Source organism: Agrobacterium sp. GW821-FHT14E08, from assembly GCF_058803865.1.
On the sequence record NZ_JBXAPJ010000001.1, the window covers coordinates 986,336 to 1,098,883 of the forward strand.

Annotated in this window: 111 protein-coding genes, 4 tRNA genes and 1 riboswitch (2 of these 116 only partly in view); of the genes, 41 read left to right on the top strand and 74 right to left on the bottom strand. The window is 58.6% G+C overall.

Going from position 1 to position 112,548, the window contains the following annotated elements:
* The 19 genes from AC1ROR_RS04860 to AC1ROR_RS04950 all read right to left on the bottom strand — a co-directional run.
* A protein-coding gene (locus AC1ROR_RS04860; protein WP_498588752.1) for a DUF3168 domain-containing protein crosses the window boundary here: on the bottom strand, nt 1–199 show its 5' portion. It extends 212 nt beyond the left edge of the window; only the first 199 of its 411 coding nucleotides appear in the window; it begins with the start codon at nt 197–199; its stop codon lies off the left edge, out of view.
* Nucleotides 199–693, bottom strand: coding sequence for an HK97 gp10 family phage protein (locus AC1ROR_RS04865; protein ID WP_498588753.1), 495 nt, complete (start codon nt 691–693; stop codon nt 199–201). Before AC1ROR_RS04865 ends, AC1ROR_RS04860 begins: the two co-directional genes overlap by 1 nt.
* Nucleotides 690–1,046, bottom strand: coding sequence for a head-tail adaptor protein (locus AC1ROR_RS04870; RefSeq protein WP_498588754.1), 357 nt, complete (start codon nt 1,044–1,046; stop codon nt 690–692). Before AC1ROR_RS04870 ends, AC1ROR_RS04865 begins: the two co-directional genes overlap by 4 nt.
* On the bottom strand, nt 1,006–1,197 hold the full coding sequence (locus AC1ROR_RS04875; RefSeq protein ID WP_498588755.1) for a hypothetical protein: 192 nt from the start codon (nt 1,195–1,197) through the stop codon (nt 1,006–1,008). Before AC1ROR_RS04875 ends, AC1ROR_RS04870 begins: the two co-directional genes overlap by 41 nt.
* Entirely contained in the window at nt 1,172–1,519 is a 348-nt protein-coding gene (locus AC1ROR_RS04880) for a head-tail connector protein (RefSeq protein ID WP_498588756.1), read from the bottom strand. The genes AC1ROR_RS04875 and AC1ROR_RS04880 overlap by 26 nt, the downstream gene beginning before the upstream one ends.
* Nucleotide 1,520: 1 nt before the next feature.
* Complete coding sequence (locus AC1ROR_RS04885; protein WP_476764168.1) at nt 1,521–1,862, bottom strand: hypothetical protein; 342 nt, start codon at nt 1,860–1,862, stop codon at nt 1,521–1,523.
* The gene (locus AC1ROR_RS04890) at nt 1,840–2,238 is read right to left on the bottom strand and encodes a hypothetical protein (protein ID WP_498588757.1); all 399 of its coding nucleotides are present in this window, start codon (nt 2,236–2,238) and stop codon (nt 1,840–1,842) included. Before AC1ROR_RS04890 ends, AC1ROR_RS04885 begins: the two co-directional genes overlap by 23 nt.
* 47 nt (nt 2,239–2,285) lie before the next feature.
* Complete coding sequence (locus AC1ROR_RS04895; RefSeq protein ID WP_498588758.1) at nt 2,286–3,491, bottom strand: phage major capsid protein; 1,206 nt, start codon at nt 3,489–3,491, stop codon at nt 2,286–2,288.
* Nucleotides 3,492–3,499: 8 nt separating this feature from the next.
* A complete protein-coding gene (locus tag AC1ROR_RS04900) occupies nt 3,500–4,621 on the bottom strand; it encodes a S49 family peptidase (RefSeq protein WP_498588759.1) in 1,122 nt (373 codons plus the stop codon).
* Nucleotides 4,622–4,630: 9 nt separating this feature from the next.
* On the bottom strand, nt 4,631–5,860 hold the full coding sequence (locus AC1ROR_RS04905; RefSeq protein ID WP_006697516.1) for a phage portal protein: 1,230 nt from the start codon (nt 5,858–5,860) through the stop codon (nt 4,631–4,633).
* A 24-nt stretch (nt 5,861–5,884) separates the two neighbouring features.
* Complete coding sequence (locus AC1ROR_RS04910; RefSeq protein WP_498588760.1) at nt 5,885–7,528, bottom strand: terminase large subunit; 1,644 nt, start codon at nt 7,526–7,528, stop codon at nt 5,885–5,887.
* Nucleotides 7,529–7,540: 12 nt separating this feature from the next.
* Nucleotides 7,541–7,996 carry a terminase small subunit gene (locus AC1ROR_RS04915; protein WP_498588761.1) on the bottom strand — a complete coding sequence of 152 codons (456 nt, stop codon included), beginning with the start codon at nt 7,994–7,996 and terminating at the stop codon, nt 7,541–7,543.
* Nucleotides 7,997–8,115: 119 nt separating this feature from the next.
* The gene (locus AC1ROR_RS04920; RefSeq protein WP_498588762.1) at nt 8,116–8,427 is read right to left on the bottom strand and encodes an HNH endonuclease; all 312 of its coding nucleotides are present in this window, start codon (nt 8,425–8,427) and stop codon (nt 8,116–8,118) included.
* A complete protein-coding gene (locus tag AC1ROR_RS04925; protein ID WP_498588763.1) occupies nt 8,420–9,298 on the bottom strand; it encodes an HNH endonuclease in 879 nt (292 codons plus the stop codon). Before AC1ROR_RS04925 ends, AC1ROR_RS04920 begins: the two co-directional genes overlap by 8 nt.
* A 274-nt stretch (nt 9,299–9,572) precedes the next feature.
* Nucleotides 9,573–9,649 (bottom strand) — tRNA-Met (locus AC1ROR_RS04930).
* Between the two features lie 226 nt (nt 9,650–9,875).
* Complete coding sequence (locus AC1ROR_RS04935) at nt 9,876–10,820, bottom strand: hypothetical protein (protein ID WP_498588764.1); 945 nt, start codon at nt 10,818–10,820, stop codon at nt 9,876–9,878.
* Between the two features lie 38 nt (nt 10,821–10,858).
* Nucleotides 10,859–11,323, bottom strand: coding sequence for a VRR-NUC domain-containing protein (locus AC1ROR_RS04940; protein ID WP_498588765.1), 465 nt, complete (start codon nt 11,321–11,323; stop codon nt 10,859–10,861).
* Between the two features lie 146 nt (nt 11,324–11,469).
* Nucleotides 11,470–11,772 carry a DUF982 domain-containing protein gene (locus AC1ROR_RS04945; RefSeq protein WP_498588766.1) on the bottom strand — a complete coding sequence of 101 codons (303 nt, stop codon included), beginning with the start codon at nt 11,770–11,772 and terminating at the stop codon, nt 11,470–11,472.
* Between the two features lie 104 nt (nt 11,773–11,876).
* Nucleotides 11,877–12,041, bottom strand: a complete 165-nt coding sequence (locus AC1ROR_RS04950; RefSeq protein ID WP_498588767.1) for a hypothetical protein — start codon at nt 12,039–12,041, stop codon at nt 11,877–11,879.
* A 103-nt stretch (nt 12,042–12,144) separates the two neighbouring features.
* Between AC1ROR_RS04950 and AC1ROR_RS04955 the strand changes: the two genes are divergently transcribed.
* Entirely contained in the window at nt 12,145–12,279 is a 135-nt protein-coding gene (locus AC1ROR_RS04955; RefSeq protein ID WP_498588768.1) for a hypothetical protein, read from the top strand.
* A gap of 93 nt (nt 12,280–12,372) precedes the next feature.
* A riboswitch (cobalamin riboswitch) is annotated at nt 12,373–12,585 on the top strand.
* A gap of 449 nt (nt 12,586–13,034) precedes the next feature.
* Here the strand turns inward: AC1ROR_RS04955 and AC1ROR_RS04960 are convergent.
* Nucleotides 13,035–15,023, bottom strand: coding sequence for a hypothetical protein (locus tag AC1ROR_RS04960; RefSeq protein WP_498588769.1), 1,989 nt, complete (start codon nt 15,021–15,023; stop codon nt 13,035–13,037).
* A gap of 307 nt (nt 15,024–15,330) precedes the next feature.
* On the opposite strand from AC1ROR_RS04960, the gene AC1ROR_RS04965 reads away from it, so the two are divergent.
* Nucleotides 15,331–16,629: an SIR2 family NAD-dependent protein deacylase gene (locus AC1ROR_RS04965; RefSeq protein ID WP_498588770.1), complete on the top strand. Its 1,299-nt coding sequence runs from the start codon at nt 15,331–15,333 to the stop codon at nt 16,627–16,629.
* A gap of 94 nt (nt 16,630–16,723) precedes the next feature.
* Here the strand turns inward: AC1ROR_RS04965 and AC1ROR_RS04970 are convergent, their stop codons facing one another.
* From AC1ROR_RS04970 to AC1ROR_RS04990, 5 genes are all read right to left on the bottom strand, one after another.
* On the bottom strand, nt 16,724–17,800 hold the full coding sequence (locus AC1ROR_RS04970; RefSeq protein WP_498588771.1) for a hypothetical protein: 1,077 nt from the start codon (nt 17,798–17,800) through the stop codon (nt 16,724–16,726).
* 280 nt (nt 17,801–18,080) lie between these two features.
* A complete protein-coding gene (locus AC1ROR_RS04975; protein WP_003515874.1) occupies nt 18,081–18,284 on the bottom strand; it encodes a CsbD family protein in 204 nt (67 codons plus the stop codon).
* Nucleotides 18,285–19,412: 1,128 nt separating this feature from the next.
* Nucleotides 19,413–21,656: a bifunctional DNA primase/polymerase gene (locus AC1ROR_RS04980; RefSeq protein WP_498588772.1), complete on the bottom strand. Its 2,244-nt coding sequence runs from the start codon at nt 21,654–21,656 to the stop codon at nt 19,413–19,415.
* Nucleotides 21,653–22,030 (bottom strand): hypothetical protein, encoded by a 378-nt coding sequence (locus tag AC1ROR_RS04985; RefSeq protein ID WP_142851079.1) that lies wholly within the window; start codon nt 22,028–22,030, stop codon nt 21,653–21,655. The genes AC1ROR_RS04980 and AC1ROR_RS04985 overlap by 4 nt, the downstream gene beginning before the upstream one ends.
* 403 nt (nt 22,031–22,433) lie before the next feature.
* Nucleotides 22,434–22,616 (bottom strand): hypothetical protein, encoded by a 183-nt coding sequence (locus AC1ROR_RS04990; RefSeq protein WP_498588773.1) that lies wholly within the window; start codon nt 22,614–22,616, stop codon nt 22,434–22,436.
* A gap of 784 nt (nt 22,617–23,400) precedes the next feature.
* On the opposite strand from AC1ROR_RS04990, the gene AC1ROR_RS04995 reads away from it, so the two are divergent.
* Nucleotides 23,401–24,090, top strand: a complete 690-nt coding sequence (locus tag AC1ROR_RS04995) for a fumarylacetoacetate hydrolase family protein (RefSeq protein WP_498588774.1) — start codon at nt 23,401–23,403, stop codon at nt 24,088–24,090.
* Between the two features lie 36 nt (nt 24,091–24,126).
* The gene (locus tag AC1ROR_RS05000; RefSeq protein ID WP_498588775.1) at nt 24,127–24,660 is read left to right on the top strand and encodes a gamma carbonic anhydrase family protein; all 534 of its coding nucleotides are present in this window, start codon (nt 24,127–24,129) and stop codon (nt 24,658–24,660) included.
* Nucleotides 24,661–24,698: 38 nt separating this feature from the next.
* Here AC1ROR_RS05000 and zur read toward each other — a convergent pair whose 3' ends face one another.
* Genes zur through znuC form a run of 3 tightly spaced genes read right to left on the bottom strand, consistent with a single transcriptional unit; the run spans nt 24,699 to nt 26,840 of the window.
* On the bottom strand, nt 24,699–25,112 hold the full coding sequence (zur, locus tag AC1ROR_RS05005; protein ID WP_035217240.1) for a zinc uptake transcriptional repressor Zur: 414 nt from the start codon (nt 25,110–25,112) through the stop codon (nt 24,699–24,701).
* Nucleotides 25,109–25,927, bottom strand: coding sequence for a zinc ABC transporter permease subunit ZnuB (znuB, locus tag AC1ROR_RS05010; protein WP_035217238.1), 819 nt, complete (start codon nt 25,925–25,927; stop codon nt 25,109–25,111). The genes zur and znuB overlap by 4 nt, the downstream gene beginning before the upstream one ends.
* Nucleotides 25,920–26,840: a zinc ABC transporter ATP-binding protein ZnuC gene (gene znuC / locus AC1ROR_RS05015; RefSeq protein WP_498588776.1), complete on the bottom strand. Its 921-nt coding sequence runs from the start codon at nt 26,838–26,840 to the stop codon at nt 25,920–25,922. The genes znuB and znuC overlap by 8 nt, the downstream gene beginning before the upstream one ends.
* 104 nt (nt 26,841–26,944) lie before the next feature.
* On the opposite strand from znuC, the gene znuA reads away from it, so the two are divergent.
* On the top strand, nt 26,945–27,925 hold the full coding sequence (znuA, locus tag AC1ROR_RS05020; RefSeq protein WP_498588777.1) for a zinc ABC transporter substrate-binding protein ZnuA: 981 nt from the start codon (nt 26,945–26,947) through the stop codon (nt 27,923–27,925).
* A gap of 21 nt (nt 27,926–27,946) precedes the next feature.
* Here znuA and AC1ROR_RS05025 read toward each other — a convergent pair whose 3' ends face one another.
* Entirely contained in the window at nt 27,947–28,999 is a 1,053-nt protein-coding gene (locus tag AC1ROR_RS05025) for a LacI family transcriptional regulator (protein WP_498588778.1), read from the bottom strand.
* A 469-nt stretch (nt 29,000–29,468) separates the two neighbouring features.
* Here AC1ROR_RS05025 and AC1ROR_RS05030 point away from each other — a divergent pair, with 469 nt between their 5' ends.
* The 3 genes from AC1ROR_RS05030 to AC1ROR_RS05040 all read left to right on the top strand — a co-directional run bounded on the left by AC1ROR_RS05030 (nt 29,469) and on the right by AC1ROR_RS05040 (nt 34,401).
* The gene (locus tag AC1ROR_RS05030) at nt 29,469–31,964 is read left to right on the top strand and encodes a beta-mannosidase (RefSeq protein WP_498588779.1); all 2,496 of its coding nucleotides are present in this window, start codon (nt 29,469–29,471) and stop codon (nt 31,962–31,964) included.
* A gap of 123 nt (nt 31,965–32,087) precedes the next feature.
* On the top strand, nt 32,088–33,119 hold the full coding sequence (mgrA, locus tag AC1ROR_RS05035; protein ID WP_498588780.1) for an L-glyceraldehyde 3-phosphate reductase: 1,032 nt from the start codon (nt 32,088–32,090) through the stop codon (nt 33,117–33,119).
* Between the two features lie 955 nt (nt 33,120–34,074).
* Nucleotides 34,075–34,401 carry an RcnB family protein gene (locus AC1ROR_RS05040; RefSeq protein ID WP_035223395.1) on the top strand — a complete coding sequence of 109 codons (327 nt, stop codon included), beginning with the start codon at nt 34,075–34,077 and terminating at the stop codon, nt 34,399–34,401.
* A 67-nt stretch (nt 34,402–34,468) separates the two neighbouring features.
* Here the strand turns inward: AC1ROR_RS05040 and gnd are convergent, their stop codons facing one another.
* The 5 genes from gnd to ccoG all read right to left on the bottom strand — a co-directional run bounded on the left by gnd (nt 34,469) and on the right by ccoG (nt 40,586).
* Nucleotides 34,469–35,899, bottom strand: coding sequence for an NADP-dependent phosphogluconate dehydrogenase (gene gnd, locus AC1ROR_RS05045; RefSeq protein ID WP_035223392.1), 1,431 nt, complete (start codon nt 35,897–35,899; stop codon nt 34,469–34,471).
* 163 nt (nt 35,900–36,062) lie between these two features.
* Complete coding sequence (ccoS, locus tag AC1ROR_RS05050) at nt 36,063–36,221, bottom strand: cbb3-type cytochrome oxidase assembly protein CcoS (RefSeq protein ID WP_035223387.1); 159 nt, start codon at nt 36,219–36,221, stop codon at nt 36,063–36,065.
* On the bottom strand, nt 36,218–38,509 hold the full coding sequence (locus tag AC1ROR_RS05055; RefSeq protein WP_498588781.1) for a cation-translocating P-type ATPase: 2,292 nt from the start codon (nt 38,507–38,509) through the stop codon (nt 36,218–36,220). Before AC1ROR_RS05055 ends, ccoS begins: the two co-directional genes overlap by 4 nt.
* Nucleotides 38,506–39,006, bottom strand: a complete 501-nt coding sequence (locus AC1ROR_RS05060; protein WP_142845515.1) for a FixH family protein — start codon at nt 39,004–39,006, stop codon at nt 38,506–38,508. Before AC1ROR_RS05060 ends, AC1ROR_RS05055 begins: the two co-directional genes overlap by 4 nt.
* The gene (ccoG, locus tag AC1ROR_RS05065) at nt 39,003–40,586 is read right to left on the bottom strand and encodes a cytochrome c oxidase accessory protein CcoG (RefSeq protein WP_498588782.1); all 1,584 of its coding nucleotides are present in this window, start codon (nt 40,584–40,586) and stop codon (nt 39,003–39,005) included. Before ccoG ends, AC1ROR_RS05060 begins: the two co-directional genes overlap by 4 nt.
* 119 nt (nt 40,587–40,705) lie before the next feature.
* On the opposite strand from ccoG, the gene AC1ROR_RS05070 reads away from it, so the two are divergent.
* Genes AC1ROR_RS05070 through AC1ROR_RS05080 form a run of 3 tightly spaced genes read left to right on the top strand, consistent with a single transcriptional unit; the run spans nt 40,706 to nt 41,940 of the window.
* The gene (locus tag AC1ROR_RS05070; RefSeq protein ID WP_498588783.1) at nt 40,706–41,110 is read left to right on the top strand and encodes an SRPBCC family protein; all 405 of its coding nucleotides are present in this window, start codon (nt 40,706–40,708) and stop codon (nt 41,108–41,110) included.
* Nucleotides 41,111–41,120: 10 nt separating this feature from the next.
* On the top strand, nt 41,121–41,477 hold the full coding sequence (locus tag AC1ROR_RS05075) for a VOC family protein (RefSeq protein ID WP_498588784.1): 357 nt from the start codon (nt 41,121–41,123) through the stop codon (nt 41,475–41,477).
* A gap of 16 nt (nt 41,478–41,493) precedes the next feature.
* Entirely contained in the window at nt 41,494–41,940 is a 447-nt protein-coding gene (locus AC1ROR_RS05080; protein WP_498588785.1) for a VOC family protein, read from the top strand.
* Between the two features lie 54 nt (nt 41,941–41,994).
* On the opposite strand, the gene ccoP is transcribed toward AC1ROR_RS05080, so the two are convergent.
* The 5 genes from ccoP to cobU all read right to left on the bottom strand — a co-directional run bounded on the left by ccoP (nt 41,995) and on the right by cobU (nt 46,146).
* Entirely contained in the window at nt 41,995–42,858 is an 864-nt protein-coding gene (gene ccoP, locus AC1ROR_RS05085; RefSeq protein ID WP_498588786.1) for a cytochrome-c oxidase, cbb3-type subunit III, read from the bottom strand.
* Nucleotides 42,859–42,860: 2 nt separating this feature from the next.
* The gene (locus tag AC1ROR_RS05090; protein ID WP_004441852.1) at nt 42,861–43,013 is read right to left on the bottom strand and encodes a CcoQ/FixQ family Cbb3-type cytochrome c oxidase assembly chaperone; all 153 of its coding nucleotides are present in this window, start codon (nt 43,011–43,013) and stop codon (nt 42,861–42,863) included.
* Nucleotides 43,014–43,025: 12 nt separating this feature from the next.
* A complete protein-coding gene (ccoO, locus tag AC1ROR_RS05095) occupies nt 43,026–43,757 on the bottom strand; it encodes a cytochrome-c oxidase, cbb3-type subunit II (protein WP_498588787.1) in 732 nt (243 codons plus the stop codon).
* 9 nt (nt 43,758–43,766) lie between these two features.
* Nucleotides 43,767–45,389 carry a cytochrome-c oxidase, cbb3-type subunit I gene (ccoN, locus tag AC1ROR_RS05100; RefSeq protein WP_498588788.1) on the bottom strand — a complete coding sequence of 541 codons (1,623 nt, stop codon included), beginning with the start codon at nt 45,387–45,389 and terminating at the stop codon, nt 43,767–43,769.
* Between the two features lie 235 nt (nt 45,390–45,624).
* Complete coding sequence (gene cobU / locus AC1ROR_RS05105) at nt 45,625–46,146, bottom strand: bifunctional adenosylcobinamide kinase/adenosylcobinamide-phosphate guanylyltransferase (protein ID WP_498588789.1); 522 nt, start codon at nt 46,144–46,146, stop codon at nt 45,625–45,627.
* Nucleotides 46,147–46,650: 504 nt separating this feature from the next.
* On the opposite strand from cobU, the gene AC1ROR_RS05110 reads away from it, so the two are divergent.
* On the top strand, nt 46,651–47,343 hold the full coding sequence (locus AC1ROR_RS05110) for a DUF599 domain-containing protein (protein ID WP_080836649.1): 693 nt from the start codon (nt 46,651–46,653) through the stop codon (nt 47,341–47,343).
* Between the two features lie 69 nt (nt 47,344–47,412).
* Nucleotides 47,413–48,378, top strand: coding sequence for a heparan-alpha-glucosaminide N-acetyltransferase (locus tag AC1ROR_RS05115; protein WP_498588790.1), 966 nt, complete (start codon nt 47,413–47,415; stop codon nt 48,376–48,378).
* 177 nt (nt 48,379–48,555) lie between these two features.
* Here the strand turns inward: AC1ROR_RS05115 and AC1ROR_RS05120 are convergent, their stop codons facing one another.
* Both AC1ROR_RS05120 and mgtE read right to left on the bottom strand, forming a co-directional pair.
* Nucleotides 48,556–48,942, bottom strand: a complete 387-nt coding sequence (locus AC1ROR_RS05120; protein ID WP_003495942.1) for a MerR family transcriptional regulator — start codon at nt 48,940–48,942, stop codon at nt 48,556–48,558.
* Nucleotides 48,943–49,012: 70 nt separating this feature from the next.
* A complete protein-coding gene (mgtE, locus tag AC1ROR_RS05125; protein WP_080834498.1) occupies nt 49,013–50,440 on the bottom strand; it encodes a magnesium transporter in 1,428 nt (475 codons plus the stop codon).
* 394 nt (nt 50,441–50,834) lie between these two features.
* Here mgtE and AC1ROR_RS05130 point away from each other — a divergent pair, with 394 nt between their 5' ends.
* Genes AC1ROR_RS05130 through AC1ROR_RS05140 form a run of 3 tightly spaced genes read left to right on the top strand, consistent with a single transcriptional unit; the run spans nt 50,835 to nt 53,967 of the window.
* The gene (locus tag AC1ROR_RS05130; RefSeq protein ID WP_498588791.1) at nt 50,835–53,153 is read left to right on the top strand and encodes an FdhF/YdeP family oxidoreductase; all 2,319 of its coding nucleotides are present in this window, start codon (nt 50,835–50,837) and stop codon (nt 53,151–53,153) included.
* Nucleotides 53,153–53,455, top strand: coding sequence for a hypothetical protein (locus tag AC1ROR_RS05135; protein WP_080834502.1), 303 nt, complete (start codon nt 53,153–53,155; stop codon nt 53,453–53,455). Before AC1ROR_RS05130 ends, AC1ROR_RS05135 begins: the two co-directional genes overlap by 1 nt.
* Nucleotides 53,456–53,472: 17 nt before the next feature.
* Complete coding sequence (locus tag AC1ROR_RS05140; RefSeq protein WP_498588792.1) at nt 53,473–53,967, top strand: peptide deformylase; 495 nt, start codon at nt 53,473–53,475, stop codon at nt 53,965–53,967.
* Between the two features lie 3 nt (nt 53,968–53,970).
* Here the strand turns inward: AC1ROR_RS05140 and AC1ROR_RS05145 are convergent, their stop codons facing one another.
* Nucleotides 53,971–54,399 (bottom strand): OsmC family protein, encoded by a 429-nt coding sequence (locus AC1ROR_RS05145; protein ID WP_498588793.1) that lies wholly within the window; start codon nt 54,397–54,399, stop codon nt 53,971–53,973.
* A 121-nt stretch (nt 54,400–54,520) separates the two neighbouring features.
* Here AC1ROR_RS05145 and AC1ROR_RS05150 point away from each other — a divergent pair, with 121 nt between their 5' ends.
* Nucleotides 54,521–54,688, top strand: a complete 168-nt coding sequence (locus AC1ROR_RS05150) for a Thivi_2564 family membrane protein (RefSeq protein ID WP_003495928.1) — start codon at nt 54,521–54,523, stop codon at nt 54,686–54,688.
* A gap of 53 nt (nt 54,689–54,741) precedes the next feature.
* Here AC1ROR_RS05150 and AC1ROR_RS05155 read toward each other — a convergent pair whose 3' ends face one another.
* Nucleotides 54,742–55,167 (bottom strand): PAS domain-containing protein, encoded by a 426-nt coding sequence (locus tag AC1ROR_RS05155; protein WP_051796251.1) that lies wholly within the window; start codon nt 55,165–55,167, stop codon nt 54,742–54,744.
* A 572-nt stretch (nt 55,168–55,739) separates the two neighbouring features.
* Nucleotides 55,740–55,824, bottom strand: a tRNA-Leu gene (locus AC1ROR_RS05160).
* A gap of 189 nt (nt 55,825–56,013) precedes the next feature.
* Between AC1ROR_RS05160 and lipB the strand changes: the two genes are divergently transcribed.
* From lipB to AC1ROR_RS05175, 3 genes are all read left to right on the top strand, one after another.
* Entirely contained in the window at nt 56,014–56,745 is a 732-nt protein-coding gene (gene lipB, locus AC1ROR_RS05165) for a lipoyl(octanoyl) transferase LipB (RefSeq protein ID WP_498588794.1), read from the top strand.
* A gap of 66 nt (nt 56,746–56,811) precedes the next feature.
* The gene (locus AC1ROR_RS05170; RefSeq protein ID WP_080834509.1) at nt 56,812–57,879 is read left to right on the top strand and encodes an NAD(P)-dependent alcohol dehydrogenase; all 1,068 of its coding nucleotides are present in this window, start codon (nt 56,812–56,814) and stop codon (nt 57,877–57,879) included.
* A gap of 73 nt (nt 57,880–57,952) precedes the next feature.
* Nucleotides 57,953–58,888 (top strand): DMT family transporter, encoded by a 936-nt coding sequence (locus AC1ROR_RS05175; RefSeq protein ID WP_498588795.1) that lies wholly within the window; start codon nt 57,953–57,955, stop codon nt 58,886–58,888.
* A 24-nt stretch (nt 58,889–58,912) separates the two neighbouring features.
* On the opposite strand, the gene AC1ROR_RS05180 is transcribed toward AC1ROR_RS05175, so the two are convergent.
* The 5 genes from AC1ROR_RS05180 to yajC all read right to left on the bottom strand — a co-directional run bounded on the left by AC1ROR_RS05180 (nt 58,913) and on the right by yajC (nt 63,785).
* Nucleotides 58,913–59,371 carry a hypothetical protein gene (locus AC1ROR_RS05180; RefSeq protein WP_080834511.1) on the bottom strand — a complete coding sequence of 153 codons (459 nt, stop codon included), beginning with the start codon at nt 59,369–59,371 and terminating at the stop codon, nt 58,913–58,915.
* Nucleotides 59,372–59,530: 159 nt separating this feature from the next.
* Nucleotides 59,531–60,376: a phytoene/squalene synthase family protein gene (locus tag AC1ROR_RS05185; RefSeq protein ID WP_035223341.1), complete on the bottom strand. Its 846-nt coding sequence runs from the start codon at nt 60,374–60,376 to the stop codon at nt 59,531–59,533.
* A gap of 23 nt (nt 60,377–60,399) precedes the next feature.
* Nucleotides 60,400–60,792: an Mth938-like domain-containing protein gene (locus AC1ROR_RS05190; protein WP_498588796.1), complete on the bottom strand. Its 393-nt coding sequence runs from the start codon at nt 60,790–60,792 to the stop codon at nt 60,400–60,402.
* Entirely contained in the window at nt 60,792–63,356 is a 2,565-nt protein-coding gene (gene secDF, locus AC1ROR_RS05195; RefSeq protein ID WP_080836657.1) for a protein translocase subunit SecDF, read from the bottom strand. The genes AC1ROR_RS05190 and secDF overlap by 1 nt, the downstream gene beginning before the upstream one ends.
* Before the next feature lie 81 nt (nt 63,357–63,437).
* Nucleotides 63,438–63,785 carry a preprotein translocase subunit YajC gene (yajC, locus tag AC1ROR_RS05200; protein WP_035223337.1) on the bottom strand — a complete coding sequence of 116 codons (348 nt, stop codon included), beginning with the start codon at nt 63,783–63,785 and terminating at the stop codon, nt 63,438–63,440.
* 207 nt (nt 63,786–63,992) lie between these two features.
* On the opposite strand from yajC, the gene AC1ROR_RS05205 reads away from it, so the two are divergent.
* On the top strand, nt 63,993–64,865 hold the full coding sequence (locus AC1ROR_RS05205; protein ID WP_035223336.1) for an ATP-binding protein: 873 nt from the start codon (nt 63,993–63,995) through the stop codon (nt 64,863–64,865).
* 32 nt (nt 64,866–64,897) lie between these two features.
* Here the strand turns inward: AC1ROR_RS05205 and AC1ROR_RS05210 are convergent, their stop codons facing one another.
* Nucleotides 64,898–65,500 carry a serine O-acetyltransferase gene (locus AC1ROR_RS05210; RefSeq protein WP_498588797.1) on the bottom strand — a complete coding sequence of 201 codons (603 nt, stop codon included), beginning with the start codon at nt 65,498–65,500 and terminating at the stop codon, nt 64,898–64,900.
* 483 nt (nt 65,501–65,983) lie between these two features.
* On the opposite strand from AC1ROR_RS05210, the gene fdhA reads away from it, so the two are divergent.
* Entirely contained in the window at nt 65,984–67,174 is a 1,191-nt protein-coding gene (gene fdhA, locus AC1ROR_RS05215; RefSeq protein ID WP_498588798.1) for a formaldehyde dehydrogenase, glutathione-independent, read from the top strand.
* 99 nt (nt 67,175–67,273) lie between these two features.
* Here the strand turns inward: fdhA and AC1ROR_RS05220 are convergent, their stop codons facing one another.
* Nucleotides 67,274–67,930: a TetR/AcrR family transcriptional regulator gene (locus tag AC1ROR_RS05220; protein ID WP_498588799.1), complete on the bottom strand. Its 657-nt coding sequence runs from the start codon at nt 67,928–67,930 to the stop codon at nt 67,274–67,276.
* 111 nt (nt 67,931–68,041) lie between these two features.
* On the opposite strand from AC1ROR_RS05220, the gene AC1ROR_RS05225 reads away from it, so the two are divergent.
* Entirely contained in the window at nt 68,042–69,436 is a 1,395-nt protein-coding gene (locus tag AC1ROR_RS05225) for a cytochrome P450 (RefSeq protein WP_498588800.1), read from the top strand.
* A gap of 51 nt (nt 69,437–69,487) precedes the next feature.
* On the opposite strand, the gene AC1ROR_RS05230 is transcribed toward AC1ROR_RS05225, so the two are convergent.
* From AC1ROR_RS05230 to AC1ROR_RS05240, 3 genes are all read right to left on the bottom strand, one after another.
* The gene (locus tag AC1ROR_RS05230; RefSeq protein ID WP_003515356.1) at nt 69,488–69,691 is read right to left on the bottom strand and encodes a DUF3126 family protein; all 204 of its coding nucleotides are present in this window, start codon (nt 69,689–69,691) and stop codon (nt 69,488–69,490) included.
* 119 nt (nt 69,692–69,810) lie between these two features.
* A complete protein-coding gene (gene cysE / locus AC1ROR_RS05235; RefSeq protein ID WP_035223331.1) occupies nt 69,811–70,635 on the bottom strand; it encodes a serine O-acetyltransferase in 825 nt (274 codons plus the stop codon).
* Nucleotides 70,636–70,798: 163 nt separating this feature from the next.
* Entirely contained in the window at nt 70,799–71,575 is a 777-nt protein-coding gene (locus AC1ROR_RS05240; RefSeq protein ID WP_035223462.1) for an alpha/beta fold hydrolase, read from the bottom strand.
* Between the two features lie 170 nt (nt 71,576–71,745).
* Between AC1ROR_RS05240 and AC1ROR_RS05245 the strand changes: the two genes are divergently transcribed.
* Together AC1ROR_RS05245 and AC1ROR_RS05250 are read left to right on the top strand one after the other, a co-directional pair.
* Nucleotides 71,746–71,991, top strand: a complete 246-nt coding sequence (locus AC1ROR_RS05245; RefSeq protein WP_035223329.1) for a zinc-finger domain-containing protein — start codon at nt 71,746–71,748, stop codon at nt 71,989–71,991.
* Nucleotides 71,992–72,020: 29 nt separating this feature from the next.
* Complete coding sequence (locus AC1ROR_RS05250; RefSeq protein ID WP_498588801.1) at nt 72,021–73,190, top strand: FAD-dependent monooxygenase; 1,170 nt, start codon at nt 72,021–72,023, stop codon at nt 73,188–73,190.
* A gap of 2 nt (nt 73,191–73,192) precedes the next feature.
* Here the strand turns inward: AC1ROR_RS05250 and AC1ROR_RS05255 are convergent, their stop codons facing one another.
* Nucleotides 73,193–74,380, bottom strand: a complete 1,188-nt coding sequence (locus AC1ROR_RS05255) for a cystathionine beta-lyase (RefSeq protein WP_498588802.1) — start codon at nt 74,378–74,380, stop codon at nt 73,193–73,195.
* A gap of 375 nt (nt 74,381–74,755) precedes the next feature.
* On the opposite strand from AC1ROR_RS05255, the gene AC1ROR_RS05260 reads away from it, so the two are divergent.
* The 6 genes from AC1ROR_RS05260 (at nt 74,756) to AC1ROR_RS05285 (ending at nt 80,070) form a co-directional block, all read left to right on the top strand.
* Complete coding sequence (locus tag AC1ROR_RS05260) at nt 74,756–75,778, top strand: amino acid ABC transporter substrate-binding protein (protein ID WP_003495880.1); 1,023 nt, start codon at nt 74,756–74,758, stop codon at nt 75,776–75,778.
* 109 nt (nt 75,779–75,887) lie between these two features.
* The gene (locus AC1ROR_RS05265) at nt 75,888–77,084 is read left to right on the top strand and encodes an amino acid ABC transporter permease (RefSeq protein WP_080834524.1); all 1,197 of its coding nucleotides are present in this window, start codon (nt 75,888–75,890) and stop codon (nt 77,082–77,084) included.
* Nucleotides 77,085–77,087: 3 nt separating this feature from the next.
* Nucleotides 77,088–78,245: an amino acid ABC transporter permease gene (locus AC1ROR_RS05270; protein WP_035223317.1), complete on the top strand. Its 1,158-nt coding sequence runs from the start codon at nt 77,088–77,090 to the stop codon at nt 78,243–78,245.
* Between the two features lie 11 nt (nt 78,246–78,256).
* Entirely contained in the window at nt 78,257–79,030 is a 774-nt protein-coding gene (locus AC1ROR_RS05275; RefSeq protein WP_003495874.1) for an amino acid ABC transporter ATP-binding protein, read from the top strand.
* 420 nt (nt 79,031–79,450) lie between these two features.
* Nucleotides 79,451–79,525, top strand: a tRNA-Glu gene (locus AC1ROR_RS05280).
* Between the two features lie 470 nt (nt 79,526–79,995).
* Nucleotides 79,996–80,070, top strand: a tRNA-Glu gene (locus AC1ROR_RS05285).
* Nucleotides 80,071–80,199: 129 nt separating this feature from the next.
* Here the strand turns inward: AC1ROR_RS05285 and recJ are convergent.
* The 5 genes from recJ to AC1ROR_RS05310 all read right to left on the bottom strand — a co-directional run bounded on the left by recJ (nt 80,200) and on the right by AC1ROR_RS05310 (nt 86,376).
* Nucleotides 80,200–82,008 carry a single-stranded-DNA-specific exonuclease RecJ gene (recJ, locus tag AC1ROR_RS05290; protein ID WP_080834529.1) on the bottom strand — a complete coding sequence of 603 codons (1,809 nt, stop codon included), beginning with the start codon at nt 82,006–82,008 and terminating at the stop codon, nt 80,200–80,202.
* Between the two features lie 103 nt (nt 82,009–82,111).
* Entirely contained in the window at nt 82,112–82,336 is a 225-nt protein-coding gene (locus AC1ROR_RS05295; RefSeq protein WP_498588803.1) for a hypothetical protein, read from the bottom strand.
* A gap of 187 nt (nt 82,337–82,523) precedes the next feature.
* Entirely contained in the window at nt 82,524–83,834 is a 1,311-nt protein-coding gene (locus AC1ROR_RS05300) for a homoserine dehydrogenase (protein WP_498588804.1), read from the bottom strand.
* Between the two features lie 59 nt (nt 83,835–83,893).
* Complete coding sequence (locus tag AC1ROR_RS05305) at nt 83,894–85,114, bottom strand: LL-diaminopimelate aminotransferase (RefSeq protein ID WP_035223305.1); 1,221 nt, start codon at nt 85,112–85,114, stop codon at nt 83,894–83,896.
* Between the two features lie 302 nt (nt 85,115–85,416).
* The gene (locus AC1ROR_RS05310; protein ID WP_498588805.1) at nt 85,417–86,376 is read right to left on the bottom strand and encodes a nucleoside hydrolase; all 960 of its coding nucleotides are present in this window, start codon (nt 86,374–86,376) and stop codon (nt 85,417–85,419) included.
* Between the two features lie 182 nt (nt 86,377–86,558).
* Between AC1ROR_RS05310 and AC1ROR_RS05315 the strand changes: the two genes are divergently transcribed.
* A complete protein-coding gene (locus AC1ROR_RS05315; protein ID WP_080834540.1) occupies nt 86,559–87,362 on the top strand; it encodes a TSUP family transporter in 804 nt (267 codons plus the stop codon).
* Nucleotides 87,363–87,403: 41 nt separating this feature from the next.
* Here the strand turns inward: AC1ROR_RS05315 and AC1ROR_RS05320 are convergent, their stop codons facing one another.
* The 8 genes from AC1ROR_RS05320 to hemN form a co-directional block, all read right to left on the bottom strand.
* Nucleotides 87,404–88,102 (bottom strand): nitrogen regulation protein NR(II), encoded by a 699-nt coding sequence (locus AC1ROR_RS05320; RefSeq protein ID WP_035223295.1) that lies wholly within the window; start codon nt 88,100–88,102, stop codon nt 87,404–87,406.
* A 281-nt stretch (nt 88,103–88,383) separates the two neighbouring features.
* Nucleotides 88,384–89,313 carry a lipid A biosynthesis lauroyl acyltransferase gene (locus tag AC1ROR_RS05325; RefSeq protein ID WP_498588806.1) on the bottom strand — a complete coding sequence of 310 codons (930 nt, stop codon included), beginning with the start codon at nt 89,311–89,313 and terminating at the stop codon, nt 88,384–88,386.
* Nucleotides 89,314–89,318: 5 nt separating this feature from the next.
* The gene (locus AC1ROR_RS05330) at nt 89,319–90,347 is read right to left on the bottom strand and encodes a zinc-binding dehydrogenase (protein WP_035223289.1); all 1,029 of its coding nucleotides are present in this window, start codon (nt 90,345–90,347) and stop codon (nt 89,319–89,321) included.
* A gap of 162 nt (nt 90,348–90,509) precedes the next feature.
* On the bottom strand, nt 90,510–91,793 hold the full coding sequence (locus tag AC1ROR_RS05335; RefSeq protein ID WP_498588807.1) for a beta-ketoacyl-ACP synthase: 1,284 nt from the start codon (nt 91,791–91,793) through the stop codon (nt 90,510–90,512).
* A gap of 11 nt (nt 91,794–91,804) precedes the next feature.
* The gene (locus AC1ROR_RS05340) at nt 91,805–93,001 is read right to left on the bottom strand and encodes a beta-ketoacyl-ACP synthase (protein WP_498588808.1); all 1,197 of its coding nucleotides are present in this window, start codon (nt 92,999–93,001) and stop codon (nt 91,805–91,807) included.
* A 208-nt stretch (nt 93,002–93,209) separates the two neighbouring features.
* Entirely contained in the window at nt 93,210–93,689 is a 480-nt protein-coding gene (locus AC1ROR_RS05345) for a 3-hydroxyacyl-ACP dehydratase FabZ family protein (protein WP_080816951.1), read from the bottom strand.
* An 88-nt stretch (nt 93,690–93,777) separates the two neighbouring features.
* Nucleotides 93,778–94,062, bottom strand: a complete 285-nt coding sequence (locus AC1ROR_RS05350; protein WP_003495848.1) for an acyl carrier protein — start codon at nt 94,060–94,062, stop codon at nt 93,778–93,780.
* 114 nt (nt 94,063–94,176) lie between these two features.
* Nucleotides 94,177–95,526, bottom strand: a complete 1,350-nt coding sequence (gene hemN, locus AC1ROR_RS05355; RefSeq protein WP_498588809.1) for an oxygen-independent coproporphyrinogen III oxidase — start codon at nt 95,524–95,526, stop codon at nt 94,177–94,179.
* A gap of 212 nt (nt 95,527–95,738) precedes the next feature.
* Here hemN and fnrN point away from each other — a divergent pair, with 212 nt between their 5' ends.
* Entirely contained in the window at nt 95,739–96,464 is a 726-nt protein-coding gene (gene fnrN, locus AC1ROR_RS05360) for a transcriptional regulator FnrN (RefSeq protein WP_498588810.1), read from the top strand.
* 574 nt (nt 96,465–97,038) lie between these two features.
* Here the strand turns inward: fnrN and AC1ROR_RS05365 are convergent.
* Complete coding sequence (locus AC1ROR_RS05365; protein WP_498588811.1) at nt 97,039–97,464, bottom strand: hypothetical protein; 426 nt, start codon at nt 97,462–97,464, stop codon at nt 97,039–97,041.
* A 139-nt stretch (nt 97,465–97,603) separates the two neighbouring features.
* Here AC1ROR_RS05365 and AC1ROR_RS05370 point away from each other — a divergent pair, with 139 nt between their 5' ends.
* The 6 genes from AC1ROR_RS05370 to AC1ROR_RS05395 all read left to right on the top strand — a co-directional run bounded on the left by AC1ROR_RS05370 (nt 97,604) and on the right by AC1ROR_RS05395 (nt 104,237).
* Nucleotides 97,604–99,463, top strand: coding sequence for a PHA/PHB synthase family protein (locus AC1ROR_RS05370; RefSeq protein WP_498588812.1), 1,860 nt, complete (start codon nt 97,604–97,606; stop codon nt 99,461–99,463).
* A gap of 32 nt (nt 99,464–99,495) precedes the next feature.
* Nucleotides 99,496–100,215, top strand: a complete 720-nt coding sequence (gene sfsA / locus AC1ROR_RS05375) for a DNA/RNA nuclease SfsA (protein WP_498588813.1) — start codon at nt 99,496–99,498, stop codon at nt 100,213–100,215.
* Nucleotides 100,216–100,246: 31 nt separating this feature from the next.
* The gene (gene map, locus AC1ROR_RS05380; RefSeq protein WP_035223263.1) at nt 100,247–101,086 is read left to right on the top strand and encodes a type I methionyl aminopeptidase; all 840 of its coding nucleotides are present in this window, start codon (nt 100,247–100,249) and stop codon (nt 101,084–101,086) included.
* A gap of 13 nt (nt 101,087–101,099) precedes the next feature.
* Nucleotides 101,100–101,936: a RadC family protein gene (radC, locus tag AC1ROR_RS05385; protein ID WP_498588814.1), complete on the top strand. Its 837-nt coding sequence runs from the start codon at nt 101,100–101,102 to the stop codon at nt 101,934–101,936.
* Between the two features lie 137 nt (nt 101,937–102,073).
* Nucleotides 102,074–102,496, top strand: a complete 423-nt coding sequence (locus AC1ROR_RS05390) for a TadE/TadG family type IV pilus assembly protein (RefSeq protein WP_035223257.1) — start codon at nt 102,074–102,076, stop codon at nt 102,494–102,496.
* 1 nt (nt 102,497) lies between these two features.
* Complete coding sequence (locus AC1ROR_RS05395; protein WP_498588815.1) at nt 102,498–104,237, top strand: TadG family pilus assembly protein; 1,740 nt, start codon at nt 102,498–102,500, stop codon at nt 104,235–104,237.
* Nucleotides 104,238–104,303: 66 nt separating this feature from the next.
* Here AC1ROR_RS05395 and AC1ROR_RS05400 read toward each other — a convergent pair whose 3' ends face one another.
* The 4 genes from AC1ROR_RS05400 to rpiA all read right to left on the bottom strand — a co-directional run bounded on the left by AC1ROR_RS05400 (nt 104,304) and on the right by rpiA (nt 108,807).
* Nucleotides 104,304–105,680 carry a class II 3-deoxy-7-phosphoheptulonate synthase gene (locus AC1ROR_RS05400; protein ID WP_142173610.1) on the bottom strand — a complete coding sequence of 459 codons (1,377 nt, stop codon included), beginning with the start codon at nt 105,678–105,680 and terminating at the stop codon, nt 104,304–104,306.
* 249 nt (nt 105,681–105,929) lie between these two features.
* The gene (gor, locus tag AC1ROR_RS05405; protein WP_080834561.1) at nt 105,930–107,315 is read right to left on the bottom strand and encodes a glutathione-disulfide reductase; all 1,386 of its coding nucleotides are present in this window, start codon (nt 107,313–107,315) and stop codon (nt 105,930–105,932) included.
* A gap of 210 nt (nt 107,316–107,525) precedes the next feature.
* Entirely contained in the window at nt 107,526–108,095 is a 570-nt protein-coding gene (locus AC1ROR_RS05410; RefSeq protein WP_035223246.1) for a DUF2059 domain-containing protein, read from the bottom strand.
* Between the two features lie 16 nt (nt 108,096–108,111).
* Nucleotides 108,112–108,807 carry a ribose-5-phosphate isomerase RpiA gene (gene rpiA, locus AC1ROR_RS05415; RefSeq protein ID WP_003495827.1) on the bottom strand — a complete coding sequence of 232 codons (696 nt, stop codon included), beginning with the start codon at nt 108,805–108,807 and terminating at the stop codon, nt 108,112–108,114.
* Between the two features lie 190 nt (nt 108,808–108,997).
* On the opposite strand from rpiA, the gene AC1ROR_RS05420 reads away from it, so the two are divergent.
* Complete coding sequence (locus AC1ROR_RS05420; protein ID WP_498588816.1) at nt 108,998–109,699, top strand: HAD family hydrolase; 702 nt, start codon at nt 108,998–109,000, stop codon at nt 109,697–109,699.
* Nucleotides 109,700–110,012: 313 nt separating this feature from the next.
* On the opposite strand, the gene AC1ROR_RS05425 is transcribed toward AC1ROR_RS05420, so the two are convergent.
* Nucleotides 110,013–111,905, bottom strand: a complete 1,893-nt coding sequence (locus AC1ROR_RS05425; protein ID WP_498588817.1) for a L,D-transpeptidase family protein — start codon at nt 111,903–111,905, stop codon at nt 110,013–110,015.
* A gap of 466 nt (nt 111,906–112,371) precedes the next feature.
* Between AC1ROR_RS05425 and fumC the strand changes: the two genes are divergently transcribed.
* A protein-coding gene (fumC, locus tag AC1ROR_RS05430) for a class II fumarate hydratase (protein ID WP_498588818.1) crosses the window boundary here: on the top strand, nt 112,372–112,548 show its start. 1,215 nt of this gene lie beyond the right edge of the window; the window shows 177 of its 1,392 coding nt (coding positions 1–177); it begins with the start codon at nt 112,372–112,374; its stop codon lies off the right edge, out of view.

Consider the following 112,548-nt stretch of genomic DNA (forward strand, 5'->3'; position numbering starts at 1 on the left):
TCGTCACGTAGATGAGGTTCGACTTTAAGCAGCCGACATCATCCCTTATGACCTGGCTCTCGCCGTATTCGACGTAAGGAAACGCCGCATTGGTCGGAGGGCGGTCGTAAATACGCTGTGCGACAATAGCCGTCAGCGCGGGGCGCGCCTTCAGTCTCGCAACGATGGCGCCCTGTAATTCTAGATCTGGGTTAGCCATTACTTTTTCATGGCCTCCCTTACGCCACGCCAGACGGCGTCGTTGATGCGCTTCTTCGCTTTTGCTCTAAATGCTCGCCACGTCGGGAAAATATGCGGTTGCGCCCGCGTGCCAGGGTGCATTTTTGCGCCGGCCGCTTGCTTCTTGCCGGCAACCGTACCGCCACCCTTCGCAACGTTATGCGGCCGTGTGCCGAATTCCAGAAAGTGCCAAATCCACGCAGCGAAAACGCCAGTCGCATCCGGATCCTTGCTGGCCGATGCGCCGACAAGCGCTTTCGCAGTCGGTCTGTCGGAAATCTTGGCGCCCTGTATTGAGGCAGCGTAGTCGCCAGCCGTTGCGCTGTTACTTATCGGCGCTCGGTCGGAGATTTTATCGGCGGCTTCGGTAGCGATCTGTAGCTTCGCTTCGGCGGCGTACTTGTTGGCGAGCGGAGCGATCTGATTGAGCTTTTTCGTCAGCGCTTCGCGGCCCAGAACCTTCGCCTTGATCACCCCGCCTCCCCCTGCACCACAAGCAGCTCGATCCACTGATTGCGTTCGTCGATGTTGACCGCAGTCTTGATTGCGTAGACCACGCCAGACCGCTTATTCCGCGCCTGCCACGCGGACGTGATAGTGCGCGTGCGTTCGTTGCTGCGGACGGTCATGGTGTAGGGCTGCAAGCCCTGAAGGCGGCTTGCAATCACAGGCTCGCTGCCGACGCGCGGCTCAAGACGTGCTGGCTCTACGAATTGCTCCGCGAATCCGACCACTACGCCACCATACCCATCATCGCCCTCATCCTCGGCCTCAAAGCCGATGCGCTCACTCAGCGAGCCTGCGCCCGCCCTCTTGCGTTTTGGCATTGGGTCGATCCCTGGTGAGTTCAGCAGCCTTGGCCGCTATTGCAGCCTCGGCGCACTTGCGCGTGACGTTGTAGAGGCCGACCGGATAGGCGATGGTGAAGCCTGGCTGGCGCCAGTCGAACGGTTCATGGAAGCGGAGCCACATAGTCATCCTGCACTGTTCGCCAGATACGCCACGGCGCCAAAAGCATCCTTACGGCACGCGGAAGGACTGCGTCACCCACTGCCTTCGGGTCAGGCTCGCGCACCTCGTAGAGATCTCCGGTCACAAGAAGGATCGCCGACACGATAGCAGGCGTTGCTGCAATGCCGTCGGCAGCCGTGGGCGTTTCGCCTACGGCTACAACTTCACGATCAAGATGCTGCGCCACGATGCTTTCAGCGGCGTCGCGATAGAGGCCGATCTCCGTATCTTCATCTTCATGAAAGACACGGAGATGCTTTTTGACGGTTTCGAGATCGACGATGGCCATATCAGGCCGCCACTACTGCGGCCGTAGGCGCGCTTGTGACAGGCACACTGCCCTTGTCATTCGTTGCCGTGACGCGGACCGTGATGGCCTTTCCAACGTCGCCAGCAACGGGAACATAGGTGGCAGCAGTAGCGCCAGAAATCGCGACGCCAGCAGCAAACCACTGCCGCGCATAAGTTGGGGAACCAGACCATGTGCCGGTTGTTGCCGTAAGCGTCTGGCCAACCTGTGCGGTGCCCGTGATGGCTGGTGCGACAGAATTCACCGGTGAGCCGATACCGTTGACGATACCGGCGCCGATATAGGACGCGACCCTTTGCTTACGAGCCTTCGTTGTCAGCATCGGGTTTGTCCTTTTTGTTGCGCTTCGACGGCTTGGCGTCAGGCGCCGGCTCACCATCGGTAGCTGGAGCGTCCGTAGAAAGCGTTTCCGTCACCTGTTCTGGCGGCTCGCTTGCGGTATCTGCTGGCGCATCGCCGTTTGTGGGCTCGACTGCCACGGCAGCGTCGCCATCGGCGCTATTGTCGCGGGCTTCCTCTGCGTCGTCATCTTCAACGGTGGCTTCAACCTTGGCCTCACTGACAATGTCGACTAGGCCGAGGGCTTTAAGCGCATTCGCCTCACCTCTTTCAACCGGGAAAGGCTCGCTATCTGCAGTCTTCAGGCCGGAGCCGTTGTCAAACGTCTTTAGCGGCTTCACTTTGATGTAGTCGGTCATATTCGCCTCCTAGCGAAAGTGGGGTGCCTTCTGGCACCCCAGATGAATTAGGCAGGCGAAACGGCACCGGTTACGAATGCCTCAGGACGGTAGACCGCCAAGGCAAGACGCTCTTCGGCGCGGATCGTGAACATGTTCTTCTCGAAGTCGTCGACGTTCTCGCTGGACAGCAGCACTTCGATTTCCATGCGGTCGAAGATCTGCGCAGCGTAGGAGAACGCGCCGGTAAGGAACTGGCCAGAAGCCATCGCCTGCGTCGAGACAACAGGCAAGTTCCAGAGCGTGGGCGTGAGCGAACCCTGTGGATTGCCGATGATGTAGTTGCCGCCGGCATCCTTCGTCAGTTCGATTTTCGCCCAGTCGATCGGGTTCAGAACGAACGCGGTGGCCGGATACTCCGCGAGAACGACCTGCAGGACTGCGAGGCGAAGACGGTCAATGCCGGTCGCCGCCGACGGAACGAATGCCGGAGCAAACGCCGACGCCTGCGGAACCAGACCGGCGATATTCTGGCCCGTGCCAGAGCCGTTCAAAAGCTGATTTTCTTCGACGAAACGGAGACCGTAACGAGCACGGCCGTCGATGTAGGAGCGAAGCGCTGGCGCGTCGTCCAGGATCTGACGAGAGGCCTTGAACAGGTGCGCAATCGTCCGAACCGGCGCAGACGTCATGTCGAACGTAATGTCGGAATACGGCTTTGCAGTCGTTTCCGCCACCGGTGCGGCATTGTTCGTATAGCCGGTTTCCTTCACGTACTCGACGTTGTTCGAAGAGGTCTGGCCAGGCAGCAGCAGGTCGCGGATGGTCATCTGTCGCTCAGGAAGACCGAAGATGCCGGGAACACGGGCGCCCGGTACAAGTGACGTGCCTGGTGAACGACCAGTACCGACGGTGGTGTTGGCGGTCGTAATTGCAGCGCGGTCAGCCGAAACCTTGATGGACGCACGGCTGGAGCCAGTCAGATTTCCGGCCTTGTAGGCGTCGGAATCGATAACCAGCTGGCCGAGCGACTTCTGCTCTTCCTCGCCAGTTTCCTTTTCGCGAGCGGCGCGCTTTTCGAGATCGCCGAGGCGAGTGGTGACATCGCCGAGTTCGGCAAGCGCCTTGTCGGTTTTTTCAGTGAGATCGGCAGAGACCTTTTCACCAGCGGCGGTCTTGCGAGTGAATTCTGTCGCCAGTTCAGTCACATTCTCCTTGATGGAGGCGAGCGACTTCGTCAGGTCGGCGAGACCTGTTGCCATTTCATCGGACATAAGGATTCCTAAAGCTTGATTTTGAAGGATTGCGCTTCGGCCAAGGCCTTTCTCAGCGCTGCCAAAGCAACAGCATCCGTCTCGATGTCAGGAGCCCCCTGACCATCCTTGAGGTAGAGCCGAGCGGCCCGCTCTGCCTCAGAGCCCGACAACCCCATCAGTCCCCTGATGCCGTTTTCGAACTCGCGTTTTGTGATTTGCTCGCCGGCGGACATCTTTGCGACCAGCGTCTGTGCGGCCTCAGCCTTCGCAGCGTTTGCAGCCTTGATGCGCTTTACCGGCGCAGGTTCCGTGTCCGCGCCGTAGCGGGCCAAGGTCTCGTCAAGTGTGGCAACACGGTCGACCATTCCTCGGTCCATGAGGGCTTCTGCGTAAAACACGCGCCCCTGACCGTAGCCGTCCTCAACCTTGCTGACCGTCACACCGCGCCCTTCAGCAACGGCTGCAACAAACCGATTGTACGAGCGGTTCACACCGTCCTGCACATGCGCCAGCGCTTCCTTGCCGAGCGGTTCGGTCTCGTTGCCTTCGATTTTGTGCTTGCCTGCAGAAATGTAGGTGCGTTTGATGCCGCGCTGCTCAAGGGCCGCCGACAGGTCATCGTGTGCAGTGTAAACGCCGATCGACCCAGCACGTCCGGATGGCGTCACGACGATTTCGTCAGCTGACGCGGCGATCCAGTAAGCCGCGCTTGCCGCAAGGCTATTGACCTGCGCGATGATTGGCTTTTCGCCACCACGAAGCTTACGGATCTCGGTGGCTAGTTCGTCGGTGCCTGGAACCGTGCCGCCGGGGCTATCGATATCGAGAACAACAGCCTTGATGTCGGCGTTCGAAAGCGCCTTGTGCAGCGCTTTCTTGATGCCGGCATAGGAAGTGCCGCCGCTCATCGCGGAAAACAGGTCCATCTTGTCAGCCAAGACCCCGTAAACCGGGATAATGGCCACGCTGCCGGTCGATTCCGCGATTTCCTTCGCTCGGGCCTCGTCGATTGAGGCAGCGAACTCGGACGAAAACAGCTTCTCACCTTCGGCCCGCGCCACCAAAACATCAGCCAAAACGCCCAGTTTTTCGCGCTGAATAGCCCAAGGTTCGGCCAGAAAGGCCGAAATCAGGTGTTCAAACTTCATGATTTTTCCTTATGCAGCGCGTGCTGCTGGCGTTGGCGCCGGTGTTTCGGTCTTGCCGAGCGTATCGAGGCGCGTCATCGTGCCGTTCACGATGGCCTTATTGCCGCCGTCCACTGGCGCCTTGTCTTCGTAAGAGCGAGCCTCATCGACGAGGTAGATACCGTTCGTGACCATCTTCGACAGGAATTCTGCCCGCGCCGTGCTGTCGCCGCGCAAGAGTTCTTCCATGTTGAATTTCACCTTCGTGGTCTTCCTGGTCTTTGCGTCCAGCAAGTCACGATAAATTGCCGCTTCGATGCGCTTGAGCATCGGCCGCATGCAGGTTTTGGTGAATTGGAGGATCAGCTGCTCGATGCCGCTGCCCCAAGTCGTGGTGCCGTTTGCCGCGTGACCAATCATCACGGGAGGAACGCCGAAAATGCGGCAGATCTGCTCGACGCTGTACTGCCTCGCCTCAAGGAATTGAGCATCCTTTGGGTTGATCGACATCGGGTACGGCTTGAAGCCAGCCTCCAATACCGTCACCCCACCAGCCTTCTCGGCACCGGCGAATTGCGTCAGCGTGTCGGATATCTGCTTGCGCTGCTCAGGCTTCAGGATCTGATCCGAGCTAACGATAAGCGAAGAAAGCAGGCCGTTCTTGAACATGCGGCCGGCGACCTTCTCGCCCGCCAATGCACTCCCGACCGTATTGCGCACCACGCCGATCGGCGACATGCCTCGATCACAGCCCGGCAGCCGGACGCCGCGGACGTGAAACATCTTACCTTCTGGCACTCGGCGCTTTTTGCCGTCTTCCGTCACCTCGTAGTAGCGCGTGTTCCGCCCATCTTTGGAGCGACACACGTCCACGCTCAAAGGGTGAAGTGGATTAAGTGCAACGAGGCGCTCGCCGTTCATCTTCTTTTCGGCGAAGAAATTGCCGTCGAGCAGCAGGCACATCGCCGCCATCGACCAGAACTCTGGCGCAGTGTCGTCCATGTTCGGCATGTCGTGCAGAAGCTCGTATAGCGGAGCGTTCTTATCGACCGTGACGCCGTCCTCGCCATAGACGATGCAAGGAAGGGTGCCGGCCGCGTTCTGCACGAGGTTGACGCATGCCCAAACCGCATCAAGCGACAGGGCACTCTCAATCGTGACTGTCTCCCCAGACGTGGTGCCGAGGCCAAAGAAGCCTCGCCAGAACTCGCCGTCGGTGAGCTTGATAGGCCTTCCGACCCATCTCTCAAAAAAGCCCATCAGGCCTCACCACTAGGTTGCCCGTCACCAGGTGACAGAGATGATATTGTTGACAAAGTCGTCCAGGTTGCCGCTATCGCCGCCCTCGTAGGTTCCGGCCATCGCCGTTGCCATTGCCAAGGCGACCGCGCCGTCGATGCGGCGTTCGCGATTGTGTTTGACGAGCTTTCGATTGCCGGCAGGATCCGCTTTGACGGTGGCATTCATCAAGCACATCGTCAGCACTGGATGGTCGCCGTGGGCAAGGTTGCCGTTGATGATGATGCTTTCGAGCTCGCGGAGAGCCGGCGACATCGACTGGAAGCCCTGCCCGAAAGGCTGGAAGACAGCGTCGTCTCCTTCAAGCTGATCGTCAGTAAAGCCAGCCTTCTGCAGCCATGGCTTCAGGTGCCTGAAATTCCAGCGGTCGAACGCGATCTTGCGGATATCCATCTCTTCGAACCGGTCGCGCAGGTAATGCGCGACGAACTCGTAGTCGACTGTTCTGCCTGGGGCGGCTTCGAGATGAGCCTGATCGTGCCAAACGTCGTAAGGCACGCGGTCGGCCTTAGCTTTCGCGCGTATGCCTTCGCCGGGCAGCCAGAACGTCGGCTTCACGTGCCAGATGGTTTTGCCTTCCTGCTCTTTCGGCGCCATGAGCACCAGAGCAGTCAAGTCGCTCACCTCAGAAAGGTCGAGCCCACCAAAGACAGGGAGACCATCAAAGTCCACAACTCGAGCGTTGCACGCTCGCCAAATAGCCGGCGACACAAACGGAGCATTGGCATCGATCCTTTGGTTGAGATGGAGCCAGCGAAAGCTGGCCTCCTCAGTCGGCATACGTGCCGCGCGCTCAGCATCGTCGCGAACCGATGAAACGGACTTGAACTTGCCAAGCGCAGGGTTTGCCGCCTTCCACGCTTCCTCGTCGAGGACGTCGCAATCAGCCAGAGCCGTGTAGAGGTGCGAAACCGTTCGTGGTGCTTTTGATGTCTCGGCATCGTCCAGCCATCGCGAAAAAAGGTCGCCATCAGTCGCTGCCTGCGTCGAGATAGCGAAGATCATCGCCTTGTCGCCGTAGGCGCCTTGCGATGTCACTATCGCTTCGACGAAGTCGTCGTGCGGGCCTTTGATCTGGCCGACCTCATCGAGGATGGCGACCAGTGGCGAACCACCGTGCGCGCTCTTAGCTTCCGCAGAACTGGCCCGGTAAACGACGTTCTTGCGCAGGCCCACAATCATCTTGCCGGATGGGATGATGCGATACAGCCCTTTCAGGCGCGGCGACATCATCAGCATCTTGCTGGCGTAGTTGAAGACTTCCGCAGCCTGGTCGCGAGAACGCGCGCCCGACATGATGCGGCTGTTCGGAAATGCCTCGGGTCCAATAACGTGGCCGAGCAAGAGGCAGGCGATGGTGGCCGTCTTGGAGTTCTTACGTGCGATCGACAAATACGCTCGCGACGTGCCGTTTGGGTTATCGTAGACCGACAGGATGAAGGCCACCTGGAAGTCCAGCAGCCTGATCGGCTGCCCGACCAGCGCGCCCTCTGGCACAACCAGATATTCTTCCACGAAGCGGCACATTTTCTCGCCGCGCGTCAGCTCCGACGTCGGTAGTCCGCGCCAATCGCGCAGAACCGGGATCGGGCCGCACTTGATGGCGCCGACCACGGCCTCAGAAAGCATTCACAACCTCAATCAGGCTAGGAGTTCGTCGTCCACGCTAGCGCCAGCCTCAATCTCCTTGGCATGGTCGCGCCGCTTGGCTGCGTCCCTCGCCTCTCCCTGTACGGCCCGCGCATGCAGCGCCAGCGATCGGCGAAACGAAAGGATGGAGGAAGCGTGCATCTGGACGATTGCCTTGCGCGGGTTCGCCAGAGGCGTGCCTTTCTCGCTGTATGCGACCGATCCCTCGCTGCGGAGCAGGTCTTGCTCCCTCACAAGGTCAGCCATCGTGCGGGCGAGCATCGCGGCAATCTCAAGCTGGTGCGCCGACCAGTCGGCGCGTGCATATTCGGCAATGACGTTCTTGAAAAATGGAACGTCGCCGTCGTCGAGCGGCACGTTCTCGGGAAACTGGATCTCCTCAGAAGCCGCCGAGGCAATCCTTATGGCTTCATCAACGCTGTCGACGCGGCTTTTCTTCTCAGACATACGGAATCCCCTCGCGCACGCGCGCTTGCGCACGCGCTAGGCAAAAATCTGTGTTTGCATTTGAATTGCGTTACCCCGGCGCTCCTAAGCCGGAGGTCGGTAGACTCTCGATGCACCCCCTACCCACCTACTTCGACAGGGTAACCATCAATACCGACGATGACCGCCTTTCGGCCGGCCTCGATGCGAGCCTTTAGTCTGTCGTGGCATTGGGTGCAGAGCGATTGGAGGTTCGTTGGATCGTGGAATAACTCAATCGATCCTTTATGGGGGACCACATGATCGCAGACCGTAGCTTCGGTAACGTCTTCAACCATTAGACAGAAGCGGCACAACGGCTCAGCCGCCAGCTGCGCGTCCCTCAAGCGCAGCCAGTGGGACGTCTTGTACAATCGCTGCCAAGTCGCGCTCTCTCTGTGTTTGCTAACCATAGGCGAAAAGACTCACCTGCTGCGGTGGCGTATTGCCCTTCTTGGCATTGCACGAGCGGCATAGGCACTGCGTATTCATGTAGCTATGCGCTCCGCCTAACGACAGCGGCATGATGTGGTCCAACTCTGGTGCGTCAGCGTCGTATGTGCCACGTTTCTCACGAGGGGTGGCGCAACCGCAATTTCTACAAGCCCAACCATCTCGCTCAAATACCGAAATTGGATCCACGTTCTCGACGAACGCATTCCGAAGTCTTGCTCGGTTCTTTCGGTGGCTGACGCGACGCGCCTTTTTCACAGAGCATTCTGACGAGCAAAACATCCTGCGTCGGTCGCCATACTCTGGCGCGAAAGACGTCCCGCATTCTGCGCAAGGTCGCTCTGATCTGTCTCGGCCATTGTCGTTCGCAGCAATGTAGCGCTCACGAGTGAACTTATCTCGACACTTTTCATCGCAATACCTCTCAGCAAGTGTAGCGGCGCGAAAGTGAGTCCCACACGAGATGCAGCAACATACCTTCACCGCAAATGACACGATCATTGAAGCGGCAAGCGACCGTAACCGTTGCGCATCAGATATGTTTGAGCCGGCGTCGAAACCGCACTTCCTTGAGCAGAACCTTGCAGCGTTCTTGCTGTCGCTCCTCCGCCTAAATGTAGCGCCGCAATGCTCACATACTCTCTCGGGAGAGAGCTCTGCTTTCCGAATTCTTTCTTTGCCAAGATCTCGATTGAGGCGCTCGTTTGCTCTGCGACAATTGGCGCAGCAGAATTTTTTAGCTTTTGGCCCTGTAACTGCAGAACCGCACATAGGGCATGCACGCTCAGCGTTATCATTGGCGGCAACCGGGCCGCCGAATAGTCCATCCATCAAGGTCTCGACTCCTTGTCGACCTCATGTTGATGCGGGTGAGCCGAAGCCCACCCGCGACACCAGCGCAAGAGGTCGAGAATTGCGCCGATCTTCGGAAGAAAAAACAAAAGCGGCCCGCTCAACCAGCAAAGGGAACGGGCCGCACGATCACCATGCAAGCGGAGGAGAACGCGCATGGGATTAGGAAGCAGGCGACCGCTGAGCCGCTTATAGATGTTCGGATCGTAATACCGCTGCTGACCCAGAACAGCACCGAACATCATCGCCTGATTGGTTGCGGAGGTGAGATTTGAACTCACGGCCTTCAGGTTATGAGCCTGACGAGCTACCGGGCTGCTCTACTCCACGATAAAGGATCCCGACCAGCAACCACGCGTCCGTGGTGCACGCCTGTCAATTCAGGGCCAAGCTTGCAAGCAGAGGATTGGGTCGGCCATTTGGATAGTTACCCGCTGCGTTCAGCGGCTGCACCGAATGCAGCATGACGGCGGGGCGGTCGTGACCGCAAAGGGGCGAAAGTATCTTTCGATACCCTCTCACCCCTCGGGGATTTGAATGCGCGTGGCATACGGTACTATGCTGCGCGGTTGCGAAAGCGACTAAGCGCCAGTTCGGCCAACCGCGTTTCACGCCTATCAATCTCCTGCCACTTAATGCTGATGAACCCGATGGCGGTGCCGACTACCGCCCTGCCGGCGACCGACGGCTGTGTTCGCTCACCAGCCTTCCGACCGATCTCGGTATATGTTTGGCCTCCCAGCACAGCGTCCTCAAAAGGTTCAACAAGCGGGCCAAGGGATGACCGGAGTTCGGCCAGTATCGGTTTGGCATCGATGTGCTCGTTCAAGATTTCATCGGTGATCTTCACATGCAGGCTTTCCGTCTTGATCACGCTGCCTGAAGCCACGTTGTCGTTGGCCGCAACCACAGTCCTCCGTGGCGGTATCGAATGCGATCCCTTGCTCTTCTTGACCTTCGTAGAGATTTTGATTTCGCCACTCGGTATTTCCTTCCAGTCGGACGCTGCCGCTCGGTCAATGTCCGCTTCTGGTGTGAGGCGTTTAGTTTCCCTGACCACCTCGCCGCCGTCGGCCTTGCTGTAGTCCAACCCTTTCAACGGCTCAGCCTCACACAGCGCCACAAGCCGACGATATCGAAGGACGACAGCTACAAGATCCTCACGCTCATCACGGCGAAGCGCCTCAAGCAACGGAAAGTCCTCGCCGCGGCTCTGAACACAAGAGGGATCACCAATCGACTGTCGCTTCAATATCGCCCTCCGAACCTTCGCCATTTTCCTCGCCTCATCGGCTGCCTTGGTTTTTGCCCTATGCCTATCTGCGGCACGCTCTTCTGCGCTTGGTAGAGCCCTAGATGCGTCTCTCGTCTTCGTCTCCTCGATTGGCTCCCACTTTCCATCCACCTTACGGAAGCGAGTGTTGGTCCTGTATGGATGCGGCTGGTCTCCGGTGAATGCTGCCCTGCCAGTGGCGTCGATGATCTGGTCTTCCTCGTTCATATCGTCTCCCCTGTGGTGCTGACGCTTGGTAGGCGCCGTTACTGCTGCTTGGTGTTGTCGTTGTCGGCCAACCACCCTTTAACCAGCGCCACGGCCTTGCTGGCCGCTTCCGTGGTTGATGTGAACCGCACCACCTCCACTGGATGCCCGAGCCGCGCCAGCGACGCATGACGCTCGATCTGCGCCGGAGACAGCCGACCTTTGCCGACCTTGTTTTCGATCATCCGCAGGGTGCCGCCCTTGAGGTAGATCCGCAGGTCAGCTTCGCCAGGCGTCATGCCGGTTGCGATTGCGTCAGCCTGGGCCCGTGGCCCGCGCTTCGCGCTGTTCATGTCGCCAGCAAGCAGGAACTGGCGGCCGTACTCCGGCAACGACCGCAGGGCGCGAACCTGGGCCGCCTGCCCTTCGCTTTCCTTGATGGGTGCGTCTGCGACGGTGACTGTGCCTTTGGGCGAAGTGCGAATGACGACGCGCTTGCCGTTGATGCGTGTGGTTTGCTGCATGCCGGTCTCCTCATGTGGTGGCGCCCATGGTGGTGGCGACACACATACTTTCCGAGAACGGGCCGAAAACGGGTAGTCAATTTGTGAAATATTTCTGGACGTGATCTCACGACAAAAAAAGCCCCGCTTTCCGCGGGGCTGTGTATCTATCCAGTTGCGTGAAGATCGGGCTTGTGTTTGCCAGCCGGCGGTGGACTTGCCATAACCATCGGCATACCCGCCTCAAGGCAAGCTGCAATGAATGCTTCGCGGGCCACTTCGGTAGGCACCACCCACATCAACGCGGCGCGGCATTTGTCTACCGCCCTCTTGTAGCGCTCCCCGTGACGGAGTGGCCATTCATGCTCCAGGTAATCAAGCGCATCGTAAACGCTGAGGAATGTTCTCTCGATTCCGCATTGCAGGCGGACACGAACGGGTGCTCGAAACAAAACATCTTGGCTGTTCATTTCTTACCTCCAATCCAAAACAACCAGATCAAGAAGCACGAAAAATATTGGTGGCGCCCCACTCGGCGTCAAGACTGGCTGGACAAAAAAACGCCGGCTGTTTGCTAGTGTTGCTCGCCATCACGGTGAGGACAGCGCTTCATGAACTTGTCTATTTTTGACCGATCACCGGCGAAGCGCTCCAGGACCTCTACGGCTAGATACAGGCTGACCGAGTATTTCTGCTGGAGCTGCTCAACGGTGTATGGCTGCATCTCGTTGTCTGGCATTGCGCCCTCCTTTGTGAGGCGAAAATGCGAAAACCCTGATTCGAGTTCCCGCCACAGGAACCTCCGCTTGCCTTGGCGGTTCGCATTGCGAAAGGAGACCGTTATGAGAGATATGAATGGGAACACTGTAGGTAAGCCTGACGATCCGAAAGCCACACGCGGCTCCACATGGCGTCCAAGAGCCAAGGATGAGGACATCATCACCAACAACATGAAGCCGCGCCACCTGTTCCGGTAGGCCAGCCTGGCGACCGTGAGTGAGGCAGCGATAGCGACGGACCAGTGCGTGGTAGTCCGATCACAAAGCATTGACATGTGGATTACTTTGAATACGATATTCCGTGTTCGAGGTTCTTCCGATTCGCAAGGATTGGGAGCTAAGACGGGAATTCGGTGAGCGCCTTGGCGCAGTGCCGAAGCTGCCCCCGCAACTGTAAGCGGTGAGCACAATTCCGATTGGGTCACTAGAGCGCAGGCTCTGGGAAGGCCGGAATTGATGCGGTGATCCGTGAGCCAGGAGACCTGCCTTGAGCAATTCGGTCTTCACACCTTTCCCAAGAGGCAGTGGCAGCAATGTCCTATTCTGAATTTTCTGAAGCTATAAGTGCGTTCTTCGCTCACCCGTTCATCTTGGCGCTCGTACCCGTGTTGATCGGTTGGTATCTCAATCGAGAAAAGGCAAAGGATAAGTGACCGAGACCGCGCCCATTCCCAATCCCACTTACAGGGAATGGCGTTTCCATACGCCTTCCCCTCTGTAAGAGGGGTAAAGACCGGGAACGCGGGAACGTCAATGATTTCAGATGTTTATGCCGTTTCCAGAAGCGTCGGGAACGCCGGGAATGGGAACGTGTTTTTCAATGATATCAATAATTTACCGTTCCCGTTCCCATGGGAACGGCCATTTCTGAAATTTCCGGGAACGGGATTTTTGCTGCGAAGAGAAGAATACATGCATCGTCGCCGACCGATGAAAAAGCGGACAATCTCTCATCACGCCAATTCCAACTCGTCGATGTAAATGCGTAGCTTTCGGACGGATGATATAGATTTTCTGGTGGACAACTCATCACCTGGGAGAACGACGCTCTCGCATCGCTGACAAATATCCAGAGCCTCTTCAGCATCGCGTTTTGCTTTAGCAAAATCAGTGTGGCGCCCCACGGCCGCCTTACCTGCCCATGCAAATGCCATCACGTATCCAGAATGAACTCGGTCGTTAGCCGGAAGACTCTTATCCAATGCGAACAATTTAATTATTGCGATGGATTTATCTAGCGCTTGAAGGTCGGGTTTGCGAACACCCCAATTATTTAGGTCAATACATCGAGATATCTTCAATCGCACTAAACTCTTTGGATGGTGCACGATCGCTAATCTATGAGTTTCGCCCCAGAAATCTTCTGATAGTTTGAAAACATGATCATCTTTAGAATAAAGAGCACATTTTGCCAATGTGTGCGCAGTCAAATCGAGGAATGCCACCCTAGTCGGACTCTTCTCAGGAAATTTACTACTGAAATGATAAAGCTTAGTCGACGCTGCCCGCATTAAGAATTCGATAGGAGTAGATCTATCCGAATCCAATATGGGAGAGAAACCGTCATTAGATGCGATTCTCGTCAGTACGAACAGACTAAGATAGTTTTTCCATGCGGATTTCTCTGTGAGTAGCGGCACCTCCTCCTTAATCAATGATGCTAGGTATCTAACGATGTCATGATGATTATGCGCATCGGCCTCAAAAGAGAAGATTGATTCCAAATACCCATGCACGAGAAAGCACTTTATGGAATCTTCTATCACCAAATCATCGACGAACCCCACAAAGGCGGAAAGCGACACGCGACTTGTTGGGAACAGGACCTGATTGAGTTTTTTATTGTAATCCGTGTTGATAAAAAAGTTTGAAGCCCGCAAATCTTTTGCAACAATCAAAGGGTGAATCGCTACCTTGTCGTCTGGTGTATTAATCTTCGAGATACATTTCAGAATAGAAACTCTGCAGGCGAGCGATGGGGTAGCCCCTGAATAAAACTCAGAGCCATATGTCTCCAAGTCGGCAGCAGCCTGCAGTGTATAATCCAAAGTCTCCAAACACTCACCGGACCAAGCGGCCACAGTTTGGTATCTAAGCAGGTTGTTGACGGATGCCGCCCATCGTGGGCTAAATTTTTCTGCCTCGAGATTTACAACAATCTTGTGTGAGTTCTCTGTCGCCGCACGCCAATCAGCGACATTGCTAGATCGCCTGCACAGTTCGCTCAGAACGTTGCTTATGCTTTCCCTAATCCGTAGTTCGGTTACCGCATTGAAGCCCGGAAATGATGATTCTACGAGTTGTCGAGTGTTTCGCAGAATGCTGCGCAACGAATCTAGATCGTACTTCGAAGGATGAGCGAACGCGTCGGTGGAAATAGATGCAACCTCTCGCGTAACGACTTCAGCGATCAGATTATTCAAAGCACCATCATTGAAATCCACATGAATCTTTGCGTGAATTTTCTCCTTGGACCGTAGACCTAAAATATTGATGGTATTGATATTCCCGGATTTTGCGTGGTCACCCCAGATGATGATATCTGCATTGGCTTTCGCCAACCACTTCATAGCACGCTGCTCGATACGGCGCTCGTCTTGGTCCGTATCACCCGTGCCTTGAAGGGACAGAGGGAACTTTGCGGCAATCAGCGGCCTGCCCTCTCCACCATCGGCGCCGACTGGTCGAACGTAATTTTGGCGCAGATGTGAGAGTATCAGGTAGGAGATAGAGCGGTTATCATCGCCCCGAAGATCACAAACTAATACGCCAAGCGCGTCCCCTTTCCTCATACTGAAGTACCTGGCCTTTATCCGCGCCCACAGCGAGCGTGGTAAAGACGGCTTGGTGACCGCCAAGACGGCAGTGCCAATCAACATACCTGCGACACTGACAAAGATGTCGCGATTAACGGATCCCGACTGCAGTATTGTTTCTAGCACTAACGCCCCCAAGCAGATGATCCCGAATGAATCAGTATTTTATTTTCTTTTCAAGATGTCTGGGCGACTTGTCCAACTTAAGATTGTCATTTGCGGCACCAACAACGCCCCAATATTTCTGGTGCGGCTTGCATGTTATTTTCACCGAGTTGGCTAGTTCAGAGGGAGCAGCATGCCGCCGCCATACCCCGGATGTGCACAGTTACTGCACGGATAGAATTTTGGTATCCGTGCGTTAACTTTTAGTTGAATATTAATTCGAAATTGGTTGTGTTCCCCCACGGCATTCTGTGATGGGGACTGGGCGTTGAGCGACTTTTTTGAAATTGCATATGCGGCGGCGTCGAACCGACTCTGCCTCTTCACCGGTACTGGCTTTTCAATGGCCATGAGCGAAAATAGCGCGCCGAGTTGGCATGGTTTGCTTGAGCAAATATGCGATGCCCACATAAAAAATCAGGCGTTTAAAGACGCAATTTTCTCGAAGAGCGGCGGAAGTCACCTCCTACTTGAGGAGGCCGCTCAAATAATTGGCATCGAGTTGGCGAGGAAAGATATCAGTCTGCATGAGGAGGTGGCAGCCCTGATATCCAAAGTTAAGCTATCCGGAAGCTTCGCAGAGACAAAAAAGTTCTTGTCGGAAAAACCGCTGAGAATTGTCACCACAAACTACGACAAACTTATAGAAGAGTTGGCTGAGGATGATTGCCTATCTTTGTGTCCGGGCCGCCCGGTCCCAAGATCAGATGCTCGTGTAAAGGTGTACCACGTTCACGGCTCGATCGATGTGCCCAACAAGATGGTGATCACCGCCGACGACTATTTTAATTTTATGCATACTGAGAGTTACTTTTCTCGGAAACTGAGCACCATCCTTCATGAGAACACCGTGGTTATCCTTGGATACTCACTAGGTGACACAAATCTAAAGGCCATTCTGAATGAGTACCGGGGGTTTGTCAGAAGCCACGCGGTAAGCAACAGCGTGTTCCTGGTATCCCGAAGCAAAGTTGATCAGCGTGTCGCGGACTACTATTCGAACAGCTACGGAATACGTGTGATATCTGAAATCGGTATCGAGGAGTTCTTCAAGAAAATCGGAGAGCAGAAAAGCGACGTTTCTACAGTCAAGAAAGCTTTGAGCAACATAAAGAAAGTACTGAATAAAAATCGATCATATAAAGAAACGTACATTTCGGTTGAGAGCTCATTTTATGAAATCATTTCGGCGTTAGGTGCCGTCGGAGCTGACCTGAAGCAGGAACGCGTGGAGCAAGTTCTAGCCGACATCATCACCAAGAAGACATCTCTTTGCGGACAAAGCGGCGCTTGGGAACAATATGTTCATCTTGCCTCTTGGCTAACATATTTGGGAGGGTTGGTGGATGTCCGGGGCACATCAATCGAGCTCACCTATCTAAAGTCAGTTCAGTACTCGATGGAGCATATGAGCAAAAGAAAGCGGCTTGGATATTCCTGGCATGCATATGGCGTTTGGGATACTCGGTGGACAGCGATAACTGCCGACAACCGCTCTATTATAGCTAAATATATCCTGGACAATTGCGCGCATGTCGACGCCACTGAAGTCACATCTCGCGGTTAGTTAAAGCCAACAAAAAAGGCCGGTGCTATTCGCCCCAGCCTTCCTGTAGCTATCGCGTCTGCCAGTACATCCGTGGTCAGTGCACAAGCGTTATTTACTTCCGGTATGCGAGGCCGCCCCAGACACGGCCCTCGTCCCTGTGACGACCGCCGTGTACCGCCCCAATGTAGGCAGCTGCCGCAGACACAAGAGCAGAAGCAGCCAAGAGGAACGCGGTTAAGATGCCCGCAACTCGTGCCTTTTCAGCGGCATCTACAGCCTTCGCTTTTGCGTCTTCCACGGCTTTCTCAGCCTCAGCCCTCAGATCGTCGATCTTCTTCTGAGCCTCGTCGACTTTCTGCTGCGCCTGTGTCCGCACCGCCTGCACGCGATCGACTGTCTGGTTGACGCGCGTCTGAGCGTCAGGCTGGCTAATGCCGGTACGAGCCGCGATCTGATTAGTGAGCCAGGTGCGATCGGCGTCGGAAATTTCTCCAGTTGAAAGCAGGTTGCTCAGAATACCACCGGCTTGACGCTGAAAATCGGCACCGTTCTGATCGCCGTCAATTGCAGGCGTATCAGTTCGCAAAAGCGTGTCAGTGAAATAGTCGATCGGATTTGCCTTTAAACCCTGAGGAAGAGCCTCTTCAATGCTCGGAGCCGCAGCCTGACCAGCGCCTTGAGCGACGCCTCCAATAGCGTTACCGGCTCCAGATACAACCCCGCCAGCCAACTGGCCAACGCCCTGGGCAACTCCGCCGACCGCAGAACCAGTCGCCTCTACAGCGGATTGCGCTACGCTGCCAACGGCCCTTGCGCCACCTGACACGACACCGAGAGCAAGCAAGGCCGAAATAACAGTTCCAAGACCCCAAACAACGAGACCATTGATGCCGTCTCGTGTCGTCAGTTCGTTACGGTCGGCCGATCCAGCCGGGCGCCGCATACGACCCGTAATATAGCCGCCCAACATGTAAGAGCCAACCATCGAGATAACGACGAACAATCCTGTAATGATCAGCCAGATCACGCTGATTTCACCGCCGTCATCGGCCGATATCGAACTCAGACCCAGACCTCCGGCAAAAGCGGTAAGGATGGCGACTGCGCCGGATGCTATTACGGTGCCCGCGAAGATGGCTGGCCAATCAACATAGCTGCGATTTGTTTCAGTACCGATAGGATCGACCATTAGCGTAGCCCCAAAAATGAGAGAATGAACAGGACGATTACGACTAGCCCAACGAGATAAATGATAGAGTTCATGTTGCGTCTCCTCCGGAGGGAAAATATCGGCTCCGCGTGGCGGGTGATTGTGTGCTGCGAAAAACAAGAGCTGGTTGCTCTAAGGCCAAACTCGGTGCGACCGGAAAAGTTTCACAAACAGAGTTTCCCCGCGCCGCCCGCATTGCTGATGTTCGACAGATGTGCGCTCGGACATAGAAAACCCCGCCTAAGCGGGGTTCCTAAAATTACCAGCCTTGACGACCATACCAGTCGTCGACGTCTTTCTTGGTCTGGTCTTTGGCATAGCCGTAGCGCTCCTGGATCTTGCCTTCGAGCTGCTCGCGCTTACCGTTGATGACATCAAGGTCGTCGTCGGTGAGTTTGCCCCACTGCTCCTTAACCTTGCCCTTCATCTGCTTCCAATTACCTTCTACGCGGTTCCAATCCATTGATATGTCTCCTCTTTGTTGTGTGAGGAGAAAACGCAAGATAGCGCAAATGGTTCCCCGATAAGTAAGAACGGCGATCAAAGCCGCCGCAGACGAGACAAAAAAAGCCGCCAGCCCTGCAAGGCCGGCGGCTCTATATTTTACCACCAAAATGGTGGTTTTCGCTTGCGTGACCACCAAAATGGTGGCATAAAGAAATCACCGAAGCAAACCCGCTTCGGCAACCCGACTGGAGGATACCATGAGCATCAAGCTCACCGTCCAAGTCCGGTTCGGCAAGTGGAGAGTAACGATCTCCATCGGCCGTTAAACTGGGGGCCGGAGGGGCTGCAACCTCTCCGGTTCCCCAAGATAACAAAAGGGAGTGTGGAATTCAATGTCGGCTGAAGAACTGAAGGCGTTGCGCAAATCTACCTGTATGTCCCAGAAAGACTTTTCGATAGCGATGGGCCTTCCTCTACGGACATACGAAAATTTAGAGAGCGGTCGAGTAGATGTTCGGCAAGTCCACATGAATGCGGCGAAATGGGCGATAGTCGAAATACTGGCACAAAACAACCTAGGACTGATCCACGCGCCGGATGAGGTCGTTCTGACAGTTCAACGTGCCGCAGGCAACATCGACTAGGCCGCCCTCACAAACACCGCCAACTCCCGCCTGACCGGATCACGCTCCTCTCTCTCCACAAGCGCGCCTTCACGCATCAGCGCACTCACGAGGCTGGACGCCCGCTTGCGCTGCAATTTCAGCCGACATATTTCGCCTGGTGGCTGTTCAGCCTGTTGCTGAAGCATGTATCCTCAGGTTGAAGAATCGGGAGGACGCAAACGGCAGTTTATTTAGTGACTTATGATTTAAACAAAGAGACCAAACGCCCCGACATATTGAAAGATATCAGGGACGGAGACAGCTGGGCGATGCTATCAGAATCGTCCTACGCAATAGAAACTAACGAGACCCCCCGTCAGGTCTATGATCGTCTCAAAAAGCACTTGGACGGAAATGACAACTTGTTGGTTGTCACGATGAAAAATCCCTATTACGGCCAAGCGACGAAAGACGTCATCGACTGGCTTGATAGCAAACTGCAATAAAAGAAAGGGGCGGCATCGCGACCGCCCCTTCGTTCAAATCCGCACCGCGCCAGTTGTGAACGAACCGAGCCCGGTGGCAAAATATCCGCCTGGCACGTCAAGCCACTTTGCGATCTTCTCACCCTTCGCTGCCGCCCTGACAAGCATGCCCTTGCCGAGGGCGTCGTCGACCAGGCCGTGAAGCCGTGATTTCGACAGGGCTTTCAACTCGTCCGTAAGTCTCTCACGCATCTCGAACACGCCGCTGGCGCCTGTCTTTGTGAACGGAGCTCCAGCGTTTGCCGCGGCTTCGATCGTCACCACCAAGGCGCCAATCAGGTCACCCGTCGGCGGAGTCGCCGAGCCCAGCAGAGCAGTCTTGTCGACTAACAGGCCATGGTCATTTCGCACGTAAGTAGAGATGACGCGCCGAGCCGCACCGTTGGCCTTAACGACGCCACCCAGCACCACCTTCCCGGGCATGAACTCGACGCCGATAGCCTTGCACACCTTGCGCGCTCTTCCCTCTTCTGCCGGCCACATGGCGTAGGCTAGCCGTAGGCCATCGACCAATGCCGTGCTGCCGCGGATGCTGTCGCGCGCATCGCTGAGCGTTTCGATCGGCTTCGGTGTTTTCCTCATGTGGTGCGCGACAAGTACTGTAGCACCCGTTTCCGTAGCGAGCCTTGAAAGGGACGAGCAGACGAACTGCCCCGCGGCTGGATCCTCATTGAGCGGGAGGTGTGCGAAGCTGGCCAACGGATCGAATGTCACCAGCCGGAGATCATCGATTTCCGATAGCTGATCGCAGATCCTGCGATAGTTGTCCGTCTCTTGCAGACCCTTCTTTTTGTCGTCCTTCCAGAAGGCCTGGGCGCCACCTGCAGACGGGAGTGGGACGACGATCATCTTCCGGCCGAGTTCGGAAAACCTGTGCCCCTTATGGTCCAGGGCAGCGATGCGCCGATGAACTTCGCTGGCGTCATCTTCGCTTGTGATCATCACCGATGTGCCCCGCGCCAACACCTTGCCGCCGAATATCGGCGTATCATAGGCGCCTGAGCCAAACGAGACGCGTCGGTGGAGCTCGAGCATTGCGTATGATTTGCCCGTGTCACCCATCGCAGACACCATTCCAGGCACACCCGCTGGCATCACACCGTCCACTAGGTATTCGACCTTGGGCGGCTCGCCTTTGAAGCGATCCACGGTCCAGTCGAAGATTGAGAACACCGGCCCGATAGGGACATTGTCGTTCGCGGCGACTTTCTCCTCCAATCGGGCAAGCCGCTTTGCGACGCTGTTTACAATGAAGCGCGAGATGGCATCTTGGTCCATCATCGGTGTGTTGTCCTGCGCCGGGAAGTCGGGCTCCGGAATATGGCGCGGGTTTTGAATGCCAGCCTTCAGCCCGTTTTCAATGGTCTTGCAGCAACGTGACCAGTCCCTGCCCCAGCCACGTGCAACGTCTTGCAACAGCGCGCGTGCCTCCGCTTCACCGATCGCACCTGCGCCGACGATGGTACCGATGGAGAAGGCAGCATCGTTCAGTGCATTGTTACGGCTGCCCATGGGCGCACCAGCAAGGTCCGCCAGCTCACGGTCGACGGCGGCATCCACATAGGCGTTGTTGGTCGCAGCAGACAGACTGTACTGCGTATGGGCCGGCGCAGACTTCGGCAGCAGCAGGTCGAGCAGCCACGCCGGCGCGTCTGCGATTTCGCGCGTGTCCGTTTCCCATTTGTAGGAGCGGCCATTGGCCATCGTGCTGCCAGCGGCAAGCACGTAGCCGCCTTCGGAGCGGATATCGACACCAGCGCCAAGCGCGCCGCGGTTGCGGGTGCCCACAACGTATTTGAAGTAGATATGCAGCCCGCCGTTAGGGCTCGTCACGCGTGCCGTGTCGGGCAGCGGACCGTGCTCGGCCTCCATCTCGGCCAGCCAGTCGAAGCCGTTGGCGCCGCCCGGCTTGTTGTCGATGTCGAGTGCGAAGAATCCTGTCTTCTCGCCCGTTGGCAGGCCAACAGCTGCATCCGGATATTTCGTCCACATCCGTTCGATAAGCGGCCTATTGAGGGTAGCGCCCTTGAAGCCGTTAGGCGTCAAAGGCGTCTTTTCGCCAAGCGTAATGATCTCGCCGGTTGCCGGGTCGACATGCTCCTCAGAGTGTGAGCGGCAGGGAAACACGGCCCACGCCTTGTCGTTGTAAGATAAAGCCACGTCCATCGGTGAGGGCGTGGCGTGTAATGGAGGCGGGTTGCCAACTGCGGAAAGCGTTGAATGGCCATTGAGTGTCACGCAACCACCTTCCTTAGCTCAAACGGCATGAAATCGATCGCGTATTTTCCATCGTTACGCATGGAAAAAAATCGGCCAAGTAATTCTCTCGTGTTTGAAATTTCGTCACGAATACCGCACGCGACGCAAAAAGCGAGGAACCGCTCAGAGGCTTTGCAGCCTTCTTTATCCAACATAAAATGAAAAGACTGCTCGAGCTTGGTTTGGTCACCATCGGTTGGTTCAGCGAAGACGTTCAATCTTACCATGCCGTTTTCCACGTGGTGGTCTATGGCCCAAACGCGCCAATTTCGCCACGAAGACTCCAGGTATTTAAATGAAGGCACCGCAATTCTGAGCGAATAATTATCAGCAAAACTGCTTTCGTTTTCCATAGACTGGCCTCACATTTCAGCGATTGGGTAGGTACCTGCCGACGCGTGCCGGCAGGTTGTTAGCGGTGTGAGTGGGGGTGGTCAGGCGGCTGCGATTGTGCGCAGATTTGCGATGATGGCTCGCCATGCTGAGACTGTGAAGTCGATGCATATGAGCGCGTCTTCATCTTCAAGCTTTTCGAAAGAGCATTCTCGGCCCTCTGATTCTTGCTCAAATTCTTCGGAGAATTTGTAGGCCAGTCTCTCTGCTAGCATCCCAAGGAACTCCGATGACGTCACAGGGGGGGGGGCAATACTGTATCGAAATCGCAAGCGGTGAGAACGTAGGATTGTGTTTCAGTCATAGCTTCTCCTTCGCCGGCAGCGCCGGACGTTGAATGTGGTTGGGAATGGTGGTGGAGAATTAGGCGGGAATGCTCATCGCATCAGCGACAGCAATCTCTTCCGCAATGGCAAACCCGCGCATGAAGTCGGAATGCTCGATATCTGGGAAACGGTCACGGACGACGCTGACGCGATGCCGCTCGGGGATTTTGCGGTATTCCTCGATCAGGAATTTGGCGAATTCAGCAGAGCGGTCTGTCATGCGGTCACCCTCGCCCGTGCGTTATCGTTCGCAAAGTCATAAACGGCCGTTCGACGCGAGCCGTGTAACCAAGCGTCCAAGTCGCTAGTTTCGTATTGAACGCGTCCCCCCGTCTTCATGTAGACCGGACCAGTACCGTTTAGGCGCGTCTTATTAAGCCATGAAGGCGACATACCAAGGTACGCCGACGCCTCGATAGTATTCAATCGCATGGTGTCTCCTCACCTCCAGACGGAGTCTGGGCGCTAAAGTGAAAATGTGGATTTTGAGAAGGATCGGTCGCGGGCTATGCCGGGTTAGGGTTAGCGGTGCGACGCACCATTCAGCCGGGTCACCCGGCGCTGCTTCGTGAAGGGCACCACCCCTTCAAATATCGCGACCACCACAATCGCGAACACAAAATATATAGACTGATTTTACAAAAATTTCGACTGGTTTATTCACCGGCGGTTGCAATAAATTGTTTGACGCATTTGTAAAAAATATCGGATTTCGTCTTCAGCTTGCCAAGACTGTCAGATGGTCCGGTACGACGAGAGGTACAACAAACCCATTTTTTGCCCTGAAAAGCAGCCTAGTCGGTCCAATCGATCATCGGGGCCACGGCGAAGATTTTTTCGCCGCTTGCAAGCGCTTGTCTGTACATGGATTAACCTCTTTGCGCCGGCTTCTACAGCAAAGGACCGCAAAAAGCCAGTTTTGCCCTCGCCAGCATTTTCAACTGGAAATCAGCCCGGAATCGCGGGACAAGAATTGCACCTTAAAAAGACGACAGGAAACTCCCATGGCCGCCACCGTCATCCCCGCCCCGCAACCCGTGCTCCTGCCCGTGGACGGCACGAGCGACATGTTCCCCGTGCGGCGGGTCTATTGCGTCGGTCGCAACTATGCCGATCACGCGATCGAGATGGGTCACGATCCCTCGCGTGAGCCACCCTTTTATTTCCAGAAGAACCCGGACAATCTCCTGCCCGAAGGTCAGGATTTCCCCTACCCGTCACTGTCTTCGAACGTCCATTATGAAGTCGAATGCGTCGTGGTGCTGAAAAGCGGCGGTGCGGATATTCCGGCGGGCGAAGCGTTGAACCACGTCTGGGGTTACGCCGTCGGCATCGACATGACGCGCCGTGATCTGCAGGACGGCCTGAAGAAGATGGGACGCTCCTGGGAGGGCGCCAAGGCATTTGAATATTCCGCGCCGGTTTCGGCCATCGTCCCCGCAGAGAAAATCGGCCATCCGGCGACCGGCGCGATCTGGCTCGATGTCAATGGTGAACGCAAGCAGACGGGCGATCTTGCGCAGATGATCTGGAAGGTGCCGGAAGTGATCGCCGAGCTTTCCAAGCTCTTCACGCTTGCCGCCGGCGACGTGATCATGACCGGCACGCCGGCTGGCGTCGGCCCCATCGTGCGCGGCGACAGGATCGAATGTGGCGTCGAAGGTGTCGGCACGCTGTCCGTCACTGTCTCCTGATCATGATCGACGCATAATCCATAGGGAGGAACCGCCATGCCGCTTTTTCGTCTCGGCAACCGGGTGCCGCAGACCCCCGCTGCGGATCGTTACTGGGTGGCTCCCGACGCCAATGTCATCGGCTCTGTGACGCTGGGTGAGGATGTCGGCATCTGGTTCGGCGCGACACTGCGCGGCGATAACGAACCGATCAGCGTCGGGCGCGGCACCAATATTCAGGAGGGAGCGGTGGTGCATAGCGACCCCGGTTTTGCCGCAACGATCGGCGAAATGTGCACCATCGGCCACCATGCCATCGTGCATGGCTGCACTATCGGCGACAATTCGCTGATCGGTATGGGCGCGACGATCCTGAATGGCGCGAAGATCGGCCGCAACTGCCTTGTCGGCGCCAATGCACTGGTGACCGAGGGCAAGGAATTCCCGGATAATTCGCTGATCGTCGGATCGCCGGCGCGAGCGATCAGGACGCTGGATGACGAGGCCGTCGCCGGCCTTCGCCGCTCAGCCGAAAAATACATCGAGAACTGGAAGCGTTTTTCGAAAGACCTGGCGATCATCGAAGGATGAGAAACGGCGGGCGATAACGCCCGCCCGGGCAACAATGCCTATGACGCGCAATTGGCGCAGAGGCCGCGAATTTCAATCGTGGTCTTTTCCGCCTTGAACTTGCTGTCCTTCACCCAGCGCTCGAGGCGATGGTCGATTTCGTGATCATGGAATTCGGTCACCTGCCCGCAGGATTCGCAGATGGCAAAGGCCACCGTTCCGTGATGATGGGAGCAGCATTCGGCCTGCGTGTGGGTGCAGGCAACGAAGGCGTTGAGGCTTTCCAGCCGGTGCACGAGACCATATTCAACAAGCTTTTCCAAAGCCCGGTAAACCTGCAGCGGCGCGCGGAACCCATCATCCCGCAGCTTGTCGAGGATCATGTAGGCGCTGAGCGGCTGATGCGCATTCGACAGGGCATTCATGACCAGCGACTGGTTCTTGGTGAGGTTCTGCTGGGTCTGCACATTCATGACTTGCCTCCTTCATCCGCGGAGCGGGAAAAACCCGGCGCCGGTAACAGGCTTATAACGAACAGGATCACGGCGGCAACCACGATGGAGGGGCCGGACGGCGTATCATAGGTCAGCGAGCCGAACAGGCCGCCAATGACGGCAACCGCGCCGATCAGCGAGGCGACCACGGCCATCACCTCAGGAGTGGCCGAAAAGCGCCTTGCGGTCGCCGCCGGTATGATGAGCAGCGAGGTAATCAGCATGATGCCGACCACCTTCATGGCAATGGCGATCACCAGCGCCATCAACAGGGTGAAGATGAGCTTGGCCCGTTCCGGGTTCAGCCCCTCCGCCTCTGCGAGCTCATTATTGACGGTGGAGGCGAGCAGCGACCGCCACAGGAAAACCATGGCGACGATAACCACCAGTCCGCCGCCCCAGATCAGCGCGATATCGCTGCGGGTAACGGCCAGAATATCGCCGAACAGGAACGAGACGAGATCGATGCGCACCCAGCTCATGAAGGCGACGATGACGAGACCGATCGCAAGCGCCGAGTGGGACAAGATGCCGAGCAGCGCATCGGCGGAAAGCGCCTGCCGCCTTTGCAGGAAAATCAGCAGGATCGAAACGGCCGACGCCACCAGAAAAACGCTGACGATGAGGTTGAGCTGCAGCAGCAGCGACAAGGCAACGCCAAGCAGTGCGGAATGCGCCATCGTATCGCCGAAATAGGCCATGCGCCGCCAGACGACGAAACAGCCGAGGGGACCGGCGGTCAGGGCAACGCCGATGCCCGCGAGCATGGCGCGAACGAAGAAATCGTCAAACATGGCGCTCTCCCTGCCCGTGGCTTGCGGGGCCGTGGCCCTGATGGTCATGCTCGTGACCGCAGCCGCATTCGCCATGGTCATCATCGCGGTGACCATGGTCATGCGTGTGATGATGGCCATCTTCGGGATGGCAATGATCGGTCACGGAGCCATCCGCATGCTGTACCCGGCCATCGGGCAGATGGGTGTGATCGTGATGGTGACTGTAAACGGCAAGGCCCTTGGCGGCCGCCCCGCCGAACAACCGCATATATTCCGGGCTCTGGCTCACCGCCTGCGGCGTTCCGCGGCAGCAGACATGCCCGTTCAGGCATATCACGGTGTCGGTTTCCGCCATCACCACATGCAAATCATGCGAGATTAACAAAATTCCGCAATTGCTTGAATTTCTGATATTTTTTATCAGTTCATAGAGCGCTATCTCCCCGGAGAAATCGACACCCTGAACAGGCTCATCAAGAACCAGCAGATCCGGCTTGCGCGCGATGGCACGGGCGAGAAGCGCACGCTGGAACTCGCCGCCGGACAGATGCTGGACTTCTGCACCCGCCAGATGCGCGATGCCCGTGGCGTTCAACGCCGCATCGATCTCGCAGGCAGCGAGCGGCCCGGTCAGCGTCATCAGCCGACGCACGGAAAGCGGCATGGTCCAGTCCACGGATAGCTTCTGCGGCACATAGCCAACACGCAGACCGGCAATGCGCGACACCTCACCTTCGCTTGGCTTCAACACGCCGATGGCCATTTTCGCACTGGTGGATTTCCCCGAACCATTGGGGCCGATCAGCGTAACGATCTCGCCTTTGCTGACGGAAAACTCCACGCCGCGCACAAGCCAGCGGCCGTTGCGCTGCACGCCGGCATTGGAAAGGGAAACCAGTATGTCGCTACCCTTGGGGGCGGAATGAAGCATGGGATTGTCCGATTGGCGATGTTGCTTACCGCTATTGCATACGTTATAGAGTTACGCAATAAATGTAATAACATAACTATACTTCTTCAAGTGGAGTGCATTTCATGAAGTCGATCCTGATCCCGCTCATGGCATCGGTGGCAATAGCAGTGGCCGCTTCCGGCGCAACGGCCGCACCCAATGTCGTGGTCTCGATCAAGCCTGTCCACTCCCTTGTCGCGGCAATCATGCAGGGCGTGGGCGAACCGCAGCTCCTCGTCGAAGGTGTGGCCTCTCCTCACACCTATAATCTCAGGCCCTCCAATGCACGCACGCTGGAAAAGGCCGATCTGGTCTTCTGGGTCGGGCCCGGGCTCGAAGCTTTCCTGGAAAAGCCGCTGGAGGCGCTGACCAGCAAGGCGACTGTGGTGGAACTGGAAGACGCCAAGGGGCTGGAAAAGCTGCCCTTCCGCGAAGGCGGCCCCTTCGAGGCGCATGATCATGGCCAAGAAGAACACGGCGAACATGACGGCCATGCCGAAAAGGCAGGCACGCATGATCATGCCCATGATCACGACGATCATGAGCACGGCGCATATGACACGCATCTCTGGCTTGATCCCGCCAATGCCAAGGCCATGGCGCAGGAGATCGAAACCGCGCTGATTGCGGCAGATGCCGGCAATGCCGCAACCTATCAGGCCAATACGAAGAAGCTGATCGATGACATCGACGCGCTGGACACCGAAATTGCGGAAACGGTCAAGCCGGTGAAGGACAAGCCCTTCATCGTTTTCCACGATGCTTACCAATATTTCGAACACCGTTACGGCGTGAAGACGGCGGGATCGATCACCGTCAGCCCCGAAACCCTGCCAGGCGCGGATCGCGTCAGCCAAATGCAGGAAAAAGTCCGCCAGCTTGGTGCGACCTGTGTTTTTGCCGAACCGCAATTCGAGCCGAAACTAATCTCGGTCATCACCGAGGGCACGGCGGCAAAATCCGCAACGCTCGATCCGGAAGCGGCGACGCTGGAGCCCGGTCCCGATCTCTATTTCAAGCTGATGCGCGGCATTGCCGCCTCACTGAAGGATTGCCTGTCCTGATCCGGACTGGCGATCCTTCTCTCAAGGCTTCGGCGCCATCTCGGACCAGACCGGACCGCTGATGCTCTGCAGGGTTTCCGGTGACGCGCCATTGATGCGCGCAAGAAGGGCTGTCGCAAGCTCCCTGCCCGCCAGCTTGATATCTTCATTGACGGTGTGGATCTGCGGCTTGATCCAGTTCAAAAACTCTGCGGACTGCTTCGAGACGATATCGATATCCTCGCCGATCCTCACACCCGCCGCCTCGAAACCCGCCACAAGGGCGATGGTGCTGCTGCCGCTGATGGAGACGATGCCATCGGGACGATCGTCCGATTGCATCAGCCTCTGGCCAAAATCGCGAATCCTGTCGAGCGGCGTTTCAATGGTCACGGCATCGATTGGAAATTCGGAAAGGCCGAAATCCCTGATCCCGCGATTGAAGCCCTTGCGGGCATGGTCGTGGAAGGAAAAGCGTGACGGGGGCACGATCACGGCAATCCTCTTGCGTCCGCATTGAGCCAGTCGCTCGACAGCCTCATAGGCGTAAGCCTCGTTGTCGAAATCATGATAGGCATGTGCGATGCCCATATCCGAGCGGCCATGGGTGACGAAGGGCATGTTGCGCTCCGTCATGAAACGCACGCGCGGATCGTTCGGCTCGATCTTCGAAATAATCACCCCATCCGCCGAGCCGGTCTCGAGAATGTAGCGGATCGGCACCATGGAATCCTTGGCATGGGTGTGTGGTGTAACGACAAGGTGATATTGAGTGGTGGCGAGAACCTCGGTGATGCCGAACACCATCTGGCTGGTGAAACCCATCAACTCTTCATCGACGCTCAGCACAAGGGCAATCACATTGGTCTTGCCGGTGCGAAGACGCACACCGGCACGGTTCGGCTGATAGCCGATCTGCCGGGCGATAAGCCGCACACGCTCCTTGGTTTCAGCGCCGATATCCGGTGCATCCTTCAGCGCGCGAGACACGGTGGTAATGCCCAGGCCTGTCATGAAGGCGATGGTCTTCAAGGTCGGGCGTTCGCCCGTCATGGCGGGAATATCGCCCCCGCCGGATTTACCTGTATCGTTCATGTCATTTCGCCACGCTTTACCGGACAGTAATCATAGATAGCTTTTGCTCTGTTGCAAAGGCAAACGTCACAAACCGCCGACCAGCGCGCTCATGGCGACGCAAATCATGACTATAACGATATAGGCAGGGAAAAATTCCTCCGGCGCCCGCAAAACCTCCCTAACCTCAGATGCAGAGATCGCGATCGCTTCCAGGCGAAAAAATCCTTATTATTTAGATTAAATAATCAAATGAAACATATGATTCAAAACGTAAAAACATGATATATTAAAAAAAATACCCTCTGCCAGTTATCGCCTTCCGCCGGCAGGCATCTTTACCTTTGTAAGTTTCATCCTGAAGGCATGACGGAACGATTATTTTACGGTAACGTTGCCGGAGGGAGGAGACTGTCTAGCCGGACGAGCTTGTATCAGCCGGTGCACGGGCATCCGTCTTCCCCAGATTCTGACACAAGCCTGCATCATAATGCCGGCCCATCCGCTTCGAATTCATATTACGCAGGGTCCGATCATGATTTCCTCCTCCACGCCCGAAACCGTCATCGATCTGGCCGGGCTGTGGCGCCTGGAATCCGCGGAAGGAGACCATGCGACCGAACTTTCCATACCCGGCGACATTCACAGCGCACTCAAAAATGCAGGCATCATTCCCGACCCCTATCACGGTGCCAATGAAAATGCGGTGCAATGGGTCGCGCAGCGGGACTGGATCATCCAGCGGACATTCGTGCTCGATGACGCTGAAGCCAGTTGGTATCTCGACATCGATTACCTCGATACAGTCGCCATCATCTTCGTCAACGATGTCCCGGTTCTCACGGCAGACAATTGTTTCCGCCGTTACCGCCCAGACGTATCGCGCGCGCTGCGGCCCGGCGAAAACACCATCCGCATCCATTTCCACTCCAACATCGCCGCCGGCGCGGAACGGCAGGCGCGGCAGCCTTTTTATATTCCCTATCATCCGGGCAATTCGCCGATCGCCAATGGCAACATGCTGCGCAAGCCGCAATGCCATTTCGGCTGGGACTGGAACATCGCGATTGCGCCACTCGGCCTTTACGGCAAAATCCTGCTGAAGCGCCTTGATACCGCACGTATAGAACATGTCGTCACCTTCCAGCACCATGTCGAAGGCGGCGTCGAGCTGCATGTCGCCGTCACGCTGTTTGCCGAGGGCCCCGCGAGTCTGCCGGTCTATCTGTCGCTGAATGATGAAAGGCTCAGGCTCGATTGTGGCGTCGGAGCCGGTGAAACGGTGGTACGCCACGTCTTCTTCGTGGAAAATCCGGAGCTCTGGTGGCCGGCCGGCAGTGGTGAACAGACGCTCTACACGCTGACGGTGGAATTGCCTGATGAGACAGTCACCCGCCAGATCGGCTTCAGGACCATCGAGCTTCTAACGGACAAGGACGAGGCCGGCAGCCGCTTTGCCTTCCGCATCAATGGTAGGGAAATCTTCTGCCGCGGCGCCAACTGGATCCCCGCCGATGCGCTCTATTCGCTGACCAGCCGGGAAAAGACCGAGGACCTTCTCTGCTCCGCGGTCGAGGCAAATATGAATATGATCCGCGTCTGGGGCGGCGGATTTTATGAGGAAGACTGGTTTTACGATCTCTGCGACCGTCTCGGCCTGCTGGTCTGGCAGGATTTCATGTTCGCCTGCAATCTCTATCCCTGCAGCGAGGATTTCCTCGATAATGTCGAACACGAGGTCGATTATCAGGTGAAACGCCTCTCCTCCCATCCGTCCATCGCGCTCTGGTGTGGTGATAACGAGCTGGTGGGTGCGCTGACCTGGTTCGATGAATCTCGCAACAATCGCGACCGTTATCTCGTAGCCTATGACCGCCTGAACCGCACCATCGAACGGGCTCTGAAAAAAGCCGCTCCCGAAGCGCTCTGGTGGCCATCGAGCCCCGCCTCCGGTTATCTCGATTATGGCGATGCCTGGCACGCGGATGGTTCCGGCGACATGCACTACTGGTCCGTCTGGCACGAGAACAAGTCGTTTAATAATTACCGTTCGGTGAAGCCGCGCTTCTGCTCCGAATTCGGTTTCCAGTCCTATACATCCATGCCCGTCATCCGCACCTACGCGGAAGACAGGGACATGAACATCGCCTCCCCGGTCATCGAGTTGCACCAGAAGAATGTCGGCGGCAATGAGCGCATCGCCGGCACCATGTTCCGCTACTTCCGCTTCCCGAAGGATTTCGAGAATTTCGTTTATCTGAGCCAGGTGCAGCAGGCGCTGGCCATCCGCACGGCTGTCGATTACTGGCGCTCGCTGAAGCCCCATTGCATGGGCACGCTTTATTGGCAGCTCAACGATACCTGGCCGGTCGCCTCATGGTCGAGCCTCGATTATGGCGGCGGCTGGAAAGCGCTTCATTATGCCGCCCGCCGTTTCTTCCAGCCCGTCACCGTCTCGGCCATCCCTTCCGACGATGGACGCCGGGTGAGCTTCTCCATGGTCAACGACACGGCGGAAGATGTGGAAATCGACATGAACATCGTTGCGCTGACCATGGACGGCAACCGCGTGCCGCTGAAATCCGCCAACGGCACCTGCGCGACCGACAGGGCCGCCACGCTGACGGATATCGACATGGACAGCCTGCCTGATGGCGCCATCCTCGCCTGGAATTTCATCGCTTCCAACGGCATGACCGGCGAAGGCCACCATGTGCGCGACACCTACAAAGCGCTGGAGCTTCAGCCTGCTGGCCTGACATTCACCACCAACACACTGAAAAACGGCCAGTTCGAAATCGATGTGACGGCTACGGGTCTCGCCCTCTTCGTCATGCTGGAGGCCGATCAGCCCGGGCGCTATTCGGATAATCTGTTCGATCTTTCCGCTGGCGAAACGCGCCGTATCATCTTCACCCCGAAAGCGGATGGCGGGCAGCCGCATTTCCGCATCTTCGATCTTTATACCTGCCAATCCTCGCATTGAAACAAGGCGGAGAAAGGCATAACCATCCCTCTCGGAAATGACAGGTGCGCCCGCGCCTGTCCCATCAGTTCAAAGGGCTGCCGGATTCTGCGCAGCCGATCATCAGCAAATGGAGGAAGACCCATGGTTTGGCAACCGGCCGAAAACCGATACAAATCCATGAAATACAATCATTGCGGAAAGACCGGCCTGAAACTGCCGGCGATTTCGCTCGGCCTTTGGCACAATTTCGGCAATGACACGCCACACCAGACCAAACAGGCCATCTGCCGCCGCGCCTTTGATCTCGGCATCACCCATTTCGATCTCGCCAACAATTACGGCCCGCCGCCCGGTAGCGCCGAAACCGCCTTCGGTGAAATCCTAAAGACGGATTTCAGAGGTTATCGCGACGAGATGATCATCTCCTCCAAGGCCGGTTACAACATGTGGCCAGGTCCCTATGGCGAATGGGGCAGCCGCAAATACGTAATCGCCTCCTGCGACCAGAGCCTGAAGCGCATGGGGCTGGATTACGTCGATATCTTCTATTCCCACCGTTTCGACCCCAATACGCCGCTTGAGGAAACCTGCGGCGCCCTGGACCAGATCGTGCGCTCGGGCAAGGCGCTTTATGTCGGCATCTCGTCCTACAATTCGAAGCGCACCCGTGAGGCCGCAGCGATCCTGAAGGACCTCGGCACGCCCTGCATCATCCACCAGCCGAGCTATTCGATGATCAACCGCTGGATCGAGGAAGACGGTCTCGTCGATACGCTGGAAGAACTGGGTATCGGCTCCATCGTCTTCTCCCCGCTGGCGCAGGGCATGCTGACCACGAAATATCTCGGCGGCGTGCCGGACGGCAGCCGTGCTGCGCAGAGCAAGTCGCTCAACCCGGCCTTCCTCAACGAGCGCAATGTCGAGAACATCCGTGCACTCAACAGCATTGCCGAGCGGCGTGGCCAGACGCTGGCGCAGATGGCGATTGCCTGGGTTCTGCGCGGCGGCCGCATCACCTCGGCGCTCATCGGCGCAAGCCGTGTCGAACAGGTCGAGGATTGCGTGAAGGCGCTCGACAAGCCGGATTTCACGGCCGAAGAGCTTGCCGAAATCGACGGTTACGCCAAGGAAGCGGATATCAACCTCTGGGCAAAATCCGCCGAACGGGTCTGACCGAAAAAAAGACCGCCCGGTTTTGCCGGGTGGTCCTATCACTCAATGAGGCAGCGAAAGTCGCTACCGGAACAGAAGGGGCTCGTTGTAGGAAATCCGGCCGTTTTCGAATGGCCCCGAAGCCCCCCGCGCGCTCACATGGGTTACCCAAGCTTGGGTCGAGGTTCCTTTATTAGCCGCAGAACACGCGAATGACGGTCGACTTCGGATTAGTCACAGATTCTGTGGCAGTGCCGCTATGAACAAAGTTCAATCTTGACGGTGTGTCATTAGCAACGCGCTCTTGTCGTCCATAATGCCGCGAGTCTCCGGGAATATTCAGACCAACAGTCGCGGATGAAGGCCCTCCAATATATTTCTGGTAGCGCGACGCACCACAAGCGTCAGAAGACGACCCGGCGTTATTAAGCGTTGTCGGCGCAGTTGTGCAGCCACTAAGGGTGATCAATATGAGCGACACTGATGTAACTAATCTTGACTTCATGCTTATCTCTTCTACTCGCCTTGGTCGTGGTCAGATATATATTTCTCACTAAAGTCGCACGTATCTAATTGCAAACATTTCAGAATTTGAACGTTTTTTGAGGTGAATAAAACTATAATTGGCACAACGGATCGACGTTGAATGCCATCGCAGCGCGCGTTCGGCTCAGGCTCCGTGGTGCGTTTCGCGCACTGGAACCTGCCGTCAGCCTCGGCGCCATGGTACTTGCGCTTTCGCGGGCAAGGCGGATTTTGGGGTTTAATCAACAGCAGCATTTGCACGTGACGGCGTGGTGGACAAAACGACGGCCGGGTGGTCGGATCACTTTGGCAGCAAGAAAAATCTCAAAATAGAAGATTAACTCCCGCCCCTAACCGTTAATAACCATTACATAAATGTAATTTTAAATTCAGTTTCCGTTCATTCGTTTATTCGTAAGTTCTCCTCATCGAAACCCAAGAGGAAACTTCCATGAAAAAGTTCGTCACCATTCTTCTGGCCGCTACCGTTCTCGCCGCTCCGATGGCTCAGGCCCAAAGCCGCCACGACGATCGCCATCGCGGCGTCACCGTCGAGCGTCAGGTCACCACCAAGAAGGTCATCGTCAAGAAGCACCGCTGGGATCGCGGCCAGCGTCTGTCTGCGGGCGAACGCCGCCATGTGATCGACCGCCGCGATTATCGACGCTATCGCCTTGCCGAACCGCGCCGCGACCAGCGCTGGGTCCGCGTCGACAACCAGTTCCTGCTCATCAATGCCGTCAGTGGCCTGATCGTCGGCCTCGCCGCCGCCCGTTAATCCAGGCATCGATGAAATGAAAAAGGCCCGCTCGCGCGGGCCTTTTGTCGTTTGTCGTTTCAGCCGATCAGAAAATGTCGGCACCGCTGCCCCAAGGGCCATGCGGCTTGTCCACACCGTCGGTGCGTTCGAAACCATGCGCGCCGAAGAAGTCGCGCTGCGCCTGAATGAGATTGGCGCTGCCGCGGCCACGGCGATAGGCGTCGAAGTAACCGAGTGCCGAAGCCAGCGCCGAAACCGGCAGGCCGGAGAGAACGGCATAGGAAACAACACGGCGCAGCGGTGCGTCGGTATCCTTGACGATGCCGGCAAAGGCAGGCGTCACGATGAGGTTGGCCACATGCGGGTCCTTGGTGAAGGCCGAGGTGATCTCATCGAGGAATTCCGAGCGAATGATGCAGCCAGCGCGCCAGATGCGCGCGATCGTCGGCATCGGCAGGTTCCAGTTGAACTCCTTCGAAGCGGCCGACATGATGGCGAAGCCCTGCGCATAAGCGCCGACCTTGGCGGCCAGAAGCGCGCTTTCCAGATCGGCGATGAAGGCCTTTTTGTCAGCCGGTGCCGCTGCAAGGGTCGGCAGGCCGAAGATCTTCTCGGCAGCTTCGCGCTCGTCCTTCTGCGACGACAGGATACGGGCAGCCACGGCCGCCTCGATGGCGGTTGCGGCGACGCCCATGTTCTGCGCCTCGATGACCGACCACTTGCCGGTGCCCTTCTGGCCGGCCTTGTCGAGGATCAGATCGACCATCGGCTTGCCGGTGATCGGATCGGCGGCGCGCAGGACCTTCTCGGTGATTTCGATCAGGTAGGAATTCAGGCGACCCTTGTTCCACTCGGCGAAAACATCGGCGATTTCGACGGCGCTCATGCCAAGGCCATCACGCAGGATGCCGTAGATTTCGGCGATCATCTGCATGTCGGCATATTCGATGCCGTTATGGATGGTCTTGACGAAATGGCCAGCGCCGTCATTGCCGAGCCATGCCACGCACGGATCGTTGTTGTACTTGGCGGAAATGGAAGTCAGCACCTTCTCGACGCGCTTCCAGCTATCCTCGGTGCCGCCGACCATGATCGACGGTCCATGGCGCGCGCCTTCTTCACCGCCGGAAACGCCCATGCCGATAAAGGTCAGGCCGCTATCCTTCAGATTGTCGAAACGGCGGATCGTATCGCGGAAATTCGCATTGCCGGCATCGATCATGATGTCGCCGTTGGCGAGGTGCGGTTTCAGGATTTCCATCTGCTGGTCGACCGGATCGCCGGCCTTGATCATGATGATGATCGGGCGCGGAGGGCGAATGGCGGCGACGAATTCCTCGATGGTTTCGCAGGGGATCAACTGTCCCTGCAAGTCCCCAGCCTCGGCGTAGAATTTTTTCGTCGCTTCAGGGGTTCGGTTGAATACGGCAATCTTGTTGCCCTTTTCCGCGATGTTCAACGCCAGGTTCGAGCCCATGACGCCGAGACCGATCAAACCGATTTCTGCCTGTTCCACGGATGTGCCTCCATCTTGCTTTTAGGTGGTCGTGTTGTGGCACTGTAATGAACAAACGGCAAGGCTGGGGGCGACTGAAACGATTAAATTTTGATGACGCAAATCAGCTTTGCATATTTGCGACAGGTCGAGGCCAGGTCAAAACTGACCTTTTGCGTCCCCTTCAAGAGGGCCGTGGCCGGTCATCACCATCGTCGATTACCCGCCAGGCGGCCCCGTCCATATCGTCATACTGCCCTGATCGAACCGACCAGAGGAAGGCGAAAAGCCCGAGCGCGCCCAGAAACAGCGCGACGGGAATGAGATAGATCAGCATGTTCATGCCAGTTGCGCCCCCTCGCCCGCAAATCCTGTTTTTACGTCGTTCCGGGGACGAATGGTTTCCGCCGCACCGGCAAGGCGCAACGCATTGGCAACGACGATCAGTGAAGATGTCGACATCGCAATGGCCGCGATCATCGGCGTCGCATAACCGGCAATCGCAATCGGAACGGCAATGATGTTATAGCCGATGGCAAGCGCGAAGTTCTGCCGGATCAGCCTTCCTGCCCGCTGCGATGTCTCGATTGCGAAAGGCACGGCATCGAGATCCTCCTGCATGAATACGAAATCGGCGGTCTGCCGGCCGATATCGGCGGCGGTGGCGGGCGCTATGGACACATGCGCGGCGGCGAGCGCCGGCGCGTCGTTGATACCGTCTCCCACCATCAGCACCCTGCGCCCCTCGCCGGCAAGTTCGGCACAGCGCGCCGCCTTGTCCTTCGGCGACAGATCGGCACGCCAGTTGCCGATCCCCAGCCGCTGCGCCATGGCGCTGACGGCTGCTGCCCGATCACCCGAAACGATTTCCTGCATCAGCCCACGGACTGAGAGGCTGCGCAATGCCGCAACCGCACCCGCGCGCGGATTATCCTCGAAACCGAAGCTCGCCAGATGCCTGCCATCGAGGGACAGCACCACTTCCGACCGCGCATCGCCATTGTCGACGCTCACTTCATCCGGGCACGCAAAACGGCGATTGCCCAGCCGGTAGGTTCCGGCTTCCGTCTCCGCCTCGACGCCGGAGCCCGGAATTTCCCGTACCGCCTCATAGGTCGGCACAGCGCCGCTATAGGCAGCATGCAGGGCTTTCGACAGGGGATGACGCGAATGGGCGGCAAGCCCGGCCGCAATCGCCATGGTGGCGGGCTTCACATCGCCGGTCTCGACCAATCTCGGTTTTCCGATGGTCAGGGTGCCGGTCTTGTCGAACAGCACAGTGTCGATTTCGGCCAGCCGCTCCATGGCCGAGCCTTCCTTGACCATGATGCCGTGTCGGAACAGCCTTCCGGCGGCCACCACCTGCACGACGGGAACGGCAAGACCAAGCGCGCAGGGGCAGGTGATGATGAGAACCGCAATGGCGATCAGCATCGCCTGTTTCCAGTCGCCGCCGAAAATGCCCCAGCCGAGAAACGTCAACAACGCGAGAAGATGCACCACGGGTGAATAATAGCTTGCGGCGCGGTCGGCAATGCGCCGGTAACGCGCCCGCCCGCCTTCGGCCGCCTCCATCAACCCGATCACTTCCGACAGGAAGGAATCTTTTGCCGATGCCGTCACCCGCGCAATCAGCGAACCGGTGAGATTGAGCGTGCCCGCCTGAAGGCTGTCGCCTGCCGCAACGCGACGCGGTGCGCTCTCGCCATTGACGATGGACATGTCGAGATCACTGCTGCCGGAGACGACCACGGCATCCACGGCCACCCGGTCCCCGGCCGCAATCGCAATCGACATTCCCGGCTGGATATCGGCAAGCGGCCGATACTCCCGCGTTCCATTCTCACCGATCACCGTTGCCCCGCGCGGCGAAAGACGGGCAAGCCCGGCAATGGCCGAACGCGCCTTGTCACGCATGATATGGTCAAGCGTCCGGCCGATGAGCAGGAAGAACAGCAGCGAGACGGTCGCATCGAACCAGGCATGCTCACCGTGATGGATCGTTTCCCACAGCGAGACGGCATAAGAGAGCGTGATGGCGAGCGCTATCGGCACATCCATATTGGTGCGGCCGTGTTTCAGCGCATTCCAGGCCGACTGGTAAAAGAAACGCCCGCCATAGATCAGCGCCGGCGCGGCGATCATCGCCGAAATCCAGTGGAACATGTCGCGCGTCGCCGCATCCGCCCCCGACCAGACGGAGACAGACAGAAGCATGATATTGGCGGAAGCAAAGCCGCACAGCGCCACCGCCCTGATCAGCTGCGAACGCAAGGCGTCCGAGGCATCCTGCCCGCTGGCGAAAAGATGCGTGCGATATCCCGTCGCAAGAATGGCGCGGGCAATCTCGGCAGGATCGGTCCTGACGCCATCGACCTCCTCCTTCCAGACGACCGCCACGCGTTTGGACGACAGGTTCACCCGCGCCCGCTCCACTTGGCGCAGACGGCCGAGCGCGGTCTCGATGGTGGTGATGCAGGCGCCGCAATACACATCCGGCACGCTGAGATCGCTCTGCCGCAGCCCCTGCCCCAGATCGCGGCTCGCCAGCATCAACTCCTCTGACGATGGTGGATTGACCGGCTCGCCGAGTTGCAGCGAACCTTCCGTTCCCGGTGCGCAGCAGCTCATTTGCGCCCCCTGATGACGGCGATCCGCGTGCCCTCATGCACGATAATCCGGCCGTCCTTGACGGCGGTAACCTCGACGATCCATTGGCCCGGCAGCATATCATGCGGTCCGGTAAAGACACCGGTGGAAACCGGGGTCAGTTCCATGTCGAAATTCTGGCGTTCCCCCACAGGCCGGCGAAAATGCGCCGTCACCTTATCCGTGTCGACCGGGCCGGTGTCGGGATGAAACACCTCGTAACGCACGGTCTTTTCATCCACGATGAGCTTGCCCTTGATACCGGTCGCAGCCCTTGCCTTGGCGGCTTCCGCCTTGGCGTTGAACTGCTGGCTGGCCACATAGGTGTTGGGCACAACGAGCCCGCTCCAGCTGTTGACCGCGTTCCAGGCCATCACCATGTTGACGGTGATGACGGTGCCGAAAAACAGCAGCATGACACCCAGCATATGCCAGCCGGTGAACGTGAAACCGGACGTCTGACGATTGTTCACGGTCATTTTTTCACTCCCGGAGCGTTGAAGACAGCATCGTAGCGGGCCGTCTCATGGCCGCCCGTATCGCTGACGATGAATTCGAAATTTTCCGCCGCCCGCGCGACATCTTTGCCCGGCAGGGTGACGAAGACCTTCAGCGTCGTCGCCTCGTCCGGCTCCACCGTCACTTCGAAGGTGCGTGCGGCCGTGTCCGGCATGCCGTTGATCTTCATCACCGCATTCGGAATGCCCTCGATGGTGAGGCTCATTATGCGCGGCTGCGGCACCATGTTGAGAATGCGCACCGTATAGCCGTTGCGAATGGAGCCGTTCGATTCCAGCACATATTGCGGATTGCGGTCATGCAGCACATTGAGCGCCAGCCGCTCCCGCGTCACCAGTGCAAACAGCATGCCGATGCCGACTGCCGACCATATGGCGGTATAAAGCAGCGTGCGCGGCCGGAAGACGATGCGCCAGTTGAAGTGGCGGATGCTCTTCCTGAAGCTGCCGTCCTCCTCTCGCACATTGGCGGGGCGGATGGCATGCTCACCATTGCCGGTCGCCAGCGCCATGTTGGACTGGTATTCGGAAAGCGTCGCATAGGCGATCAGCCCGCGCGGCTTGCCGATCTTGTCCATCACCCCGTCGCAGGCATCGATGCAGAGCGCGCAGGTGATGCATTCCAGCTGCTGACCGTCCCTGATGTCGATACCCATGGGACAGACCGCGACGCAGGCATTGCAATCGACGCAATCACCGATGCTCTCCCCTGCCGCCGCAGCCTTCTTGGCATGCCGCGAGCGCGGTTCGCCGCGCCAGTCATTATAGGTGACGACAAGCGAATTCTCATCCAGCATCGCCGCCTGAATGCGCGGCCAGGGACACATATAGGTGCAGACCTGTTCCCGCATCAGCCCGCCGAAGACATAGGTGGTGGCGGTGAGGATGGCGACGGTGGAATAGGCGATCATCGGCGCCTGCCCGGTCATGAACTGCATGGCCAGCGTCGGCGCATCGGCAAAATAGAAAATCCAGGCGCCGCCGGTCAGAACGCCGATCACCAGCCAGATCGCGTGTTTCAGCACCCGCTTGCGCAATTTGCCGAATGTGAAGGGCGCCGCATCCAATTTCATGCGCGCATTCCTGTCGCCCTCTATCGCCCGTTCGACCACCAGAAACAGGTCGACCCAGACGGTCTGCGGACAGGTGTAACCGCACCATGCGCGCCCGATAGCGGACGTGACGAGAAAGAGCCCAAGCCCGGCCATGACCAGTAATCCGGCGACAAAGAAGAACTCCTGCGGCCAGATTTCGATGAAGAAGAAATAAAAGCGCCGGTTGGCGATATCGATCAGCACCGCCTGATCCGGCGCATAGGGACCGCGATCCCAGCGCAGAAACGGCGTCAGATAATAAATGCCGAGCGTGACCAGCATCACCAGCCATTTGAACCGCCGGAACCGCCCCTCCGCACGCTTGGGAAAAATCTTCCTGCGCGCTTCGTAGAGCGGTTTGCGCGTTTTTGCGGAATTGACGGCTTCCGCCTCCAGCCTCTCGACGGGCTGTTGCGGGCGATCCTGTCCGGCGCGATAGATGTTCATGATAGGAGTCCGTTTTTATCTCCTTGCTTTCTCCCATCTCCCCGGTGAAACATCCTTGACTTGCATCAAGTGACGACAAAGTGGCGCAGTATGGGAACGCGCCGCCAAGGGAGGATGAAATGCCTGTCATGCAGTCGAGAATCATTCATCTGTCGATCGAAAAACCCTGGAGCCAGGTCTACGACTTCGCCTCCGACCCGCAGAATATGCCGCACTGGGCGGCAGGTCTTGGCGGTGGGCTGAAGCCTGACGGCGAAGACTGGATCGCCGAGGGCGGGCCGCTTGGCGAGGTGCGCGTCAATTTCGCGCCCACAAACGAGTTCGGCGTCATCGACCATGTCGTGACCTTGCCGGATGGCGTGAAGGTTTATAACGCGCTACGGGTAACGCCGAACGGCAGCGGCACGGAGGTGAGTTTCACCCTGCTTCGCCTTCAGGGCATGACGGACGAGGATTTCGAGCAGGATGCAAGAGCGGTCACGGCCGATCTCGAAACGCTGAAGGCGCTGCTCGAAAAGGATTGATGGAGGAAGCATGACCACGAATACGAACGACCGGCAGATCGACTATGTCGAATTCAACGTCGCCGATATCGAACGCAGCAAGGAATTTTACGGCGGCGCCTTCGGCTGGTCCTTCAAGGATTACGGTCCGCAATATTGCGAGTTTTCCGATGGCCGGCTGACCGGCGGTTTCACCACCACGGCGCCGGTCTCGGCCAAGGGCGGACCGCTCGTCATTCTCTACGCCGCCGATATCGAGAATGTGCAGCGGCGTGTCGAAGCCGCCGGCGGCCAGATCAGCGTCGCGACCTTCGCCTTTCCCGGCGGCCGGCGTTTCCATTTCACCGATCCGGATGGATACGAACTGGCCGTCTGGTCGAAAAACTGATCGGCAGGAATCCGCCATGACTTTGACAACGCCGCCTTTTTCGTTGGTCGGTATCGATCATATCGTCTTCATCGTCGACGACATGACGCGGGCACTCGATTTTTACCGGAACGTGCTGGGGTGCAGGGGTGGTTACTCTTACCCTGCTCTCGGGATGGAACAGGTCTGGTGCGGAAATGCCTTGATCGTACTGTGGGATGTCACGCATCCCGGTGGCACAAAGGCTGCTCCGCCCGTCGCCGGAGGACGGAATGTCGATCACATCTGCATTGCGACCGGTCCTCTGAACCATGATGCGCTTCGCGCACATCTGGCAAAATTCAAGGTCACGATCGAACAGGAAGCCTTTCACGGCGGCGCGAGGGGGATGGGACACTCGTTCTACTTCCGTGATCCCTTCGGCAACAAGATCGAGTTGAAGGGACCCGCCGAATATCCGGATGGACGGGCCGAAAACACCTGATCGGAAAAATAAAAAGGGCGCCTCAGCGGCGCCCTTCTCTACATTTCGAATGCTTCACTCGCCGCCACCCAGCGAGTGCACGAAGATGGCCAGCTGCTTGACCGTCGTATCGCCAAGGCGTTCGCCCCAGGCAGGCATCACCCCGTGTTTCGGCGAGCGGATCTGCGCAACGATACCTTCTTCGCCATGGGCCTTCAGCCAGATCGCATCGGCCAGATTGGGCGCGCCGAACTCGCGGTTGCCCTTGGCGTCTTCGCCGTGGCACGAGGCGCAATTATCGGCAAAGAGCTGCTTGCCGGGTTCGACAAGCGCCGGATTGGAAGGCGTTCCCGTCAGACTGGTGACATAGGCCGCAACCTCGCGGATTTCATCCGATTTCAGAATGTCGCCGAAAGCCGGCATTTCCGATATACGGGTGTCAGGATCATCGGCAAAACGGATGCCGTGCTTCACCGTCGTGTAGATGTCGTCGACGCTGCCGCCCCACATCCAGTCGTCGTCATTGAGGTTCGGATAACCCTGCCCGCCTTCAGCACCCGAACCGTGACACTGGATGCAATTGACCTTGAAAGCGGCTGCACCGCCGGAAAGGGCAAATTGCCTCAGCGTCGGGTCTGCCTGGATGTCGGCGAGCGACGAACTGGCGATCTTGTCCACAAAAGCGCTCTGCGACTGTTTTGCAGCGGCCAAATCGGCAGCGATCTCGCCGCGGCTGTTCCAGCCGAGGAGGCCCTGTGTCGCGCCTGAGATCAGCGGCCATGCCGGATAGGCAATGGTGTAGCCGATAGCCCAGAGGATCGTGAAGTAGAAGGTCCATACCCACCAGCGCGGCATGGGGTTGTTCAACTCCCGAATACCGTCCCACTCATGGCCGGTGGTTTCGACGCCGCTGATTTTATCGATGTGTTTTTCGGACATGTTCAGTCCTCCCTGAGCGGAATGCTGGCCGCATCGTCCGCGGCCCTTTTCGAACCGGGGCGAAGTGTGAAGATGACGACGCCGGCAAAAAACAGGGTCATGGCAAGCAGACCCCAGCTATCGGCGAAGTGGCGCATGGCTGTGTAGGTTTCCATCGTTTCGCCTCCTCACCGATATCCGGCGGCATCGTCATAGGTCGAGAAATCGGCCAGCGTGCCGAGCATTTGCAGATAAGCGACCAGAGCATCCATTTCGGTAAGCTTTGCCGGATCGCCATCGAAATCGCCGACCTTCGCCTTCGGGTAGCGCGCCAGAAGCTCGCTCGTATCGGCATTCGGGTCAGCCTGCGCCTTCATGTCGGCGCCCGCCTTTTCGATCATATCGTCACTATAGGGCACGCCGACCGCGCGGTTTGCCTTCAGCTCCATGTCGACATCCGTCACCTTGAGTGCCGTCGTCTTCAGGAAAGCGTAGGACGGCATGATCGATTCCGGCACGACCGAGCGTGGATCGGCGAGATGCTGCACATGCCACTCGTTCGAATAACGGTCGCCGACGCGCGCGAGGTCCGGCCCGGTGCGCTTGGAGCCCCACTGGAACGGATGGTCGTACATGGATTCCGCCGCCAGGCTGTAATGCCCGTAACGCTCCACCTCATCGCGGAACGGACGGATCATCTGGCTGTGGCAGACATAACAACCCTCGCGGATGTAGATGTTGCGCCCGGCCAGTTCCAGCGGCGTGTAGGGCCGCATGCCCTCCACCTTCTCGATGGTGTTTTCGAGATAGAAGAGCGGTGCGATTTCCACGATACCGCCGATCGAGACCACAAGCAGCGAGCCGACCAGAAGCAGGGTGGCGTTACGTTCGATGACGCCGTGTTTGTCGAGTATGGACATCGGCCCCTCCTATTCAGCAGGCTGCAGCGAAGGAGCCGCGCCCTTGCTGGCGCCCTCCTCGCGTTGATGACCGAGGATGGTCATGGTGACGTTGTAGGCCATGATCAGCGCGCCGCTGAGGAACATCAGGCCGCCCAATGCGCGCATCACGTAATAGGGGAACAGCGCTGCGACCGATTCCGCGAAGGAATAGACGAGGAAGCCCTGGGTATCGTATTCGCGCCACATCAGCGCCTGCTGGATGCCGGCCACCCACATGACGGCGGCGTAGATGACGATGCCGATCGTGGCGAGCCAGAAATGCCAGTTGACGAGCTGCAGGCTGTAGAGACGCTCCCTGCCCCACAGTTTCGGCGTCAGGTAATAGATCGCACCGAAGGTGATCATGCCGTTCCAGCCGAGTGCACCCGAATGCACATGGCCGATGGTCCAGTCGGTATAATGGCTGAGCGAATTGACGGCCTTGATCGACATCATCGGCCCTTCGAAGGTGGCCATGCCGTAGAAGGCCACCGCCATCACCATCATGCGCACGATGGGATCGGTGCGGATCTTGTCCCAGGCGCCCGAAAGCGTCATCAGACCGTTGATCATGCCACCCCATGAGGGCATCCACAGCATGATCGAGAACACCATGCCCAGCGTCTGCGCCCAGTCCGGCAGCGCCGTATAATGCAGGTGGTGCGGGCCGGCCCAGATATACATGAAGATCAGCGCCCAGAAGTGGATGATCGACAGGCGGTAGGAATAGACCGGGCGGTTCACCTGCTTCGGAATGAAATAATACATCATGCCGAGGAAGCCGGCCGTCAGGAAAAAGCCGACGGCGTTATGGCCGTACCACCATTGTGTCAGCGCATCCTGCACGCCCGAGAAGGCCGAGTAGCTCTTGACGCCGAGGAAGGAAACCGGAATCGCCAGATTGTTGACGATGTGCAGCATGGCGATGGTGACGATGAAGCTAAGATAGAACCAGTTCGCCACATAGATATGCGGCTCCTTGCGCGTCAGGATCGTGCCGAGGAAGGTGACGAGATAGGCGACCCAGACGATGGTCAGCCAGATATCCACATACCATTCCGGCTCGGCATATTCACGGCCCTGCGTAATGCCCAGGAGATAGCCGGTGGCGGCCATGATGATGAAAAGATTGTAGCCCCAGAACACGAACCAGCCGAGATTGCCGCCGAACAGACGCGCGCGACAGGTTCTCTGCACCACGTAGAAGGATGTGGCGATCAGCGCATTTCCCCCGAAAGCGAAGATCACCGCAGAGGTGTGCAGGGGCCGTACGCGGCCGAAATTGAAATAGGGCGCGATGTTGAGATCGGGAAAGGCGAGCTGAAGCGCCACGACGACACCAACCAGAAAACCGACGACCCCCCAGAACACCGTGGCGATGACGCCGTATTTCACCACCTCGTCGAAATATTGCGATTTGAGGCGCGCGCGCGCGGCCTGATCGACAGGCGCGAAGGACACGCGGCGCAGCAGAAGCACCGTGCTGACCAGAAGCGTAAAGAACAGCACCCACATATGGGCGGCAAAAAGACTGTCATGGGCAAAGGCTGCCCCGAGCAACGCGAGAAAGGCCCCCAGGGCCACGATCGCGGTTTCTAACGTGTAATTCATTGTTGGTTTCCCCCAACGTGCAAGCGACCGACGAAAGGCACGGCGCGCGCTTGACTAAGCGGAAACGGGCCTTTGCGTCGGTTGGAGCATTGCCACCGGCGTGGGGAAGCCACCTTGATTCAGATCAAGAAAGCAAAGCTGTCGCAGCGGGGAAAAACGCTGCGTTCATGCACAAACGATGTCAGAACAAAATGGCCGGGTTCCGAAACGGTTCCGGCTTAAGAGGCGGGCGGCATCAGCCCTTCATCTTCAATGGCAGACCCGCAGCGACGAAATAGACCTCGCCGGCAATGGCGGCGACGCGCTGGTGCAGCCGCCCCGCATGATCGCGAAATTCCCGCGCCATGCGGTTCTCCGGCACGATGCCGAGACCGACCTCGTTGGAGACGAGAATGAGTTTCGCCCTGGTGGATGTGATCGCCGCCTCAAGCGCGGCAAAACCGACCTCAATATCGGCATTTTCCATCATCAGATTGGTGAGCCACAATGTCAGGCAGTCGATGAGGATGACATTGTCCGGCCCGTCAAGTCGGGCAAGCACGGCGGCGATATCCACGGGCGCCTCATGGGTTGTCCATCCCCCGCCGCGCCGCGCCTGATGGTGATCGATGCGATCGCGCATTTCATCGTCCCATGCCCGGCCGGTGGCCAGATAATGCAGATGGCCGCCGGCATTCCCCGCAAGCTCTTCGGCGAAACGGGACTTGCCCGAGCGCGCACCGCCAAGAATGAAAACGGAGCAGTTTTTATCTGTCATGGGAAACCTGAAAGAGAGAATGGAGCGGACCGGTATCTTTGCGATGTCGCAAGCCAGGGACAGGCGGACATGAAGGGAACGATTCGTAGAAAAAGGCGTCCCCCGGTTGCTCATGCCGGACTGCCGCTGATACCGGGCCGGAGAGATCAAAACCTGTCCGCAGGATGCGGATCATATCAAAGTCCTGGCAACTCCGGGCGCCGGAAACACCGGTCCTGATAAAAGGCTAGGTGCGAAAGGCGGCCCTGTCAATCGGCACGCGATATGGCCGGAAAATCAAAGCGGAACCGGTACGCAAAACCTTACCCGGAACCGGCAGACCTGCTGTCCGCGAGAGGATTGATAAAGCCACTTGGTTACCGGAACGTTAGCAGAAAATAAAATGATCAGGCTGCAACGCCGCGGCAGAATATCGGCTGACGGAGGCCGCTGCCATTGCCTTGGCATGGCCTTCAAATCAATATGCTTTCGAAGATTCGCAAACAGCAAGGTGGCCTGCCCGTGATGACCATCATGGACTATATATCGATCGTCGTTTTCATCGTGTTATGGGCTGCCTACACGCATGTCACGACAGGCAGGACGCTGTTTTCGCGAACCAGCCTCAATCAGGCCATGGCCGAGCGCCGGCGCGAGTGGATCATGAATTCGCTCAAGCGCGACCTGAAGATGATCGACACGCAGATCATGGCCGGCCTTCAGAACGGCACCGCCTTTTTCGCCTCCACCTCCATCTTCGCCATCGGCGGCTGTTTCGCGCTTCTGGGCGCGACCGAGCAGGTCGAATCGGTGTTTCGCGACATGCCTTTCGTGCATTATGCCGGACGCACGGCCTTCGAGCTGAAGGTTATCGGGCTGACCTGCCTGTTCGGTTATTCCTTCTTCAAATTCGGCTGGTCCTACCGCCTGTTCAACTATTGCACGATCCTGTTCGGCGCCATTCCCATGGTCCACGACGTCAACTCCGACCGCGAGGCGGCGGAGAGAGCGGCCGAAAACGTCATAAAGATGAACATCATCGCTGCTAAGAATTTCAATGACGGCCTGCGCACCATCTTTCTGTCCATCGGTTATCTCGGCTGGTTCATCAGCCCCTATGTCTTCATCGCCAGCACCGTCACCATCATCGTGGCGCTGTTGCGCCGCCAGTTCTTTTCCGAGGCGCGGCGCGCCATCATGGAAGAGAACAGGCCTTGAAATAGCCGCACTTCAAGGGCCAAGCCCGAGTGAATATTGGCCCTCCTAAAAGCTGAAAAAGCGGAAACCATGGACACAGACACAGCCGCAAACGAAAACCGCCGCAAAGGCCGCATCGGCGGTCTCGATACATTGCGCGGGCTGGCGCTCATCGCCATGGCATCCTACCACTTCACGTGGAACCTCGAATATTTCGGCTATCTCGAACCCGGCACGGCGACCACGGGCCTCTGGAAGCTCTATGCGCGCGGCATTGCAAGCTCGTTCCTGTTTCTGGCCGGTTTCAGCCTGTTTCTTGCCCATGGCAAAGGCTTGAACTGGCCGTCCTTCGGCAAGCGTTTTGCGATGGTGGCCGGCTCGGCACTACTCATCACCATCGCCACGTATTTCGCCTTTCCCGACAGCTTCATCTTTTTCGGCATCCTGCACAATATCGCCGCCGCAAGCCTCGTGGGCCTGCTGTTTCTGCGCGCACCCGCGCCTGTAGCGCTGCTTTTCGCAGTGATTGCCTTTGCGCTGCCGCACTATGTTCAATCCGACCTGTTCAACAGCAAGTGGCTGGCCTGGATAGGCTTTTCCACCATGCCGCCGCGTTCGAACGACTATGTGCCGCTCCTGCCGTGGCTTGCACCCTTTCTTGCCGGGCTCGCGGTTTCGCAATTCGTCACGCCACGCGACTGGCTGGACCGTTTTCGCAGTCCAAGCTCGCCGCGCAATCTGATAGCAAGCGCCGGCCGTCACAGCCTCGCCTTCTACCTCATTCACCAGCCGGTGCTGATCGGCCTTGTCTACGTCCTGTCACAGGTGGCCCCTCCACCACCGGTCGATCAGGTCGAGCTTTACAAATCGAGCTGCGAAAAAAGCTGTGTCGAGCAGCCGAACGGGCTGGAATTGTGCCAGCGTTTCTGCGGCTGCACACTGGAAAAGCTGCAGGCGGAAAACCTGTTCGACACGATGATGGAAGGCAAGCTCAGCGCCGATCAGCAGACCAAGGTTGGCGAAGTGGCACAGCAGTGCACGGTTGAGGCGCAGTAGGAAAAAGTTGCCGGTTCATAGAGGAACAGCGTGTTGTCCCACACTCCACGTCATCCTCGGGCTTGACCCGAGGATCCATTGACGTCGCTGTAGACCCTCGGGTCAAGCCCGAGGGTGACGAAGGAGAGGTCTCGACCTCTAAAAGCGCGCCTTAAGCGCGACCGGCAGGGGCCTCGTTCAAGTCCCGACGCCGATTTCGGCAAGCCGTGTCAGACAGGCTTCCTCGACATTGTCGAGTTCGGCCAGCGTCTCCTCGATATCCTTGCGTTTCTGCCGGAGATCGGCACGCTTTTCATCGACCTTCTTCATCAGAAGCACCAGCTGGCCCGATTCGCCCGGGGGCTCCTTGTAAACGTGAATAATCTCGCGGATTTCAGAAATCGTGAAGCCGATACGGCGGCCGCGCAGGATTTCCTGAATGAGACGCCTGTCCGCGGCCCTGAAAAGCCTCGTGCGCCCGCGACGCTCAGGGTGAATCAGCCCCTCGTCCTCGTAAAATCGCAAGGTGCGGGTGGAAACACCGAATTCGCGTGTCAGTTCGGTTATGCTATAATACTTGTCCAAGGGCCTATCCGATTCATAACCGGATAATATTATTTGACCTTCACGTAAAAGTCAATTTTTCCCGCCGCGCCTAGCCGGAAATACCATACCACCAGGTCGCAATACCCAGAAAAGCGAAAAAGCCGACAATATCCGTCACCGCTGTGACAAAGACCGCCGAAGAGACGGCCGGGTCCGCCCCGAACTTGTCAAGAACCAGCGGAATGAGAATGCCTGCCAGCGCCGCCGCCAGCATGTTGAGACACATGGCGGTGGCGATGATGCCGCCGATGTGAACATCCTGAAACCAGATGCCGGCAACAACGCCGATGGCGCAGCCGAACAGCATGCCATTCAGGATGCCGACACCCGCCTCACGACGGATAATACGGGCTGCGTTGTGAATATCGAGGCTTTTGGTCGCCAGCGCCCGCACGGATACGGTCATGGTCTGTGATCCGGCATTGCCACCCATGCCCGCGACCGCCGGCATCAGAATCGCCAGCGCGACAATCTGTTGGATGGTCGCATCAAACAGGCTGATGACCGAGGCGGACAGAAATGCCGTGATGAGGTTGACGGCAAGCCATGGCACGCGCGAGCGCGACGTGCTGGCGATACTGTCCGACAGTTCTTCGTCACCCACACCCCCAAGGCGCAGCAAGTCCTCCTCGGCCTCTTCCTGGATAACGTCGACCACGTCATCGATGGTGAGTACGCCGACAAGCCGGCCGTTATTGTCAACCACGGCTGCGGAAAGAAGGTCGTATTGCTCGAAAAGCTGCGCCGCCTCTTCCTGATCCATTTCGGCAGGAATGGAGTGGTTCGTCTCATGCATGATCGTTTCGATCTTCACCTGACGCTTGGCGCGCAGCACCTTGTCGAGATCGAGTGCGCCCACCAGCTTGAAGGTGGGGTCGATGACGAATATCTGCGTGAAGGAGTCGGGCAGTTCCTCCTCTTCGCGCAGATAGTCGATGGTCTGCCCCACGGTCCAGAACGGCGGCACGGCGACGAATTCCGTCTGCATGCGACGTCCGGCCGAGCTTTCCGGATAATCCAGCGCCCGCATCAACCGCACCCGTTCGGTGAACGGCAGCTGCGAGAGAATGTCTTCGCGGTCCTCGTCGTCGAGGTCTTCGAGAATATAGACCGCGTCGTCCGAATCCAGCTCGCCGATACCGGCAGCGATCTGCTCATTCGACATCTGGTCGACGATATCGAGACGGATACCTTCATCCACCTCGGTCAGCGCCGTCATGTCGAAATCGGAGCCAAGCAGCCGCACCAGGGCATGGCGTTGCTCCGGCAGGATGGATTCGAGCACGTCGCCAAGTTCCGACTCGTGCAGCCGCGCCACATTCTTGCGCAGGAACAGCAGGTCTCGGTCGGCAATAGCCGCCCCCACCATCGCCAGAAAATCCGAACGGACAGACCCGTCTTCGGCGTAGATATCGGAAAGTGCCTCTGCCGGCCTCAACTCCTCGGGCGCGACAAGATCGTCGTTACGGTCTGTCATCTGGCGTCCTCTTGTATTCAAATGCCGCAGTGCACGAATGCGCAGGCAGAATGGCGTTAAAAAGTATATTGTCAACAACCGGATAGGCGGAAAACAACAAGCCTCCCAACTGCGACGCAAATGTCATGAACCGCCGCTTTGAGAGTCCGCGATTTAAGGACGCAGCGCCCCTTCACGACGCGTCAGGGCTGCATGGCGCCGCAATTCTCTCAACGCGCGCCGCACCCCTGCCGTTCCGCAGGAACAGCCCGGACAGACCCTTTCTCACTCCAGGCAACGCCAAGATAGAGATTGACATATGTCGTCCATAGGCGATTCTGAAACAGCTTTTTTACATAGGATCGGCCGCAGCGACCACATGGCCGGGAACGCATATTTTGGGAAAGCCAAAGCAATGAGCAAGACGGATTTCATCGGCAAGGCCTCCTCCGCCGCAGGTGGCTGGGGTGCGCTTAAAAGCGTCGGCAAACGGCTTCTGGAAACAGGCGCGCCGATTTCCGGCGCACGCACGCTGCTGAAGACGAACCAGCCGGATGGTTTCGACTGTCCCGGCTGCGCCTGGGGCGATCCCCAACACGGCTCATCCTTCGAATTTTGCGAAAATGGCGTCAAGGCAGTCGCCTGGGAAGCGACGGAAGCCCGCGTGCCGCCGGATTTCTTTGCCGCCCATAGCCTATCCGAACTGCGCGGCTGGTCCGACTACGATCTGGAAAAACAGGGCCGCCTTACCCACCCCATGCGCTACGACCGGGCGACAGACAAATATCTGCCGGTATCCTGGGACGATGCCTTTGCTGAAATCGGCAGGATATTGAACGACCTCGACAGCCCGGACCGGGCGGAATTCTACACCTCCGGCCGCGCCTCCAACGAGGCCGCCTTCATCTATCAGTTGATGGTACGGCTCTATGGCACCAATAATTTCCCCGACTGTTCCAACATGTGCCACGAGGCAAGCGGCGTCGGCCTGAAAGCGTCGATCGGCGTCGGCAAGGGCACGGTTCTGCTTGAGGATTTCGAACAGGCGGACGCCATCTTCGTGATCGGCCAGAACCCCGGCACCAACCATCCCCGCATGCTGGGCGACCTGCGCCGCGCCGCCCTTCGCGGCGCAAGGATCGCCGTCTTCAACCCGATCCGCGAAAAGGGCCTGGAGCGCTTCGCCGATCCGCAGGACAAGATCGAGATGATCACCGGCGGCAACACGAGGATCGCCACCAATTATTACCAGCCGCGGCAGGGTGGTGATATGGCCGCCGTGCGCGGCATGAGCAAGGCTGTCTTCGCCGCCGACGATGCCGCAAGGGCGGCTGGTGAACCCGCGATCATCGACTACGACTTCATCGCCGAACATGCGGTGGAATTCGAGGCCTATCGCGCCGCTGTCGAGGCGACCGACTGGGAAACCATTCTCGACCAGTCCGGCCTGACCCGCGCCCAGATCGAGGAGGCCGCCGGCATCTACATGAATGCCGGCTCCGTCATCGCCACCTGGGCCATGGGCGTCACACAACACCGGCACTCCGTCATCATCGTTCGCGAAATCACCAATTTCATGTTGCTGCGCGGCAATATTGGCCGCCCCGGCGCCGGTCTCTGCCCGGTGCGCGGCCATTCAAACGTGCAGGGCGACCGCACCGTCGGCATCGACGAGAAAGCGCCGCCTGCCCTTCTCGACGCGCTGGAGAAAGAACTCGGCGTGTCCATGCCGCGCAAGCCCGGCCACAACACCGTGGAAGCCGTCGCCGCCATGCTGGATGGCAAGGCTCAGACCTTCATTGCGCTCGGTGGCAACTTCCTGCGGGCGACGCCCGACAGCCCGCTGATCATCAAGGCTTTCGAGAAGCAGAAACTCACGGTCAATATCGCCACCAAGCTCAACCATTCGCATCTGGTGCCGGGCGAGACATCCTTCGTACTGCCCTGTCTCGGCCGAACGGAAATCGACCGCAATTCGGCAGGACGGCCGCAGATTGTTACGGTCGAGGATTCCATGAGCATGGTGCATGGTTCAGGCGGCATCAACCCGCCGGCCTCGGACGAACTCCGCTCGGAAGTCGCCATTATCGCCGGCATTGCGCAAGCGACGCTCGGCAATGCGCATGTGGACTGGAAAGCGCTTGCCGATGATTACGATCTCATCCGCGACATGATCGAGCGGGTCATTCCCGGTTTTGACAATTTCAACGAACGGGTCCGCGTGCCGCGCGGTTTTCATCTGCGCAACACGGCGGCCGAACGGCGGTGGAACACACCTGCGAAAAAGGCCACCTTCTATAGCGGCCCGCTGCCTGAACAGACCGAGCACCAGCAGGCGCTCAGCCGTGGCAATCTCTTCGTGCTGCAGACCTTCCGCAGTCACGATCAATACAACACCACGATTTACGGCATGGACGACCGTTATCGCGGCGTTTATGGCGAGCGCCATGTCATCTTCATGAACCCTGCGGATATGGAAGCACTCGGTGCCCATTCCCGCCAGCGCGTCGATGTCATCGGCGAATATGGCGATGGCGTGGAACGCATCGCGGAAAACTTCCGGCTCGTGCCATACAATATCCCGCGTGGCAGCGTCGGCGGCTATTATCCGGAACTGAACGTGCTGGTGCCGCTATCGAGCTATGGTGATGGCAGCTTTACGCCGACATCGAAATCCGTGCTCGTCTCCGTCCGCCTGCTTGCCGATGCCCCCGTGAAGGCGAACGCCTCTTGATGGAAGAAGAGCAATCCGCAGCCGCTTTCATGGCGGCTGTGGAACAGATCCAGCAAGAAGCCTCTTCTGCTATTACCGCGACGGGTGCGGCGGTCCTTCTGGCTATCCATCAAGACATAGCCACCGACAGCCGCAGCATCGCAAACCGGCTGGGGCTTGCGCACGCTCTCGTTCTGCGCGAAATCGCTGCCCTGTCACCCCGCTTCGTGCGGGTGACGAAACGCGATGCTCGCACCCAGCGCAGCTTTCTGGAAGTGACGGCGGAAGGACAGGCGCTTGCGGCTTCTCCTTCCCGCAATTGAAAAGAACGGAGCATTCCTTGGCAATCAGGCCGATTCTGCCCTACCCCCATGCGGGTCTTTGCGAGACCTGCGCGCCTGTTACTATTTTTGACGATCATCTGCAGGAACTGGTCACGGACCTGACTGACACGATGCGCGCCGCTCCCGGCGTCGGCATCACCGCGGCCCATATAGGCGTAAGGCAGCGCGTTTTCGTGCTCGAACTGACACCGGGAAACGTCCTCACCTACATCAATCCTGAGATCCTCAGCCGGTCCGCAAAGACCATGCGGCATGTGGAGGGCAGCGTCTCGATGCCGGATTTCACCGAGGAGGTGGAGCGACCATCCCAGATCGAAGTGAGATTTCAGGACGCAGCGGGCATGGAACATAGTCAGGCAGCAGAGGGGTTTCACGCTATCTGCATCCAGCACGAAATCGATCAGCTCGATGGCATCTTCTGGCTGAAGCGACTGTCGAAGCTCAAACGCGACCGGCTGGTAAAGAAATGGGAAAAATCCCGAAAGCCGTGACGATCAGCCGGCAATCGACAGCACAAATTCCGCCTCGCCCTTCAGCGTGTTGCTGACGGTACAGATATCCTCGGCCGAATGCGCGATTGCAGCGCGGGTAGCCTCGTCGAAATCCCCGGTTATCTCGATCGTTATATCGAAACGGATGATCCGATAGGGTTCTTCTGCAGATTTTTCACCGGCAACATCAACGGTGACGCCCTCGAAATGGTCCAGCAGACCCATACGGCTCGCCGCGATCCGGGCGCTGAGCGTCAGGCATGCGGCAAGCGACGAATAAAGAAGATCGAGCGGGTTGAAGCCCGGCTCCGAGACGCCGGTCGCGATCTCAAGTGCGCCGCCGGTCCTTGTCGAAATCACCGGTCGACCAAGCCGCCCAACCGTGGCTGTCGCGCCAATGGGTCTCACCTTCACCTTCGCGCCTTCGACCATTCAAATAATCCTGATTTAATCGCACGCAACCGATCGCATGGAACAAAAATCTATCTGGCGCTTTTTACTCACACAACGGTGAACGATCGTTGAACCTTTATTTTACAGGGAGCTGGGACATATGGTTACATCTACGCTCGTCAGCATTCTGATCACCTTCCTGGTGATCGTGCTTGTCTTGTGGCTCATCGCACGACTGCCCGTGGGCGGTGGCGCAAAACAGATCGCGCAGATCATCGTCATCATCATCGGTATTATTTCGCTTCTGAAATATCTCGCCGTCTTCTGATGTCCCGGCAAAGCGCACATAAAAAAAGGCGGCGAAAGCCGCCTTTTTTTGCGTCATTGGCGCGGTTCGAACTGATAGGTTTTTTTAAGCGTGATGTCGCGAACGCTGCCGATGCCGAGGAACGGCGTGTTTTCCGCATCGAAGATTGCCCTGCCCTTCGCAACGATCCAGCGGGCGGAACCATCAGGCAGATTGACCTTATAGCGCTGGTCGAAGAACACACCCGTCGTAATGCTGTCGAAAATCGCCTGCGCCACCTGATCGCGCATTTCGACATCGATTCTTTCCAGAACATCCTCGATCGTCACACCGCGTGACGCCACGGTTTCGGAAAATCCATGGCATTCCGCTGTAACCGCGTCCATGATCAGCCTGTTGTCGGAAATGCTCCACATATAATAGCCGAGTGCATTGTCTGAATCCGTTTTGTCCCCTTGCACGAAAACCCCCAGACATTTTTTCCTGACAAAAGCTAACATCAGACCTCTAATATTCCACCCCTTGCTTTTGTAGGGGGTAACCACCCACCTACTACAGCGTGCATCGATATCCACCGAAATTTAATGATGACCAAGACCGGATGACGGCCTCCAGGCGGCGATAAATTCTGAAGAGATATCGTAAAGCCGTTCGCCTGCACCTACATAGCTTTGCGCTAAAATTTCGAAGGAGGCTAATATGCTGCGAACCGCCCTTACCCTTGGACTGCTGTCGGCAACCGTTTTTCTTGCTGGGTGCCAGACATGGGAAAGTCCATATCGAGGAAGCGGATGGCGGATGGATCAGGTCATGGATGGCGATCCTTATCGCGTCGGTGACGGCAACCATCAAGACAACGGCACCGCCTCGAATATCATTCGACGCTAGGCCGTCAGAACATCGTCCGGTCGGCGGCAAATCGATTATTTGCCGCCCCAACTTCTCATAGCCGTCTGTGGATAAAAGACACAAATGCGGCACGCATAGTCGGCGTCAACGGAATTCTTGCTCTGGGAAGTTTACTGCCAACCGATTGGCTAAAAAAGAAAAAACCCGCCGAAGCGGGTTTCTTTGGTGCGGTCGAGAAGACTCGAACTTCCACGGGTTGCCCCACAGCGACCTCAACGCTGCGCGTCTACCAATTCCGCCACGACCGCATCGTGGTAGGCGTCGACTTGCGCCGACGGGGGTGCATGTAGCAAAAGGATTTTCGGTGCACAAGAGCGTCGTGACAGTTTTTTGAAATTAAAAATCGCACCGCACCATCCTATATGCAGGAAGCCCGGAAATGCTGGGGTTGCCGCCTTGTCATCATTTTGCGAGAAGGCTGTGGAAAGGACTTTTTCATGCTCACACGCACCGATATCGAGACAAATATGTTGCCCGCCGCCGGTTCCCCGCCCGTTCGCTGGCGAATCTCGGAAGGTTTCGTCCCCTACGAGCAGGCGATTGAGGAAATGGAGCGGGAAGTCGCCGCCATCGCCAGTGGCGAAGCGGATGAACTCGTCTGGCTTCTAGAGCATCCACCACTTTACACCGCCGGCACCAGCGCCGACGCCGCCGACCTCATAGAGCCGGATCGTTTTCCCGTCTTCGCCACGGGCCGTGGCGGTGAATATACCTATCACGGGCCGGGACAGCGGGTCGTTTACGTGATGCTGGACCTGAAACGCCGGCGTCAGGATGTCCGCGCCTATGTGGCGGCGCTGGAAGACGTGATCATCCGCACGCTCGACAAGATGAATGTGCGCGGCGAACGGCGCGAAGATCGTGTTGGCGTTTGGGTCCGGCGGCCGGAGAAACCTCTTCTGCCAGATGGCAGCATGGCTGAAGACAAGATCGCCGCGCTTGGCATCAGGCTGCGCAAATGGGTGAGCTTCCACGGGCTGTCGATCAATGTCGATCCCGACCTCTCGCATTTTTCCGGCATCGTTCCCTGCGGCATCAGCGCCTATGGCGTCACCAGCCTTGTCGATCTCGGATTGCCGGTTATGATCGGTGATGTCGACGTTCTGCTGCGCGAAGCCTTCGAGGAGGTGTTTGGCGAGGCAGTGCCCGAATCCGGCTCCGGCGGCTGATCCCACTGCAACTTTTGCCGCAGGCCGGTGTTTCCAGCATCGATCACCACAAGAGGAGGAACGACCATGTTCACAACGTCCGCCTATGCCTGCGATGACGGTTCTTCGCCGATGAAGCTCGCGACCATCAAGCGTCGCGATCCCGGCCCGCGCGATGTCGAAATCGAGATCGAATTCTGTGGCGTCTGCCACTCCGATATCCACACGGCCCGCAGCGAATGGCCGGGCTCCCTCTACCCCTGCGTTCCCGGCCACGAAATCATCGGCCGCGTCGGCCGGGTGGGCGCGCAGGTCACCAAGTTCAAGGCGGGCGACCGGGTTGGTGTCGGCTGTATCGTCGATAGCTGCCGGCAATGCGCAAGCTGCGCCGAGGGGCTGGAGCAATATTGCGAAAACGGCATGACCGGCACCTATAATTCGCCCGACAAGGCTATGGGCGGTGGCGCTCATACGCTTGGCGGTTATTCTGCCCATGTCGTCGTCGATGACCGTTACGTCCTCAACATTCCCGAAGGCCTCGATCCGGCCGCCGCAGCACCCCTGCTTTGCGCGGGTATCACCACCTATTCCCCGCTGCGCCACTGGAACGCAGGACCCGGCAAGCGTGTCGGCGTGGTCGGCCTCGGTGGCCTTGGTCATATGGCCGTCAAGATAGCCAATGCCATGGGCGCGACCGTGGTGATGATCACGACGTCGCCCGGCAAGGCGGAAGACGCGAAAAAGCTCGGCGCCCATGAGGTAATCGTCTCCCGTGATGCCGAGCAGATGAAGAGTGCCGCTGCAAGTCTCGATCTGATCATTGATGCGGTTGCCGCCGACCATGACATCAACGCCTATCTCGCGCTGCTGAAACGCGATGGCGCGCTGGTGCAGGTGGGCGCTCCGGAAAAGCCGCTCTCCGTCCACGCCTTCAGCCTCATCCCCGGCCGCAAGACCTTTGCCGGTTCGATGATTGGCGGCATTCCCGAGACCCAGGAAATGCTGGATTTCTGCGCCGAAAAAGGCATCGCCGCCGAAATCGAGATGATCGATATCGATCAGATCAACGACGCTTATGAACGCATGATAAAAAGCGATGTGCGTTATCGCTTCGTCATTGATATGAAGAGCCTGCCGCGCCAGAAGGCTGCCTGACCCTGGAAAGGGGGCGAGTTTCCGGCGTCCCCTCTCCTCGTTTGACCGTCCGGTTGAAAGCGCAGCCCTAACCATGACCAGCCAGACCGGTTTCAACGATGTCGCCAAGGGCATGACCATCATGGCGGGCTGCATGTTCGTGCTGCCGGTCATGGATGCGATCGCCAAATACATGGCGGTCAGCGGCGGCATGTCGCCGGCGCAGGTCACCTTCTACCGCTTCTTTTTCCAGCTTCTGTGCACCCTGCCCCTGCTGTTGGTGATCTCACCGAAAGCGCTGTTCAGCGCCAGGCGGCCGTGGATGAACTGCCTGCGCGGTGTGCTGCATGCCTCGGCCAGCCTGATGTTCTTTGCCGCCGTCAAATACATGCCGCTCGCCGATGTCTTTGCGATCTATTTCGTCGAGCCCTTCATGCTGACGATGATGTCGGCCCTATTCCTCGGTGAAAAAGTCGGCTGGAAACGCTGGACGGCGATTGTGGTGGGGTTTGGCGGCGCTCTCATCGTTATTCAGCCGAGTTTCGAGATCTTCGGCTGGACTTCGCTCCTGCCGGTCGCCTGCGCCTTTCTCTACACGCTTTATCTCTTCCTGAACCGCGCCATCGGCGATGCCGACAGCCCGCTCGTCATGCAGACCATGTCCGGCATTGCCGGCACCGTGTTCATGGGGGCGGCCCTTCTGGCCGGCAATGCATTCGGCGACAAGGATTTCGCCGTCTCGCTCCCGCAATCCGGCTTTGCCCTCACCCTGCTCATCCTGCTGGGTTCGATATCCGGCTACATGCATCTCCTGATCGTCAGGGCCTTCAGGCTGGCGCCCCTCTCTCTGCTGGCGCCGTTCCAGTATTTCGAGATCATCTCGGCGACGGTACTCGGTTATGCGCTGTTCTCAGACTTCCCGACGCCGTCGAAATGGCTGGGCATCCTCATTATCGTCGCATCCGGCCTGTTTATCATCTGGGGAGAACGCAAACAGACACAGACCAATCTGCCGCTGGACGGGCAATGAGACGGGACGATGAATGGCAAGGCCTCAGCTGCCCGAGGGCAACGAGCCTTCGTCGTGATGATCCTGCGCCTCTACGAGGCTGCCAAGCAGCCAGAGAGAGACCTCGGCCGCCTCTCCAGCCGATTTGAACCGGTATGAGCCGCTATATTTCGGCATATCGAAAAAGGTAACGACAAAACCGTCGCCGCTTTCGAGACTTTCGACCCTTATCCGCTCTGGGTCGATCATCACGCACACATAGTGAGACCCCATATTGCGCATGAAGCCGGCCTTGTTGTCATGGAGGCGCACAAAGGCCGCGACGCCATCCACCGTCATATGCAGGCTTCTGATCGCCTCGTTGGGAAAGGCCCGGGCGAAATCCATGATCGCCTGCCCCACATCATGGCTGTTATCCTCGTCCGTCGCCCGCGTCATGCGCCATGCATATACAGCGAAGACCGAAAGCAGCACGAAAACGATAATCCAGATCGCAATACTCACCCGGGACGCTCCCTCAGCACCGAAACATCACGATTCGCGAATCGAAACGATGCGAACCCGGTTTCGGTTCATAAAGATCGAGGCTTGCGTGAAGTGTGGCTTCACGGGGATCGCTGCAGAATCGGGAGCGGTCCGCCATGCGATACGCGGGACAGAAAATCAGAACCGCTTGAGGAAGGACGCCTTTGCCAGCAGCCATTGCCGGCGCAGCTGCGACAGCTGCAACTCGCCTTCGAACACGCCCGTTCCGGCCTTTCTGGCGGCAAGGATAACCGGGCCGGACAAAGCCACGGGGAGATAGGCCGCGAAGACCGTTTTCGAAATCTTCGCGCGTCTCGCCTTTTCTATATGATCGAGAGCGTGCGCCGCAAAAATCTCGATGGCGATGCCGATCCGCTGTTTATCCTGACCTTCGAGAAACGTCTCGCGGTCGAGCCCCGCAGCCGCCAGCATGTCGGCAGGAATATAAACCTGCCCGCGACGCCGGTGCAGCGGCATCAGGAGAAGAATGCCCGCCATGGCCTGTGCCACGCCCGCATGCCCTGCCGCTTCCGCGCTGGATGCGGCGTCTTCAGCGGAAAGCACGAGACTTGCAAGCTGGATCAATGCGGATGCGGTTTCTCCGGCATAACCTTCAAGCGCATTGCGATCCTCGAACAGGTCGTCATAGAGATCGAAGATACGCGCCTCGATCATATTGGCCAGCACAGGACGCGGCAGGCGATAATGCTCGATCGCCGCCAGAAGCGCTGCTGCCACCGGGTGGGATTGGCTGTCACCGTGTGCATTGCCGTCCAGAAGATCGCGCCACCATTGCATGCGCACCTCGCCGGGCAGCGCCTCGCGCACGGAATCGCGGATACGGGCGATTTCGGCATTGAAGGCGTATAGCGCGGCAAGGGCATTGCGCTTTTCGGCAGGCGACAGAAGGCAGGCGAGATAGCGGTCGCGATCGGTATCGCGCAGCGTCGCGAGGCAGACGTCGAGATTTTCTGTGGGTGCCATGGTTCCCCGCGCGAAACGTCCTGTCAGCCTTCGACGGCAATCAGCGCCGCAGCCACGGCGCGCGATTCCGAAAGCATGATATTATAGGTGCGCACGGCAGCACCCGTGCTCATCGGGTCGACGGAAATACCCGCTTCCTTAAAGGCCGCGCGCAGTTCTTTCGGCAGCACCCGCATGCCGTCACCCGTGCCGATCAGCAGCACTTCGATATCCTGCGCTTCCGCCAGAACCTTTTCGAAATGTTTGACGGTCAGTTCTTTCGCATCAACGGGCTCCCACCCGTAGATGCCGGAAGGCAGGAGCAGAAGCGAGCCGCGATGCGACATGTCGGCAAAACGGAAACCGCCATTGCCATAGGCATCGATGGGCGCCCGGCCGGGAAAATGGGCCGGGCGTATTTCAATCCCGCCGGCCATCAGACGGCAGGCTTGCCGCCGATGGCGTTGCCGGGCTTTTCATCCTTCTCGTCTTCCGCATCCTTGCTGTCGGGACGCAGCTTGAAGGCGATCAGCACCGGCGCGGCGATGTAGAGCGACGAGAACACGCCGATACCCACACCGAACAGCATGGCGAAGGTGAAGGAGCGGATAACCTCGCCACCGAAGAGGTAGAGCGCCAAGAGCGCCAGAAGTACGGTCAGACCAGTCAGGATCGTGCGCGACAGCGTCTGGTTAAGCGACACGTCGATGATCATCGACAGCGGCATCTTTTTATAACGCCTGAGGTTTTCGCGGATACGGTCGTAGATGACAACGGTATCGTTCAGCGAATAACCGATGATCGTCAGGATCGCCGCGATACTCGTGAGGTTGAACTCTATCCCGAGGAACACGAACAGGCCTATCGTAAAGACCACGTCGTGCACCATGGAGATGACCGCACCGAGCGCGAACTGCCATTCGAAGCGCACCCAGATGTAGATCATGATCGCCGTCATGGCGAGCAGGATGCCAATCGTGGACGTATAGGTAAGGTCACCCGACACGGCCGGACCAACGACTTCCACGCGGCGGAAGTCATATTTGTCCTCAAGCTCACCACGCACCATGGTGATGGCGGACTGCTCGGCATTCTCGCCGCCGTCCTGCGCCTGGATACGAATGAGAACATCCTGCGGCGTACCGAAGTTCTGCGCCTGGATTTCACCCAGATTGAGCTGGTTCAGACGATCGCGAATATCGGCAAGATCCGCCTCGCCCTGCTTGGCGCGCACTTCGATGACCGAACCACCCTGGAAATCGATGCCGAGGTTCAGGCCCTTGGCAACGAAACCACCGATGCAGGCGAGCATGATGGCGCCGGTGATCATGAAGACCACGCGACGATAGCGCATGAAGGGAATGTCGCGGCCATCGAACATGGCGGTGCGGACACCCTTCGGCAGGTGTTTCGGACGGCTGCGGCGAACCCAGTAGCCGAACATCCACGCCGTCAGCGTATAGGCCGTGAAGACGGTGGTGATGATACCGACGGCCAGCGTGACCGCGAAGCCCTTCACCGGACCGGTGCCCATGTAGAACAGCACGCTTGCCACGATAAGCGTCGTCAGGTTGGCGTCGATAATGGTCGCAAAGGCGCGGGTGAAGCCGTTATCCAGTGACTGGATCAGCGGTTTGCCGCTTTTCACCTCCTCGCGTATTCGCTCATAGATCAGAACGTTCGAATCCACGGCCATGCCGATGGTCAGGACGATACCGGCAATACCCGGCAAGGTCAGTGTCGATCCGATCACGCTGAGAACAGCGAGCAGCATGACGACGTTGACGACAAGCGCGATATTCGCCAGCAGGCCGAAGAAGCCATAAAAGACGAACATGAAGATGAGGACGCCGACGGCGCCGATGGCGCTGGCCGTCAGGCCGGCGGTGATGGAGTCGTTACCGAGGCTTGGACCGACGGTGCGTTCTTCAACCACGGTCAGCGTGGCCGGCAGCGCACCGGCGCGCAGCAGGACCGCAAGGTCGTTGGCGCCCTGTACCGAGAAGTTACCGGAAATCTGTCCCGAACCGCCGATGATCGGCTCGCGGATGACAGGCGCGGAAATGACCTGGTTATCGAGCACGATGGCGAAAGGCTTGCCGACATTCTGTTGCGTCGCCTGCGCGAAGCGCTGCGCGCCGCGGCTGTCGAAGCGGAAGGTGACGACGGGTTCGTTGGTCTGCTGGTTGAAGCTTGCCTGTGCGTCGACGAGATTGTCGCCGGAAACGAGCGCGCGGCGTTCCACCAGATAGGGAACCGGCGGATCGTCCTGCGAATAGAGAACCTCAGAGGTGGCCGGCGGGCGGCCGTTCATCGCTTCCTGCACCGGCATCGTCGTGTCGACCATGCGGAAGGACAGCTTTGCCGTCTGGTTGAGAAGCGATTTCAGGCGCTGCGGGTCCTGAAGGCCCGGCACCTGCACGATGATGCGGTCGGAACCCTGACGCTGGATGAGCGGCTCGGTGGTGCCGACTTCGTCAACGCGGCGGCGCACGACTTCGATGGACTGCGACACGGCCGAAGACAGGCGGTAGTCGATGCCTTCATCGCTCAGGTTGAGCCTGAGCAGATTGTCGCCGCCATCGCTCATCGTCACTTCGGTGATGGAACCGCCGACCAGCGTTCCGGCGGACACCGGCTGCGTCAGGTCGCGAAGCGCAGTCTTGGCCGCTTCGTATTGAGCGGGATCGCTGATGCGAACCTGAATCTGCTGGCCGTTGCCCGTGAGCCCGGAATAGCGGATGTTGGCGTCGCGAAGCTGCGTGCGCACATCGCCGACGATCGTTTCAAGCCGTTCCTTGACAATGTCGGAACGCTCGATCTTGAGCATGATGTGCGAACCGCCCTGAAGGTCGAGACCGAGCGTTACCTTGTTGTCCTTGTACCAGGCAGGCATGCTCTCCAGCTGTTTGTCCGAAAACAGGTTGGGAGAGGCGATGAAGACGCTTGCCAGCACAAGCAGCCAGATGAAGACTGTTTTCCAACGGGAAAAATGAAGCATTTCGATCTCGGTCAGGGTTGGGGTTGCGCTGATGACGCAACCCGTCAAATTCGGAAGCGGGCGTCCGGTTATCCGGCAGGATCAGGAAGCGGCTTCCGTCTTGACCACTTCGCCCTTCACGCGCACTTCGGCAATATAGGCACGAGCGGCACGGATTTTCACGCCTTCGGCGATTTCGACTTCCAGTTCATTGTCGTCGATGACCTTGGTCACCTTGCCGACGATGCCGCCGCCGAGAACGACCTGATCGCCACGGCGAATGCTGGTCAGCGTCTCCTGACGCTTCTTCATCTGCGCGCGCTGCGGACGGATGAGGAAAAAGTACCAGACCACCATAAGCGGCGCAAACAGGAAAAGCATTTCAAGGCCAGACCCGAAGGCCGATGCGCCACCCGCTGCGTCCTGGGCAAAAGCTTGACTAATGAACATATAAAACTCCTCAACGATTACGGCACGACCTCTTATGCCGCCCCAGCTTTCAAGCCGCCGGAATATAGTGGGGAACGCCGGGATTGCAACAGATGCAGGCAGCCCACCGTACCGATTCCGGACCTCTTAACCTTTATGGGCTGGAAACGCCATGCTAGGCCGGGCCGAAAACATCGTTTTGAACACGAGACAAGCGGAAGAAACACCATGATTCGAGAAGAGACGGCCACCCTGCTTCTTGCCGAACTGCGTAGACTGAACATTGCCGTGGAACGGCTCGCCGGCCCGGCACCCGCCATAAACGACTGGAATGCGGCCGATTGTTTCGTCTGGTCGCCGGTCAACTCCTTCCTGCAGCCGGTCGCACGTCCGAACCGCATTGCGCTGAAACTCATTCGTGGCGTTGACCATGTGCGCGACATCCTGCACGAAAACACGCTGCGTTTTGCCGATGGTTTTCCCGCCAATAACGTGCTGCTCTGGGGCGCGCGCGGCATGGGCAAATCCTCGCTGGTCAAGGCTGTTCACGAAGATGTGCGCGCAGCAAGCGGCGTTCCCCTGAAACTGGTCGAGGTGCACCGCGAGGATATCCACACCCTGCCCGCCTTGCTCGACATCTTGAAGGCTTCCGGTGAACGCGTCATCGTCTTCTGCGACGACCTCTCCTTCGACCACGACGACACGGCCTACAAATCCCTGAAGGCGGCGCTCGACGGCGGCATCGAGGGACGGCCGGACAATGTTCTGTTTTACGCCACGTCCAACCGCCGCCACCTTCTGCCGCGTCACATGATGGAAAACGAGCAGTCGACGGCCATCAACCCCTCGGAAGCGGTGGAGGAGAAAGTCTCGCTCTCGGATCGCTTCGGCCTCTGGCTCGGTTTCCACAAATGCGGTCAGGAAGACTATCTGACGATGATCGACAGTTATGCCACGCATTTCGATCTGGGGCTCGATCGCGAAACCCTGCATCACGAGGCGCTGGAATGGGCGACCACGCGCGGCGGACGCTCCGGCCGTGTGGCCTGGCAATATATTCAGGATGCCGCCGGGCGCCTGAGGAAATCGATCGACAGATAGGCTGCGATCAAACAGCAGGGATTAATCGAGCCTCACAGCGCCTCGTCCACCCTCAGTCCCGCGCGTCTGACAATCCGCGCGGGAACGCCCACGACGGTACAGTCGGCGGGAACATTCTTGATGACAACCGCATTCGCACCGATTTTTGCATTGTCACCCACGACGATATCCCCAAGCACCTTGGCGCCGGCATTTATCGTAACGTTGTCACCAATCCTGGGCGCGCCCGTCGAGCTGGTGTAACCGATACTGACCTGCTGATTTATCCAGCAATTGGCGCCGATCGACTCGGCCGATATGATCGTTGCAAATCCATGCTGAATGAACAGGCCGGGGCCGATATCGGGCGTGTGGATGTGCAGCGTACTTTCCGGGCGTGCCAGGAACTTGAAAAAATGCGCCCTCGGCAACCGATAATAAAAAAGGTTGCGAAACTCGGCCGTGCCGGTCAGCAATCTCACCGCATCAAGCATGAGGTCGCCGCGCCGCGTCGATGACGTCCCGAGAAGCTTTTCGCTCCACGCCTCGATGTCTCTGAAGATCGGGTTCCCCGGTTTCGCCATGAAAAGCAGGACCAGGTGCGGCGTAACGGACAGGGCCGATACCGCAAAACAGACTTTTTTAAAAATGGTCACAATGAAATCCTTAAATATGGAAGGCAATTTATCGTCTCGAGCGTAACTTGCAACCGCGTATCTATGCCGTATCGGCAGGATGATAATCGTGACGGCGTTTTCGGTATCAAACCTTCGCCGCTGCGCCGCAAAAGAGCCATTTCCAGAATGTTTGAACTGGTGTGAAGGCCAGTGTCGTCAAGGCTACAGAGGGTGTCGTATTCCCGAACGTCACCTCGCCCGTCACATGGTTTTCTGCAGGCATCCGGCACCATCCCCTCAATTTCGCGAGGAGGAGCCGGACAACCGGCTAAATGCCGGGGCTGCGGCGGCGGTAGATCAGGAGGTGGCGGCGTCTTTTCGAAACGTCCCATTTATTCCCCTGTCCATCCTTCGCCGAAAGATCACATGCGAACCGTCACCGGTTCGTTGGTGCAGTTCGACAATATCTGCCTGCGGAGGAGCGGGCCGGCATTGATGTTCAAACCCAAGGAGGAGATGGATATGAGCAGGAACAGAGGCGTCGTTTATCTGAAGCCGGGCCAGGTCGAAGTCCGCGACATCGACGACCCGAAGCTGGAGGCGCCGGATGGCCGCCGCATCGAGCACGGCGTCATTCTCAAGGTTATTTCCACGAATATCTGCGGTTCCGATCAGCATATGGTGCGCGGCCGCACCACGGCGATGCCGGGTCTCGTTCTCGGCCACGAAATCACCGGCGAAGTCATTGAAAAAGGCGTCGACGTCGAAATGCTTGATATCGGCGACATCGTCTCGGTGCCCTTCAACGTCGCCTGCGGCCGCTGCCGCTGCTGCAAGTCGCAGGATACCGGCGTCTGCCTGACGGTGAACCCGTCTCGCGCCGGCGGCGCTTACGGCTATGTCGATATGGGCGGCTGGATCGGCGGACAGGCCCGTTACGTCACCATCCCCTATGCCGACTTCAACCTTCTGAAATTTCCCGACCGCGACAGGGCGATGTCGAAGATTCGCGACCTCACCATGCTGTCCGACATTCTGCCGACCGGCTTCCACGGCGCCGTCAAGGCGGGCGTCGGCGTCGGCTCCACGGTCTATGTCGCAGGCGCCGGCCCGGTCGGTCTTGCCGCCGCCGCCTCTGCCCGCATTCTGGGTGCCGCGGTCGTCATGATTGGCGATTTCAACAAGGATCGCCTTGCGCACGCCGCAGGGGTCGGTTTCGAACCCGTCGATCTCTCCAAGGGGGACCGGCTGGGCGATATGATCGCGCAGATCGTCGGCACCAATGAGGTGGACAGCGCCATCGACGCCGTCGGTTTTGAGGCACGCGGCCATTCCGGCGGTGAACAGCCGGCCATCGTTCTCAACCAGATGATGGAGATCACCCGCGCTGCCGGCTCGATCGGCATCCCCGGCCTCTATGTCACCGAGGATCCCGGCGCGGTCGATGCCGCGGCGAAACAGGGCAGCCTGTCCCTGCGCTTCGGTCTGGGCTGGGCGAAGGCGCAATCCTTCCACACCGGCCAGACGCCGGTTCTGAAGTATAACCGTCAGCTCATGCAGGCCATCCTGCATGACCGCCTGCCGATCGCCGACATCGTCAACGCGAAAATCATAGCGCTCGACGATGCCGTCCAGGGTTATGAAAGCTTCGATCAGGGCGCGGCGACAAAGTTTGTTCTCGACCCGCATGGCGATCTGCTGAAAGCGGCCTGACATTTCGAGAGCTCGCGTCCCATAATCATTGAACAGCGCCCGCGAAAAATCTTTCCGCGGGCGCTTTTTACCGTATCACCACACGGTGAAATCAAGAGACTACAGCAGCATCCCTTCCAGCTCGGCCGTGGCAGCCGGGGAAAGATAGGGGCGGAACAGGCTCGACACTTGCCGAAGCCCCCATTCCAGTTGCAGCGGCCCGAATTCGGTCACGCCCTCCTGCAGGTTAAGATAGGCCGCCCAATAGGTCGAGACGATCCATAGGTTTGTGAGAACGGCGGCCCGCTCACCTTCCGGAATCTCCGCAAGTCCCGCCTTCTCCATCCGTCCGACAATATCATCGACGGCAAAACGCATGGCGGCGCTGATGGTGCGCACCGGCTCCACCAGCGCAGGCGCAGAAGAAACAAGCCCGACAAGATCGCGAAACAGGAAGCGGTAATTCCACACCAGCGAAAACCAGAGCCGCAAAAACCCGGTATAGGTCGCCGCAGCACCTTCGTCCGCGCCGTCAATCTTCGCGACAATCGCCAGCGCATCGGCTTCGAACAGGGCAAACAGCGCCAGAACCAGCGCCTCCTTGGTGCGAAAATGGTAATAAAGATTGCCCTCGTTAATATTCACCGCCCTTGCGATCTCAGCCGTGGTCACATGATCGGGCCCCCGCTCGTTAAACAGCTCGAGAGCAGCAGCAAGAATTCTCTGCCGTGTAGGAGAAAGACGCCCCGTTGATCGTCCGCCCTCGCTTTTCTTCATTGATATCGGACCCCGCTATTGAAACCTAAGGCATGCACCTTAAATGACTAAAATAAGGTATACACCTTAACAGGGAAATTTGAGTGTTCAACGCGAATAAAGGACCTGTCCATGCCCGGAACCGACCTTCGCAGCCCGCCCCCGGATATATCCGCTGCGGCACCCGTCTCCAGATTCGCCACAGCACGTGTGGCCCTCTCGCTCATCCGCAATCCGCTGAATGCGTTGCCGCCGGAGATTTTCAGCGAACCGGCCGTCTTCACGCGCCTTGGCGGCACGATGCGTGTCCACCTCGCCGATCCGGTTCTTATCCATGAGGCTCTGGTCAAAAACGCCCATCTGCTCGGCAAGGGTGAGGATGTGCGCCGGGCGCTTGGCCCCGCACTTGGACAGGGCCTTCTGACGGCGGATGGCGATCACTGGAAATGGCAAAGGCAATCCGTCGCCGCCGCCTTCCGGCATGAAAAGCTACTGGAACTGCTGCCCGTGATGATCGAGGCGGCTGAGCGAACCGAAAGGCGCTGGGACACATCTCCTTCCGGTGACATTGATATCGGCCATGAAATGATGCGGACTACCTTCGACATCATTGTCGAAACCATGATGTCCGGCGGCCACGGGATCGATATCGGGCGCGTCGAACAAAGCGTCACCGACTATCTGAAACCAACCGGCTGGACCTTTGCGCTCGCCATGCTGGGCGCACCGGAATGGCTTCCCCATCCCGGCCGGCGCAAGGCCCGGGCCGCTGTCGACTATCTGCGCTCTAGCCTGTCGACGGTGATCGCTAACCGGCGGCAAAACCCCGCCGACCGGAACGATCTGGTCTCCATGTTGCTCGAGGCAAAGGACCCGGAAACCGGACGCATGATGAGCGACACTGAAATCATCGACAATCTGCTGACCTTTATCACCGCCGGTCACGAAACGACCGCGCTCGGTCTCGCATGGACGTTCCACCTGCTGTCGCAAAACAGCGACGTGGAACGGAAAGTCGTCGAGGAGATCGCGGCCGTCACCGGTGGAAATCCGATCGCGGCAGGACATATTGCTGAACTGACCTATACCAGACAGGTGTTTTCCGAGGCGATGCGGCTTTACCCGCCTGCCCCGGTTGTCACCCGCACGGCGCTGCAGGACTTCAAGCTCGGCGACCATGATATTCCGGCCGGAACCGTTCTTTATGTACCGATCTATGCCGTGCACCGGCATACGACGCTATGGGACCAACCGGAACGCTTCGATCCTTCCCGCTTCGATCCGGAAAAAGCCAAAGCGCGTCACCGTTATGCCTATATGCCTTTCGGCGCAGGCCCGCGCGTCTGCATCGGCAATGCTTTTGCGATGATGGAAGCCGTCGCGATCCTCGCCGTGCTTTTGCAGAAGGCCCATCTCGAAAACAGATCCGCAGCCACGGCGGAGCCGCTGATGAGGGTGACGTTACGCCCGCAAGCCCCTCTGATGATGCGGGTCACGAACCGCAAAAACAAATCGCCCGCGGTGTGAACCACCGCGGGCGATTATTACCCCATAAAGAACATCACCTGATGGTGACGATCAAAGATCGACGTCGAGGATCGCCATGGAGAAGTTGTACGAGCGGTCGCCGTCTTCGTCATCGATGTAGACGACGCCGAGAAACTCTTCGCCAAGATACACTTCGGCGGAATCGTCCTTGCGCGGACGCGCCTTCACAACCATCTTTTCATTGAAGGTGCGCTTGAAATAGGCGTCGAGTTTTTTGATTTCGTCGGCTTTCACCACTATTCTCCTGTGCGGTTCGGGTTGGCCGCTTTTGGCATGGGACAAAGGCCAAAGTAAAGTGAAAGCGGCGCATCATCCGTGTCTTCCACACGGACGAGCGCAATATTCACGACCTGTCAGATATCGGCTCCGATAACCTGGTCCATCAGACGCGAGGGTTCCGAACACCCTGCTTCTCCCACCACGCGCGCCGGCACACCGGCCACGGTGGTCTTCGGCGGAACCGGTTTCAGCACCACCGAACCGGCGGCAATGCGCGAGCAGCTGCCGATCTCGATATTGCCGAGAATTTTTGCGCCTGCGCCGATCATCACGCCATTGCCGATCTTCGGATGGCGGTCCGCCCCCTCCTTGCCGGTGCCGCCAAGCGTCACGCCGTGCAGGATGGAAACATTGTCACCGATGACAGCCGTTTCACCGACCACCAGCCCCGTAGCATGATCGAGGAAGATACCCTTGCCAATGCGCGCGGCCGGATTGATGTCCGTCTGGAAGATGCTCGATGAGCGGCTTTGCAGGTAAAAGGCGAAATCCCTGCGGCCCTTCGCAAGCAGCCAATGGGCAAGGCGATGCGTCTGGATGGCCTGGAAGCCCTTGAAATAGAGCAGCGGCTCCATGAAGCGCGTGCAGGCCGGGTCGCGGTCGTAAACCGCCTGGATATCGACGCGCAGCACGCTTCCCCATTCCGGCCAGTCATCCAGCATATCCTGAAACGTCTGGCGCAGAAGCACGGCCTGCATATCGGGATGATCGAGGAGTTCGCAGATGCGATAGATCACACATTCTTCCAGAGACCGGTGATTGAGGATCGTCGAATAAAGAAAAGCGGAAAGCAGCGGGTCCTGAGCTGCGGCGCTACGCGCTTCATGCAGCAGGCTGCCCCAGATCGGATCGACGATCGCCAGCTGTTCGGGCTGACGGGCCTCGGTGCGTGCGACCATGAATGGTCTCCTCGTTTGCAGTGGTCGTTCTTTATACAGAAAAAGACGTGCATTAGAAATGGGATTCGAATGACGACTTTAAAGACGGCAAGGCTTCAGTTTTTCTGCATGCAGCATGAAAAAGCGTTTCTTGCCGCCCCGGACATTGCCGAAATAATCCAGATCAAAGCGCGCGGTAAAATTCCAGAACCGCAGCCTTGAACACCCGGTCGCCAACGGCCAGCATATGGTCGCGGCCGGGAATATCGATCGCCCGCGCATGCGGCATGATCGCCGCGAGTTCTGCGCCGGATCCGGCAATATCATCCTTCGTTCCAACCGCAATCAGCGTCGGCGCATCGATCTTTTCCGCCTGTTCGCGCGTGACGAGAACCCGCGAGGTCTCGATACAGGCGGCCAGCGCCAGCCGGTCGCTTTTCGTCTGGTCGGCAAAGGCACGGAACATACGGCCGCGCTCATGGGTGACGACATCGAGCGACGGGGCCAGCAGCGCCTCGGCAATCGGATCCCAGTCGCCGACGCCTTCGATCATGCCGATGCCGAGCCCGCCGAAAACCAGCGAGCGGACGCGCTCGGGATGGGCCATGGCCAGAAAGGCGGAAATGCGCGCGCCCATGGAATATCCCATCACATGGGTTTCCGCGATGCCGAGATGATTGAGCAGCGCCACCGCGTCTTCCGCCATGACAGGCGGATAATAGGCGTCTGGATCATGCGGCTTGTCGCTTGCGCCGTGGCCGCGATTGTCGATGGCAATCACCCGGTAGCCCGCATCCCCGAGTGTTTTCAGCCAGCCGGGATGTACCCAGTTGACGTTCGCGCTGGAGGCAAAGCCATGAATCAACAGAACCGGCTCGCCCGCCGGATCACCCTCGTCGAAATAGGCAAGGCGAAGGCCGTCATGGGAAAAATCGGAAAATTGCGGCGTGTTGAGATTCATCAAGGACATCCTTTTTGCCGGACCATATGGCAGGAAATCGCAATGGTGAACATATTTTCCTGACGATTTTTATGGAGATGCAATGCGTTTGAGGCTACATATCCGCAGCAATAAGCCCATGCTCGATGACGATCTGCGGCTTAACCACGATATTGCATTTGGAGACGAACATGGCCGGGCATTCCATTCCCCACTTCCAGAACGATGGCGGACACAGCGTAATCGAGATCGGCGTCAAGGAATTCATGTGCACCGGCGCTTCGGTGCCCTACGATCATCCGCATATCTTCATCGATATGGGCGACGACAACGAGAAGGTCTGTTCCTACTGCTCTACCCTTTACCGTTACAATCCGTCGCTGAAGGCCGAACAGACCAATCCTCCGGGCTGCGTCTTCCATGTGAAGGCCGCCTGACCTTTTCCCTTTCCTGATCGGGGCGCATCATGCCCATCACATCCGTAGCCATTGTCGGTGCCGGCATTGCCGGTCTCACCGCTGCCCTTTCTTTTGCCAGGCATGGCGTCAGCTCCGACATCATCGAACAGGCCGGTGAACTCGCGGAAGTCGGCGCCGGCCTGCAGCTGTCGCCCAATGCCGCCCGCATCCTTGCGGAACTCGGCGTGATGCCGGAGATCGAGGCACGTTGGACGGAGCCTGTCAGCGTCGAACTGGCATCGGGAAAATCGCTTGCCACGCTGTTATCATTGCCAATGGCCGAAATGGCTCGCACACGCTGGGGCGCACCCTACGGCGTCCTTCACCGCTCGACGCTGCAACGCGCGCTTCTTGATGCGGTGACCCGCAATCCGCTCTGCCGCCTGCATCTCGGCAAACGCATGGAAAATGCAACGTTGGATGGGATTGCCGCAACCACGTTTCGTGATCACGACCTGATCGTCGGCGCGGACGGCGTCTGGTCGGCGGCCCGTTTTGCCGTCCCCTCCTCTCCCGTCGCCACTTTTTCCGGCAATGTCGCCTGGCGCTTCACGGTCGCTGCAAAAGATGTGCCTTCCGCCATCAACAAGAGCGCCGTCACCGCCTATCTCGGTTCGGGCGGCCATATAGTTGCCTATCCGCTGAAGGAAGTCGGCGGCTTCAACATCGTCGCCATCGCGCTCGGTGCCGATCCCGGCGCGACATGGCGGGCCGAATCGAGCGGACAGCAGAAAGCGATGCTGCTGGCGCAATTTCGCGACTGGAGCCCGGATATCGTCCGGCTCCTGTCATCGTCGGAAAATCCAACCTTCTGGCCACTCTACCAGGCCGGCCCCGGACGCTGGCACAATGGCCGCGACACGGTGCTGATCGGCGACGCAGCCCATGCGATGATGCCTTTTGCGGCACAGGGGGCGGCGATGGCTATCGAGGATGCCTTTGAACTGGCGGGCGCGCTGGCCGGAACACCCCTGCCCGTGGCACAGGCCCTTGCAGCCTTCGAAGCTTTGCGCCTTCCGCGCATAGAAAAGGCCCGCAAGCGGGCCTCTCTCAATCGTTTCGCCTATCACGCCACAGGCCCGGCTCGCCTTGCCCGGGACTTCGTTTTTTCAACACGTCCCACGGAAGCCTTCCTGAAGGACTTAGACTGGCTTTACGGCTACCGCGCCAAAGGCTGAGGTTAGACCCCGGCCGCCGCCGCAAACCCGGCCTCAAGATCCTTCTTGAGATCGACAATATCCTCAAGTCCGATCTGCAGACGGATGACCGGCCCTTCCGTCGGACCTTTGGCGATGGTCCTGTCGACAAGCGATACCGAAACGGCAAGCGATTCGTATCCGCCCCAGGAATAGCCAAGCCCGAAGAAGGTCAGCGCATTCAAGAATGCTGCCGCCGTCTGCTTATATTTCCCCTCTTCAGCTTTCAGCACGAAGGAAAACACGCCGCTTGCGCCCTTGAAATCGCGCTTCCAGAGGTCATGCCCGGCAAAGCTCGGCAAGGCCGGATGCAGAACGCGCACGACATCGTCGCGGCGTTCCAGCCATTGAGCGATATCGAGTGCACTTTTCTGATGGTGTTCCAGCCTCACTCCCATGGTCCGCATGCCACGCAGGATCTGGTAGGCATCGTCAGAGGTGACGCAGATGCCGAGATTGGTATTCGCCTGATAAAGCGCCTTCCAGTGCTTTTCATTGGCCGAGACAAACCCCATCAGCACATCCGAATGACCGGAGGGATATTTGGTGGCGGCATGAATGGAAACGTCGACGCCGAAATCGAGCGGCTTGAAATAAAGCGGTGTTGCCCAGGTATTGTCCATCGTCACGACGCAATCATGCCTGTGGGCGACCTCGGCGATCAGCCGGACATCCTGAATCTCCAGCGTATTTGAGCCCGGCGCTTCCAGATGCACAAGCTTCGTATTCGGGCGGATGAGCGCTTCAATGCCTGCACCGATCGACGGATCGTAATACTCAACCTCAACGCCGAGCTTCTTCAGCATCGTATTGCAGAAGCGGCGCGTTGGAAAATAGACCGAATCGACGATCAGCGCATGATCGCCCGCACCGAGATAGGCAAGAAACGGCACGGTGATCGCTGCAAGCCCCGACGGCACGAGAATCGTTCCGAAAGAACCCTCGAGCTCATTGACGAGATTGCAAAGCGCATCCGTCGTCGGCGTTCCGTGGGTGCCATAGGTATATTTCTGGTTTTCAGTCGAAAGCGTCTCGGCGTCGGGGAAAAGCACGGTCGAGCCGCGCACGATGGGAGGATTGACGAAACCGAAACAGTCCGCGGGATCGTTACCGCCATGGGCCAGGCGCGTATTCATACCTGCGGCGGAACGCAGGTCATTTGTCTTGGTCATTTCAGATCAGCTTTCGAAGGAATATTGACGCGAGCGACAATGCTAAGAGCGGAGGGCAAGGTCAAGTCCCGTAAAACAGTGCCAGACATGTCGATTGATGCATCGCGAAACAGCATACAAGAAGTATACAAAAATCGTGCAAGTGCAAATTTTCGCAAAAATATGCTTATATTTTCACCCTTTGCACACTTCCCGACCAAAATCTGGAAAATTCCGTTTTATAGGCACAATTATTGCCGGCACGTCTTGACCCCGCTGCCAATTGCGATTGTGATAGAAAAAGCGGATCGAAAAGGTCTTGCTGAAGGGGGAGCTGGGGTAAAACAACGATGCCGGTCCCCTTCCATTGACGATAACAAACAAAGGTTGGGAAAAATGAAAAAGGCAATTCTGTCAGCCGCTATCGGCGCAGCAGTTTTGGGAGGAGCCTCGGTCGCTTCGGCTGCGACGCTTCAGGATGTGAAGTCGAAAGGTTTCGTCACCTGCGGCGTGAGCGCGGGCATTCCGGGATTTTCAAATCCCGACGACAAGGGCGAATGGTCCGGTATCGACGTGGACTATTGCCGTGGTATTGCCACTGCGGTTTTCGGTGATCCTTCCAAGGCAAAGTTTGTCGCCCTGTCGAGCAAGGACCGCTTCCCGGCCCTCCAGTCTGGCGAAGTCGACGTTCTGACCCGTAACACCACCTGGACGATCAGCCGCGATACGTCGCTCGGCTTCAACTTCCGTACGGTCAACTATTATGACGGCCAGGGCTTCATTGCCAAGAAGGGCCTGAATGTTAAGTCCGCGCTCGAGCTTTCCGGCGCCGCCGTCTGCGTTCAGACCGGCACGACCACCGAGCTCAATCTCGCCGACTATTTCAAGACCAACAATCTGCAGTACAATCCGGTGGTTTTCGAAAAGGAAGCCGACGCAACCTCTGCCTATGATTCCGGCCGTTGCGACGTCTACACCACCGACCAGTCCGGTCTTTACGCCATCCGCCTCAAGCTGAAGAACCCGGACGACAACATCGTTCTGCCCGAAGTCATTTCCAAGGAGCCGCTTGGACCGGCCGTTCGCCAGGGTGACGACCAGTGGTTCGACATCGTGACCTGGGTTCACTATGCGATGGTCAATGCCGAAGAACTGGGCATCACCTCCAAAAACGTCGATGAACAGAAGACCAGCGCCAACCCGGATATCAAGCGTCTGCTCGGCACCGAAGAAGGCACCAAGATCGGCACCGATCTCGGCGTGACCAACGACTGGGCTTACAACATCGTCAAGCTGGTGGGTAACTACGGCGAAGTCTTCGACCGCAACGTCGGCGCCGGCTCGCCGCTCAAGATCGAGCGTGGCCAGAACGCATTGTGGACCAAGGGCGGCCTGCAATACGCACCGCCGGTCCGTTAATCGGCCCCATCCTCGGTTAGAGGCTGAAAGGAGGCTGGGCAAAGCCCGGCCTCCCATTTAAAATTATATAAATAAGCTCGCAAAGAGCATATAAAAGGGAAAGGTGCCTATGGCAGGCAACGCGGTCAGTTCGCAACGATCGCGCGCGCAAAGCGCGTCGTCACTTATCAACGATCCACGCATTCGAGGCATTTTCTATCAGGTTCTGACAGTCGTCATCCTGACCGCCTTCGTCTGGATCATCGTGACGAACACGATCACCAATCTTCAACGGGCAAACATTTCATCCGGCTTCGGCTTCCTCAATGGAAGAGCCGGTTTCGATATCGGCCAGTCGCTCATCGCCTATACCAGCGATGCGACCTATGGCCGGGCGCTGCTCGTTGGCATTCTCAACACGATCCAGGTCGCATTTTTCGGCATCATCGCCGCCTCGATCATCGGTTTCATCGTCGGTATCGCGAGACTTTCCAGCAACTGGCTGATCTCGAAGCTGGCGCAGGCCTATGTGGAAATCTTCCGCAACATCCCGCCCCTGCTCGTTATCTTCTTCTGGTACAAGGGCGTTATTTCCGTCCTGCCGCAGGCGCGCGATTCGCTGGAGCTTCCGCTTGGAAGCTACCTCAACAATCGCGGTTTCTTCTTTCCGAAGCCCCTCTGGGGCGAAGGCACCTGGCTTATTCCGCTCGCCTTTCTGGTCGCCATCGTCATCAGCGTCTTCGTTTATCGCTGGGCGAAGGCCAGGCAGGAAAGAACCGGCCAGCAGTTCCGCACCGGAATAACGATAACGCTTCTCGTCATCGGCCTCCCCGCCGCGACATTTCTGGCGCTCGGCGCACCACTGACATTCGACTACCCGATTGCAGGGCGCTTCAACCTGTCGGGTGGCGCGGTCGTCGCTCCGGAATTCATGTCGCTGTTTCTGGCTCTCTCCTTCTACACCGCCTCCTTCATCGCCGAGATCGTTCGCGGCGGCATCAAGGCCGTGGCCAAGGGCCAGACCGAGGCAGCGGAAGCACTGGGCCTTCGCCAGAGCACGACGACGCGTCTGATCGTCGTTCCGCAGGCGATGCGCATCATCATTCCGCCGCTGACAAGCCAATATCTCAACCTGACCAAAAACTCCTCGCTCGCGGTCGCGGTCGGTTTCGCCGACATCGTTTCCGTTGGCGGCACGATCCTCAACCAGACAGGACAGGCAGTCGAAGTCGTTGCGATCTGGCTGGTCATCTATCTCTCGCTGTCCATTCTCACGGCCGTGGTCATGAACTGGTTCAATGCGAAAATGGCCCTGGTGGAGAGATAATCGATGACGATCAGCAATCACGCTTTCGTGCGACAGACCATCGAGGATGCCAAACCCGCGCCGTCGAGTGCGGTTGGCATCAGCCATTGGCTGCGTACCAAACTTTTCGCCACGCCGAAGGACACGATCCTCACGGTTCTCGCCATCGCTTTCCTCGCCTATCTTCTGCCGCCACTCATCGACTGGCTGTTCATAGATGCGGTGTGGAGCGGTAGCGATCGTATCGCCTGCCTGACCGCCTCCCAGGGCGGTGCGCTTCCGGACGGCCAGTCCGGCGCGTGCTGGGCCTTCGTTTCGGCAAAGCTCGGGCAATTCGTCTTTGGCCGTTACCCGCTCGACGAGCGCTGGCGTCCGATCCTCGTGATGGTGACCTTCGCCATCCTGCTCGTGCCGATGCTCATCCCGAAGGCGCCGTTCAAGCGGCTCAATGCCCTGGCGCTTTTCATCATCCTGCCCTTCATTGCGTTTTTCCTGCTCATCGGTGGCGTATTCGGCCTGCCGAAGGTGGAGACGCAGCTGTGGGGCGGCCTGATGGTGACCCTCATCCTGTCGTTCTTCGGGATCACGGTCTCCCTGCCCTTCGGCATTCTTCTGGCACTCGGCAGACGGTCGAACCTGCCGGTCATCAAGATGCTCTGCGTGCTTTTCATCGAAGTCATCAGAGGCATTCCGCTGATCACCGTCCTGTTCTTCGCCAGCATCATGCTGCCGCTGTTCCTGCCCGACGGCTGGACCTTCGACAAGTTCCTGCGCGCACTGGTCGGCGTGTCGCTGTTCTCCTCGGCCTATATGGCGGAGGTGATCCGCGGCGGCCTGCAGGCCATTCCGAAGGGACAATATGAAGGGGCGGATTCGCTCGGTCTGAACTACTGGCAGAAGACGCGGCTGATCGTGCTGCCGCAGGCGCTGAAGCTGGTCATTCCGGGCATCGTCAACACCTTCATCGGGCTTTTCAAGGACACGTCGCTGGTCTCGATCATCGGCATGTTCGACCTGCTCGGCATTGTCACACTCAACCAATCGGATGCGAACTGGGCGACACCCGTCACAGCGATGACTGGCTATATTTTCGCAGGCTTCGTATTCTGGATATTCTGCTTCGGCATGTCGCGTTATTCGCTGTTCATGGAACGGCACCTCGACACCGGGCATAAACGATAAGGGACGCTCAAATGGCAGAAACCCAAGCAAAAAAACTGACCGTTTCGGCTACGGACGTGGCAATCGAAATCGTCGGCATGAACAAGTGGTACGGCGACTTCCACGTGCTGCGCGATATCAACCTGAAGGTCATGAAGGGTGAGCGCATCGTCATCGCCGGTCCTTCGGGTTCCGGCAAGTCGACCATGATCCGCTGCATCAACCGGCTGGAAGAACATCAGTCGGGCCTGATCAACGTCGATGGTATCGAACTCACCAACGACCTGAAAAAGATCGACGAAGTGCGGCGCGAGGTTGGCATGGTGTTCCAGCACTTCAACCTCTTCCCGCATCTGACGATCCTCGAGAACTGCACTCTGGCGCCGATCTGGGTTCGCAAGACCCCCAAGAAGGAAGCCGAGGAAATCGCGATGCACTATCTGAAGCGCGTCAAGATTCCCGAGCAGGCCCACAAATACCCGGGCCAGCTCTCCGGCGGCCAGCAGCAGCGCGTGGCGATTGCCCGCTCGCTTTGCATGAAGCCGAAGATCATGCTGTTCGACGAACCGACATCGGCGCTCGACCCTGAAATGGTCAAGGAAGTGCTCGACACCATGGTCGGCCTTGCCGAAGACGGCATGACGATGCTGTGCGTGACGCACGAAATGGGCTTCGCCCGTCAGGTCGCCAACCGCGTCATCTTCATGGACCAGGGCCAGATCGTCGAACAGAATTCGCCCGCCGAATTCTTCGACAATCCCCAGCACGAGCGCACCAGGCTGTTCCTCAGCCAGATTCTGCACTGAGGCAGCGATCACCAAAGAATCATCAAACGGGGCCTTTCAGGCCCCGTTTTTTTTTGCAGAAGTAGTACGCCACACTCACCGTCATCCTCGCCCTTGAGGCGAGGATCCATGGGCGGCTGGAGAGTGGATCCTCGCCTCAAGGGCGAGGATGACGGCAGGCACGTTCTACCTCATCACTGCCTCACTGTTAGGTTCCAATCCAGCCAACAGCCGCGCTGAGTCGTCATCTTGCGGCATTGACCCCAAGCAAAAGGCCTCGAAAACAGCGACACTCCGACGCTTTAACCATTTGTTACGAAACAAGAATCCTTGTTTTTCAGGGCTTGTAGCGGCGCATGTCATTTTTTTGTCAAATCATGCATTTTTCCGCTTGCGGACCAACCGGAGCCTGACTATAAGGGCGCCACACCACAAGCGCACGCGCCCTTCGTCTATCGGTTAGGACGTCAGATTTTCATTCTGAAAAGAGGGGTTCGACTCCCCTAGGGCGTGCCACTTGCCTTCGTGTTTCCCCTTCAAGATATGCAATAACGCGATTTGTCACGATCGTTCTTCGATCGAGCATCCGCAAATTTTCCATCGCGACGATGGCGAGGCTGGAACCGATTCCCGGCCGGTACGTTAAAATGCTGTCCCCCCGATGGAAGGCGAGCCGGGCGAAATGCCGGTGGGCAAATTATACGGCTTGCCTTTCCCTCCTCCCCGATTTCCGTACCGCCAAACCAGCGATCAATTGAAGCCAGCTAAGGCTTCAGCAATCGCGCAATTCGTTTGACCAAGCCAAAAACCGCTCCAAATCACTCAGCGATAGAGCCGTTATTTCAAAGCTTTGGCCTCTCCCATCACGGTTTTCCACAGCCCTTCCGCTCCGAGTAAAAAAACTCGTCATGAAGCGAAAAAAATCAATTTTTCCGCTTGCGGACCAACCGGAGCCTGACTATAAGGGCGCCACACCACAAGCGCACGCGCCCTTCGTCTATCGGTTAGGACGTCAGATTTTCATTCTGAAAAGAGGGGTTCGACTCCCCTAGGGCGTGCCACTTGCTTCTCCTGAAAAATCAGCATTCTGTATAAAAAACTTCACGTAACGCGTGAACGTAAGGACGATCGCCGTTTCCGGTTCGTCCCTGAGTTTTACCCCGAAGAATTCAAACAGATTGGCGACCCTGTCAGGGTGCAAAAGCCGCGTCCAGAACGCGCAGCTGCACACGCCTCTGGCCCTGCCATAGATCGGCTCCCACCGTGCCTGCGACGTGGATAGACCTGCCGCGTGCATTCAGCAGCATCTGCCCCAGCGGCGCCTCTGCGGCGCGGAATGCGATGCCGTCCAGCCGGGAGCCATCCATGGCCTCCAGCGTGATCTTGACGTGAGCGGTGCCGACAAGGCGTACATCCCGCAGGCGATGGGCAGGCACGGCGAAAATCGGTTGGGAATGGCCTGATCCATAAGGACCGGCCTGCTCCAGCTGGTCGACAAGCTGTAAAGTCGCGCCAGACGCACCAATGGCACCATCGATCTTCAGCACGCTGCTTTCCACCAGCTCGCTCACCGTCTTGACGGCAGCCTCCTCGAAGAAGGTCCTGAGTTTCCCGAGATTGGCGCGTTCCACCGTGAGACCCGCAGCCATGGCGTGACCGCCGCCCTTGACCAGCAATCCAGCCTCCACGGCAGCGCGCACCATACGCCCCATATCAAAACCATTGATCGAACGGCCGGAGCCGGTGCCCTTGCCGGAAGGATCGAAGGCAATGGCGAAAGCCGGGCGACGGAAACGGTCCTTCAGTCGCGAGGCAAGCAGGCCGACGATACCCGGATGCCAGTTTTCCCGGGCCGTGACGATGACACCGGCGCCTGACCCGTCGCCATATTCGAACAGCGCCTCCGCTTCGGCTTCCGCCAGCATCGCGGCTTCCATCGCCTGCCGCTCGCGGTTCAGCTCGTCCAGCCGTTCCGCGATCACCTCGGCCTGCGAAGAATCGTCGATGGTCAGGAGACGGCTGCCAAGTGCAGCATCGCCGATACGGCCGCCGGCATTGATGCGTGGCCCGATCAGGAAGCCGAAATGATAGGGTGTGACAGGTCCGCCAAGCCCGGCCTTCTTGAACAGCGCCGCCAGCCCCGCATTGTTCATATGGCGCGCGGCAATCAGTCCCTTCACCACATAGGCACGGTTCAGCCCCTTCAGCGGCACCACGTCGCACACGGTCGCAAGGGCAACGATATCGAGAAGCGACAGCAGGTCCAGCGTGAAGGCCTGCCTGTTGCGCCTGTCTTTCAGCAGCCTGAGTGTAGCGACCAGCACGAGGAACACCACGCCGGCGGCGCAGAGATGCCCCTGCCCCGAAAGATCGTCCTCCCGGTTGGGATTGACCAGCGCAACTGCCGGCGGCAGTTCCGAGCCGACCTGATGGTGATCGATCACCACCACATCGGTGCCCGCATCCTTGGCGGCCTGCAGCGATTCATGGCTGGTGGAACCGCAATCGACGGTAACGATCAGCGTCGCGCCATTGGCGGCAAGCTGCTGCATCGCTGCCGGGTTCGGTCCATAGCCCTCGAAAATCCGGTCGGGAATGTAGATTTCCGGCGCAATCCCGAAATGCGCGAAAAAGCGGTACATCAAGGCGGAAGAAGCAGCACCGTCAACATCGTAATCGCCGAATATCGCCACCTTCTCGCCGGTCTCGATGGCGCGCACCAGCCTCTCGGCCGCCTTCTCACAATCGGTCAGCATGTGCGGATCGGGCATCAGCGAGCGGATGGTGGGATCGAGGAATGCCAGGGCGTCATCGACACCCACCCCGCGCCCGGCAAGCACCCGCGCGATCAATTCAGGAATGGCATGGATTTGCGACATGGCCAGCGCACGGTTCTGTCCGGCCTGATCCAGCCGCGACACCCAGCGCTGCTCTGTCGCCGACCGCTCCACGCTCAGAAACGCGCGGGCAACGGTATCGGCCGGCTCCATCATTGCCATCCTGTCCATTCATCCTGTCGTGTATATGCGCATCCGCGCCTTTTCTTACACCGGGCTAAATGGCGATGGCGGGTTTTTCAAGCAAAAACGCCTGTGCAGGGTTTCACACCGAAAAAATCGAGAAGAACGGGCTGACGATGGATACCGCACCGACCAGCAGCAGCAGCGAGAACACGGCAAGCGAACACCAGTTGCGCTCATAATCGGCAATATCGAATTCCATGCTTCGAATATTGTCATTGGCACTGTGTGGCCTGACCCGATGATGGGTGGCCAGAACGCCTTCGCGCTTGTTGTCCTTGAAAAGGATAATCGATGTCACGGCCACGCCTCCCTCGCTTGGTGAACATCATTAACCATAGAGCCGAATCGTGTTGCATTCCAGCGGTTCTGAGGCCGTTCCTACAAATTTTATGGTGGCTGATGCCGCGAGCCCGAAACCGGTTTTCAGATAAAAAAGACCGCGCATCCAAATGGAGGCGCGGCCCTCATGTTCAGAAAAGTGGTGAAGCGTCTCAGGTCCGCTCGATGCGGATGACCTGCGGCTCGCTGACGAGATATTTCTCGTTCTTGATCGCCTTCACCGCCTTGCGGATGGCATCTTCCATCGTCGCATGGGTAACGAGGATGATGGTCTGCGGCGCACCTTCCACATGCACGCGCTGGCGCTGCACGATGGATTCCAGCGAGATGTTATTGTCAGCCATGCGGGTGGCGATGGAGGCGAAAACGCCGGCCTGATCCTTCACCGTCAAGCGAATGAAATAGCCGCCTTCATGGCTCTTCATCTTGGCGCGGCGATAATCGGCAAGCGATTTTGCTGGACGGCCAAGCACCGGAACCTGCTGGGCGCCGGGACGGCTCTTGGCGATATCGGCGATGTCACCGAGCACGGCAGAGGCCGTGGCATTGCCGCCCGCACCCGGACCAACCATCAGGAGTTCACCGAGGATATCGGATTCGATCGCCACCGCATTGGTCACGCCGTCCACCTGCGCGATGACGGAATCGAGCGGCACCATGGTTGGATGCACGCGCTGTTCGATACCGGATTCCGTCACCTGCGCCACACCGAGAAGCTTGATGCGGTAACCGAGTTCGGCCGCCGCCTGAATGTCCTCGCTGGAGATATTGGTGATGCCTTCCAGATAGATGTCGTCAGCCGAAATCTTGTTGCCGAAGGCAAGCGTCGTCAGAATGGCCAGCTTGTGGGCCGTATCGTTGCCGTCGATATCGAAGGCCGGATCGGCTTCGGCATAACCCAGCCGCTGCGCTTCCTTCAGACAGGCCTCGAAGGACAGCCCTTCCTTCTCCATCTTGGTGAGGATGTAATTACAGGTGCCGTTCATGATGCCGTAGATGCGCGACACATGGTTGCCGGTGAGAGACTCACGCAGCGCCTTGATGACGGGGATACCGCCGGCCACCGCCGCTTCGAAATTGAGAAGCGCACCCTTGTCTTCGGCGATGGTCGCCAGTTCGACGCCGTGCTTGGCCAGCAGCGCCTTGTTGGCTGTCACCACATGGAGACCGCGTGCGAGCGCGGCGCGCACAGCATTTTCCGCCTGACCGGAAGCACCGCCGACCAGTTCGACGAAGACGTCGATATCGGCTTCGCTCGCCAGCTGCTCCGGCGTGTCGAACCAGGTAATACCCGTGAGATCAATGCCGCGGTCGCGCGAACGGTCACGCGCACTCACCGCAATAATCTCAATCGCGCGTCCGCAGGTAATCGCAAGTTCGTTGCTTCTCTGCTGGAGGATGCGCACGAGCGAAGCGCCGACAGTGCCGAGCCCCGCTATGCCGATTCTCAATGAATCTGCCATGGGTATGTTCCTGATTGCTGTTGAGGGTGGCGGCCGGGACCCGGCCGCCTCGGGTTGCCCTATCTGTGGGCGTTAAGCGAAACGACATTGTGCATCGTTTCGTCTGCGCTCGACAGGAAACGCTTCAGATTGCGCGCTGCCTGACGAATTCGATGCTCGTTTTCAACGAGCGCGAGACGGACGTAATCATCGCCCATCTCGCCAAAGCCGATGCCGGGAGCAACGGCGATATCTGCCTTCTCGACCAGGAGCTTGGAGAATTCCAGGCTGCCGAGATGGCGGAACTTTTCCGGGATCTTCGCCCAGGCGAACATCGTCGCCGCCGGCGGCGGAACCTCGAAACCGGCCTTGCCAAACGTGTCGACCATGACGTCGCGGCGGCGGCGATAGACATTGCGCACTTCGGCGATGTCGGAACCGTCACCGTTCAGCGCATGCGTCGCCGCAACCTGGATCGGCGTGAAGGCGCCGTAGTCGAGATAGGACTTCACGCGCGTCAGCGCCGCGATCAGCCGCTCATTGCCGACGGCAAAGCCCATGCGCCAACCGGGCATGGAGAAGGTCTTCGACATGGAGGTGAATTCCACCGCAACGTCGATTGCGCCGGGAACTTCGAGAACCGAAGGCGGCGGATTGTTTTCGTCGAAATAGATTTCCGAATAGGCAAGGTCGGAAAGCACGATGATCTCGTGCTTCTTCGCAAAAGCGATGACGTCCTTGTAGAAATCGAGCGAGGCGACATGCGCCGTCGGGTTCGACGGGTAGTTGATGATCAGCGCCAGCGGCTTCGGAATAGAGTGGCGCACCGCGCGCTCCAGCGGCCCGAAGAAGCTCTCATCCGGCTCGACATTCATCGAACGGATAACGCCGCCCGCCATCAGGAAGCCGAAGGCATGGATCGGATAGGTGGGGTTAGGACACAGGATCACGTCACCAGGTGCCGTGATGGCCTGCGCCATATTGGCGAAGCCTTCCTTGGAGCCGAGCGTGGCGACGACCTGCGTATCGGGGTTCAGCTTCACGCCGAAACGGCGGGCATAATAGGCGGCCTGCGCACGGCGAAGGCCGGGAATGCCCTTGGACGAGGAATAGCGATGGGTGCGCGGGTCCTGAACGACCTCGCAAAGCTTGTCGACGATGGCCTTCGGGGTCGGAAGGTCGGGATTGCCCATGCCGAGATCGATGATATCGGCCCCGGCCGCTCGCGCGCTCGCTTTCAAACGGTTGACCTGTTCGAAGACGTATTGCGGCAGACGCCGGACCTTGTGAAACTCTTCCATCTCTTTCCTCATGGGAATGGACCGGTTCTGCCGGCCCATAACGAAGGTTCGTTTTTTGTTTTAAAACGCCGCCGACACGAACCGACCCGGCAGGCGTTATTCATTGTAGCGCAAAGAACGCGAAAACCTACAGGGCTTTTCTCGGCCCATGCGGCTTCGCGATCATCCGCCCGCGCTTCGGGCAAAGCCTTTTCGGCCCCGAAAGCAAGGCGGATCACGCAACAGGATCAAGGAACTTGCATAACGCCAGATTCTTGGAAAATGCAAGGCAAGCCATGCTCAAGAACGGCCATTCCTGTCGTTCAGCCGCGCTCGCCCTTCACAATTGCTGCGCGGATGACCGAAAGCACGCGTTCCGGCTTGATATCCGTGCAGACCAGCTGGCTCGGATGCCCGTCCCAGTCGCCCGGCGGAAAGGCGCGGCCATCCGGCTTCTGGATCGTCTGGCCATCGGCAAGACCGCCGCAGACCACACGTACCGGGCCGCTGCGGGTCTCAAACAGTTCGGGTTCAACGAGATAAACGCAGGCGCAGCTATCATGCACCACCATGCCATCGCCCGTGCGTGTCTTGTAGAAATCGATGTAGAATTGCGACAGGTCGGAAAGCAGCTGCACAGGCTTGCCGCCGGCCTTGGCCATCTCCACCATGAAGGCGCTGGTCATCACCGTTTTCGTCGTCACGTCGAGACCGACGACCACCACCCGCCAGGGGGCGGTGAAGACGAGATCGGCCGCCTCCGGATCGCCGTGAATATTGGCCTCGGCCGCCGGGGAAACATTGCCGTTCATATCGAAGGCGCCGCCCATGACGATGACCTCTTTCACCAGCGCCGCCACATCCGGCTCCTCGCGTAGCGCCAGCGCCAGATTGGTCATGCGGCCAACGGCAATCAATGTCACCTCGCCGGGATTGGCCTTGACCGTCTCGATGATGAAGCGATGCGCCGGGCGCGGATCAAGCGGCAGGTCGATGGTTTCAGGGATATCGATATCACCGAGACCGTTTTCACCGTGAATGAAGGTCGGCCAATGGCCCTCCTTGCGAGCCGGATCGAAGGTCACGCCAGCGCCCTTCGCAACCGGTGCGGTCATCTGCCATTCCCGCTTGAGGAAGAGCGCATTGCGGGTGGTGATATCGATGGGGGCGTTGCCGAAAACCGTGGTGACGCCGATCAGATCGATATCGGGATGGCGATGCAGGAACAGAAGCGCCATGGCATCATCTACACCGGGGTCCGTATCGAATATCACTTTATGCATAATGCCCTCATCCGTATGTCCTGAGCGTCACCGCCGCTTCTGGCGATGCGCCACGGAAACATACCGATAAGCGGCAGCACCGCAATCCCCCCGCCTGCCGGCGCTCAGAGAGAAAAATATTGCGCGGCAGTCTTTTCGGTGAAAGAAGAGGTCCTCTCCCGCCGCCTGCCCGGACATTCCAAGTGCAAGACATCGCCCTCAACGTTTTCGTCGTTCTTTTCTGCGTCGCCATCTTTGCCGGATTTATCGATTCCATTGCCGGTGGCGGCGGTCTCATCACCATTCCGGCCATGTTGATCATGGGCATTGCGCCGCTGGACACGCTCGGCACCAACAAGCTGCAATCGCAGTTCGGCTCGGCCTCCGCCACCATCGCCTATGCCCGGCGCGGCCATGTCAATCTAAGGGAACAATTGCCGATGGGCCTGATGGCGATGCTCGGCGGCGGGCTGGGCGCCGTCACCGCCGCCTTCGTGCCCGCCGATCTGCTGCGCACCATCATGCCGTTCCTGCTGATCGCGATTGCGCTTTATTTCGCCTTCAAGCCGCAGCTCAGCGATATCGACAGCCACCGCCGCATCACGCCCTTCGTTTTCGGCCTGACGGTTGCTCCGCTGGTGGGATTTTACGACGGCGTCTTCGGCCCCGGCGCGGGTTCGTTCTACATGCTGGCCTTCGTGGCGCTTGCCGGGTTCGGCATGCTGAAGGCAACCGCCCATACCAAGCTTCTGAACCTCGGTTCGAACTTCGGCGGCTTCGTCGTTTTTGCGATCGGCGGTGCGGTTCTCTGGAAGCTTGGCCTCGCCATGGGTGTAGGCCAGTTCATCGGCGCACAGATCGGCTCGCGCTTCGCCATGAAGAACGGCGCAAAGATCATCCGGCCACTGCTGGTGCTTTCCTGCCTGGCAATGGCGACGAAGCTGCTGCTGGATGCCTCATCCGCATGGTCCATCGCCACGATCTGGGATTCGATTTTTCCGAAATAGCGGGTTGAGCGTTTCCATCAGAACCGGAAACGCCGTTAACCTCACCCGGCAGCGCGACCGCGTCTGCGATCGGCAATTTCCCTGATCACCACCATCGCGCCGACAAGCTTGTAGGTGGAGGAATAACAGGGCGACATTTCCAGCGACTTCACGACGGTGCGGCCGTTCTGGTCTTCGGCGTAAGTATATTTCGACGTATTGCCCTTGAAGCAATTGTCCAGCTTCTCACGCAGATCGTTCTGAAAGCGGTGTACGCCGACAAGCTCGGCGATATGACATCCAACCAGCCCCTCCGGCGCATTGCGCTGGAAGGCATCGAGAGCATTGGCAAAGGACACGCGATAGCCGGGAGAAACGATGACTACGGGCTCGTCCAGGTCGTTGAGCATGTCTTCATCGAGCACCAGATGCCTGTGGTGCCACTCCAGAGTGTCCTCGTCCTCGTCACCGATGACCTTGGCCTTCAGCGGCATGCCGACATAACGGTCGACCAGGGTTCGCAGAAGCTCGGAGTTGCGCTGCACGCAGCCGAGATCTTCCGCCTCATGATTGAGGAGATCGATGGCGAAACGGAACTGCTCGCGAATATCCTCGGAGCTTCCAGTCTGACGCCCGACAACCCGCTCGAGAAGCTGCTCCAGTTCACGCTCCAGCACCGCGATCTTGTCGGCCTCGTTTTTACCAACGGCAGATTGCAGTTCCGTATAACGCAGCCAGAACAGCTCAATCAAATCTTTCAACCCAACTCTCCCTGAACGGGCAAACACACACCGTTCCAAATCCGAACGGATGGACCCTGTATCCCCTTATTGTAGCGTCTGCGCGTTTAAAAATGACGTAACAAAGCGCGCAAACGCCGCAGGGATTGTTGTCCAAAATATCACAGCCGACGCTATTTTTTCAATTTCGATAATCCATGAACGAAAAATGAGGTTCCACTAATATGGAAAAATATCGAAATACACAAATTCGCGGCCGAAATTTGTGCAACTCAAACACAATCAACGGCGCGGCAATCGCTTCAAATCCGGTGCTTCACGTCCCAGCGGTCGTGATACCACAGCCATTGGCCGGGATATTCGCGCACCCAGCTTTCCACCTTGTCGTTCAGAAGCTGTGCGGTCGCCTGAATATCGACATTGCCTTTTTCGTCGCGCGGGATCTCGACCTTCGGCTCGATTTCCAGCCTGTAGCGGTTGTCCGGCAGACGCACGCAGCGGGCGGGATAGACATCGCAATTGAACTGCCGGACCAGCTTGGCCAGAAGCGGGTTGGTGCGAACCTCAAGCCCGAAGAACGTCGTCGTAAGCCCCTTGCTGAACTTCTGGTCAACGAGAACGCCGACACCGCCGCCCCTTTCCAGCTGCCGCGCGAGCGCAAAGGAAGAGCCGGCATGTGAAGGCACGAGATTGCCCATGCGTTCCTTGCGGAAATTGAACACCTTGTCGGCGACATACGGATTGTTCGGCGGCCGGAACAGCACCGTCACGTCGAGACCGAAGGCGGAGCTGGCCACCGGCAACAGCTCGAAATTGCCGCTATGGGCGGTAAAGACGATGAAGGGCCGCGGATTGTCGCGCAGTTCCAGAAAGCTCGGAATACCCTCAACCTGAATACGGCCGGGCTCGTTCTTCTCCGGATCGAAATCGAAAAGCCGGTCGAGAAAGACATATTCCGCCGCCAGCCGGCCCATATTGGCCCAGCTGTCCATGGCGATCTCAAGCCGCTCCTCCTCGGACTTCTCCGGAAAGGCGCGCGCCAGATTGTAAAGCATCAGCTTGTGGCGGCCGGTTTTCGGCCCCACGAAGCGCGCCAGCCGGTCGGCGGCGCGAATGCCCGCATCGGCGGGAAAAAGCTTCAGCAGGTTGAGAAGGCCGAAGGCGAATGTCGCAATCAGCCACTGCCGGAAGTGGTCCAGTTTCAGGACGATCCGTGTCAGGAACAGCTTCAAGATGCTCAGTCCATCCGCAGAACGATCTTGCCGAACACCTGGCGCGTTTCCATGCGCTCCAGCGCCCTGTCAATATCGTCGAAGGTCACTTCGGTGTCGATGACGGGGTGAACGATGCCGCGCGCCATCTTCTGCATGGCATTGGCCATGTTTTCCATGCGGCAGCCGAAGGAGCCGAGCAGCTTCAACTGCTGCTGGAACAGCATCATCAGGTTGATATCGGTGGAGACACCTGACGTGGAGCCGCAGGTGACGAGGCGGCCACCGCGCTTCAGCGAGAACATCGAGGCCACGAACGTGTCCTTGCCGACATGTTCGAACACCACGTCGACACCCTTCTTTTTCGTCAGCTTGCGCACGACGCCTTCGAAACGGTCGGTCCGGTAATTGATGACGTGGTCGGCGCCAAGCGCCTTCGCCCGTTCGATCTTGTCGTCGGAACCAACAGTGGTGATGACGGTGCAGCCCATCTTCTTGGCAAGCTGGATCGCCGCCGTGCCGATGCCCGAACCGCCCGCATGGATGAGGATCGTTTCGCCGGGCTCAAGCTTGGCATTGTCGAACAGCATATGCTCGACCGTACCGAAGGTCACGGGTGCCAAAGCCGCAGCAACGGCGTCAATGCCATGTGGTGCCGGCACGAGCTGGCGCGCCGGAATATTGATCTTCTCCTGCGCAAAACCATCGAGATGGAAACCGTGCACGCCCTGCACATGTTCGCACAAATTGTCGCGGCCTTCGCGACAGGGCTTGCACAGCCCGCAGGTGCGCGCGCCATAGATCGAAACGAGCTGGCCGGGCAGCACATTCGATACGCCCGGACCGATGGCTTCGACCACGCCCGAAGCCTCGGCACCAATGGTGAGCGGCATCTTGCGCTTGGCGAAAGCCATGCCGCGCCAGCCCCACACGTCGATGTGGTTGAGCGCAACGGCCTTGACGCGCAGCGTCACCTCGCCCGGCGCCGGTGCATCCGGTTCGGGCAGGTCCACTTTTTCGAGCTTCCGGTCGTCGACGAGTTGAAGAGCGCGCATATTTCAGTCCTTCGCCCAGGGGCGTTTATCTGGGGCCGTTTATCTAAAGAGCTATTCCAGCAAACCTCTGTATCGGTTTTGCGGCCGGAATGCGTAATCAAAGAAGCGAGAGCATTTCCGGATTGGTCGGGCCGGAAACGCTTCTGTTTGTGGCGGAACCGGTTAAGCCGGTTCCCGCGTCATGACAAGGCTTGCATTCTGTCCGCCAAATCCGAAGGAGTTGGACAGAACTGCACTCACCTCAGCATCCCGCTTCACATTCGGCACCACATCGAGCGAAATGGTCGGATCGGGATTGTTGTAGTTGATCGTCGGCGGCAGCGTGCCGGTCAGCATCGTCTGCAGAGAGAACACGGCTTCTACCGCGCCAGCCGCCGTCAGCGTATGGCCGATCATCGACTTGTTGGAAGACAGCGGAATATTCTTCAGGCCTTCGCCGAAAACGGCCAGCATCGAGCCATATTCCATCTTGTCGTTCTCAGGCGTCGAGGTACCGTGGGCGTTGATATAGCCGATATCGCTTTCGGCCACGCCCGCATCGGCCAATGCCGCACGGATCGTCGCAATCGCCGGGCCGCCATCGGGTGAAGAGCGCGTGCGATGGAAGCTGTCGGCCTTTTCACCGGCGCCCTTGATGATGCCGAGAACCTTGGCCCCACGTGCAACAGCGGATTCCAGCGATTCCAGCACCAGTGTGGCTGCACCTTCGGCGATCACGAAACCGTCGCGGTCCTTGCTGAATGGCTTGGAGGCCTTTTCCGGCGGGTCGTTCTGGGTCGAAAGCGCGGAGAGAAGCGAGAAGCGGATCAGCGCCTCGGCGCTGACCGAACCGTCGGTCGCAACCGTCAGCGCCCGTTCGGTGCGGCCCTGGCGGATGGCCTCGACGCCGAGTTGGATCGCGGTCGCACCGGATGCACAGGCCGTGGACAGCGTGACGGGCAGGCCACGGGTACCGAAACGGTCGGAAAGACGTTCGGAAATCGCGCCGAACAGCGCCGCCTCCTGAAACGCCGGGTCGTGACGCTGGCGGAAGGCCGTCAGGAAACGCTCATAGGCATCGCCCGGCTGGGCGGCTGGCGGAGACCGGTCGGCAAGCTCGAAGCGGGCGCTCCATTCCGGCTCGATCGGCGGCGCGGCCAGAAACAGCGGGCCGTCGAAATCACCTGATATACCGGCCTGCGCGAGCGCCTCGATGGTGGTCTCACGCGCGAAGGCATAGGAACGCTCGACGGAATTCGGAACCGGAATATCGATGAAATCGACCGTGCCGCTGATGCGGGTCGAAAGCCCCTCGGTCGGAAAACGGGTGATCTTGTGGATGCCCGACTTGCCCGCCGTCAGCGCCGCCCAGTTATCGGCAAGCCCCTGCCCCAGCGACGTGATGATGCCCATGCCGGTGACGGCGACGATCGGGCGACCGAGATGATCCTTGAAATTGGAAGTCATGGTCTTTCTCCTCAAACGTCACGGGACAGAACGGCGACACCTTCGCCGCGCACATGGCCGACGGTGGTGACGACGGCTTCGCTGGCCGACTCGCCCATGGGCTTTTCCGCCTTGGCGTCGAAGGTAGGAACCTTGGCGCCGCTTTCAAGCGTAAGCGCAGCCAAAGCCAGGCCGAGCGGAAACTGCGCCTCAAGTCCGTGGCCGGTGACACCACCGAAACCGCGAATGGCGGCCTTGGGCAGGGTCTTTTCGAGAATATCCTTCTCGCGCCGGGTAACGTCGTCATAACCGCTTGCGCCGGAAAACACGACGGTCGCAGCACTATCCTTTGCCGGGGCAAGCAGGCGCTCCATGCGCTTTTCCATCTTGCCATCATCACGGCTGCCGCGATCGCCCTCGATGGCGTCGATGCGGGCATAAATGCGCGCGCCGCGTTCGCTGGCATGCTTGCGCGATTCCAGCACGAGGAATGCGCCAAGCGAACCGGAAATCATGCCGCCGCCGTTCTGGTTCTCACGCGACCACAGCGGCTGCCAGCCGCCCTGCGCATGTGCACCAATGGCTTCAAACAGCAGAATCATGTCGGGACGTTCCGCCGAGAAAGCGCCGCCCACCAGCGCATGGCTCGATTCGCCGGAGCGGATGCGGTGGAACGCGGTTTCAACGGCGGAAATGCCGGCCGCTTCCTCGCCCATGAAAGTGCGCGAAGAGCCGGTAACCTTGTGCACGATGGAAATATTGCCGGCCATCAGATTGGAAAGCTGGGCGAGAAACAGCGTCGGGCGCAGCTCCGTCGTCAGCTTCTCATTGAGAAGCTTTTCGCGGTCATTGCGCTTCAGCGCTTCGTCGACGATCAGCGTATCGACATTGATGTCGCGCTCACCGCCGCCGGCAGCAACGATCATGTCCATGGTGGCGCAGGCTTCGGCATTTTCCTTCAGACCGGCATCGTCGAGTGCCAGACCGGCGGCGAACACGCCGAGGCGCTGCCAGTTTTCCATCTGGCGCTGGTCGCCACGCTTGGCGATCTGCGCAGACCAGTCGATTTCCGGCATGGGATGGACCGGGTAGGGTTTGAACTTTTCGGTCTCAACCACCGTTTCAGGCGCCGCCGTTCCCGAAAGAAGCGCCACATGCGCCTGGCTTCCGACGCCGTGACAGGTCACGATGCCGACCCCTGTTATCACCACATCATTGTCAGATTTCATCGTCTGTCATCCTTTGCAGCCGGCCCCATCGAAACGGTCACGGCTATCCAACAGCGGTCGCGAACAACCACTTCATGCGTTGCGGAATAAAGCGCGCGATGCGGATTGGCAATGGCGAAGGCCCGATCCGCCGTCGCCAGCCCACGATTTTCGTGCTCAAAACCGGGCCGGCGCGAAAAACGCTCTCCTTCGAAACGGACGGAAACGCTTATTTCTGCGCATCCGCGGCAATCGCCGCCATCAGGCCGACTTCCTCGGCCCGCTTCTTGACGATAGGCCCAAGCGGGATTTCGCTGAAGGGCATGGTCCTGAGCTTAAGCTGCGCGTCGCATACCTTCTTGCCATCCGAGGTGATCTTCGCCTTGGTAACGGCAAAACCGGACCCGTCATGCTCCAGCACCGCCTCGATGTCGAGAACCGCGCCCGGCTCCACGAAAGTCCGCATCTTGGCGCCATCGACCGACATCAGGAACGGCATGGAGGCGAAATCGCTGAACGCCAGAACCAGCATGCCGGAAGCCTGCGCCATGGTCTCGATCAGAAGCACACCCGGAACCAGCGGCATGCCGGGAAAATGTCCCTCGAAAACCGGGCTTTTATCCGGAACGACGGACTGCGCCTTCAGCGTACGCGTCGCCATGTCCACGGCTTCGACCTTGTCGATCATCTGAAAATATTCAAGCAGCATTCGTCCGGCCCGTCTCTGGTCGGTTAGTCATGGTTTGCCCGCAGGCGGGAACAAAAGAAAATGCCCGCTGGAAGCGGGCATTGTCACATCAGCCCTTGGCTGCGCGCAATTCGTCGATCTTGGCGCAAAGGTTCTTCAGCACGAAATATTCTTCGGTGGAAACCTTGCCTTCGTTGACTTCCTGCGTCCACTGCTCGAGCGGAATCTTGATGCCGAATTCCTTGTCGATGGCGAAAACGATATCCAGAAAGTCGAGGCTGTCGATGCCCAGATCGTCGATCGTGTGGCTTTCCGGCGTAATGGTTTCGCGGTCGATTTCGCTGGTTTCGGCGATAATGTCGGCAACCTTGTCGAATGTAGCTGTCACGCCCATAATCCTTATTGTCGTTCGTATGAATTATCCTGTCTGACGCACCACATAGGCAAGTCGCACAAAAAAGCCAATGGTTTCGTGACGTAACTTTGAAATTTGCCCTGAAACTGTTGCCTAAACAGCAACCGAATGGCGGCCGCGTCCATTGCCGAGATAGGTGTCGAAGATTGCCGCGATATTACGGACAAAAGGCTTTCCCGCCTCCGTCACCGCAAAAATATCGGCGTCCAGCCGCACCACGCCGTCCCTGTCGAAGGCAGCAAAATGCTGTGCCTGCTTCGTCACGGAATGGCTGACCTTGCCGAAACGATGCCGCAGATCCGAGAGGTCGAGCGAGAAATCGCACATCAACCTTTCGATCACATGCGAACGCAGATGATCGTCCTCCGACAACTCAATTCCCTTGACGACGGCAAGACCGCCCTCGCCCGCCAGACGCTGATATTCCCCGGTCGCCGCCATGTTCTGCACATAACCCTGCGGCAACCTGCCGATCGACGATGCGCCAAGCCCGATCAGCGCATCGGCCGTATCGGTGGTATAGCCCTGAAAATTCCGCCGCAGCTCCCCGTCCTCGGCCGCCCGGCACAAGCTATCGGCAGGCTTGGCGAAATGATCGATGCCAACCGGCCTGTAACCCGCCTGTTTCAACATTTCTGCCGCCATCGTCATCTGCCGGTACCGTTCGGCAACATCCGGCAGGGCCTGTTCGGGGATCAGCGACTGGTGCTTTTTCATCCAGGGAACATGGGCATAGCCGAAAAGCGCGACCCGGTCGGGATTAAGCGATACGATCTTTCTGACCGTCTTCTCCAATGTCTCGCAGGTCTGGAACGGAAGCCCGTAGAGAATGTCGCAATTGACTGAATGAACGCCCCTCGCCCGAACGGCATCCACCACCGATTGCGTCTGCTCGAAGCTCTGTATCCGGTTGATGGTTTTTTGCACTTTGTCATCGAAATCCTGAACGCCGAGACTCGCCCGTGTCATGCCGATGGCCGCAAGCGCATCATACCGGCTGTCGTCGAGGTCGTTCGGATCCATTTCAACGCTGATTTCGGGCGCCAGCCCAAAGGTGAAATGACGCTTCAGACAGTCCATCAGGCTCACCATGTCATCAGGTCTCAGCATGGTTGGCGAACCGCCGCCAAAATGCACCGCGCTCACCACGGCATCGGGCGAAACCAGAGCGCCGACGGCCGCAATCTCCCGCTTAAGTGCCTCAATATAAACGGCAATCGGTTCGTATTTCAGCGTGTGCTTGGTGTGACAGGCGCAGAACCAGCACAGCCGGTCGCAATAGGGAATATGCAGATAAAGCGATATACGGTTCCGGTGGCCGAGCGCGCCCAGCCATTGCCGGTACGTACCACTATCGACTGCTTCGTGAAAATGCGGCGCGGTCGGATAGCTCGTGTAACGCGGCACGGCGCCCGAATATTTGCGAAGAAGTTCGGTATTCATCACCCGATTTGCCTTTTATCAAGAAAATGTCGATTTCCTCCCTTTCAGTAGCGGCTGCGACAGTTTGCAACTTTGACTTCAATCAAATCGCGCCTTAAGTTCTTGCTAAAGTAGACGCGGGGGCGACGGCTACACGGCGCAAGCCTCAGAGAGACCGGATTTTACACCCACGGTCGCGATCGTTCCGAAAAAGCCAGCATTGGAAAAGGCTTATGGACACGTTGCAGAAGACCATCCACAATTCGGAAGAACCCGTCATATGCCGCTCCTGCGAGGCGCGTCACGGCGGTCTTTGCAGCACCTTGACGCCACAGCAGCTTTGCGACCTCAGCCGTCATTCCAGCCGTAAAAAACTGGAAGCGGGCAATGAGCTGCTGGGCCAGGGGGAACTCGTCACCTCCTACGGCAATATTCTGAACGGCGTGGTGAAACTCTCGAAAATGATGTCGGATGGCCGCCAGCAGATCGTCGGCCTGCAATTCGCACCGGATTTTCTCGGCCGCCCGTTCATGGCGGAAAGCAAGATGACGGCGGAAGCGGCAACCGATGTGGAGATCTGTCTCTTTCCGCGCCGCGTCGTCGACCGGATGATTTCAGAGGTTCCGGACATGGAGCGCAAGCTCCATAGCCAGTCGTTGAAGGAGCTGGACGAGGCGCGCGACTGGATGCTGACGCTCGGGCGCAAATCCGCACAGGAAAAGGTTGCCAGCTTCCTTTATATGATCGCCACGCATATCGACCCGGAAAACGACGATAAATCGTCTTTCGACCTGCCGCTTTCACGCGCCGACATTGCCGATTTCCTCGGCCTCACCATCGAAACGGTGAGCCGGCAAATGACCAGGCTGCGCAAGGAAGACATCATCCGCATCGAGAACAACCGCCATATCACGGTGCCTGATCTCGGCGCGCTGAGCGACGCCGCCGGCAACGACTGACCGGCATCCCGCAAAGCTTTCATCGGCCCTGTAGGGACGGCGTTCCGATGTTGATGTAAGGCGCCCGCGCCTGTGCGGGTGCGAGCGCAAAACCGGCAAGAACCAGCAAAGCAGCGATGCATCTCATGATATTTCACCCTGTATGCCGCCTTTTCAGCGGCCTGTTTGTTATGTCTGCATCTTAAGTGGCAAACTCATCCATCCGCTTAACAACTTGGGTAAGCGGATGGTTCAAAGGCAGGGTAAAGAAGAGGTTATGGTGCTATGCCAGCATGATCCTTCAGCCTTAGATACCGCTGCTGCAATCTCGGCATCGCCGCGTGTTTCTTCTCCCCGCCGGGGAGAAGGTGGCCCGAAGGGTCGGATGAGGGGGCAACGTCAGCGATGAAGCGAGAGCTGGCCCCCTCATCCCGCTGCCGCGACCTTCTCCCCGGCGGGGAGAAGGCGACAAGACGCAATCGCTCGCTCCCCTCAGCCTCCAGGGGCGAAGGAAGGCCGCACGTTCCGAGCAATGCCTTGTAAAGTCAAATACTTAAGGGATAGTCCCCTCGACCGCAAACTGCGCGGAATAACCTCACTGCGAAGCAGCAGGCGTCGCAACCGGCTTCTGGTTTTCGCCAAGCGCCCGCAGTTCCGCGACCCGGCGCTTGTATTCGGCTTCCGAAATCTGGCCGTTGCGGCGTGCAGCACCGAGGCGCGACAGGTTTGATTCCATGGTGGAGGCCTCGTCGTCGCCCATCTGGGTGCCGGCAGCCGTCATCGGCGCTGAAAAGGTCGGATAGGTTCCTGTGTCGCGCTTCTGGCTCACCGCATTGTCGCTGACGGGGCGCGGACCGACGATTTCGGCGGTCGGGCGGCGCATATGCGCGGGGGCGACGATCGGTTCAGGTGCCTTGCAGGCAGCAAGCGTCGTGGCGACCATGACGCCGGACAGCGAAAGAACGGCGATTCTCGCGGCGTTTTCCACATATGTTCCCCATGTGCCCATGTGCTTGCCCATCGTCATGTTCCGCCTGTAAGGATATCTGCCGATATCGAATTCGACTGCGGTTCAGCCCTTTGCGGCCTCCCCTTGCTGGTGGAACTTGTATTCGTTTTCATGCAGAATGTGCAAACACAAATTTGGCGGAGGATGATGCATGGCGGGTGTTGACGGCGGCGCTGGAAAAAAGGGTGGCAAAACACCCGGTTTCGACGCCAGCTCAGCCGAGGCCTACCTGATCCGCGATCCGGAAACCTTCGCGGTCAACATTGCCCGTGCGCTTGAAAATCTTGGCAAGGCCGCGTCCGAATGGCTGGCGCCGCGCGAGCGGGGCGAAATCCCCCAGGCAAGCGCCGATCCAGTGACCGATCTCGTCAAGACGTTGTCCGATGTCGCCGAATACTGGATGGCAGAGCCGAAACGCTCTCTCGAAGCGCAGACCCATCTCCTCTCCAGCTATTACGAGCTGTGGGCAAAATCGGTGGCGCAGTTTTCCGGCGATGCCGATTCGGCCTCGGCGACGCCGGCCGAAAGCGGCCCTGCGGAGCGCCGCAACAGGCGTTTTGCCGATGCTGACTGGCAGGCCAATCCTTTTTTCGATTTTCTCCTCAAAGCCTATCAGACCACCGTCGGTTTTGCCGACCGGATGGTGACGGAGGCAGACGGCCTGGATGAACACACCCGCACCAAGGCGCTGTTTTACATGCGCCAGGTAACGGAGGCGCTCTCACCCGCCAATTTCGTCTTCACCAATCCGCAGGTCTTCCGCGAGACGGTCGCCTCCAGCGGCGCCAATCTCGTCAAGGGCATGGCGCAGCTGGCGGAAGATGTCGCGGCAGGCCATGGCCACCTGAAACTGCGCCAGACGGACTACAGCAAATTCATCATCGGCCAGAATATCGCCACAACCCCCGGCAAGGTGGTCGCGAAAAGCCCGCTCTGCGAGATTATCCACTACACACCGACGACGAAAAAGGTCTTCAAACGGCCGCTCCTGATCGTGCCGCCATGGATCAACAAATTCTACATTCTCGATCTCAATCCGCAGAAATCCTTCGTCGGCTGGTGCCTCGAGCAGGGCCATAGCGTCTTCATGGTCTCGTGGATCAACCCGGATGCCCAGCTGGCGGATAAAGGCTGGGAAGATTATATCCGCGAAGGCATCGATTTCGCCCTCGACACGATCGAGGAAAGGACCGGCGAAACGGAAATCAACGCGATCGGTTATTGCGTCGGCGGCACGCTTTTATCCTCGGCACTGGCGCTGCATGCGCAGGAAGACGACGGGCGCATCCGCAGTGCCACGCTGCTCGCCGCCCAGACGGATTTTGTCCATGCCGGCGACCTCAAGGTCTTCATCGATGAAGGCCAGCTTGCGGCGCTCGACAGGCATATGCAGGCGGTCGGTTACCTCGACGGCTCGATCATGGCCACCGTCTTCAACATGCTGCGCGCCTCCGATCTTATCTGGCCCTATGTGGTCGATAATTACCTGCGCGGCACGGAACCCCTGCCCTTCGATCTGCTCTACTGGAATTCCGATTCGACCCGGGTGACGGCCGCCAGTCACTCCTTCTATCTTCGCAATTGTTATCTCGACAACAATCTCGCCCGCGGGCTGATGCGCGTGGCAGATAAACGGATCAATCTCGGCGACATCAAAATCCCGGTCTATGATCTCGCCACCCGCGACGATCATATCGCCCCGGCAAAATCCGTCTTCACGGGGGCTGCCCTGTTCGGCGGGCCGGTGGAATTCGTGCTCGGCGCTTCCGGCCACATAGCCGGCGTCGTCAATCCGCCGCAGCTTGAAAAATACCAATATTGGACAGGCCCGTCACCGACCGGAGACTTTGATGCCTGGCAGGGCGCCGCCACCGCGCATAGGGGCTCCTGGTGGGTGCATTGGCAGAACTGGATCGAAAGCCAGAATGCTGAAAAGGTAAAGGCGCGAAAGCCGGAAGACGGCAAGCACCCCGTGCTTGGCGATGCGCCGGGAACCTACGTCCTTTCCTGACCACTTCCATCACCTAACATCTTTCAGGCCACATGTTCTTCACGCCCCCGCTCATTCCCGCCACGCTGATCGCCCGTTATAAACGCTTCCTGTTCGATGCCGTCCTGGAGGATGGCACCGCGATCACCGGCTCCTGCCCCAATACCGGCTCCATGCGCGGGCTGACGACGCCGGGCTCCCGCATCTGGCTGTCGGAACATGACAGCCCGACCCGCAAATACCGGCACATGCTGGAAATGGTCGAGGCCGATGGCACCACGGTCGGCATCAATACCGGCATGCCCAACCGGCTGGCGGAAGAGGCTATCCTGAACGGCCGGATTCCCGAACTCGGGGGCTATTCGACGATCCGGCGCGAACAGAAATATGGCCGCAATTCGCGTATCGACTTCCTGCTGTCCGAGCCCGGTCGGCCGGATGCCTATGTAGAAGTGAAGAACGTGCATTTCATGCGCGAGAAGGGGCTGGCCGAATTTCCCGATACGGCCACCAAACGCGGTGCGAAACATCTGGAGGAGTTGGGTGACGCAGCGGAAGCCGGTTATCGTTCGGTGATGCTCTATCTTATCCAGCGCGACGATTGCGAACGGATGCGCATCTGCGATGATCTCGATCCCGTCTATGCGCTGGCATTTCAGCGGGCCATGGCGCGCGGTGTGGAGGCCTATGCGGTGAAATGCGAGGTCTCCTCGGCACAAATTTCGGTCAGCGGAACGGTTAAGATGGACGAATGGCGTCCGGCTGTTTTATGAACAGGGACGTAAAGAGACAGAAAGCACTAAGATGGTCACCTATATCGACGCAGCCTCCGCCCCCCTCAAGAATACAGGCGTCATCCGCCTCTATAACTCTGAGGACTTCGACGGCATGCGCAAGGCGTGCCAGCTGACGGCGCGCTGCCTCGATGAACTTGCGGCAATCGTCAAGCCGGGTGTCACCACGGATGCCATCGATCGTTTCGTCTTCGAGTTTGGCGCCGACCACGGTGCGCTTCCGGCAACGCTGAATTATCGCGGTTATACGAAATCCGTCTGCACCTCGATCAACCATGTGGTCTGCCACGGCATTCCAGACGAAAAGCCGCTGCGCGACGGCGATATCGTCAATATCGATGTGACCTATGTGCTGGATGGCTGGCACGGCGATTCAAGCCGCATGTATCCGGTCGGCCAGATCAAGCGCGCCGCCGAGCGGCTGATGGAAGTGACCTATGAATGCCTGCTGCGCGGTATCGCGGCGGTGAAGCCCGGCGTGCGCACCGGCGCAATCGGCGCGGCGATCCAGGCCTATGCGGAAGCCGAGCGTTGCTCGGTGGTGCGCGACTTCTGTGGCCACGGTGTCGGACGCCTGTTCCATGACACGCCCAATATCCTGCATTACGGCCGTCCGGACGAAGGCCCGGAAATCCGCGAAGGCATGATCTTCACCATCGAGCCGATGATCAATCTCGGCAAGCCGCATGTGAAGGTGCTCTCCGACGGCTGGACGGCGGTGACGCGCGACCGTTCCCTTTCCGCGCAATATGAACATGCGGTCGGCGTCACGGCCACCGGCTGCGAAATCTTCACGCTGTCGCCCGGCGGCTTCGACCGTCCGGGCCTGCCGCCGCTTCCCCCCGCATAAGGCCAGACCGCCTATGGCAAAACGCCCCGCCCCGCCTTCCGCCGATCCTTCCCAAACGTCCGGCTTTCAGGCAGGCGAAGGCGATCTTTTCGACGGAGCGGATGAGCGCGGCTTTTTCGCCGAACCAAGAAGCGCCGCGAAAAAACCGGCCGCAGCTATTGCGGAACAGGAAGCGGATGCCGCCCATTTTCACGGCCACCGGGACCGGTTGCGGGCGCGCTACCGCGATGGCGGCGACACGGCGCTTGCTGACTATGAATTGCTGGAACTTTTGCTGTTCCGGCTCATCCCGAGACGCGATACCAAACCCATCGCCAAGGCGCTGATAGCCCGTTTCGGAACGCTGGGCGGCGTGCTCGGCGCGCCGCTGCCGCTCCTGCAGGAGGTAAAGGGCGTGGGCGAGGCCGTAGCACTCGACCTGAAGCTCGTCGCCTCCGTTTCCCAGCGCATGCTGAAAAGCGAAATCCGCAACAAGCAGGTTCTCGGCTCCTGGTCCTCTGTCATCGACTATTGCCATGCCGCCATGGCCCATGAAACGCGCGAGCAGTTCCGCATCCTGTTCCTCGACAAGCGCAATGTCCTGATCGCCGACGAGGTACAGGGCCAGGGAACCGTGGACCATACCCCGGTCTACCCGCGGGAAATCGTGCGCCGCGCGCTTGAACTTTCATCTACTGCATTGATTTTAATACATAATCACCCAAGTGGGGACCCCACCCCGTCCCGCGCGGATATCGAGATGACCAAAACCATCATCGATACGGCAAAGCCGCTCGGCATCACGGTTCACGACCACATCATCATCGGCAAGGACGGCCACGCAAGCTTCAAAGGCCTCCGGCTGATCTGAAGTAGAAGCGAGAGTTTAAGAAACGCTGCAACCCACAAGAGCGACATCAACACAAAATTAACACCTATAAATTAGCATTTCCGAAAATAATAAATCAAGGCATCGAACCTTGATGCCTGAAGGAACGGGGGTGCTTTATGTTTAATGGAGTGCGTTTCTTTCGCGATAGATCCGGCTCGTCGGCTGTCGAGTTCGCCATCGTCGCACCGATATTCTTTCTCGTCCTGCTCACCATGATCGCCTATGGCATTTATCTGATGGCGGCCTACTCGGTGCAGCAGATCGCCGCCGATGCGGCAAGAACGGCGGTTGCCGGGCTGAACACGACCGAGCGCCAGCAGCTGGCCCGGGATTTCGTCACCAAAAGCGACCTCAGCTACGCCTTCATGGACAAGAAGCGTTTCACCGTCGATGTCGCCACCGATCCCGCCAATGCCAATCAGTTCACGGTGAAGGTTGAATATGACGCCCGCGATCTGCCGATCTGGAGCCTCTACAGCTACACCCTGCCCGAGCCGGTCATCCGGCGTTTTTCCACCATCCGGATCGGAGGAGCATGACATGCGGACTATCCATTCCCTGCTTCCCGCTTTCCTGAAGGATCGGGCCGGCAACATCGCCATCTCGGCCGGGCTTACCGCGCCGCTTTTCATCGGCATATTGGCTCTCGGTGTCGATTACGGCTATCTGACCCTGCAAAAACGGCAATTGCAGCAGACCGCCGATCTCGCGGCCATATCGGCCGCCGCCAATGCCGCCGACGCCGAAAAGGCGGTGCAGCAATATTTCGCCCTCAACGGCATGGATCTCGGCGTCAAGACGGCGCAGGGCCTGTTGACCCCAGCGGGTCTGAAACCCTTCGATCCCTTGAACGAATTTGCCAGCAGCAAGGGTTACGCCCAGGTCATCAAGGGGCATTATGAACCCGATGCGACCATTCCCGTCGACCAGCGTTTTGTCGAAAACGCCCTGCCCACCAATGCGATCAAAGTGAACATCGTCGAGAAGGGGCAGATATTCTTCGCATCCGCCTTCACCACCCCGCCCAAGGTTTCGGCGGTCGGAACCGCCTCGTCCCAGAAGATCGCCGCATTTTCGGTGGGATCGCGGCTCGCAAGCCTCGACGATGGAATCCTGAACAGCCTGCTCGGCGGCCTGCTCGGCACCACGGTTTCGCTCAAGCTCATGGATTATCAGGCGCTGCTCGCTGCCGATGTCAACGCATTACATGTCGTCGAGGCGCTGGCCGTCGATCTCAAACTCACTGCCGGCACCTACAAGGATGTTCTGAAAACGGAAATCACCTATGGTCAGTTCCTGAATGCGCTGACGAAGACCACGGGCCTGCAGCCGGCTGTCGCCACCATTCTGACTGCGCTGCAAAAAACCGTCAACAAGAGCAATATCAAGCTCAAGCTCGAGGAAATCCTCAATCTCGGGCCGTTCTCCGACAAGCTGATCGGTAGCGGCGAAAACCTCAAGGTCACCGCCGGCGTCTTCGATCTCATCAATGCCGCCGCCGTGGCGGGCAATGGCGGCAACCAGCTGGCGCTCAATCTCAACGCCAACCTGCTGGGTCTCGCCTCGGTCAAGGCAACGCTTGCCATCGGTGAACCACCCGTCGAAACGCCGTCGCTCGCCGTCGGCGGTCCGGGCACCGTGGTCCGTACCGCGCAAACCCGGCTGGCGGTCAATGTCGTGGTCGATGGGCTTCAGGCGATTGCCGGCCTGAAGGTCAATGTTCCGCTCTATGTGGAAGTCGCCCACGCCGAAGCACGGCTTGCCGATATTCGCTGCACGGGCGGCGGACAGGGAACCGTCGATGTTGAGGTCGTCCCCGGCGTCGCGGAAATCGCCCTCGGTAATGTCGATACCTCGGCCTTCGCCAATTTCGGCAAGGACCCGCGCGTCACCAAGACAGCGATCGTGGATTCCGCACTGCTCGCCATCAATGGCAGCGCCCTCATCAACGCCACCAACATGAAGAAAACCAAGCTGACTTTCACGCAGTCGGATATCACTCAGGCAAAGATCAAGAGCGTCTCCACCAAGGACACCGTTACCACTCTCGTCAGTTCCCTGCTGAAGAACCTCGATCTGGATATCAGGCTCCTCTTCCTCAACCTCGATCTGGGAGGACTGGCGGGAATCCAGGCCGCGCTTGCCAATACGCTTTCGGTTGTCACGGCTCCGGTCGATCAGCTGCTCTACAACGTGCTTCTGGTTCTCGGCGTCAAGATCGGCGAGGCCGATGTACGGGTCACGGATGTTCGGTGCCAGCAGCCGGCGTTGGTGCAATAGTCAGCACCGCGCATGAAAAAGCCGCCGGATGGTCTCCCGGCGGCTTTTTTGTTTAAGGCTTTAATATCAGGCGTTGGCAATCGCCAGGCGCTTCTCGTCCCGGCCGCTCTTCATGCGCTCCGACAGAAGGAAGGCCAGTTCCAGCGCCTGATCGGCGTTGAGACGCGGATCGCAATGGGTGTGGTAACGGTCGGACAGCGAATCCGCCGTCACGGCGCGCGCGCCGCCCGTGCATTCCGTCACGTCCTTGCCGGTCATCTCGATATGGATGCCACCCGGATGCGTGCCTTCGGCGCGGTGAATCTGGAAGAAGCTTTCGACTTCCGACAGAATGCGCTCGAACGGACGCGTCTTGTAGTGGTTGAGCGTGATCGTGTTGCCATGCATCGGATCGCAGGACCAGACGACCTTGCGGCCTTCCTTCTCAACCGCACGGATGAGCTTCGGCAGGCTGTCCGCCACCTTGTCATGACCGAAACGGCAAATCAGCGTCAGGCGTCCAGCCTCGTTCGCCGGGTTCAGCGCATCGATCAGCTCGATCAGATTGTCTGGCGTCAGAGACGGACCGCACTTCAGGCCGATCGGGTTCTTGATGCCACGGAAATATTCCACATGCGCATGGTCAAGCTGACGCGTGCGGTCACCGATCCAGATCATGTGGCCGGAGGTGGCGTACCAGTCGCCCGAGGTGGAATCGACGCGGGTGAGCGCCTCTTCGTAACCCAGCAGCAGGGCCTCATGGCTGGTGAAGAAATCGGTCTCGCGCAGGCTCGGATTGTTCTCCGCGCTGATGCCGATCGCTTTCATGAAATCCATGGTTTCGGAAATCCGGTCGGCCAGCTTGCGGTAACGGTCCGCCTGCGGGCTGTCCTTGATGAAGCCGAGCATCCACTGATGAACGTTTTCAAGGTTGGCATAACCGCCCATTGCGAAGGCGCGCAACAGGTTCAGCGTCGCCGCCGACTGGCGATAGGCGTCAAGCTGACGCTCCGGGTTCGGAATGCGTGAGGCCTCGTTGAATTCGATGCCGTTGATGATGTCGCCGCGGTAAGACGGCAGCGTCACGCCATCCTGCGCTTCCACGTTGGAAGAGCGCGGCTTGGCGAACTGACCGGCAATGCGGCCAACCTTCACGACGGGCAGCTGCGCGCCATAGGTCAGCACAACGGCCATCTGCAGGAAAGCGCGGAAGAAGTCGCGGATATTGTCCGCGCCATGCTCAAGGAAACTTTCGGCGCAATCGCCGCCCTGCAGCAGGAAGGCGTTGCCTTCAGCCACATTGGCAAGCTGTTTTTTCAGGCGGCGGGCTTCACCGGCAAAAACCAGCGGCGGATAGGTCGCAAGCGTGGCTTCCGTTGCCGCAAGCGCTGCCGCGTCAGGATATTCGGGAACCTGCTGGATCGGTTTCTGCCGCCAGCTGCCGGGTGTCCAATTCTGTGCCATGTCCTTACCCTTTTTTCGACCACGCGACTGCCGCGCGACCGCCTCGAAAAATTGAGCGGCTTATAGCTCCATGCATCGCCTTTGCATAGCCGATCCCGGCGCCATACCGCTCAATCCGCCCGTTTTGAGCGTCTCAAGCGCATAAAAGTCAATTCAAACGATTTAACAAACCCGCCCCCACCCGAAAATCGTCTGTTTCGGGGGCGACGGGCAATTTTGACGCGCGATTATATCACGCTTGCGTCAGGGCTACACGCGCTCGCCATTCACCACGCGGTAGCTCGGCGAATACATCGTCACCAGCTCCTCGGCGGCTGTGGGATGAACCGCCATGGTACGGTCGAAATCATCCTTGGTGCAGCCGGCTTTCAGCGTGATACCGAGAAGCTGCGCCATCTCGCCCGCCTCGTGGCCGAGAATATGCACGCCCACAACTTTGCGGTCGCTGGCATTGACGATCAGCTTCATGATCGTCTTTTCCTGACGGCCGGAAAGCGTCGCCTTCATCGGCCTGAACTGGGCGCGATAGACTTCCAGTTCCGGATATTTCTTGCCCGCTTCCTCTTCCGAAAGACCGACAGTTCCGATTTCCGGCTGCGAGAACACCGCCGTCGCAATCAGCTCGTGATCCGGCTTGGTCGGGTTGTTCTTGTATTCGGTTTCGATGAAGCACATGGCCTCGTGGATCGCCACCGGGGTCAGCTGTACCCGGTCGGTGACGTCACCCAGCGCGAAGATATTCGGAACGTTGGTCCGCGAATAGTCGTCGACGATGATCGCGCCGCGCGCATCCAGCTTCACGCCGACGTTTTCGAGACCGAGGCCCTTCGTGTTCGGATCGCGCCCGAGCGCCAGCATCACCGTCTCGACGGAAAGAGTACCGTGGTTCTTGGTGCGGGCCTGTAATGCGCCCTCACCCTTCGTCACTTCTTCGATGACATCGCCGAGCAATATCTTGATGCCCTTGGCCTCCATGGCCTCGTGCAGACCCTTGCGCATGTCCTGATCGAAACGCGACAGGATTTCCTTGCCACGGTAGATCAGGGTCGTTTCGACGCCGAGCCCATGGAAGATATTGGCAAATTCGACCGCGATGTAACCGCCACCGGCAATCAGGATCGACTTCGGCAGCTCTTCCAGGTCAAAAGCCTCGTTGGACGAGATCGTCAGCTCATGGCCGGGCAGCGCCCTGTGCTCGTTCGGCGTGCCGCCGACGGCAATCACGATACGCTCGGCCGTGAAGGTCTCGCCGGTTTTCGTCAGCTTCACGGTATGGGCGTCGACCAATTCCGCCCGACTGTCGAAAATATCGGCCTTGGCGTTTTCCAGACCCTTGCGGTAGAGCCCTTCGAGACGGGTGATTTCCTTGTCCTTCGCCGCGATCAGCTTCTTCCAGTCAAAGCTGCGTTCACCGACGCTCCAGCCGAATCCTTCCGAATCCTCGAAATGCTCAGGGAATTGCGAGGCGTAGACGAGCAGCTTCTTCGGCACGCAGCCGCGAATGACGCAGGTTCCACCATAGCGGTATTCTTCAGCAATCCCCACGCGCTTGCCGAGCGAGGCCGCCACGCGGCCGCTGCGCACGCCGCCGGAGCCGCCACCGATGACGAAAAGATCGTAGTCATAAGCTGTCATAGTCAAAACCCCTGATCAAAACGACGCCATCAGCCTCAAGGCGAACGGTGGCGTCTTCACGGCACATATAGGTGCTGCAACGCACAAATGAAAAGCCCGGTCTTGCGACCGGGCTTTGAATATTTCTGAAGATAGTTTTTTTGACTAAGCATCGGATTCTCCGGAAACCGCATTACACTTTCCGGTCCGATGCTCAGCCTGTTCATTCAATCAGGGCTTGGGAGCCGCCGGAGCGCCGCCCGTGGCGTTCTGATCGGCCGGAAGCGGCTTGAGGTCAGCGCCGGCAACCTTCTGCAGTTCGGTCATGCTGGAAGCGTTCAGGTCGCGGTTGATGCCGGCGGCCCAGATATCGGCAGCCTTCATCAGTTCGCGCGTGGCGATCGGGCCGTCCTTCAGAAGCTTCTTGCCGGCTTCGCTGCTGTAGAAGGTGGAAATGGCGTTCAGCTCTTCAACGGTGAAGGCGCGCGCATAGGTAAGTGCAGCTTCACGCTCCAGATCGGCGCGGCGCGGCGCAAGCTCGAGCGCCTTGGCATCGACGGTCTCGGTGATCGCGTCCTGAACATTCGGCGATGCCTGGATGAGTTCGGCCTTCAGACGCTCCGCCAGACCCGGCAAGATGTCATCGAAACGGTCGGTTACGCCAAGAGAGGCGATCGCCTGCCGTGCGGCAGCAATATGCGCTTCCGAAATTTCCTGAGCGCGTGCGGCAGTACCGAACACGATGCCGGAAATAAGGATCGAAGCAGCGGCAGCTTTGCCCAGTCCCGCTAGTTTGATCATGAAAATCTCGCTCCTGTTATACTGCCTGCATCACGCGGGCGCCTTCAGGTCCCGCGATAATGGCAAGCGATGCCAAATTTATGAAAAGTCCGTGCTCGACAACACCGGGTATCGTGTTCAGCTCGCGTGCAAGCGCTTCTGCATCAGGAATACGGCCAAAAGATGCGTCGAGAATAAGGTGTCCGCCATCCGTCATGAAGGCGCCGTCGCCAGACGAACGCATCGTCAGCGTGCCCGAAAGGCCGGACCGCGCCGCCAGCTTCTCAATGGCGATCCGCGTCGCCACCTGGCCGAACGGGTTGATTTCGATGGGCAGCGGAAAGGCGCCGAGCGTCTCCACCACCTTGCTCTGGTCGGCAATCACGATCACGCGGGCAGATGCCGCCGCCACGATCTTTTCGCGCAGAAGCGCGCCGCCGCCGCCCTTCACAAGCCGCAGCGCATGGTCCACCTCATCGGCGCCGTCAATGGTCAGATCCAGTTCCGGCAACTCGTCGAGGGATTTCAGCGGCACTCCGAGTTCCACGCACAGCCGTGCGGTGCGCTCGGAGGTCGGTACGCCCTCGACTTTCAGACCGGCGGCAACCTTTTCCGCCAGCAGCCGCACGAATTCCTCAGCCGTTGAACCCGTGCCGATACCAAGCCGCATCCCGTCTTGAACATGGGACAATGCGGCCTCGGCGGCCTTGATCTTCATCTGGCGGGCATCCATGTGCCTGAAACTCCGGTAGCTTTGTCGTCGCCGTGCTGTTTACACGGGTCGAAAGCCAAACGAAAGCCTTTTTCAAGCCAACGAACAGAACGTTGTGGTGCGGTTGCAAAGACAAGGCCGTTTGCCTAGGCTTGGCGCGAATGAAAGCACCGATAGCTTCACCAGAAGCATACCCAAGAGGCCCGTTTCCGTGACATCCCGCCCGCTCTCCCCACTCGCCATCTTCGACCTCGACGGCACGCTGGTCGACACCGCCGCCGATCTCGTCTCGAGCCTCAATCACACCATTGCCGCCGCCGGCCTTGCCCCCGTCACCTATGAAGACCTGACCCACCTCGTCGGCCAGGGCGCGCGTGTGATGATCAAGCGCGCCTTCGCGCTTCGCGAGACAGAACTGCCGGAAGCCGAAATCGAGCCGCTCTATGAACGCTTCATCACCCATTACCGCGCCGAAATGCCCGGCGAAAGCCGCCCCTATCCCGGCATCATCAACACGTTGGATGCGCTGTCGGCCGCCGGCATCACGCTTGCCGTCTGCACCAACAAGACGGAAATCCTCGCTTTGCCGCTACTCGAAAAGCTGGGCCTCACCCAATATTTCGCCGCCATCACCTGCGGCGATACGTTCGAATTCCGCAAGCCGGATGCCCGCCATATTCTCGGCACCATCGAAAAAGCCGGCGGCGATGTCCAGCGCTCCATCATGGTCGGCGACAGCATCAACGACATTCTCGCCGCAAAGAACGCCGCTGTCCCGTCGATCGGCGTGACCTTCGGTTATTCGGATGTGCCGATGGTTGAACTGGAGCCGGATGTGGTGATCGACGATTTCGCCGCGCTGACGCCGGCGCTGTTCGAAGAACTGGTTGCGAAGGGTGCAGCGGCCGCCTGAGAGGCTGGACCAGACAAGTGGAGCGCCAGAGAACGGCGATTCCGACGTCAATGAGAGCTGAACAACCTCTCTTCCGTCATGCCGGACTAGATCCGGCATCCAGCCACGGCGCGTCTGCGCCGTGAGAAGAGAGTCTCGTGCGATCAAGGACTTGATCGCGCTGGACCCCGGATCAGGTCCGGGGTGACGGAGTACGGTGTTGCCGTTAACGCCAAATGTAGCTGACGGACTCCGGCACCAAACAAATTGGGCAGGCCTTTCCTTCAAACAAAAAAGCGCCGTTTCCGGCGCTTTTTTCTCGATGCTATTCTGATCAGATCGACGCGGCCCGCGCCTTCGTCGTCACGGAAAACGCCTTCTGCACATAGCTGTCGCGGTCATAGACATCGTCGAAGAACTGCACCTTGCCGTCCTTGTCCGGCCAGGCGGTGAAATAGGCCACATACACCGGAACCTTCTCCGGCACCTGCACGGCGCGGTTCTTGCCAGACGCGATCTGCTCGCCGACCTTTTCGACACTGGTGCCGAGAACGGCAGCCGCCATGCGGCGCGGCTCGACCAGGCGGATACAGCCATGGCTCAGCGCCCGCATGTCGCGGTTGAAGAAGCTCTTGGCGGGCGTATCGTGCATGTAGATGGCATGCGCGTTGGGGAACAGGATTTTCAGGTCGCCCAGCGCATTGTCACTGCTTGGCGGCTGGCGAACCGAAACCGCATTGGTCGAGCCGTACCAGTTGACGCTGGTGGAGGAGACCGCACGGCCGCCCACCTGAACCTCATAACCCAGCCGGTCGAGATAAGACGGGTCGCGGCGCAGCTTCGGCAGCATCTCGTTGACGATGATCGACTGCGGCACGCCCCAATAGGGGTTGAACTCGACAGTCTGGATCTCGTCCTGGAAGAAATAGGTCTGGTTGGCCTTGGAGCCGACCACGACCTTCATGCCGAACTGTTCTTTGCCCTCATTGTGGTAATAGGCCATGAAAGCGGGCTGGTTGATGAAGACATAGCGCTGGCCGAGATCGGCCGGCAGCCAGCGGACCTGCTCCATCGCCACCTGTACCTTGGTAATCTTCGTGTCGTTGCTTTCGCCGACCATGGCGCGCACGGTAGCGCGGCCGATGACGCCGTCCGGCTTCAGACCGTTCTCGCTCTGGAACGCCTTCACCAGATCAACGAGATCGGGCGTATAGTCAGGCGTCTGCTGATAAGCGGAAATGATGGCCGCATGTTCAGCCTTGAAGGCGGGCGAAGCGCGGTGTTCGATGGCCTTGACGACATTGGCCATATCCGCGCTGCTGTTACCGGGCTTCAACACCAGATCGGCCGGAACGCGCACGACATGCGCCGCATCGCCCTCACCGCGTAGGCGTACTAGTTCCGCCTTCAACGCAAGATACTCGGTGCTGGACGGTTCACGGCTGCGCAGATAGGCGGCAACATCGGGGCTCAAGCCAGCCAGTTTCAGCACGGGAGCGAGGTTCACCGTCTTGCGCTTGAAATCATGATAGCCCGACAGCCGGTTCGGATCGACGCGGCCACGGGTGGTGTCCTGCACATAGGCCAGAACCTTGGCCGAGAGCGCCAGCTCGAACTGCATCTGCGCCCGCTGATAGGCATCGGAGGCCGACGCGGACGCCGTTTCCACCGGCGTGCCTGTGGCCGTCGTACCGGCTGCATTGCTGCTGATGCTGGCGGTCACGTCTTTTGCCGGTGCGGAAATGCTGTAATCGGCCGGATCAAGGCCACTTTCACCAACCGTTTCGAAGAAAGCGATGGTGGCGTTTGCCCGGTCTGTCAGTTCGCCTTCGGAAACCCAAAGCGTCTTGCCGCCCGCGCCATAATAGGCTTCGAGCGCCTTGGCGATTTCGGGAGTGGCGCTGAACTTCAGATTGGCGAGGCCCTCACCGAAATTCGCCGTATTCACCGCACGGGCCGTATCCGCCTTGTAATCGTAATAACGCGGGCCGGAAACGCGCGGCAGGGGCTCGGGATCGGAGGCATCGGCGCTCGGTCCTGAAACCGACGGCGATGTGACGATGCCGGCCGGCGGCAACTCACCGCGATCGCGCGCAACCTTGCCCGGGCCGCCGCGCAGAAGGTCCATCAGCGTTACCGCGCCGGCGCTGCCGGGAAGAGCGGTAGAGACGCAAAGACCGAGAGCCAGCACCAGCGCTGCCGATGATTTTCCAGAAGTGACTTGCAATTTGATCCTCGTAGCACCCCAGCACCGCCAGTCAAACGGCGGGCATCAGTTTCATGCCTGTCTAGCCGATCGACGGCCCGTTGAAAAGAAAACGCCCAAAGCCCACAACCATGCCGAAATGAACCTTATGATACAGCCAAAGCCGTAAAAACGTAATTTCCAGAATTGGCGAGAATGGTTAAATTTCTATTTATTTCATTAACTTTGCCACAGGCGGCCAAGCGCCCCGCCCGCTCCTGAAACACCGGTTTTCCGGCCATTTGAGGACGTAGTAAAAATGACACGCCGCGGCCTTTTTCTCCCTTAGGCGATCCGCACCCCGGAATCGCTTTTGCACGACCGGAAATATCTGCCTCTACCGCATTGCAGCGCTTTCATTGCCGGCGCGATGATTCTATATATCGGCCGCGCAAGGCGGGCGAAGGCGCCGTTTTGGCGGAGGAAAACAAGTAAAAAGGCAAGATTGATGACAGCCACACGGACGGAAACCGATACATTTGGACCCATTGAAGTTCAGGCCGATCGCTATTGGGGCGCGCAGGCGCAGCGCTCGCTCGGCAACTTCAAGATCGGCTGGGAAAAGCAGCCCGCCTCTGTCGTTCGTGCGCTGGGCATCGTCAAGCAGGCAGCCGCCCGCGCCAAC

Bases quoted from the DNA above. Each gene is read 5' to 3' on its own strand.
- AC1ROR_RS04870 (WP_498588754.1), bottom strand. From the start codon at position 1,046: ATGCCAAAACGCAAGAGGGCGGGCGCAGGCTCGCTGAGTGAGCGCATC.
- AC1ROR_RS04875 (WP_498588755.1), bottom strand. From the start codon at position 1,197: ATGACTATGTGGCTCCGCTTCCATGAACCGTTCGACTGGCGCCAGCCA.
- AC1ROR_RS04880 (WP_498588756.1), bottom strand. From the start codon at position 1,519: ATGGCCATCGTCGATCTCGAAACCGTCAAAAAGCATCTCCGTGTCTTT.
- AC1ROR_RS04885 (WP_476764168.1), bottom strand. From the start codon at position 1,862: ATGCTGACAACGAAGGCTCGTAAGCAAAGGGTCGCGTCCTATATCGGC.
- AC1ROR_RS04890 (WP_498588757.1), bottom strand. From the start codon at position 2,238: ATGACCGACTACATCAAAGTGAAGCCGCTAAAGACGTTTGACAACGGC.
- AC1ROR_RS04895 (WP_498588758.1), bottom strand. From the start codon at position 3,491: ATGTCCGATGAAATGGCAACAGGTCTCGCCGACCTGACGAAGTCGCTC.
- AC1ROR_RS04900 (WP_498588759.1), bottom strand. From the start codon at position 4,621: ATGAAGTTTGAACACCTGATTTCGGCCTTTCTGGCCGAACCTTGGGCT.
- AC1ROR_RS04905 (WP_006697516.1), bottom strand. From the start codon at position 5,860: ATGGGCTTTTTTGAGAGATGGGTCGGAAGGCCTATCAAGCTCACCGAC.
- AC1ROR_RS04910 (WP_498588760.1), bottom strand. From the start codon at position 7,528: ATGCTTTCTGAGGCCGTGGTCGGCGCCATCAAGTGCGGCCCGATCCCG.
- AC1ROR_RS04915 (WP_498588761.1), bottom strand. From the start codon at position 7,996: ATGTCTGAGAAGAAAAGCCGCGTCGACAGCGTTGATGAAGCCATAAGG.
- AC1ROR_RS04920 (WP_498588762.1), bottom strand. From the start codon at position 8,427: ATGGTTAGCAAACACAGAGAGAGCGCGACTTGGCAGCGATTGTACAAG.
- AC1ROR_RS04925 (WP_498588763.1), bottom strand. From the start codon at position 9,298: ATGGATGGACTATTCGGCGGCCCGGTTGCCGCCAATGATAACGCTGAG.
- AC1ROR_RS04935 (WP_498588764.1), bottom strand. From the start codon at position 10,820: ATGAACGAGGAAGACCAGATCATCGACGCCACTGGCAGGGCAGCATTC.
- AC1ROR_RS04940 (WP_498588765.1), bottom strand. From the start codon at position 11,323: ATGCAGCAAACCACACGCATCAACGGCAAGCGCGTCGTCATTCGCACT.
- AC1ROR_RS04945 (WP_498588766.1), bottom strand. From the start codon at position 11,772: ATGAACAGCCAAGATGTTTTGTTTCGAGCACCCGTTCGTGTCCGCCTG.
- AC1ROR_RS04950 (WP_498588767.1), bottom strand. From the start codon at position 12,041: ATGCCAGACAACGAGATGCAGCCATACACCGTTGAGCAGCTCCAGCAG.
- AC1ROR_RS04955 (WP_498588768.1), top strand. From the start codon at position 12,145: ATGAGAGATATGAATGGGAACACTGTAGGTAAGCCTGACGATCCGAAA.
- AC1ROR_RS04970 (WP_498588771.1), bottom strand. From the start codon at position 17,800: ATGGTCGATCCTATCGGTACTGAAACAAATCGCAGCTATGTTGATTGG.
- AC1ROR_RS04975 (WP_003515874.1), bottom strand. From the start codon at position 18,284: ATGGATTGGAACCGCGTAGAAGGTAATTGGAAGCAGATGAAGGGCAAG.
- AC1ROR_RS04985 (WP_142851079.1), bottom strand. From the start codon at position 22,030: ATGGAAAACGAAAGCAGTTTTGCTGATAATTATTCGCTCAGAATTGCG.
- AC1ROR_RS04990 (WP_498588773.1), bottom strand. From the start codon at position 22,616: ATGACAGACCGCTCTGCTGAATTCGCCAAATTCCTGATCGAGGAATAC.
- AC1ROR_RS04995 (WP_498588774.1), top strand. From the start codon at position 23,401: ATGGCCGCCACCGTCATCCCCGCCCCGCAACCCGTGCTCCTGCCCGTG.
- AC1ROR_RS05000 (WP_498588775.1), top strand. From the start codon at position 24,127: ATGCCGCTTTTTCGTCTCGGCAACCGGGTGCCGCAGACCCCCGCTGCG.
- zur (WP_035217240.1), bottom strand. From the start codon at position 25,112: ATGAATGTGCAGACCCAGCAGAACCTCACCAAGAACCAGTCGCTGGTC.
- znuB (WP_035217238.1), bottom strand. From the start codon at position 25,927: ATGTTTGACGATTTCTTCGTTCGCGCCATGCTCGCGGGCATCGGCGTT.
- znuC (WP_498588776.1), bottom strand. From the start codon at position 26,840: ATGCTTCATTCCGCCCCCAAGGGTAGCGACATACTGGTTTCCCTTTCC.
- znuA (WP_498588777.1), top strand. From the start codon at position 26,945: ATGAAGTCGATCCTGATCCCGCTCATGGCATCGGTGGCAATAGCAGTG.
- AC1ROR_RS05025 (WP_498588778.1), bottom strand. From the start codon at position 28,999: ATGAACGATACAGGTAAATCCGGCGGGGGCGATATTCCCGCCATGACG.
- AC1ROR_RS05030 (WP_498588779.1), top strand. From the start codon at position 29,469: ATGCCGGCCCATCCGCTTCGAATTCATATTACGCAGGGTCCGATCATG.
- mgrA (WP_498588780.1), top strand. From the start codon at position 32,088: ATGGTTTGGCAACCGGCCGAAAACCGATACAAATCCATGAAATACAAT.
- AC1ROR_RS05040 (WP_035223395.1), top strand. From the start codon at position 34,075: ATGAAAAAGTTCGTCACCATTCTTCTGGCCGCTACCGTTCTCGCCGCT.
- ccoS (WP_035223387.1), bottom strand. From the start codon at position 36,221: ATGAACATGCTGATCTATCTCATTCCCGTCGCGCTGTTTCTGGGCGCG.
- AC1ROR_RS05055 (WP_498588781.1), bottom strand. From the start codon at position 38,509: ATGAGCTGCTGCGCACCGGGAACGGAAGGTTCGCTGCAACTCGGCGAG.
- AC1ROR_RS05060 (WP_142845515.1), bottom strand. From the start codon at position 39,006: ATGACCGTGAACAATCGTCAGACGTCCGGTTTCACGTTCACCGGCTGG.
- ccoG (WP_498588782.1), bottom strand. From the start codon at position 40,586: ATGAACATCTATCGCGCCGGACAGGATCGCCCGCAACAGCCCGTCGAG.
- AC1ROR_RS05070 (WP_498588783.1), top strand. From the start codon at position 40,706: ATGCCTGTCATGCAGTCGAGAATCATTCATCTGTCGATCGAAAAACCC.
- AC1ROR_RS05075 (WP_498588784.1), top strand. From the start codon at position 41,121: ATGACCACGAATACGAACGACCGGCAGATCGACTATGTCGAATTCAAC.
- AC1ROR_RS05080 (WP_498588785.1), top strand. From the start codon at position 41,494: ATGACTTTGACAACGCCGCCTTTTTCGTTGGTCGGTATCGATCATATC.
- ccoP (WP_498588786.1), bottom strand. From the start codon at position 42,858: ATGTCCGAAAAACACATCGATAAAATCAGCGGCGTCGAAACCACCGGC.
- AC1ROR_RS05090 (WP_004441852.1), bottom strand. From the start codon at position 43,013: ATGGAAACCTACACAGCCATGCGCCACTTCGCCGATAGCTGGGGTCTG.
- ccoO (WP_498588787.1), bottom strand. From the start codon at position 43,757: ATGTCCATACTCGACAAACACGGCGTCATCGAACGTAACGCCACCCTG.
- ccoN (WP_498588788.1), bottom strand. From the start codon at position 45,389: ATGAATTACACGTTAGAAACCGCGATCGTGGCCCTGGGGGCCTTTCTC.
- cobU (WP_498588789.1), bottom strand. From the start codon at position 46,146: ATGACAGATAAAAACTGCTCCGTTTTCATTCTTGGCGGTGCGCGCTCG.
- AC1ROR_RS05110 (WP_080836649.1), top strand. From the start codon at position 46,651: ATGACCATCATGGACTATATATCGATCGTCGTTTTCATCGTGTTATGG.
- AC1ROR_RS05115 (WP_498588790.1), top strand. From the start codon at position 47,413: ATGGACACAGACACAGCCGCAAACGAAAACCGCCGCAAAGGCCGCATC.
- mgtE (WP_080834498.1), bottom strand. From the start codon at position 50,440: ATGACAGACCGTAACGACGATCTTGTCGCGCCCGAGGAGTTGAGGCCG.
- AC1ROR_RS05130 (WP_498588791.1), top strand. From the start codon at position 50,835: ATGAGCAAGACGGATTTCATCGGCAAGGCCTCCTCCGCCGCAGGTGGC.
- AC1ROR_RS05135 (WP_080834502.1), top strand. From the start codon at position 53,153: ATGGAAGAAGAGCAATCCGCAGCCGCTTTCATGGCGGCTGTGGAACAG.
- AC1ROR_RS05145 (WP_498588793.1), bottom strand. From the start codon at position 54,399: ATGGTCGAAGGCGCGAAGGTGAAGGTGAGACCCATTGGCGCGACAGCC.
- AC1ROR_RS05150 (WP_003495928.1), top strand. From the start codon at position 54,521: ATGGTTACATCTACGCTCGTCAGCATTCTGATCACCTTCCTGGTGATC.
- AC1ROR_RS05155 (WP_051796251.1), bottom strand. From the start codon at position 55,167: ATGTTAGCTTTTGTCAGGAAAAAATGTCTGGGGGTTTTCGTGCAAGGG.
- lipB (WP_498588794.1), top strand. From the start codon at position 56,014: ATGCTCACACGCACCGATATCGAGACAAATATGTTGCCCGCCGCCGGT.
- AC1ROR_RS05170 (WP_080834509.1), top strand. From the start codon at position 56,812: ATGTTCACAACGTCCGCCTATGCCTGCGATGACGGTTCTTCGCCGATG.
- AC1ROR_RS05175 (WP_498588795.1), top strand. From the start codon at position 57,953: ATGACCAGCCAGACCGGTTTCAACGATGTCGCCAAGGGCATGACCATC.
- AC1ROR_RS05185 (WP_035223341.1), bottom strand. From the start codon at position 60,376: ATGGCACCCACAGAAAATCTCGACGTCTGCCTCGCGACGCTGCGCGAT.
- AC1ROR_RS05190 (WP_498588796.1), bottom strand. From the start codon at position 60,792: ATGGCCGGCGGGATTGAAATACGCCCGGCCCATTTTCCCGGCCGGGCG.
- secDF (WP_080836657.1), bottom strand. From the start codon at position 63,356: ATGCTTCATTTTTCCCGTTGGAAAACAGTCTTCATCTGGCTGCTTGTG.
- yajC (WP_035223337.1), bottom strand. From the start codon at position 63,785: ATGTTCATTAGTCAAGCTTTTGCCCAGGACGCAGCGGGTGGCGCATCG.
- AC1ROR_RS05205 (WP_035223336.1), top strand. From the start codon at position 63,993: ATGATTCGAGAAGAGACGGCCACCCTGCTTCTTGCCGAACTGCGTAGA.
- fdhA (WP_498588798.1), top strand. From the start codon at position 65,984: ATGAGCAGGAACAGAGGCGTCGTTTATCTGAAGCCGGGCCAGGTCGAA.
- AC1ROR_RS05220 (WP_498588799.1), bottom strand. From the start codon at position 67,930: ATGAAGAAAAGCGAGGGCGGACGATCAACGGGGCGTCTTTCTCCTACA.
- AC1ROR_RS05225 (WP_498588800.1), top strand. From the start codon at position 68,042: ATGCCCGGAACCGACCTTCGCAGCCCGCCCCCGGATATATCCGCTGCG.
- cysE (WP_035223331.1), bottom strand. From the start codon at position 70,635: ATGGTCGCACGCACCGAGGCCCGTCAGCCCGAACAGCTGGCGATCGTC.
- AC1ROR_RS05240 (WP_035223462.1), bottom strand. From the start codon at position 71,575: ATGAATCTCAACACGCCGCAATTTTCCGATTTTTCCCATGACGGCCTT.
- AC1ROR_RS05245 (WP_035223329.1), top strand. From the start codon at position 71,746: ATGGCCGGGCATTCCATTCCCCACTTCCAGAACGATGGCGGACACAGC.
- AC1ROR_RS05250 (WP_498588801.1), top strand. From the start codon at position 72,021: ATGCCCATCACATCCGTAGCCATTGTCGGTGCCGGCATTGCCGGTCTC.
- AC1ROR_RS05255 (WP_498588802.1), bottom strand. From the start codon at position 74,380: ATGACCAAGACAAATGACCTGCGTTCCGCCGCAGGTATGAATACGCGC.
- AC1ROR_RS05260 (WP_003495880.1), top strand. From the start codon at position 74,756: ATGAAAAAGGCAATTCTGTCAGCCGCTATCGGCGCAGCAGTTTTGGGA.
- AC1ROR_RS05265 (WP_080834524.1), top strand. From the start codon at position 75,888: ATGGCAGGCAACGCGGTCAGTTCGCAACGATCGCGCGCGCAAAGCGCG.
- AC1ROR_RS05270 (WP_035223317.1), top strand. From the start codon at position 77,088: ATGACGATCAGCAATCACGCTTTCGTGCGACAGACCATCGAGGATGCC.
- AC1ROR_RS05275 (WP_003495874.1), top strand. From the start codon at position 78,257: ATGGCAGAAACCCAAGCAAAAAAACTGACCGTTTCGGCTACGGACGTG.
- recJ (WP_080834529.1), bottom strand. From the start codon at position 82,008: ATGGCAATGATGGAGCCGGCCGATACCGTTGCCCGCGCGTTTCTGAGC.
- AC1ROR_RS05300 (WP_498588804.1), bottom strand. From the start codon at position 83,834: ATGGCAGATTCATTGAGAATCGGCATAGCGGGGCTCGGCACTGTCGGC.
- AC1ROR_RS05305 (WP_035223305.1), bottom strand. From the start codon at position 85,114: ATGGAAGAGTTTCACAAGGTCCGGCGTCTGCCGCAATACGTCTTCGAA.
- AC1ROR_RS05310 (WP_498588805.1), bottom strand. From the start codon at position 86,376: ATGCATAAAGTGATATTCGATACGGACCCCGGTGTAGATGATGCCATG.
- AC1ROR_RS05330 (WP_035223289.1), bottom strand. From the start codon at position 90,347: ATGCGCGCTCTTCAACTCGTCGACGACCGGAAGCTCGAAAAAGTGGAC.
- AC1ROR_RS05335 (WP_498588807.1), bottom strand. From the start codon at position 91,793: ATGACTTCCAATTTCAAGGATCATCTCGGTCGCCCGATCGTCGCCGTC.
- AC1ROR_RS05340 (WP_498588808.1), bottom strand. From the start codon at position 93,001: ATGAAATCTGACAATGATGTGGTGATAACAGGGGTCGGCATCGTGACC.
- AC1ROR_RS05345 (WP_080816951.1), bottom strand. From the start codon at position 93,689: ATGCTGCTTGAATATTTTCAGATGATCGACAAGGTCGAAGCCGTGGAC.
- AC1ROR_RS05350 (WP_003495848.1), bottom strand. From the start codon at position 94,062: ATGGGCGTGACAGCTACATTCGACAAGGTTGCCGACATTATCGCCGAA.
- hemN (WP_498588809.1), bottom strand. From the start codon at position 95,526: ATGAATACCGAACTTCTTCGCAAATATTCGGGCGCCGTGCCGCGTTAC.
- fnrN (WP_498588810.1), top strand. From the start codon at position 95,739: ATGGACACGTTGCAGAAGACCATCCACAATTCGGAAGAACCCGTCATA.
- AC1ROR_RS05365 (WP_498588811.1), bottom strand. From the start codon at position 97,464: ATGGGCAAGCACATGGGCACATGGGGAACATATGTGGAAAACGCCGCG.
- AC1ROR_RS05370 (WP_498588812.1), top strand. From the start codon at position 97,604: ATGGCGGGTGTTGACGGCGGCGCTGGAAAAAAGGGTGGCAAAACACCC.
- sfsA (WP_498588813.1), top strand. From the start codon at position 99,496: ATGTTCTTCACGCCCCCGCTCATTCCCGCCACGCTGATCGCCCGTTAT.
- map (WP_035223263.1), top strand. From the start codon at position 100,247: ATGGTCACCTATATCGACGCAGCCTCCGCCCCCCTCAAGAATACAGGC.
- radC (WP_498588814.1), top strand. From the start codon at position 101,100: ATGGCAAAACGCCCCGCCCCGCCTTCCGCCGATCCTTCCCAAACGTCC.
- AC1ROR_RS05390 (WP_035223257.1), top strand. From the start codon at position 102,074: ATGTTTAATGGAGTGCGTTTCTTTCGCGATAGATCCGGCTCGTCGGCT.
- AC1ROR_RS05395 (WP_498588815.1), top strand. From the start codon at position 102,498: ATGCGGACTATCCATTCCCTGCTTCCCGCTTTCCTGAAGGATCGGGCC.
- AC1ROR_RS05400 (WP_142173610.1), bottom strand. From the start codon at position 105,680: ATGGCACAGAATTGGACACCCGGCAGCTGGCGGCAGAAACCGATCCAG.
- gor (WP_080834561.1), bottom strand. From the start codon at position 107,315: ATGACAGCTTATGACTACGATCTTTTCGTCATCGGTGGCGGCTCCGGC.
- AC1ROR_RS05410 (WP_035223246.1), bottom strand. From the start codon at position 108,095: ATGATCAAACTAGCGGGACTGGGCAAAGCTGCCGCTGCTTCGATCCTT.
- rpiA (WP_003495827.1), bottom strand. From the start codon at position 108,807: ATGGATGCCCGCCAGATGAAGATCAAGGCCGCCGAGGCCGCATTGTCC.